Genomic DNA, 115,343 nt, shown 5'->3' on the forward strand with positions numbered 1-115,343 from the left:
AACTGTTTAACGCGCAGGTGTACCCGGCTATACCTGAGAAAGGCTCGGTTGGTGCCAGTGGAGACTTAGCACCGCTAGCCCATATGAGCGTTGTGCTTTTAGGCGAGGGGGAAGCCTTTCACAAAGGTAAGCGAATTAACGCAACTGAGGCTCTTAATATTGCTGGGTTGGCACCCATTGCCCTTGCGCCAAAAGAAGGCTTGGCACTTTTAAACGGCACGCAGGCGTCGACAGCTTTCGCACTTCAGGGGTTGTTTTATACAGAAAATGCGCTCTACAGTGCCATCGGTATCGGTGCGCTAACGGTAGAGGCCGCGTTAGGTTCACGCGTACCATTTGATGCGCGCATCCATAAAGTACGCGGCCATAAAAGCCAAAGCGATGTAGCTGAGGCATTTCGACGCTTGCTTGCTAGTTCAGAGATTGGTCGTTCTCATCAAGGCTGTGAAAAAGTACAAGACCCTTATTCTCTGCGCTGTCAGCCTCAGGTCATGGGTGCGAGCTTACAGCAAATGCGATACGCTCAAGAGATTTTAGTTGTAGAGGCAAATGGGGTAAGTGATAACCCATTGGTTTTTGTTGATAGCAGCGACCAAACTGCAGGCGATATTTTATCTGGTGGGAACTTCCATGCAGAGACGGTAGCCATGGCGGCGGATATGTTAGCTATCGCTCTTTCTGAAATTGGTGCGTTATCTGAGCGAAGAATGTCGTTGATGATTGATACGCACCTAAGCGGGTTACCTCCATTTTTAGTTGAAAATGGCGGTGTAAACTCAGGGTTTATGATTGCTCAAGTTACCTGTGCGGCATTGGCTAGTGAAAATAAAACGCTGGCACATCCTGCCTCTATCGATTCACTCCCTACTTCTGCTAACCAAGAAGATCACGTTTCCATGGCGACCTTCGCGGCCAGAAGGCTTCGAGATATTTTTGATAATGTTGCAGGAATACTAGCTATTGAGTGGCTAGCAGCGTGCCAAGGACTCGATTTTCGCAAGCCTCTTAAAACAAGTGAACAGTTGCAAGTATTGATGAACTTATTAAGAGAGCATGTGCCTTTTTATGACAAAGACCGCTACTTTGCCCCCGATATTGAAACGGCGAAACAACTCATAAAGCAGCACCGCCTTATGGATAGTACCCAAATAAACTTGTTAGGCTAAAATGATCAAAGGCGAGAAGCGTCAAGTAACTAGTCTAGTAACTAAAAGTTGAGATCATTAAAAGATTAAGGGTGGGGAAGACATGAAAATAAACGGACGTTCCATTAGCCAGCGCACTAAGGGCAGTGCAGCTAAAGCTGCGGCGCTAGGGTTACTAGTCACATCAGTCTTCGGACTTTGGGGGTGTAGTGACAGTGAAGTGGGTGATGTGTCGCTTGGGCTTTTTACTACGAAAGACATCAAGATTGATGCCCTTCAAGACCCAGTAGTAACAGGCGTTACCTGCCATATCTCAAGTATAGAGGCAAACTTGGACTTGTCAGACCCATCAGATAGTTCAATTGCGTGCAGACAAACAGGGCCAATTACCGCTGAAATGCTTGACGCTATTGATAAATCTGACTCGGGCGAAGTGATTTTTAAAAAGTCGAAGAGTGTGTTTTTTAAAAACATGAAACTTCGTAGAATTTATGATGCGAAAGCGAAAACACTGATTTATTTGTCTTACAGTACCAAAGAAACTTCAGGTAGTTACAAACACAGCCTGTCGACAGTCCCACTGTGGGAGACCTTAGCGTTTAAAAAACCTGCTTAAAAACATTTACTTTGCACTATCGAAAATGCCCTCAAGACCGAGGGCATTTTTATGCTGCAAGGTAGCTTCGCTACATTTGGCTATTTAGGCGCTGCATCGCTTTTAGAAAAAGCGGGTATAAACGAGCATCGCGCTCAACGACGTATCATCGTCGGTAAGCGGGCTGTCGCTAATACTGTCATCAAAAAAGGTTGCCCCTAGTTCCAGGCGGGTCATGCCGTTAAAGAACTGGCGTGTCGATACCGCAAGGCGTACCTCAGTGTTAACTGCACTATCGCCGTTATATTTACTTCGAGTTGCTGTGGCTTCTTCAGGGCGTACACCATAGTAGTAATCAACGTAATTACTATCTTGATAGTTCACGCCAATAGACGGTTCTATCATAAACTGGTCGATTCTAAATTGCTTCCCGACGCGGACTGAGGCCTGATAACCATCGAACTTCCCTAAAATATCAGCATTGGTAGAAAGGGAGTATACCCATCCGCCGGTATTGTAATTAAGTCCTATGCCAGCCGCGTAGCTAAAGTCTCTATCTTCCATGCCTGTAAATACAGCGCTGTCGTCTTCTTCATAACCAGCAAACACAGGGACAAGTTGGGCATCCAATGTAAAACCGTCTTGTTGGAAGAGTTGATAGCCCACAAAAGGCCCGTAAACCCGTAATTTCTCGCCTGTATAGCCAATGATGGGGATAGGCACGATACGGTTATCGAAGTCGGTATAAACATCTTGTGACGCAGCAACGCCAAAGCCCCACATCCAGCCTTGTGGTTGCTGTGAGCCTGATGGCTGTTGTGCAGAAACAGTAGCGGAAAACGCTAGCAAGGTTGATAGGCTTGCTATGCCAAAACACTTTCGTAAAGTCATCAGTAAGTTTCCTTTTTAGTCACAATACAGCCTAAATTACGAGTTCGATCAAAATAACGTGTGCGCTTTACACAAGTTTTTATTCAAAGGTGTAATTTAAAAGCGCTATATCTTTTTGAAAATGCGCGCTTACCAAGTCAACTAATTCGCTGTTGTAGTAACGGCGGTAATCCTCTCTGTTGTCTGCTTTTCGTCGATGGGGGAGCGTAATGTTCGAAAGCTTAAGCTGGCTTCATATGTGCCCAAAGTCATTATAGCCCTGCATTACAGCAGGACGTTCCCGCTTGATATGATGAAAAGAGCTCACTTGTAGGTCCCATGGATTTCTTACAACAGCAAACTTAAATAGTTGATTGAAATACGTTTCTGGCAGCATCTCTTTCGCCGCAATGATACGAGAGTGTCGTGGGAAGCGACTTGCAATTTTATGGTCGGTAAATTGGCTCATTTTATTGCAAATAAACTGAGCCAGTGCATAACGGTGCCCCCATCGATACCTCGATAGTGCAGCGCGAACGCTGGTGCCACCGGTTTTAGCAATATGTACAAATAAAAACTGCTTACTATGTGATAAAAGCACTGCTTTCCTTAATACTTAAAGGTGACGAGCCGGCCTTTGAAGGGGAGCAGGCCTGTTTGTAATAAGAGCAGTATGAAGGGGTTTTGTTACAGTGAGATTTATGCGCCTATTTGCTTTACAAAATGGATAATATTGCAAAGCTATCAGTGTTAACACAATGATCTATTCAGCAGTGGCCCTCTTTTTATAAAGAATTTACCTGTTCATTAGCCCCTCATTACTACTTAGTATTGCAAGGTGCGCAGAGCAAATGCTAAATACAATACACGTTGTCTTTGTGTAAAACTTGTGCGACTTTAATGCGCTGTCTGTCCAAAAGCTTATTTCCATATTTATCGAAATCGCGCTAGGGCTAAATAGCGATAAATTGAAAAATATAATTAAAAAGTGCAAAAAGCACAAAGGAACAAAGATGAAATCGCCAATTAAGTTATTTACAGTAGTTGTGATAGCACTTGTAGCTACTGGGTGTGCTTCAACCTACGTCCCTCCAACTACAGGTTATAAAGCGCCTGAAAAAAGTAAGGTCGGAGTTCTGGTCGTTGCTAAAGAAAACCCGAGCCATACACATGTAGGGACAACAATCTTTAATAATTTCAACAAAGAGTATGACTATGACTGGCAGTTGAAAGAAACAATATTCGATATTTTCGAAGGAAAAATAGAGGGGGGAACTACATATGATGTTGTAGACATGTCAAACCTTATTTCTGAAGATGATACGCTTAGCTTTGTTGATGTGGTAAATAAGGAATGGGTATTCAACGAAAAGAGTACGAGGACTCGAGAAAAACTAGCTGCCGAAGGCATCACAGCGGTTGTTGTCATTAAAGAGTCGCCCACCTTAGCAGCAATGGAGTGCGGAATGTATGGCTGTTCAGAGCATTACAGCCAAGGTTACGGCCTTTTTACGAGAAGCTTTTTAGGCTTAGATAACTACATGGCATCGGCTAGCTTTGTAATCTCAATCGAGACAATTGATAAGCCAGTAGACATTACACGACTAGAACACGTGAATGAAACACAAACTTACATGGCAAAGAATAAGCCACTTGAAGACTTCGCTGATCCCGCTGATTTTGAAAATATAACTGAAGAAGAATTAGCTCCAGTTAAGACCGCACTTATCGAGTATTTTGATAATCTTGCGGGAATGACACGACAGTTTTTAGTAGGGAATGAAAATGTTTCAAGTCAGTAAAAGTACTGATTTAAAAAGGCGACAGCAACAAGTTCTTTAAAAAACTAAAGGGGCGATGAACGCCCCTTTTTCTCGTTATCTACGCGCCTTCTCTATGCGCTAAAAACTCTTCGTAGTTGCCATCGAAGTGATTAAGTTTCTTATCCTTAATTTCAATGACTTGCGTAGCCAGTGATGATACGAACTCACGGTCGTGACTTACAAAAATAACGGTGCCGTCGAACTTATAAAGTGCATTATTTAACGCTTCAATCGACTCCATATCCATGTGGTTAGTCGGTTCATCCATTACTAAAACGTTAATATCTTCAAGCATAAGCTTACCGAATAACAAACGGTTCTTTTCACCCCCTGAACATACCTGAACGCGCTTGTTAAAGTCGTCAGACGTAAACAACAGACGCCCTAACATGCCTTTAATTTGAAGGTCGTCATGTTTAGGGCTGCGCCACTGGCTCATCCACTCGAACATAGTGATATCTTCAGCAAAATACTTGGCGTTGTCCTGTGGGATATAGCCGATAGCCGCGTTTTCAGCCCATTTATAACTGCCGGCTGTGGGCTCAATATCGTTAACCAAACACTTTAATAGTGTGGTTTTACCTGCCCCGTTTTCACCGATGATCGCTAAGCGCTGACCGGCTTCAAGAAGCAGGTTCGCATCGTCAAATAACGGCAGGTCTGGGTAGCTATGCCCTAGCTTCTCAAGGGTAATGGCTAGTCTGTGAAGCTTTTTGTGTTGCTTGAAAACGATGTAAGGCTTACGACGGCTAGAGGCTTTAACTTCAGCAAGTTCAATCTTTTCAAGGCGACGGGCACGAGAGGTTGCCTGTTTAGCTTTAGATGCGTTTGCCGAGAAGCGGGCAACAAAGCTTTGAAGCTCTTCAATTTCGGCTGATTTTTTCGCATTTTCTGCATGAAGCTGCTCTTGAACCAGCATGGCAGCTTGAATATAGTCGTCGTAGTTACCTGGGTAAATACGTAGTTCACCGTAGTCGATATCAGCCATGTGTGTGCAAACAGAGTTAAGAAAATGTCTGTCATGCGAAATAATAAGCATGGTGGACTTACGTTTATTTAGCTCTTCTGCAAGCCAGCTGATGGTGTAGATGTCCAAGTTGTTGGTAGGTTCATCAAGTAGAAGAATATCCGGTTCAGCGAATAGCGCTTGGGCTAAAAGCACACGCACTTTTTTACCCGGGGCCACTTCTTTCATTAAGCCAAAGTGATAGTTTTCGTCGATGCCTGCAGACGTTAATATTTCCCCAGCACGTGCTTCGGCTGTGTAACCGTCCATTTCAGCAAACTGGGTTTCTAGGTCTGCTACACGCATACCGTCTTCTTCGCTCATTTCAGCTTTACTGTATATGGCGTCGCGCTCTTGCTTTACTTCCCACAATTCACGATCACCCATTATTACCGTATCTACGACGCTGAATTCTTCAAACGCAAACTGATCCTGACTCAAGATACCGAGTTTTGTGCCCGGTGCCATAGAGACGTTACCTGCGGAAGGCGTAAGTTTACCGCTTAAAATTTTCATAAAGGTCGACTTACCACAACCATTTGCGCCAATTAGGCCGTATCGGTTTCCGTTGCCGAATTTTGCGGAAATATTTTCAAATAATGGCTTAGAGCCAAACTGCATGGTGATATTTGCGGTGGTAATCAAAACAGGTATCCAGGGGTAAAACGATGAGAAGAGATATTACTGAGCGAATAATCTGCCCACTAATATTTAAAAGCGGGCGCACTATAAGGAATTGAAGGCTTTATGTCGAGGGAATTTTGAACAGTTTTAGTATTCTACTTTGCTTACGAGAAATTTTGAGCATTTGAAGCTCAATTAAAGAAATAGGTAAAAGAGTCGGTAAATAATTCCTGAGAAGGAAAATATTACTCTACAACAAATTCCAATACTGATAATTATCAGTGTATTTACTGCAGAACATGCTGTTTTCTGATGTTCTAAATTGCGCTAACCTCTCTTTACATAAGAAAAAACATGTTTACGCTCAATCTTTATCAGCTTTAAAGGTATATGAGTGGCCTCAACTTTGCTTACGTTAAGCATTGAAACCATTGAAATTAAACTACTTGTTGGGAAAAGCCGAAGTATACACAACTTATCGGCTAACGTTGGTCGACGTTTTATTTAACTATGCGCTACATTTATTAGGTATCGATAGAGAAAAAATAAAATCTCGCATATATAAGAGGGAAACAAAATGAAGCTTTTGAAAACCATTGTTATAAGTTGCTTTTCTGCAACGGTTATTATGTCTGGAAGTGTGCACGCCGAAGCGATAAGTTCTGATAGTGTAATGCAAACCCAAATGGCTCAGTACAATAAGCAGCAGCTTATTGATATGGTTAATCGTTCAGACGTACAAAGCAAGCTGGTTAGCTTAGGCGTTGATAGCAATGACGCAATTGCCAGAATTAACGCTATGACCGACAGCGAAATTGCACAACTGAACGACGAAATCAATCAAGCGCCAGCAGGCGGTATTGTGGGTGCGGTACTTACCGTTTTAGCGGTTATTGCCATTTTAGACCTTGCAGGCGTAACAGATGTTTATCCGTTTATTCGCCCTATAAGCAACTAATGGAATGAATGCCATATTTAAAAGAGCCTGCTTTTTAGCAGGCTTTTCTCTGTTACTTTTACTGACTGGCTGTCAGGCCACACCACAAGCAGACCAACTGCGACAAGCAGGCCTTGCTTCTTTGCCACAGTCGCACACTATTCAATCTGTGCCTTTTACTCCCCAAGAGCAGTTCTACTGCGGGCCTACTACGCTCTCCGAAGTGTTTGGCTATTATGGAAAAAGTGTCTCTCCTTCTGATATAGCGCCTAAGTTATTTATTCCAAATAAAGAGGGTAGCCTTCAGTTAGAAATGGTGAGTGCCACCCGTCAGTACGGCTTTTTGCCGTATACCGAGCGAGGAACGCTCTCTTCTGTGATGCAGTTTGTTAAAGACGATATACCAGTAGTGGTTTTTCAAAACTTATCTATTCAGCTTTTGCCACAATGGCATTATGCCGTCGTGATTGGGTTTGATAGCGAGAAAGGAACCGTGACACTGCACACGGGGCTTACGCCAAATCATGAGATGTCGCTAGAACTCTTTGAGCGAACCTGGGGAAGAGGAAATTATTGGTATCTTGCCCCCGTTCCGCCGCGCGTTACCTCATCACAAATGACACCATTCACTTATGTGAGTGCTGCCTATGACATGCTCAAAGTAGGCGATAAGCAGCAAGCATTAGCGTTTTTAGAAACCGCTTCGCAAACATGGCCGGAATATTGGCTAAGCTATTTTCTCATTGCTAATTACTATCTGGAAGAGAACGACAGTCAAGCGATAACATGGTTTGAAAAAGGTTATGATGTAGGCCAGCAACAGCAAGCATATATACACAATTATATCGTTGGGCTAAGACAAAATAACTTGCGCGACCAAGCGAACAAAATTCTTAAACAGGGGCTTAAGCGCTTTCCCGACAACGAGGATCTTATAAAGCTAAAAGAGTAAAAATTTACGATAAACTTAGCGCAATTTTTTTAACTACCCCGATTTTTCTACTACCCTTTAGTTATTGAATAATAAGCAATGTTGGCTATGACTAGGAATTTTAGTAACTCATCGATTAGTTATAAAGATGGTGTTATAACAAGCACGCTACACGGAATCTTCAATGAAAGTAGCGCGGAAGAATATAAAGAGCAATTGTTCGAATTAGTGATGGGGTTGAATAAAAAGCCCTTTGCACTTCTTGCTGATATTAGTCAGGTGGAAGGCGCAACACTGAAGCCTTTGATATAGTAAAGCGCATTATCAATCGACTGCCCGAAATGGGCCTGGTAGCGAAAGCATACGTTTACCATGGGCCAGTTATCCGCGGGATCATGTTTCAAAGGATCCCTGAGCTAAAACGTTTGGATTATTTGTTTTTTACCGATATTGACGAAGCGCGGTTGTGGTTATTGCAAGAATACAAACGTAAATTTCATCCCGTTTAATAACTTTAATACAGTATTAAATCAAAGGTTGCGCCAGGCTAATGTGATAGGTTTTTTATCTGGTTGGTGCAGTTCACTCTAGTAGTTACCCCCTATGCAGGTTGCTCGCTTTATACACGATTCTAATTTGGTCAACGCTATCAAGTGATGGCTCAGCATTTCCGTGAAGATGCGGGCATTGAAGCGAGGCCAGTAGAAGATGACCATGTTATCCCTTCAACAGCGCATCATATTGATAGCATCAGTTTGTAAGTGATATTTACGACGCAAACGTGGGTCAAAACGCTAATGCGACTACAGGTACGGTTACCTTTGAGTTTGACCCCGAAACGGGAAAAGTATTGCCTTTAAGCATCCTTAACTAAAGTGTCTCGCAAGCTGTATAAAGTGCTTTAAAATGCATCGCCTTTTAGAGCCTTGCAGTTTTAAGCGCGAACACACGTTTATTAAGCCCCGTGTCGTATGAACAGCATGGGGCTTTTTTATGCTCGACCACAACGCTATAGCCTTGATATCTACCACTGTACGTTAAACAATTGGTGTAGGTTTTGCGTATTAAATATTCCTTAGAGAATAAAATTGTTAGCATTAATACGCAGGAGCCCCGTCATCCGTGGCCAGTACAAACCTTTTTGAAAATGAGCAGGCAATAGCAATAGCAGCACTTGTGGGTGTGGTTATTGTGCTTTTCATCATTAAACGTCTTATTTTGGTGCGCTTAAAGGCAAAAGCGCGTTCTGAAAAAAGCAGTATGTCTGATATTTATCGGGTACTCGTGCTCTCGTTAAATGCCCCTTTAAATTTACTGATTTGGGTTATTTTTCTTCAACTGGTAAAAAGTATCTTTTCGGTATTTAGCATTGAAGATGAGGTCGCTATAAAGGCACTCGGCATTGTTATTGAAGCAGGGGTAATCATCACTGTATTTCTCTTTTTCGAGCGCTTTGTCAATTACACCTTAAAGCGCTACCGAGACCAATCAACGATAGTTAAAAACACAAGCGCGATAGCGGGTGGTGCGGTACGGGCCGTATTCGCAGTATTAGCCATACTTATTATTTTAAGTACGATGGGGGTTTCGGTTACGCCTATCGTAGCTTCGCTGGGTATCACCTCTTTAGCGGTAGCATTAGCACTTCAGCCCACCTTAGAAAACTTCTTTTCAGGTATTCAGTTGGTGATGGATAAGCCTATCCGGATAGGGGATTTCATAGAGTTAGATTCAGGTGAGCAAGGGTTTGTCGAGAAAATTGGCTGGCGCTCTACATGGGTTAGAATGCTGCCCAACAACATCGTCATTATGCCAAACAGTAAATTATCTAACTCAAAGCTTATTAACTATTACTATCCAGAGCGGGAGCTGTCGGTACCTGTAGATGTGGGGGTACATTACAGTTCAGACCTAGAACACGTTGAAAAAGTCTGCTTAGACGTTGCCAACTGCATATTAGAACAGCACGAGTACGGCGTTGAGACTTATCAACCGTTCGTTATATTTCACACCTTCGACAATTCAAGCATTAATTTAACGGTGATGCTGAGAACCCGAGAGTACTTCAATCGGTTCTTTATAAAAAGCGCGTTTATAAAGATGCTTAAAAAGCGTTTTGACGAAGAGGGTATCGTGATCCCGTTCCCTATTACTGCACTAAATGTTGAGCAAGAAGGGGCGGCGAGTGCGCTTTACAACCAGCGACACCAAAGTCAGCCTTCAGAGCAATATCAGGAAAAGCCGCCACGGCAAACGTAGGCAAGCCTCAATTCGCTAATCCTTAAATAGGGTTGGTTGGCTAACGCAACCAGGGTTTTGGCATCAAAAAAGCCACGTTACACAACGTGGCTTCACAGTGTTCACAGGTTACAACTGCCGTGTATTAGAACGTGTAGCGCGCCGACACACCTAGTAGGTCAACATCATCAGCGATCACATAGGTCGCACCGAATGAAAACTGCGGCGTAAAGAAGTAGTCTGCGCCAATTTCAAAGGCAGTTTCATCTTCTTCAATGTCGATATAGCGAATAGCACCGCGAAGCTCAAACTGCTCAGACAGCATTGAGCGAACACCGGCAGTGATGCCATAGCCGTTGTCGTCCGCGTCACCAGAAATGACGCTAGAATCGAGATCAACATCTACATATTCGTAAGTGACTTCACCAAAAAAGTCTGTATTAGCGGTTAGGCCGTAGCGGTAGCCGATACCCGCAGACACATAGTCTAAATCGATATCACCACCAGATACATCTTCACTTAACTGACCGTAACGACCCGTTAGGTACACATTTTCATTTAGTGCTTTAAAGCCTTGAATTTGAAAGCCCGTTGGCTCGAAATCACCAGCGTCTTCAATATCTGCTTGTACATAACCAGCTTTAACGAAGTCATAAGAAGGCGAAGCTGCGAATGCATTTAAAGAAAGTGCGCCAAAAATACCGGCGATAATGGTACGTTTCATTGTTTCTAATATCCTTTTAACAATAATTACTTCCAACCACTTCGGAAGCATCTCCATAATGGGGATGGTTTTTTTAAAACCAAACGGTGGCTACTAATAAATCGTGTATTCAAAAGCAGCAGCATGGTTAGGGGGAATGATACTTACTCGATTAAAGCCGGCAAAAGGCTATGTCATTACTTTCTAATAAAAACACAGATGACAACGCTACCCATACTCAAAGCCATTGTGGTAACGCTAAATGAAAGTGTAGGCCCCGCTGTAAACAAGGTAACGAAATAAGCGCCCGCTGCGGCCCCCGTTAAGTGAAAAAAGCCCGTTAACGCCGCTAAAAAACCGGCTGAAGTTTTAGAAAACCCAAGTATCATGGTGACGCTGCAAGGCATGGCAATGCCAATAAAAAAGAACGCGATATAGCAATAAATCAATATAGCAACTAACTCAGCATCACCGGTGCCTATCGTTACTAAACAGAACAGCAACGAAAGCCCGAGTATAAAGATGCTAGAGAGCTTGAACTTTGTGATTGTTGCTATGGCAGCGAGACGAATGTTCGTTAAGCTTCCCACCACAAAACAAAGGGTAGCAAAAAGCGAATATATCGAGAACATGGTTTTGCTAAGCTCAAACTGCTGCATAACCATAGAAGGCGCGATAGTAATAAAGCAAAAGACAACGCCGTATAACAGGCCGCTAGCTACCCCTACCGAAACAATATTCACTATTGAGTTCTTAATAAGCGCTAGCGTGTCACTTAATACATTAGCCGAGTTAGGCGACGTATATTGATTAATGGTTGAACCTACTGAAAAAAGCAGTAGTAGCGCCATTAATCCCATCATTAGAACAAAGTAAAAAATTGCACTGACCCCAAAACATCCACCAATTAATGTACCGACAAGTGGTGCTATTGCAGGCGCGATAGCAAAGGCAATATTGGTGATTGAAAGCGAAATGTTAAGCTGCTTTTCATTAAATAGTTGCCGGGATAAGCCACGGGAAACTGACACACCCACACCGCCGCCGAGCCCCTGTATAATACGACCAATAAGAAAAGTGGACTCCTTATCGGCAAGGGTGACCATAGCGGTGCCAGCCATAAACACCAAGAGCCCGTATAGCAAAAACGACTGCTTATTTACATAATCGCAGATGAAGCCAGACAGTAACTGTGAAATGGAAAAAGCGATAAGAAAAATCGCTACACTTTTTTCAATAACCCTAACATGACTGCTATACATAATCGCTAAGTCGTAAAAGAAGGGGCTATAAATACTGGTAGAAACCTGGCCTAGAATAGACAGTATGGTGAAGGTGCCAGTCATGGAATAAAAGGCATGGCGCGACATCGGCAACTTCATCTAATAGCAAACCAGTCAGTAAATAAAACAACTATCTATAAATGCTACAGACAGGATATGACAGTTTTAATAACAATGTATTTTGAGACTCAATGTGCTTGTAAGTGACGTACTCGGTGCTCGGAGTTTTTTCTGCCGAAATTATTCATATGCACAACGACCTTAGAGACGAGATGAACTCATTTGAATATGCCGGGATTAATTTCGAAGAGAAAGTGTTCTACGAATGATGTAGGTGATGACTATCGCTTGAAGCTAGGAAAAATGGTGGCCCCACCCTGACTTGAACAGGGGACCTGCCGATTTTGAAACTCGAACCGAGCGTTTACCGGTAGTTACTTTATTTACCTAGTAATTACTTAATTTTTAATATAAATCAATGGGTTGTTGAGTTTTTTATCTCTATTGCTTAATTTTTTAAGCAATTCAGCGCATTAGATTTTGCGCTCAAAGTAGCACAGCATGTCAGCAACAAAATTCAGATTTACAGAACAGGCCATCGAGAAATTATCAGGCTCGGAGAAACGCGCTCGATATTACGGTTCTCAAGTGCTAGGTCTCATTATTGACGTTCTTCCATCAAATAAGAAAACGTTTCGGGTTTTGTGTTTGGTGCTGACAACCATCATGGCAGAGTGGTGGAGCCTAAAAAGATAATTAAAAAAATAAACGAAAGGGCTGACATTTCTTTTACTCTTCACGACCTGCGCCGAACTTTCTGCTCTGTTGCTGAAACGATCGGTGTCGGGACTTACACCTTGAAACAGCTACTGAATCATAAGACCAGCAGCAGTGATGTTAGTGCTGGTTATACGGTTTTGACAGCGGAGGAATTAAGAGAGCCAGCAGATAGGATATGTAAAAGGCTATCGTAATACGCTGGAGTTAAAAGCTGTAGTGACGAAAGTTCGTTAGGACAACTTACAAAACAGTTAACAAGCTTATGCAAGGAACAGCGACTTGAACTGATGTCAGCTTTATTAGCATAAAAGAGACAAAACGATAGAGGGAGTATCTGGCTCCCTCGAATATTAGCGAGTTTGTAGTAGCTCAGCCTGCTTCACTACTGAATTCTGAGATTCTACAGCTCTATCAATAACACGGCTGTATACCTTTTTCTTTCTAGACGAGTCGGCATTGCGGACAAACTCAGACAGGCTGGAGTTGTATTTGGTTGTCTGGCCGTTTTTAAATCTGGCAAACATCATCATTCTCCCATTTGATTGCCCAATTAATGAGCGGGTTGCGATTGTATCAGGGTAGTAAGCGCCTCGCGAGTAAATTTTTGCTTAACATGATTTTCTACAGCCTGAATGTTAGCGTGGTACATACGAGTGCCCCCCTCGTTGTCCTTTAACAATAGATCTATTTTTATCTGACCACCAAATTGCTGCTTTAGATTCCGTACTACCGCTTGAGATTCTAAAAATTGCTCTACAAATATTTCAGGGTTAATCCGTCTACCTTCGACTTTTTCTCTAGATTGAACAAACTTCCATGCTAACTCTGGTGACTGGTATACAAACAATACGAGAACTGCGCGACCTCGATCAATAGCCCGTTTAATGTTTCTCTCGGCTATAGCGTAATTTGATAACGTTCCATCAAGCAAAAATGACTGCTTACGATTAAACGCATTGTCTAGAGTTCGCTCTACAATAAAGGAGACCGCTCTTTGGAATAGGAATGAATTGTCTCCCGTATATTGTTCGAAATAGTGACGTAATTCGTCGGGATCTAATCGAATAACATTGGTAGCTTCAACTTCTTGCAGAAACTCTTTGGAGGTTTCGGTTTTCCCCGCGCCTGGGGAGCCGGCCATGAAGACCGCTACGGGTTCATCTTCAGGAGGGAATCTTTCTCTGTCAGTCAATTCGTTTGCAATGGCAGTACGGCTCTTCTTAGCAAACTTAATGGCTTCTTGTTCAATACGCTTTTCGTCTTCAGTCATCTCGTGATTTACAACCGATACAGCTGATACTTATACACATACAGTAACGTTCAGTAATAGATAAATAAATAAAAACTAAAAGATAACTAATAGCGGCTCTCTACAGCTCAAGCATAGCAAGGGCTTCACAGACGATAGAACTTTCTTGATACACACTGAAAACCTTTTTCGTACGTGGATAAGTCGATTTCAAACTATTTTCGTACACTGAATCGAGTGCACTTGCTAAAACGCTATAAAAAGGGGCAAGTAAAGCAGAGCTTCAGCGCTGGCTTGTTCGTAAAGGTGTTGCTGTAAACTGGACTACGGTGAAACGCTGGCTGGATAGAAATGCCTAAATTCGCCAAAGCGGAAACGCAGGCGGAAAATGGTGGCCCCACCCTGACTTGAACAGGGGACCTGCCGATTATGAGTCGGATGCTCTAACCAACTGAGCTATGGGGCCATTTTGAAATGTGCTGTGATGTTTTTTATTGCAAATAGCTTTGCGTAACAACCACGAGCGAGCGCAAGTATAAGCAGTTTTATTTGCCTTGTCACGCCTCGCTAGTGGCTTTGTGATTTGTTTGCTTTATTTTTGTTCACTAAGCCGTGTTTTTCAGGTCTTACACCACCTTTTAATGTATCTTTATCTTATCACATCCTTTTACACTTAAAGCTTTGGTGTAACTACGTGGTATAAGCTTTCGCCATTGTTACTTTAAGCCGCACGTTATTATTGTTTCTGTTTGCTCGTGTACCTTGACTCACAAAGGCTAAAAGCATCACTATTGGCGAAAATGCAGTGTGTTGAACCAAACGCCTAGAACAGCGGGTGTTAAACAAGCAGTTATTCGTACCAAAATTACTGAATATTCATAGGAAGTAAATAATTACATGAAAATGCCTTTTCGCATGGGGGCCATGCCTTCGCTTCTTTTAACAGCGCTGCTTGCGCTAGCTGGGTGCGACGTTATTGACTTTAAAGGGCGCGAGCCAGGTGAAATCCCTTTTAAACTGGTGGGTGTAGACACGGGTGCATGCCCTATGATCATGAGTATCGGGCAAGACCGTTGGAATATCGACTATTTTGGGTTTTACCTAAGCAAGCCAGAAGTGCGTATTGATGGGAAGTGGCAGCGAGTTAAGTTTAAACAAACAAAGTGGCAAACGCCGAACGAAGCCTTATTGAAGTTTCACAATAAGTGTATCACCCCGGACGATGCCAACAGTAAACTAGTGCTTGATGTTTCAGAAGAGCTGTTAAAACTGGCGACTAATCTTCGCTTTACGATGGGGCTGCCTTTCGACGTTAATCACGCCGACGCCCTTACACAGCCTTCACCGCTTAACGATAGTTCGATGTTCTCAAATCGACGAAACGGGCATCAATTTCTAAGGTTGGACGTATCTAAAAACGCTAAGGAAACGCGGGAGTGGTCCTATCATCTAGGCAGCGCAGGCTGTGGGTCAGAGTCTGAAGCAGCTCCCCCTGAAGCATCGTGCGCGTTCACTAATCGCGTTGAGTTTATTTTACCAATGACACAGCTAGACACCGATTTAGACATAGAAATTTCAGTATCTAATATTGTTGCGCAAGTCGATATAAACGACGCAGAAAGTTGTGTATTTGCCTCTTCTGAGGTGTCGCCCTGCGACAAGCTTATTCAAAACCTGGTACACAGGCCGTGGATTAAGTGGCAGTAATAGCCTTTGTATCGGTAAAAAAAGTTAGGCCTTTGATTGTTTTGTTGTTTGCATTTTTATTGAGGCCGACTAAAACGGCGCGTTTGTTTATCGATATCAATGGTAAAAAGTGAGTATTTAAACACCAAAGGTGCAAAAAATAGCGATTTACTGCTCATTTTGTGTAATTTATGTTTATACTTTGCACGCATATATCAACCAAATGCTGATGTGTTGTTTATTAACATCGTGATAAACTCAAAAACTCAGAATCTTTGTTAATAATCAAAAAAGCAGGTAAGCGGTCGCGGAGATAAGAATGACTGAAAAACCCTTCATTACTAGTGGTCGAAATACCATCATTCACAAAATAAGAAAATTAGATTTATTGGTTATCAATGGCGATGATCACCCGCCTATTATTGTAACTTATAAAGGTATCAAGCAGTACGAAGGCAAAGTGCCTGAAAACAAGCGCGATGCTAAAATGATGGATATGGAATTGGTAGATGTTACTACCAGCGATGTTTTCGGCGACGAAAAAACACTAGTGTTTATACAAACGCTAAATGGTAAAGAATACAAGATTGACTACTCAAAAGTTGGTACGAGTATGTTTATCAAAATCCACCAAGACAGCATTTTCTAAAGCACACTCGCGTCACGCGCAAACAATGTGATTTAGACGAGCGGGGTCGAGTGGTTTGACCCCCGTTGTCAGCTTTCAATAAATTAACGCCACCAATAATTCCTCTCTTTCCCTATCTCTACACGTAACGGTTATTACGTTGCTCAGTTTAATAATGTTGCAAAGTGTGTGTTAAGTACGACTAATAACAGTTTAGACCGATTATTAAACCTTAGCTTTTGTACGCTTGTCGCAATATCGCATATAGCGGTGCTTTAACGTTTTTATAGCGTGAACTTAACATAGTTTCACTAATTTAATGATGCGGCGACAAAAAGAGGTCGTCACCGCGTCACCGAATATTATCAGAGGAACTTGTTATGTTTATGTCACGCCGTGTTACCCAATTTGCTTTAATTGGCATTAGTTTGTCGCTAACCGTTTCAGCTGCAAGCGCAGCTTCTTACCCCAAAGCTCTTGAGAATGAGTTAATCGCCATTTGTAAGGCTGTTAAAAGTGATAGCCGTTTGCAGCTACACCGCGCAGTAAAGGCGACAGGTTTGAGCATGCGAGATCTGCACGATGGATTAGTTTGTAATGGCCAAGATATGTTGACCTTTGCTGTGACGCACAATGCATCTGAAACCGCTCAACATATTGCACGCCGTATTAATGCAAGCCCCAGTGTATTAACAGCAAAACGCTAGTGAAAACCTTTATGCCCTGGCAATTGGGCTACGTAATGCGTAGCCCCTTTTTTCACGCTAACTGGTATTCGCTTTAGGCTGTTGCGGGCCAAGACGATTCGAAAATATTCAACACGAGTACGGTTCACACGTGCAAGGGAACGCAGATGATCGCACTGGTTTTCTTACAATCTGTTGCTATGCAAACTTCGCTTTGTACCATGCTTGAAAAGATCGGCCTATTCAGACATGTTTACGGCGCGCATTCGGTTGGACATAGTTTGGCACTTGCTGAAAAACACCCCCAGTCCATCGGTTTTTATAGCGTGTCGAAGTCTAGCCGAAATCTCGCTTCAAAGCATTGGCTCGCTGTAGGAGATAAAGACGAAGAAGCCATGTTGGCATTTAACCATAATGCTTCAGGGTTCATTACGTCTCCGTTTAATGAACAGCAGGTGCGGTGCACTGTTGAACACGTTAAAGCTAAGCACTATTGCCACAAGCGCGATGTTCAATTTAACCTGTTAGTGAAAGGATTATGTAAGCAATATGGCGTATCTGAATCTGCGCTTTTAGCTACATTGAGGCAGCAGCTCTATAAAAACGCGCAGCCAAATGTAGTAGGAATACGCGCAGAAAACGGATGGTGCTGTTTGAACCCCGCAGACATCAAGTGGATAGAAGCAGCGGGGGATTACATGTGTGTGCAGACATTATCGGAAAGTTACATCGTTCGTACCACCCTGTGTCATTTGTTAAAGCGGTTAGGCGAACACCACTTCAAACGCTGTAACCGGTCGGTAGCGGTTAACGCAAAATACGTAATGCATATAGAACAAAAATTGAATCAACAGCGAGTTGTCATGCACGGTGGCGAAGCGTTTAAAATAACGCACAAATATTACTATCAGTACTGGCACACAGGCTAAGTTGACGACTCGCCATTGCCGACTTTATATTGCTAATTACTGTGCAAACGTGGCGTTTTTAGCGAGTGCTTGCACTTCGCATACTCTTCCTACATAAGACCATGGTACTGCTGGTGGTTAAACCTGCTAATGGTTACACTGTTTTGCTAAACGGGTAAAAAAAGGGAGAGCAAGTGAGAAATGCGATAAACACGGTGGTAGGGGCAGTGTTGGTGTTTACTGCATACTACGTTGGCTTGCTCATCGTTAACCTAACTTCTCTTCCCGTGCCAGGCCCATTGGTGGGGCTTCTTTTATTAGTAGGGGTTTTATTTGCCTTTCCCCAAACAGAGCGCCAGGTTGCTCGGGCTGTTACCTTCCCCCTTAAGCATATGTCGCTGCTTTTTGTGCCAGCGGTATTGGGCGTATCTATTTATTGGTCTGATATCAAGGCTAACGCCCTTGCTATCGCTATCGCAATTATTATTACCACTTCGTTTTGTTTAGGTCTCACAGCGTGGCTGACTCAGGCGCTTCTTAATACCAAAAGCACGCATAAAACGCAGCTAAACAACATCAATAAGAACGAAGGAGGTACAAATGATTGAGGCGCTCAATCACGCCTTTAGTTTACGTGGGCTGTTTTGGATAAGCGTTTCTATTGTGAGCTATATCGCAGCACTTTGGGTCAATAGATTATGTAAAGGGCATCCGGCAGCTCACCCTATCGTTACCACTGCACTTCTCGTATCACTAGGGCTGTATCTTACCCATACGTCAGTTACTGCGTACCAACATGCAGCATCTTTATTATATTGGCTGTTAGGACCAATTACCGTTGCCTTAGCGTTGCCTATTTATCGGCAGTGGCAAAAACTCAAACACTATGGTTGGCGTCTTTTAGTAAGCATTGCTTTTGGGGGCGTGCTAGCGCCAATTGGGGCGTGGTTAACACTGTTTGTGTTAGATGCACCAAGGGCCATGCAGTTTACTATACTGGCTAAATCAATTACTACGCCGCTAGCTATGGAAACAAGCGCCCAGATAGGCGGCATTCCTGCATTAGCTGCAGTATTTGTTATTGTAACTGGCGTGGTAGGGGCGATTATAGCCACTTCAATGTTTTCTTTGTTTAATGTAACTAATAGACAAGCACAGGGGATTGCGCTTGGCACGGTTGCTCACGCGGTAGGCACGGCAAAAGCTATTCAAATGGGAGAGGATGTAGCGGCAATGGCCACATTGGGCTTATGCGTGAACGGCATATTCACTGCTGTCGCGTTACCCATTGTTTTTGGGCTGTTTGTTTAACCATTTGAAAGCAAGATAACTGGGCCGGTTTTATAAATACAGAGTTTTAAGGCAAAGCAAAGTCGGCTGGCAATATTCCCCAAAAGTGCTATTTCTTAGAGAGGCGTTTCGTATCACTATATACGGAAGATTATCTGATAATAAAAGTAGTGACCCAGCCGTTCAGTTAGCAAGCGGGAAAATCGTTACTACAGTTCATTGCAGTTGTGCCGATACAATTGAAATTGCTAGAAAATGCCAGTGGTTTCTGGTCTAAAAAGCTAGGTGGTAAAAGAACTTAATGTTTTCTGTACTCGTATGTGACGACTCTCTGGTTGCCCGCAAGCAAGTGGCCAAGTGCCTTCCTCAAGATTGGGAAGTAGCGGTCCATTTTGCCAAACATGGGCAAGAAGCGCTGACGGCGCTGGCAGAGGGAAAAGGTGACCTTTTGCTGCTTGACCTTAATATGCCCGTTCTCGATGGGTACGGCACGCTGGAAGCAATTCAGAAGCAGGGCCTTAAGACGAAAGTTATTGTCGTATCTGGAGATATTCAACCAGAAGCTCATGACCGGGTGACTTCCTTAGGTGCCTTAGATTTTATTCGAAAGCCCGTTGACCCTAAAAAGCTGGCTGAGGTGTTAGATAAGTACAATATTCTTCATGCTGAGGAAGAAGATGTTGTAGAAGCGTCCCCGCTAGACCCGGATATTCGCGATTGCTACCAGGAAATTACTAACATTGCTATGGGCCAAGCGGGTGATCACCTTGCCCGTACAATGAACGTATTTGTAGAGCTGCCCATTCCTAATGTAAATCTTATTGAAGTCTCAGAGCTTCACATGATGCTTTCAGATATTGAATGCCACGAGCAGGTTACCGCGGTATGCCAAGGCTTTTTGGGGCCGGGAGTGAGCGGTGAAGCACTGTGTATTTTAAGCGATTCAAGCTTTGATGATGTGGCTAAAATACTTAATGTGGAAGGGGAAGTAGACGATCAACTTCAGTTAGAGCTCTTGATGGACGCCGCCAGCATACTTATTGGCACTTGCCTAACGGGTTTGGCGAACCAAATGGACATTAACTTCAGTCAGGGCCACCCCATAGTACTTGGCCAGCACCGCGCTATCACTGAAATTATTGCCATGAATCAAATCAAATGGAAGCGTACCTTAGCGATAGAGCTTAGCTATGGTCTAGAGGGCTACAACGTACAGTGCGACTTAATACTTTTATTTACAGAAGAGTCGATGAAGATGATGAATTCTAAACTTGCCCACTTGTTGGAGGATTTTTAATGAGCCAACATTTAGATGAGTTCCAAGAATTCCATTGGATGATGGATATGCTTCAGACGGTCGATGTGGGTATTGTTGTTTTAGATAGAAACTTTACTGTTAAAGTTTGGAATGGCTTTATGGAAAGTCACAGCGGCCTTCTGCCTAGTGAAGTAAGAGACAAGACCTTGTTCTCACTATTTCCTGCCATTAAGCAAGACTGGTTTATGAAAAAAGCGAAGCCTGTCTTCGACTTAAAAACACGCGCGTTCATGACATGGGAGCAGCGCCCCTATTTGTTCAAGTTTCCCAACTACCGGCCGATTACAGGTAGTGAGTCTTTCATGTATCAAAACATCACGCTTTCTCCACTTACATCAACTACGGGCAAAGTGGATTTTATCAGTATGATGATTTATGACATGACTGATGTGGCGGTAGGTAAAAAGCAACTTGAGGCGTTACAGGTAACCATGTCTGAAGCCCAAGAAGCGAAAAGTTCCTATTCCTAACTGCTACATATTGCTAATCAGCAATACCATCTATATCAAGTTTTGACTCGCACTACGCTTTAACAAGTAGGTAGTGCGGCGGGAGTACGTATGCAATTCAATGTGTTTTCAATCTCAAGCTACTTTCCTCGCGCTATCGTTCGCGGATTAGTATTGTTCGCAACAGCGTTACTGCTTGCTGCTTGTGGCGGCGGAGGCGGTGGAGGTGACGGCGATTCAGGTGGTGATGGCGGCTCCGGCAGCGGTGACCTTGTGATAAACGCAGGCCCCGATGCGACTGTTACCGAAGGCGTCACTTACACGTTGAGTGCGCAAGTAAGCGGAGGGGATGGCACATACACCTACAATTGGAGCGCGTCGCCTTCGTTGTCTATCACTCATGAAGACACCAGCGATTCTGCTGCAAGCTTTGTTGCCCCGCTAGTTAATAACGCCACTGAATACACATTAACGGTGTCTGTTAATGACCAAAGTGGCAACACCGCGAGCGACTTTACGGTGATCACTGTGGCGCCGGTTAATATTGCACCTGAAGCGAGCATTGATGTGCCTGAGTGGGATGGGCTACCTGCAAACACATTCCCAGGCGGTGTGGAAGTTATCTTCGACGGTACGGGAAGCAGTGATTCTGACTCAGCGTCCTCTGATGGCGATATATCCGATTACGTTTGGACACAGACATCAGGCACCAATGTTATTACGGGTGTCGACACCAACTTATCTACACTGACTATCGTCACACCTATTGCCAATGAAGAGCAACAGCTAACTTTTCAGCTTGAAGTAACAGACAGTGAAGGTGCTACTGATGTAGAAACCGTTACTATTACCGTGCAATCTGAAACCGATACGCTGCCCGTAGTCAGTGCGGGAGTTTCCCAAGGCGTGTTCAGTGGTGAGGTGGTGATACTTGAAGGGGAAGCTAGCACTAGCATTCCAAGTGCCTTACCTCTTACCTACTCATGGGAGCGTAGCAATAACGTTTCATCTACAGATTCCGGCGTTACCATTCGCTCTGTTGATGACAGTGACGCGCTTTCAACCTTTGCCATTGCACCGGCAGTCACCACATCTACAGTTGTTGCCTACACGCTTACCGTGACAGACGCTAATGACAACAGCGTTGAAGACACCATAAACGTGCAAATACGTCCAATGCCAACACCGTTACTCAACGACACGGGCTTTTTGCAGCAGGCCACCAATAACGCGTTAACTGAAGCACAACAAAACGATTTTCCGGGGCAAGATGGTCAAAGAGGCGCCGACATCATTGAACAAAACGGGTTAATTGAAAAAGCGGGTCGCGGTAAAGCTGGCTTTGACTTTACCCGGTTGAATGCAAATGGTGATGAGCAAGATGCCAGTGCTGATACTTGGTCGTGTGTGCGCGATAACGTGACCGGGCTGGTGTGGGAAGTGAAAACTGATGATGGTGCGTTCCAAGATAAAGACTACACCTACTCTTGGTACAGTGAAGAAGTAAACGGCGGGTTTGAAGGTGATCAAACGGGGCTGAATGCGACCTGCTTACTGACTAGCTGTAACACGTCTGCTTATGTACAAGCCGTTAACGCACAAGGTCTATGCGGTTTTTATGACTGGCGTTTGCCTACACATGATGAACTTTTCTCATTAATGCATTTGGGTATTGCCGATGATGTGGCTATTGATGAAGATTACTTTCCTAACACTGGTGCCGTAACCAATGAACCATTGTGGTACTGGACCTCTGTACCGAGTGCAGATGGTGTAAATAGTGACGATGCGCAAAATGCATGGGCGTTAGATTTCGACTCAGGGGTAGATAACTTCCTCAATAAATCATCAGCCGCTCGCGTGCGTCTAGTAAGAGCGGGGAGATAAACATGAATAAAGTAGTCAATGTTAAAAAACGTAACAGCCACGTGCTATCTTCAATGAAAACCCTTTTTGCTTCAGCGCTTTTGGCCTGTACGTCACTGTCCACGTTCGCTCAGGAGTGTTTGTCTGATGGTCTTGAGACCACGCCAAACGATAATTTTGAAGCGGTTACCACCAGTAGTTTGTTAGATACGACAACAGATTTGGTTTGGAAGCGCTGCGCAGAAGGGCAAACATGGGATGGTTCTACATGTAGCGGCGAAGCGGTTAAGTATACGTGGCAGCAAGCGCTAGTTTTAGCTCACGAAGCAAGTAACGATGATTTACTGGGGTGGCGTTTGCCTAACGTAAAAGAGCTAGCGACGCTCACTGAGCGAGATTGCGTTCGCCCAGCAATTAACAGCTCACTGTTCCCGGCTACACCACCGGATGACTTTTGGACATCTACGCCTTCTGCAGATGACCCCGATCGCGCGTGGGTTGTGGCATTCTTTAATGCCAGTCACTCAATCAAAGAGAAAGACCGCTTTATCTATGTACGTTTGGTTCGAACTTACACAAACGAATAAGCGGTACGCTATCGCCTCTTAGCCTTTTGTCTAGTATCGGCACCTAAGACTTTTTATCATCAAAGCACGCTCTATAATGCGTGCTTTGTTGTTTTAGGCTAGCACGCTTTGAGTTGAGACTATCGCCAGCCTTACTTAAGCAATAGAAGAGATTCGAGCAGATAGGACATCTCGACATGTTCAACCTGATTTTTAGCACGTTAGACTCATGATGGCTTTTTATTTCGCAGTAAGCTAGCCACAATGATGGTATGAAAATGATATCGCGCCTAAAGGCAGCTTTCTTCACAATTTGTTTATTCGCTGGTCTTAGTACATCAGCGCAAGCTGAATATACCTGCAATATTGATTTTGCTTACGGTATTGCTGTTAATAACACACAGCTTAGAGTGATGGACAAAACCCGCACTGTTGTTCAAATAAATGACCGGAATCAATTGTTCATTGGCGGCCGTTGGCAAACCTTAAGCGAACAAGAGCGGCAATGGCTTGAAGAGTATTCGTCTGGGCTACACTATGTGGTGCCGAAAATGATTGTTTTGGCTACGGAAGGTGTAGACCTTGCCATTGATACCATTGAACACGTGTATTTAGGGCTAGTTGGAAGCGACCATGATAGCTATGAACGGTTAAATGCCGCAATGAAACGGGTACAAAACCGGGTTAAAGACAAGTTTAGACACGCTAGCAGTCATTATTTTATTGGGCCGGGATCGCTGGAAAGCGTTGACGAGTTTGTAGACAGTGAAATTGAAGCGCAGCTAGAAGAAGCGATTTCAACCTCGGTAGGTGGAATACTCTCTGCCATTAGCGGCATCAATACCGGGAGCGGAGAAGTGAACCAGGAAAAGGTAGCTGAAATAACCCGCCAGCTTAACAACGTGGGGGAACACTTAGACGTTGGTGACAAAGCCACAACATTGCGCAAAAAAGCAGAGTGGTTCTGTGAGAAACTAAAACGACTTGATGTTGCCGAAGAGAAATTACGCGCCAGCATACCTGGGCTACAGCCATACAATATCATTACTCGGCATGACAAAACCGACGATTAACGTTTTGCTATGCAACATGCCCACGGAAGCACGCGAAAAACTGAAGCTTACAAAAATAGCCTTAAGAAAAAGAACCTCACGAAAAGCCTGCTAAAACGCAGGCTTTTTTAGTATTAACGCTAGGCTAAACAAAGCAAGACAAGAGCGAATTTAAATACCGACGACCTTTTGCGGTTACTTGCCAGTGGGTGTCCGATATGGATAACAGCCCTTGATGCTGTGCATCACACAGGGCACGCTCTACTTCATCAGTTATAGCGATACCGGTAAAGTCGCTAAAATCACTGATAGGGCAGGGCTCCACCAAGCGAAAGCGGTTCATAAAGAACTCGAAGGGTAAGTCGCCAGCTTCAACTTGAGATTGCGTATCCAAGTAAGGGCGGCTCATTTCCATGTAGCCCCTTGGATGCTTAACCTTAACAGTACGGTGAATAGTACCATTAGCCGCATCGGTGATTTTTCCATGGGCTCCACAGCCAATGCCTAAGTAATCACCAAAGCGCCAGTAATTTAAGTTGTGACGACACTGGTGGCCCGCTTTGGCATAGCCTGAAATTTCATACTGCTGATAGCCTGCGTTTTCTAAAAGCTTATGGCCCTGTTCCTGTATTTCCCACAAAATGTCATCGTCGGGCAATTCAGGCGGTTTCGAGTAGAAAGGCGTATTGGGTTCGATAGTCAGCTGATACCACGACAAGTGATACGGATTTAAAGCAATGCCTTGCTTTAAATCTGACATAGCATTGTCAACGCTTTGCTCGGGAAGGCCGTGCATCAGATCTAGGTTAAACGTGGGCAACCCCGCACTATGTGCTTGTTTTACCGCGTTTTCAGCTTGGCTTTCATTGTGAATGCGACCAAGCACCTTTAAATGCTTAGGCTGGAAGCTCTGTATACCAACGGAGATGCGGTTCACGCCCGCCTGATAAAAGCCGGCAAACTTTCCTGCCTCTACCGTACCTGGGTTCGCTTCCATGGTGATTTCAGCATTGTCGCTTAGGTTAACGCGCGCTTTTACCCCGTTTAAGATATCTGCCATGGCATCAGCTGAAAATAAGCTGGGTGTGCCGCCACCAATGAAAATAGTTTCAACAACGCGGTCACCAATACGCTTTGCATCAATGGCTAAATCATCAAGCAGGTGGGCCACATATTCTTTTTCGGGGAGTTCAGACTTAAGCCCGTGAGAGTTAAAGTCACAGTACGGGCACTTTTGAACGCACCAGGGAATGTGTATGTACAGGCTTAGCGGAGGATTACGCAAACGTTGCTCTCATTGTATCAAGCAAAATACTAAGGGCGTTACCCCGGTGGCTTATGCGGTTTTTCTCGGCCTTTTCCAATTCAGCAGCGGTGCAGCCGTGAGTTGGCACGTGGAACACAGGGTCGTAACCAAAACCGTCGTTACCAGAACGTGCGCTTAAAATTTCCCCTTCCCATTTACCTTGGCTAACCAGCGGTACAGGGTCGTCGGCATGACGCATGAACACTAAAGTACAGAAGAAGTGTGCCTTGCGATGAGTTTCGCCATCAAGGGAAGCTAATAGCTTGTCGATATTGGTATCATCAGTTGCATCAGCGCCAGCATAGCGTGCTGAATAGATGCCGGGTTCACCGCCTAGGGCATCCACCACCAAGCCTGAGTCGTCAGCAATAGCAGGAAGGCCGGTCACCTGTGCGGCATGGCGCGCTTTAATAATGGCATTTTCAACGAATGTGGTTCCCGTTTCCGGTACATCAGATACACCTAATTCCTTTTGCGCTACTACGTCTACACCGTAATCTGCAAATAAGGATGCAAACTCACGCACCTTGCCTTGGTTACCTGTGGCGAGAACAATTTTTTCTGGAAATTTCATTATGTACTCTTTTGAACTGACGGTGAGCTAAAGCGGAGGGAGGCGGCTGCAGGCGAAACATTGCCTCCACAAACACGCGGTAAACACATCCATGTGCGCTCCGCTGCCGCATCCCTGCGGCAGAGGGTTTGTGTCGGCAATGTTCCACCTACATCCTAGCCCACCGCATTAACTCACCTGAATGTTACTTATTTACTACCTTTGCACTCTTTACTTTTTCTTCTTAGGCTTGGCTTTCGCCTTAGTTTTATCTTTGGCCTTCACTTTTTTCTTTTTCGGGCCAATTTTAGGCGTTTTGTTTTTAGGGCGTAGCTCGTCGATAACACGGGCTTTTAAAGGCTCGCCCATGTAACGCGCTGCTTTGGTTACCATTTCAAAGTCGTGTGCTTCAACCAGTGAAATAGCCGTGCCTTTAGCGCCTGCGCGGCCGGTTCTACCAATACGGTGAACGTAAATATCGGCTTTGCGCGGCATATCAAAGTTAATAACATGACTGACGTTTGGCACGTCAATGCCACGGGCAGCTACATCAGTCGCTAACAAAATAGGGACTTCGCCATTTTTAAAGCGGGCCATAGCGGCGTTGCGTTTGTCCTGCGGCATTTCACCTTGTAACCAGCACACCTGAATATCTTGTGAAGCTAGAAAGTCTTTTAGCATTTGCAGGCGGTCGCGGGTTTTTACAAATACCACCGCCGATGTTGTAGTTTCCTGCTTCAATATGTTCACCAGAAGAGCTTGCTTGTGGTTCATGTCATCAGCAAGGTGATACCACTGGTGAATTTTATTCTTCTCTTTGCGTGACGGGTTTGCTTCAACAATTTCAGGGTTATTAAGAATGTCGTGAGCGAAGGTCTTAACACCTTTACCTTCAAGGGTGGCCGAGAACAGCAGGTTCTGCTTGCGCCAGCGCGCTTCCGCCGCAATTTGGTTCACCACAGTCGAGAAGCCCATATCCAGCATACGGTCGGCTTCATCAAGAATTAAACATTCAATATCGCGACAGTCTGCCGCTTCTTTTTCAATGTGTTCAAGAAGACGGCCTGGTGTGGCGACAAGAATATCTAAGTTCTTGCTAAGCGTCTCTTTATCTGTGCCGTAGTTAATACCGCCAGTAATTACTCCACACACAAGCTGGGTGTGCTTGGTAATGGCAACCGCTTGCTCGTAAACCTGCAAAGCCAGTTCGCGGGTTGGCGTTAAGATCAAAATACGTGTCGCACCCGGCTGTTTGCGCGGGTAGTCGAGTAAAAACTGACAGGCTGGCAATAAGAATGCAGCGGTTTTACCTGTACCAGTTGGCGCAGACGCTAAAATATCTCGGCCGTCTAGCGCGTGTGGGATCACCAATTCTTGAATGTTAGTTGGAGCTTCAAACCCCATATCTGCTGCTGCGTGACACAGCGCATCGTCTAATTCGAGTTCTTCGAAAGTCATAGTATAAAAAATGCTCTAAATGAATGGGGCATATTGTAGCATTGCTATACCAAAACATAGAGAAAAACTGCTGTTAAATTCGCACGTAGGAGGTAAAAACACATTCAAATACCAAGTAGTTCACCATATTTGGTACCGGTGGTTTTTAAACTATTCGCCTATCGAAGCAATGGCGTCTAATTTCGCTTGGTTCAGGGCTTCTTTTATCGCTGGGCCTTTAACGCCCGTGGCAATGATGTCTTGCACATTTACTTGGTTGGCCGCGCTCAAAGCGTTTTCTATGTGCTCCTGTTGGCGCTGCCAATCTAAGTCCTTGTAATGAGCATAAGGCGCAAAAGCCTTTAGCAACAGGGTAAAGCGCTCGCTTCTTCGCCATGCATCACAGCCATTGAATAAGGCGAGTAAGTCGGCGGGCGAGTTCTGCGTGTTTAATAGAAAATCTTTAAACTTGCAGGCAAGAATGACAATCTCACTTAGTTGATTCTGCACTTTCAGTCGATTGCATAACCGCTTCGCTTCCTCTTCATTAAGGTGAGCGAGCAGGGCAGTGAACCTTATTATGAGGGTAGTTGTGCCTGAAGAGCTGCTTTCAGGTATTTTGGTTTCAAGCGGTTTATTTTCAAGTTGCCCGCTTTTATCGAAGTTTTCTTTTGCGGCATTTTCTAGCGCTACCGCTGTTTTTAATGTGGCTATCGCCGCATCTAAATTACTTTCTAGTTCAGCAAACCAGTCATTAAGGCCATGAGCTTGGTTTAATACAGTGAAAAACACATGCGGCGTTTTCTCTAAAAGACTACGTTTTGTTTCTTGCCATACGCGCTCTGCGCTTAACGTACTTAACTCGCCGCTTTCGGCCATAGACTGCATTAGCGCCATGGTCTCATTGGCAATGGTAAACCCTAAATAAGCGTAACGAGTGGCAAAACGGGCCACGCGAAATACCCGAAGTGGGTCTTCACTGAAGGCTTCTGATACGTGGCGAAGTAGGTGGTTTTCTAAATCTTTTTTACCACCATAGGGGTCGATGAGGTTCCCCAGATTGTCTTGGGCTATCGCGTTAACGGTCAGATCTCGGCGCAGTAAGTCTTCTTCTAACGTTACCGAGCTTGACGCATCGCACACAAACCCAGTGTAGCCTTTACCTGACTTACGCTCTGTGCGAGCAAGGGCGTATTCTTCCTGAGTTTTGGGGTGCAAAAAAACAGGGAAGTCTTTGCCCACTTGGGTAAAACCTTGGCTGAGCATTTCTTGTGGGGTAGCGCCTACTACCACATAGTCGCGTTCAATCACTTTTCTATTTAACAGTGCGTCACGTACTGCGCCACCAACGAGATATACTTGCATGCTCTTCCAACGATTTTTTTAGTCAGTAATACTTTTTAGATTGGGGATGCATCAACTTTTGGCGTGTAACGAAAATAAACATTCCCCACGTAATAGTGGCGCAGTATAGCAATGTTACAAATAAAATTCGTAGCCACGTTGTTATGCGCTTTCACTTACAGGTTGCGTCTGGTAGTTTAATCCACGTCAAAAACAAAACAAATAGGCGCTTCAGCAACCATGTATTTGAATTATTTCGGGTTAAATGACAATCCTTTTTCGATTGCGCCCAACCCCGATTATTTGTATATGAGCCCACGACACAAAGAGGCGTTGGCTCATTTAACATTTGGACTCAGGGAAAGTGGTGGTTTTGTAATGCTCACAGGAGAGGTGGGGACAGGAAAAACCACGGTTTCAAGAAAGCTGTTGCAGCAGCTGCCGGATAATACCCAAGTCGCCATGATCCTAAACCCAACGCTATCTGCATTAGAGCTATTAGCCACAGTATGCGACGAATTGGGTTTGGCATATAACTCCGACAAAGCCAGCTTAAAATACTTCACCGATTTAATTTTGTCGAAATTAGCGGAAAACCATCAGGCGGGTATCAATACAGTGTTAATGGTTGATGAAGCTCAACACTTATTGCCTGAAGTATTAGAGCAGCTGCGCTTATTAACCAATTTAGAAACCAACCGTGAAAAACTGTTAAAAGTGGTGCTAATTGGCCAGCCCGAGCTACAGCAATTGTTAAAGCGTAACGAGTTGCGCCAGTTGGCCCAACGTATCACTGCCCGTTATCACTTACTTCCTTTAACCGCGCCAGAGGTAAGCGCGTATATTGCGCATCGCTTAAGTGTTGCAGAAGGGGACATCAGCATATTCAGTAAGTCTACGCTGCGCGCAGTGCATCAAATTACTGGCGGGATCCCAAGGGTAATCAATTTGCTTTGCGACCGCGCCTTAACGCTATCGTTTACCAAGCAGCATGCTGTGGTTCAAAAGCCCATTTTCTTGGCAGCAGCAGAGCAAATATTGGGCGAAGACGTAGTGAGCCAGCGTGTGCAAAGTCAGCGAAAGTGGTACTTGGTATCCGCCTTTTTCGTCGCCGTTGTATGTGGTTACGGGGTGGGGAGTTTGTATGTCTAATATCGTAGCCATTGAAAACGTAAAGCCCGGTATGGTGATAGTACAAATACTTAAGCAAAACGGGCCGGTAAAAATTCGAAAATCAGGCTTGGTGACCAGTGATGCTATGGTTCAAGGGTTGTCAGAAATGGGCGTGCAAGAGGTTGAAATAGACCCAGACCAAACGGTGGAGATTGCGCCTGCGGTGCATCATAGAACCCAAACTCAAGCCTTATTGCGAGGCGAGCATGATACGACAGCCAAATTTGATAAGTCGCTTAATGAGCAGTTTAATCGCAGTTTATTCTTACCCACGGTAGAAGGGTTACCATCCGCATGGAAGCTCTATACTAAGCAGGCTACATTATTTGCAGTGGTCATTATTGTCGGTTTGGGTATAGGCTTTTGTGCTGCAACAATCGAACGCTGGTGGCCCATAGTAACTTCACACACCGCCAAGCTTGAAAGCTCGCCTGCTGCTGAAACGAAAAACAGTACAACGGATAATGAAAATAACGAGGGAACACCGAGCCTACATGCAGCGCAAAATAAAGAAGAGTTAAAACAGGCTTCGGTAAAGGGGGCCTCAGAAAGCGACACGACTTCTCAAACTACACAGGGTAACGTGGGGCAGAATAATTCACAGGGGGATTCTGCTGGCTCTCAACCTATTAGTCCGTCGGGAACAAGCGGCTCTGTTGGTCAAACCGGTGGTGCTAGCAGTCAAGCGGATGGCCTTAACGCAGAAGTACAACAACCTCTAGCTAACCCAGTAGCCCAAAGCGAGAGCGAGAGAGGCAGCGTTGATGTAAATGGAAAGGAGGCGGCGCAATCACAGCCCACCTTAGGTGGTGACACAGCACAAGAATACGAAGGAAAGGTCCTCAACGAGGATACATCGAATTCTGATGTATCGGTATCACCCGAACTCATGGCTCGCTTTAACGCAGCGGTTGAAGCCCTTGATACTAAAGCCCAAGATAATGAGCGACCTGATGAGAATGTGCTAACGGTGAAAGATGATATTCCCAGAGTCGATCAGCTTCCCGTTCGCTTACTTACGCGGCTTCCTACAATGAACTTTAGTGCCCATATGTACGCGTCTCGCACGGCTGATCGGTGGGTCAGGGTAAACGGGCGGCAACTAGGTGAAGGCGATTGGATTGCCGATAAGGTGCAAATTATTAATATAGAAGCGCAGCGGGTAGTGCTTTCATTTGAAGATGAATTGTTTACCATGGCGGCGTTGACTGACTGGTAAAGACCTGCCACTTAAATGTGACGTATCTTTTATGCGCATTTACTTACGCGAGAAATTAAAAAGGTCCAGCGCGGGGTGAGCTTTAAAAGTAGCACGCATTTCAAAATGACGAATTAGGACTGACGGCGATATTAAATCGGACTCAGGCCTATTAGTGTTAGCTTAAAGTGGCATTTGGTTAACGAAAACGTCTTTAAAAAACTTAGGCAGGTTTAAACTGAACTCTTCTGGTTTAACGCCTGAGACAATTTCATCATCGTACAGACTAAGATCAACACGTTTCACTTCGTTGAAGTGTTGAGATGTAACGCTGTAAAAGGTCATAACATGCGGGCTTACCGGGTCTTTGGGGTTTAGTTTACTTACTATGCCTAGCTTGCCGCTTTTAAGCCTAACCAGTGAACCTACAGGGTGTACGCCAATACACTGTATGAATTGCTTCACCAATTCCTGATCTAAATTTTCAGTAGCAGTTAAACGCTTCAAAGCCTGGGTTGGCGTAATACTGTTTTTGTGCGGACGGTTCGATGTCATAGCGTCATACGCATCAACAATGGCGGCAATGCGAGCAAACTCAGATATTTCGTCGCCCACTAATCCTTTGGGATAGCCGCTGCCGTCAACCCGTTCATGGTGCTGTTCAATAATACGAAGTGACAGGTCGGAAATGTCACCGCACTGAGCGACCAAATCAGCACCTATTTCCACGTGTGTTTTCATTACATCCCAGTCGTTTTGAGAAAACTGCTCCGTATTATTACGAATTTCTTCTGGTTGCGAAGACATGCCAATATCCATCAGCAGAGCGCCTAAACTAACTTGTTCAATGGTGTCTCTGTCGAAGCCAAGAAACTCACAAAAGATACCGCTGAGCACGCTGCAGTTTATACTGTGCTCAAGCAAGTAATGGTCTGTATCTTTGATCATAGTCAGACAGCTAAGCGCATCTTTATTATCAAAAACGCTTTCTATTAAACTTTGCGATAGGGATTCCACTGGGGACAAATCTTTTGACCCACCATTTTTCAATGACTTTAAAAAGCGGCTTTGGATAGAGAGAGCGCTGTCGTATAAGTCGTTAGCTTCATTAATAGAGTCACGGCCTACAGGCTTCACGGTAGGTTTTTCGGGAGCTGTTTCAGGTTTGACGGGCGCTTTTTCTGCCTTAGGAAGTTTAGATTTGGCAAGGTCAACTTCAACAACCAGAATGCCTTTTGAATTAAGGCTATCAATAATGGCTTGGGTTTTCACAATGCCTTTAGAGCGCATTTTCAATGAGCCCGTTTGTTCAAGTACTTGATTGACGTACATCCCCGGCTGCAAATCATCAATGGGTACCTGTTTTAGCATTATCTCTCCTGTGGAACGTGTTGCCGCATATTCAACTACAATAAAGGCGAATAGTACGATATTCCAATAGAAAAAGTGAGCGGTTTATTAACCTTTAGTATAAAGCTACATTTTTTTAATCTAATCGTTGCTTCGTGTATCTGGACAATAGGACAGTGATTTGTTCTCTGTATAGAAGACGTTGGTTCGTGTATTGCGTCTATTTTGCAGTAGAGGAAAGCAGGTGAATGCTACTTGGTAATAGCATTCACCTGGGTATGGGGTAAGCAGTTAATGCCTACAACCAAGAAGGCTGCTTATTTTCAAACGCTTCTATTTTGCTTGTAAGCTCTAGTGTTTGCCCAATGGCATCTAACCCTTTTATTAGGTTATTTTTGTGATGCTCTGCAATATCAAAGCTAAAGCTCGTATCGTTAAAACTTACGGTTTGCGCTGGAAGATCCACAGTAATCTCGGTTGTTGGATCTGCTTTCACTGCAGCAAATAATGCGTCCATTTGTTCGCTAGACAATGCAACAGGTACTAGCTGGTTGTTAATACAGTTACCGTAGAATATATCCGCAAAGCTGGTGGCGATAACGGTTTTAAAGCCAAAGTCAGCCAGTGCCCACGGGGCGTGTTCACGACTTGAACCACAGCCAAAGTTTTCGCGAGCTAGCAACAAGCTTGCGCCTTTATGCTCTGCCTTGTTAAGTGAAAATTCAGGGTTTGGCTCTTTTTCTTCAAGGTCTAAATAGCGCCAGTCGTGAAACAAGTGCTTGCCATAGCCTGCGCGGGTTACGCCGGTAAGAAACTGCTTTGGAATGATTTGGTCGGTATCGACATTGGCCTGATCAAGTGGCGCAGCAATGCCAGTGTGTTGTGTAAAACCTTGTTCAGACATAACTTACTCCTGATAATCTCTAACGTCAGCAAAACGGCCAGTGATAGCCGCGGCCGCAGCCATTGCTGGGCTAACCAAATGCGTGCGCGCTCCACGCCCTTGGCGACCTTCGAAGTTGCGGTTACTGGTAGAGGCACATCTATCGCCTGCTACTAGTTTGTCGTCGTTCATACCAAGGCACATTGAGCAGCCCGGTAAGCGCCATTCAAAGCCAGCGTCAGTAAATATCTTATCTAGGCCTTCCGCTTCTGCTTGGCGTTTAACCGCGCCCGAACCCGGTACTACAATGGCAGTCACTGAGTCGGCGACTTTACCGCGTTTAGCAACTTGTGCCGCTGCGCGCATGTCTTCAATACGTCCGTTGGTACAAGAGCCAATGAATACGTGGTTTACTGGGATATCAGCAAGCTTTTCGCCTGGCTTTAAGCCCATGTACTCCAGCGCTTTTACCGCGCTTTCTTTTTCAATTGGATCGCTGAAATCTTCAGGGGCTGGTACTGGTGTGTTTACGCCAATAACCTGGCCTGGGTTTGTACCCCAAGTAACCTGTGGAGCAATATCTGCCGCTTCAAGTTCAACCACAGTATCAAACTTGGCGCCTTCTTCAGTGTAGAGCGTTTTCCAGTAGGCTACCGCATCTTCCCAGTCTTGGCCTTTTGGTGCGTATTCGCGACCCTCAAGGTAGGCAAAGGTTTTCTCATCTGGCGCAACTAGCCCTGCCTTGGCACCCGCTTCAATACTCATGTTGCACACAGTCATGCGCTCTTCCATGCTTAAACCGCGAATCGCTTCACCCGCGTATTCAATAACATGACCGGTTGCGCCAGCGTGGCCAATTTTGCCAATAATGGCAAGAATGATGTCTTTTGCGGTAATGCCAACGGGTAGTTTACCGTTTACATTAATCAGCATGCTTTTCGCACGGCTTTGCTTAAGGGTTTGCGTAGCCAGTACATGCTCGACTTGAGACGTACCAATACCGAAAGCAAGCGCACCAAATGCGCCGTGGGTAGCGGTATGTGAATCACCGCACACTACTGTCATGCCGGGTTGAATTAAGCCAAGTTCCGGCCCCATAACATGCACAATGCCTTGCTTTTGGTGGCCAACAGGAAAAAGCTGAATATTATGCTCTTCACAGTTTTTAGCCAAGGTTTGAAGCTGCAGCGCGTTAGCCGGGCCGCACGCATCAATTGCCAATGAACGGGTTGATATACTGTGATCCATAGTGCCAACAGTACGATCTGGACGACGTACTTTGCGGCCCTTTTCGTTTAAGCCCGCGAATGCCTGCGGCGACGTCACTTCGTGAATTAAATGACGGTCGATATAAATTAAGCTGTCTTCACCGATTTGGTCGATAATGTGCGCTTGCCACACTTTGTCATATAAGGTCTTGGCCATGAGGTTCTTTTACTCCTGCGCCATTAATTGTTTTACAATTTCATCGCCTACTTGCGATGTGCTTGCTGCATTTTCACGTTGTTCAGCAGGGAGTAACTCGCCTGTCAGTACACCTGCTTCTAGTGTTGCGACGACCGCTTTTTCAATGGCGTCTGCGGCATCACCTAAGTTCATGCTAAAACGCAGCATCATAGCGGCTGATAAAATTTGTGCGATAGGGTTAGCGATACCCTGACCTGCGATATCGGGGGCTGAACCGCCTGCAGGTTCATAAAGGCCAAAGCCATCTTCGTTCATACTTGCCGACGGTAACAAGCCCATAGAGCCGGTCATCATCGCACATTCGTCAGAAACGATGTCGCCAAACAGGTTAGAGCATAGCATCACGTCGAACTGAGCCGGGTTCTTCATAATTTGCATAGTCGCGTTGTCGATGTAGATATGGTCAAGCTCTACGTCTGGGTAGTCTTTTGCTACTTCTTCGGCAATCTCGCGCCATAAACGGCTTGTGACCAATACGTTTGCTTTATCTACAGAGGTTACTTTACCGCGACGCTTTTGCGCTGCTTCAAACGCTGCAATAGCAATACGGCGAATTTCCCGTTTGCTGTAGCGCATGGTGTCATAAGCGAATTCCTCTTCGCCTTCACCTTCACGACCTTTTGGCTGGCCAAAGTAAATACCGCTAGTCAGTTCGCGCACAACTAAAACATCTACCCCTGACTTGGCAATGTCTTCGCGTAGCGGCGACAGGCTTTCAAGACCAGGATAAATGCGTGCAGGGCGAAGATTACTGAACAGGTCAAAGTGGCTGCGAAGGGTAAGCAACGCAGCACGTTCTGGGCGCTGCTCTAACGGTAATGTATCCCATTTAGGGCCGCCGATACTGCCAAACAAAATCGCATCGGCTTGTTCGCAGCCTAGCAAAGTTTTAGAAGGCAGGGCTTCACCTTCAGTATCAATGGCATAGCCACCCACAGGGTATGCAGTTCGGTTTAGGCTAACGTTAAACTTCTTTTCGACTGCATCTAAAACCTTATTGGCTTCCTGCATAACTTCTGGGCCGATACCGTCTCCGGCTAGTACGGCAATTGAATACTGGCTCATTTATACTCCCGCAACGCGTTCTTGTTGATTTTTTTGCTGATCGATTTGATCGGCTAAATAAGTGTTGTTTAATACAAAGATCAAGGCTTTAACGCCGGCTTCTACAATATCTGTAGCAAGGCCAATACCATGGAAGCGGCGGCCTTTATAAGTGGCGATAACGCTTACTTGTGCAAGGGCGTCTGCACCTTCACCTTTTGAATCTAGTTTGAAGTCCACAACATCTAAATCTTCATGCCCTAGTATAGACATAATCGCTTTATAAGCCGCATCTACAGGGCCGTTGCCAGTACTAGACTGGGTAATTTCTTCATTGCCCACTTTCATTTTAACCGTGGCGCTTGGAATGATTTCACGGCCTGAATTCGCTTGAAGATAAAGCAATTGGAAGTGAGCTTGGTCGTGTTTTTGTTTATCAAAGAATAACAAGGCTTCAAGGTCGTAATCGTAAACTTGCCCTTTTTTATCCGCTAACTTCAAGAATGCGTCATAAACCGCTTCTAAATCATAGTCTTCAGCTTTATAACCCAGTTCGGTTAAACGGTGTTTAATTACATGGCGGCCAGATCGCGACGTTAGGTTTAGGTTGTTTTTATTAATGCCCACACTTTCTGGGGTCATAATTTCATAAGTGTTTTGCGCTTTTAAGACGCCGTCTTGGTGAATACCAGACGAGTGACTAAATGCGTTAGCGCCGACAATGGCTTTGTTTGCCTGCACCGGCATATTACAAAGCTGACTAACTAACTTAGAAGAACGCGAAATTTCAGAAGAATTGATATTGGTTTCAAAGCCCAACATGTTCTTACGAGTTTGTAAGATCATGGCAATTTCTTCTAGCGACGCATTACCCGCACGCTCACCAATACCATTAATAGTACACTCTACCTGCCTAGCGCCTTGCTCGACGGCCGCAAGGGAGTTTGCAACGGCTAAACCCAAATCGTTGTGGCAATGCACCGAAATGGTCGCTTTATCGATATTCGGAACGCGATTGAACAGTTGCTGAATAATGCCGCCAAACTCAGTTGGCGTGGTGTAGCCTACGGTATCAGGAATATTGACGGTAGTTGCGCCGGCGTTGATTGCTGCCTCTACCATACGACATAGGTAATCGATATGAGTACGGCCCGCATCTTCACACGAAAACTCCACGTCGTCTGTGTACTTGCGCGCATGTTTTACGGCAGCTACTGCCATATCCACAATTTCATCTTGAGACTTGCGAAGCTTGGCGCCCACGTGAATTTCAGAGGTGGCGATAAAGGTGTGTATACGAAACTGTTCGGCAACGCTCAACGCTTGTCCACAGGCATCAATGTCGCCTGGAAGCGCCCGAGATAAACCACAAACGATAGAGTTTTTCACTTCTTTTGCAATCATTTGAACTGATTGAAAATCACCGGGTGAAGATACAGGGAAACCAGCTTCGATAATATCAACGCCTAACCGTTCGAGCGCCAGCGCAATCTGCAGTTTTTCTTTGGCACTTAGGCTTGCAGGTAAGGCCTGCTCACCGTCTCGCAATGTGGTATCAAAGATTTTCACTTGATTTGTCATGACGCTCTCTCAGTTAAATAGTTAAAAAAAAACCCGTGCTTGGCACGGGTTTTTGTGAATTTGAATCGCTGGTCGCAATCTACCCGTGCAGTCTGGCTGCCATAAGGAGTAGAGATAGAAGAAGAAAACGAATACGCATTTGCTGTTGTTTCTTTGCTGACCAAGTTGATAGCGACAATGTACCATGTGGCATGGAGAGGTCAACCATTGTTTACGATAATGAGTATATTTTTCGCGTATAAAAGCTATCTTTTAATTATTTAGGATATTTATCCTAACCAGGATTTGAGTGAAAGGTGATTTTAAGGTAGAGAGCTTAGGGTCTTAGAGATTTTGTGGCTTTTTTCTCTTTAGGTAGGATGTTTCTACTAAAAAATATAAAATTTCGGTTTTCGGTGTTTTGAATTTTTATTCTCAATTAGTGCATATTTATTGGTCTTTTGGATTTAACGTGAAATTCTTCCAGTTTAATTGCGTCGACAAGCGCATTTCGCGAAGGGTTAATGCACGAGGTGAACGCTTTGACTTAAAGCTCCACGCGTGGCCACAGCATGCTGCGGTTACTATAGCCTTTGAAGGCCGCAGTAATATTTTACGCTCCACAGAAAGCGCCGTTGAAGCAGAGTCATCGTCTGGCTGTGTAGTGGAGTGAATACATTCACCTGTATTAGCAAACCATCCATTCTTGTTTAAATGTAGCTGCGTATTGTCTTGATTAACCATATCAATAGAATCGAGTTCAATGTGCGTACCTTCAATATTTAAAACTAGAACGGGGACAACAAGGCCGTACTTAGCATTTTTTCGATACCAGGACTCCCGTTTTTCTGAATCATCTAAATGATTAATACCGGGGCATTTGGCCGATTGCTTGGCATACCAACTACCATTGTGTGTATCCACTCTTAGCGGCGATGGGTTAGATAAAGCCTCGTTATTTACCATATGTCGAGCAATGGCTTTAACGTGATAGGGCAGGCCGCCCATTCGACGCTTAAGTAAAGAGAGGTTCGTTATTTGACTGTGTGCGAGAGAGATAACTTCCCTTTCGTACAAGGCAGTACATATTTCATTAAATTGAGGATGGCTTCCACCTAGTTCACCAGCGTCACTAAAAAAGCCAACTTGAGTGTTGGTAGTAGAGTGGGAAAGTTCGTCGCCTGGAGCCATTAGGGTTATCAAATGCCTGTCTAGAGTCATTTAACACTACCAAGATTCAGCGCTTGATGCTACACGGTTTAATTAAACAGCGTGAAAAACAGACAAAAAAAGCCGCTATATTAAGCGGCCTTTCATCATTTTAACAGGGGTAACTTACTGGCCTTTGATTTCGCTACGGCCTTTGTAAGTTGCTGCGTCACCTAATGCTTCCTCAATGCGAAGAAGTTGGTTGTACTTAGCAACACGGTCAGAACGACATAGTGAACCCGTCTTGATTTGGCCAGCCGCTGTACCTACTGCAAGGTCAGCAATGGTGGCGTCTTCTGTTTCACCAGAACGGTGAGAGATAACCGCTGTAAAGCCAGCGTCTTTCGCCATTTTAATTGCGTTAAGGGTTTCAGTTAGTGAACCGATTTGGTTGAACTTGATAAGGATTGAGTTGCCAATGCCGTTATCAATACCGCGCTTAAGGATTTTGGTGTTAGTTACAAACAAGTCGTCGCCAACTAGCTGTACTTTGTCACCAATCTTCTTAGTTAGGCTTGCCCAGCCGTCCCAGTCGCTTTCGTCTAGGCCGTCTTCAATAGATACAATTGGGTACTGTGCAGAAAGGTCAGCAAGGTAGTCGCCAAACGCTTCTGAATCGAAGCTTTTGTCTTCGCCAGATAGAACGTATTTGCCTTCTTTGTAGAATTCAGACGCCGCACAGTCTAGTGCAAGTGTGATGTCTTCATTCATTTTATAGCCAGCGTTTTCAACGGCTTCAACGATAACAGCAAGTGCTTCAGCGTTTGAGCTAAGGTTAGGGGCAAAACCACCTTCGTCACCAACCGCTGTGTTTAGACCTTTGGCAGAAAGTACTTTCTTAAGTGCGTGGAAAATTTCCGCGCCCATACGTAGTGCTTCTTTAAAGCTCTTCGCGCCTACTGGCTGAACCATGAACTCTTGAATGTCTACGTTGTTGTCAGCGTGCTCACCACCGTTGATGATGTTCATCATAGGTACTGGCATTGAGTACTGACCAGATGTGCCGTTTAGGTCTGCAATGTGCTCGTAAAGTGCTACGCCTTTTTCAGCCGCTGCCGCTTTTGCTACAGCAAGAGAAACCGCAAGGATCGCGTTCGCGCCCAGTGTTTCTTTGTTTTCTGTGCCATCAAGGTCAATCATGATGCCGTCGATATCAGCTTGTGCTAGTGCGTCTTTGCCTAGTAATGCTGGTGAAATGGTATCGTTAATCGCTGCAACGGCTTTTGTTACGCCTTTACCTAGGTAACGAGACTTGTCGCCGTCGCGAAGTTCTAGTGCTTCGCGGCTACCAGTAGAGGCACCTGATGGTGCAGCAGCACGGCCCATTGCGCCTGATTCTAAGTATACATCTGCTTCTACAGTAGGATTTCCGCGTGAATCTAAGATTTCGCGTCCGATAATGCGACTAATTTTCGCCATGTTTTTTCCTCAACAATGTAATGGGGCGCAACGGGAGAGAGCGCCCCTTTTATTAGAAATTAGTGATTTTCTTTCTGGTACTTTCCTGCCGCAGCAACGAAACCAGTAAATAAAGGGTGTCCATCCCGAGGCGTTGATGTGAACTCAGGGTGGAATTGGCCCGCAATGAACCAAGGATGATCAGGGATTTCCACTACTTCTACAAGTCGCTTGTCAGTGGACAAACCACTTACTTTCAATCCTGCTGCTTCAATTTGATCGCGAAGATTATTGTTCACTTCGTAACGGTGACGGTGGCGCTCATAAATCTCAGCGTTGCCGTACATCTCGTGTACTTTTGTCCCTTCAATAAGGTGGCAAAGCTGGCTACCTAAACGCATTGTACCGCCAAGGTCTGATGTTTCAGTGCGCACTTCGGTCGTACCCGCAGCGTCTAACCACTCGGTAATAAGGCCAACAACTGGGTAAGGTGTTTCAGGGTCGAACTCTGTGCTGTTCGCTTTTTCCATGCCGGCAACGTTACGTGCGTATTCGATAAGCGCTACCTGCATACCCAAACAAATTCCTAAGTATGGCACCTTGTTTTCGCGCGCATAGCGGGCTGCCGCAATTTTACCTTCAATACCGCGCTCACCAAAGCCGCCAGGCACTAAGATAGCATCTAACTGCTCTAAAATTTGTGTGCCTTTGCTTTCCACATCTTGTGAGTCAATGTGATGAATATTCACAGTAAGACGGTTTTTAAGGCCGGCGTGTTTAAGCGCTTCATTAACTGATTTATAAGCATCAGGCAGTTCTACGTACTTCCCAATCATGCCGATATTAACTTCAGCGGTAGGGTTAGATTCTGCGTAAAGTACCTGTTCCCACTCAGACAAGTCGGCTTCATTACATTCAAGACCGAAGCGGTCAACAACCAGCTGATCCATACCCTGAGCTTTAAGTGCGGCCGGGATACGGTAAATACTGTCTACGTCTTTTAATGAAATAACGGCTTTATCAGCAACGTTAGTGAACAGCGCAATTTTAGAGCGTTCACTGGCTGGCAATGCACCGACAGAACGGCACACTAAAATGTCTGGCTGAATACCAATAGAGCGAAGCTCTTTTACCGAGTGCTGCGTTGGCTTGGTTTTAACTTCACCCGATGCAGGCATGTAAGGCACAAGTGTTAAGTGCATGAACATAGCGCGTTCACGGCCCACTTCAGTACCAAGCTGACGAATAGCTTCTAAGAAAGGTTGTGACTCGATGTCACCTACGGTTCCGCCCACTTCAACAATAGCCACATCATGACCTTCAGCACCTTCGATAACGCGGCGCTTAATTTCATTGGTAATGTGAGGGATAACCTGAATGGTTGCACCTAAGTAATCACCGCGACGCTCACGCTTCAGTACTTCTTCATATACCCGGCCGGTTGTGAAGTTGTTGCGCTTGGTCATACGGGTGCGAATAAAACGCTCATAGTGACCAAGATCAAGGTCGGTCTCTGCGCCGTCATCGGTAACAAATACTTCACCATGCTGGATGGGGCTCATTGTGCCCGGGTCGACATTGATGTAAGGGTCGAGTTTTAACATGGTTACGGTGAGACCGCGAGCTTCCAGAATTGCGGCTAATGATGCTGCAGCAATACCTTTACCTAGCGATGAAACTACACCACCTGTGACGAAAATATAATTTGTCATGCGAAACCTAGAACGTTTGGGTTGTATGGTAAATATAGGCTGAGTTTAGAACAAAACCAGCTACACTTTGGACGGGGCGATAGTATACGCAAATTCATGTGAGCAGACAATCAATTTGCCCACATGATGCGCAATTTTACGATTGACTTAAGCGTTTAAGGGTGTAGATGAGGTCGAGCGCTTGGCGAGGAGATAGCTCATCGGGCGATAAGTTTTCAAGTGCTTCCACCACGGGGTGCGGTTTGTCTGGAAAAAGCATTTCTGCTTGTCCTTTCGCATTTGAACCGTTGTCAATTTTTCTGGAGGTGTTGCTTTGCGCTTGTGAAGTGTCACTGCCCCTTGATTCATCACTGGTCATGACGTGTGATGATTCTAAAATAGCGAGCTTTTGCTGAGCGGCTTTAATCACAGGTTTTGGTACACCAGCAAGTTGCGCAACCTGTAAACCAAAGCTCTTGTTCGCGGCGCCTTCAGATACGGTATGCATAAAGCGAATGGTGTCTTCAAACTCCATCGCATTAAGATGCACGTTCACAACGCCTGCTTGCGTTTCGGGTAGTTCGGTCAGCTCAAAATAGTGGGTCGCAAAAAGGGTGTAGGCGTTGAGTTGCTTCGCCAAGTAGCTCGCGCAAGCCCATGCCAGCGATAAACCATCATAGGTGCTGGTACCACGGCCAATTTCATCCATTAACACCAGTGAGTTTTCAGTCGCGTTATTAAGAATATTTGCCGTTTCGGTCATTTCAACCATGAAGGTTGAGCGGCCAGAGGCCAGGTCATCTGATGCGCCAATCCGGGTGAATATGCGATCCAGCTTGCCGATGTGGGCGTTTTCAGCAGGCACATAACTGCCGATGCAGGCCAATAAAGCAATAAGCGCTGTTTGACGCATGTAGGTCGATTTACCGCCCATGTTTGGGCCGGTAATAACGAGCATACGGCGCTCAGTATCCAGTTGCAGTGGGTTGGCAATGAAGGGGTCTTTCATTACGTTCTCAACCACAGGGTGGCGACCGGCATCATAAGTAAGCGCACATTCTTGGCTCAATTTTGGCCGATGCCAATCGAGCGATACCGCGCGTTCGGCAAAACAGCACAGCACGTCGAGCTTGGCAAGCGCTGCGGCGGTTTCAATTAACTTGTTGAGGTATGGCGCAAAATTGTCGAACAAGGCTTCATAAAGCTGTTTTTCAAGGGCAAGTGCAGCCCCTTGGCTACTTAGCACTTTGTCCTCGTGTTCTTTAAGCTCAGGCGTAATGTAACGTTCGGTGTTCTTAAGGGTCTGTCTTCGGATGTATTCGGCGGGGGCCAAAGCGCTGTTAGCACGACTAATTTCAATAAAAAACCCGTGCACTTTGTTATAGCCCACTTTCAATGTGGAAATGCCTGTGCGTTCACGCTCACGTTGCTCCATCGCATCTAAGTAGTCGGTAGCGCCTTGTGATAGCTTACGCAATTCATCCAGTTCAGCATTATAGCCTTCGGCAATTACGCCACCATCGCGTATAACAACTGGTGGGTTATCGATTATAGCGCTGTTTAACAGGGCTTGAAGCTCAGGGTAAGTGCCAATGGTTTCGCCAATACTTCTAATTTGTCCTGTGTCAAAACGGGCAAGAGCATCTTGCAAATCAGGCAGTGCATTAAACGCATTTTTTAAACGTGCAAAATCCCGAGGGCGCGCCGAGCGAAGGGCTAAACGCGCCATAATACGCTCTATGTCGCCAATGTGTTTTAGCGCATTGCGGATATCTTCAGGATCGTCATTAATAAAGGTGTCTATTGCGTCTAAGCGGCTTTGGAGCTCATGCTGGTCGGTCAGCGGCGAGTGAATGATTCGCTGTAACATACGACTGCCCATGGCCGTGGTGGTAGTGTCCATTACGCTGAACAGGGTATTTTCCTGACCGCCAGACAAATTATGGGTAAGTTCCAGGTTTCTGCGCGTTGCGGCATCAAGCTGAACACGGCTGTCTTGCTGTTCAGTCTGAATGCGGCGAATGTGGGGCAGGGCAGTGCGCTGGGTATCTTTTACATATTGTAAAACACAACCTGCTGCGCCTAATCCTTTAGTGACGCCTTTTATACCAAAGCCATCTAATGTTTTAGTTTCAAACTGGGCGTTAAGCTGTTCATTTGCAGTATCTACGTCGAATTCCCACTCGGGACGCCTGCGTAGCCCTTTGCGATTTTCAACAAGAGACAGGCTTTCAAAGCCTTCAGGGTAAAGTAACTCAGCCGGGTTAATGCGCTGAATTTCAGCCAGTAAGCTTTCATCACTATCGCACTCGAACACCACAAAGCGACCGCTAGTTACATCTAATGTGGCTAACCCATAATGCATGCTATGGCCGCACACAGCGGCAAGAATATTGTCGCGACGCTCTTCTAATAAAGCTTCGTCGGTTACAGTGCCCGGCGTAACAATGCGCTGTACGGCACGCTCAACGGGGCCTTTGCTCGTCGCTGGGTCGCCAACTTGTTCACAAATGGCAACCGACTCCCCCATTTTTACTAAACGCGATAGGTAGCTTTCTACCGCATGATAAGGCACGCCTGCCATGGGAATGGGCTCGCCACCCGATTTACCTCGCGCCGTAAGCGAAATGTCCAGTAATTCAGCAGCTTTTTTGGCATCGTCATAAAATAACTCGTAAAAATCGCCCATGCGATAAAAAAGTAGAATATTCGGATGTTGCGCCTTTATGCTTAAATATTGGCGCATCATAGGAGTATGTGATTCCAAAAAATGCCTCTGCGAATTTGTTGCTGGGTTTAATGCCTGTTGAAGGGAATAAATGATAAACTCACCCTCTTTAAGATCAAGCGCAGATCTTATGAATAACAGATCTGGTGAATAACAACAGGTGTAACTAGGTATCTCTAAAATGAACGGGACATTTTCAACTGATTCGACAGTAAACGCCACCCCTTTAAGGCTTGATAGTGCATTATCTGCTCAAATTCAGGTATTGGGCGATGCACTTCGAGCAAAAGGTTGGAGTGTGTCTAGCGCAGAGTCCTGTACGGGCGGAGGTATAGCCTTTGCTTTTACCAGTGTATCGGGCAGCTCGGATTGGTTTAATCAATCATGGGTAACCTACTCAAACAGTGCTAAACAAAGCCGATTGGGCGTTACCGAGCAAACGCTAGTAGAGTATGGCGCCGTATCTCAGCAAACGGTAAAAGAAATGGCGGACGGAGTACGCCGCAATAGTGGTGCGCAACTCGTTGTTACTGTAAGCGGGATTGCTGGCCCAAATGGTGGCAGTGAAGAAAAGCCGGTGGGTACTGTATGGTTCGGTTTTTTATGTGGCGAAAAAGCGGAACAAATTAAACAAGTATTTAGCGGTGACAGAGATGAAGTTCGCCATCACGCGATCGCTTTTGCTATTTCTCACTTAGTAAAATTGTTGAGTGAAAATTAAAAATACGGGTTGAAACTGTATGCTTGTACAGTATAGAATGTGATCATTATTTGATACCGTCATTAAATGAATAGGCGATGTCAAAACAGAATTTAACCGCAAATCCTTGAGGATACATACGTGGACGATAACAAATCAAAAGCTTTAACCGCCGCAGTAGGCCAAATTGAAAAGCAATTTGGTAAAGGCGCTATCATGCGCTTAGGCGACAACCAAGCCATGGATATTGAAGCAATTTCTACTGGCTCACTAACCATTGATATCGCTCTAGGCATAGGCGGTTTACCGTGTGGTCGTGTTGTAGAAATTTACGGCCCTGAATCATCAGGTAAAACCACGCTAACTCTTCAAGTTATCGCTGAAGCGCAGAAAAATGGTAAAACCTGTGCGTTCGTTGACGCTGAACACGCGCTAGACCCTGTATACGCCGAAAAGTTAGGCGTAAACATTGACGAGCTATTGGTATCCCAGCCTGACACTGGTGAGCAAGCGTTAGAAATTTGCGACATGTTAGTTCGCTCTGGTGCCGTAGACGTCGTTATTGTTGACTCGGTTGCTGCACTTACACCAAAAGCCGAAATTGAAGGTGACATGGGTGATTCTCACGTTGGTCTTCAGGCCCGCTTGATGTCACAGGCGCTGCGTAAGCTTACGGCAAACATTAAGCGTTCAAACACCCTTTGTATCTTCATTAACCAAATTCGTATGAAGATTGGTGTAATGTTTGGTAACCCAGAAACGACAACGGGTGGTAACGCGCTTAAGTTCTACTCTTCTGTTCGTCTAGACATTCGCCGTATTGGTGCAGTTAAAGAAGGCGATGAGGTAGTGGGTAACGAAACCCGCGTGAAGGTCGTGAAAAACAAGGTTGCGCCACCGTTCAAACAAGCTGAATTTATGATCCGCTACGGTGAAGGTATCAGCAAAGAAGCAGAGCTTATTGACCTAGGTGTTAAGCAGAAGCTTGTTGATAAAGCCGGCGCTTGGTACAGCTATAAGGGTGACCGTATTGGTCAAGGTAAAGCAAACGTAATGAAGTACCTTAAGGAACACCCAGAGACAGCAAACGAGATCGAAACGAAGATCCGCCAAGAACTATTGCTTTCTAAAACAGTAAAGGCAGAAGAAGCATTGCCGCAGGGTGAAGACGACGTACTTCCTGAGTAAAATTAACGCTTCATAGCGATTAAAAACCCACCCTTTGGTGGGTTTTTTTGTATCTGCATTTTATACCTTCGACAATACATATTTATTAACACTTCTTGGTAACCTAGAACTTGTACAAAAAATAAAAACAGGGAATGCTGTAATAAAGTACGATAAGCGAAGACTACAAAGAAAGGTTGGCTTTTGGGGTATTTCCAAGGTTCAACGTTTGAGAATATAAATAAGGAAAATTTGTGGCTATAGCAAATAATGCCTTGAACAACGATTAATATTGAGAACAGCTTACATCAAGAGGGAAAAGGGAATGATTGAAATATCAGGTCTCGCTAAACGCTTTACGGTGGAAAACCCGAAAAAGCTTAGCGAACAAGAGAAGAAGGACCCGCGTTTAAAAGGGCGTTATTTTCAGTCAGTAAGGGATGTGTCTTTTACTTGCGAAAAAGGTCAGGTTCTGGGACTGCTAGGGCCTAACGGCGCAGGTAAAACCACTACATTGCGTATGCTTTCAACAGCGCTTAAACCCGACAGCGGTAAAGTGCTCATAGGTGGCGAGGACGTACTTTCTAACCCAAACATTGCGCGAAAAAAGATTGGTTTTCTTTCCAGTTCAACAGGTCTATACGGCCGTTTAAGTGGGCGTGAAAATATTAGCTACTTCGGTGAGCTACACGGCATTTCAAAAAATGTGATTAATGCACGTATTGAAGAGTTAGCTGACTTGCTCGATATGCAAACCTTCCTTGATAGAAGAGCGGAGAATTTTTCATCAGGCATGAAACAAAAAGTGTCGATTGCCCGCGCTGTTATTCACGAGCCAGAACTGGTGGTACTTGATGAACCTACAACCGGCCTTGATATTATGGCAACCAGTACCGTTATGGAATTTATCCAACGCCTTAAGGATAAAGGTACCCCGGTTATTTTCTCTACTCACCATCTTGATGAGGTGCAAACCCTTTGCGACAAGGTGACCGTGATTAACCAAGGGGAAACCGTATTTAACGATTCGCTTGCCGCTTTTAGTGCTTTGTCTGGCAATGAAGGGGCCAGCGGTCAGATGCACAAGAGCTTTCTAAAAACACTATCAATGGATACTGAGGAGACGGGCAATGTGGTTAATCTTTAAAAAGGAATTCAAAGAGCTATTGCGCGATAAGAAAACCATCATCTTTATGATTGGTTTACCGCTTCTACTGTTCCCAGCCATTTTTGGTGTCGCATTCTTTTTTATGAGTTCAGCGGCAGATAAAGCAGAAAACGAAGTATTAAAATACGCTATCGTTGGCGAAGCCTACGCGCCAGCAATTGTACAATCTTTTAACGACGCGTCTGATAAGTTTGAACCGGTCGCGATTGGCGATGAAACGGATTATGCCAAACTCATTAAAAACGAAACGTTAGACTTTGTGTTGGTTATACCAGAAAGTTTCGATAGTGATGTATTAAATTCAGGGCAACATAAGATTCAGCTTTATTTAAACGATGCAGGCCTTAACAAAGTTATGGGGCGTGTATCTGACATCATTGATGAATATACCGATGCTTTCCAACAGACCGCTTTTGCGCAGCTTAATCTAGATGAAACTCAGCAAGAGGCTTTGTTGAAGCCAATCAAGATAGAAAAGCAAAATGTGGCGGATGATCGTGAAGTATGGGGTGAACGCTTAGGCGGTATGCTGCCGTACTTCATCTTTATTTTGTGTTTACAGGGTGCGATGGCACCAGCAGCAGATTTAGGTGCAGGAGAAAAAGAGCGCGGTACCCTAGAGACCCTGCTTATATCGCCAATGGATCGTCACAAGTTGGTATTGGGCAAGTTCTTTACGGTTGCCACCGCAGGTATTGTTACTGCGCTAATAACGGTATCTTCCATGGCCATATGGGGCTTGGTATTATCCCAAGGTATGGCAGTGGAATTTGTAGTAGAAATAATGTCTATGATTGGTCTAGTCGACTTTTTACTTATCTTCTTAATGTTGGTCCCGGTTGTGGCAGTGTTCGCAGCAGTATTACTGTCTCTTTCTATCTACGCTCGCTCGTTTAAAGAAGCGCAAAGCTATATGGGGTCGCTCATAATGGTAGTCATCTTCCCTGTTATTATTGCCATGATGCCTGGTGTAGAGTTGAAAGGTGGCTGGGTATGGGTTCCGCTGACTAACGTAGCACTGGCGATGAAAGAACTGTTCAAGGGGACTATGGATTACTTCGCCCTGTTCGGAATTTTCACTTCTACAGCGGTTATTGCAACCGGGCTTATCTTCTTCTGCATACACTGGTTTAATAAAGAAAAAGTGTTGTTTAGATAAGTAAGGGCTGCAGTTATTACACTCATTTAAAAATAGCCCGTAATAGCGGGCTATTTAGTTACAATAGATAAAAAGCCCGACTAAGCGTTTTTTACTTTCTCTTTGCTAACGCTTGGATAGAGCTGCAGGGAAAGACATAGGCAGTATTTCTGCCCTAAACCTCAAAATCAACACGTTTGATAATACCTTCCCAGCCAGGCGGTATCTTGCCTTGCAATACATAAGAATAAGCAAGGAGTTCAGCAATAACAAAATACAGTGACTCAGGGATATCTTGACCTACATCGAGAGTGGCCAACACTTCACTTAAATACGGGTCTTCGTGGATTAAAATGCCCGTTTCTTCAGCCATGGCGATAATCGCTTCGGCTAAGTCTCCATAGCCTTTGGACACGACCTTCGGTGTGTTTTTCTTATCGCCACCTTCATATTTTAATCCAATTGCCCGTTTCGCCTTTCTCGTGTCGCTCATCGATGCACTTCTCATACCCGTGTTTCAAAAATTTGATGCGGTCGAGTGTTTAGCGTGTCAGGGATATGACCCCGCTGAAAGCTCGTGTTTTCAACCTCCAGCCCTAATGATTCTAAACGACGATGCAGGTAGGGCAGGGTATCGCTAATGCGTCTTAATACTTCATCATTTGATGCATACAAATCGAGCGTAATGCTACTTTGATCTATCTTTGATTTTGCCAAAACTTGTCCGCTGTCACCAATGTCCAGCTTCATCGTGATATTCCAAAGAGAGCGCTCGCCTGTTTGTGCGTGCTTATTGTTCTGCCCACCTTGCTCTCGTTTTATCAAGAGTTCTGGTGGACTGTGGTGTTGTGAAAGTGATGGCAATACATAATAGAAACTATCTTGCCCTTGAATACGGCCATCTACATTAGCAATTTTGTTTTGCTGGTGGCTACTTAGCAGCGTTTTAAGTTGAGAAAGCAGCTGTTGTCGGCCGTCTAGCTGGTTCATGTCTTGGCTAACGCGACTTGGTTGAGCCGTTACCCCCATATTCGCTAACGTTTTTGAAACGATAGAGTCAGGCGCATCTATTTGCGTTTTTAAGCCAGGCTGACGCTGCATGGCACGCCCCGATAGTGCTAATTGAATCAAAGCAACCAATCCTTGAACAAAGCTGGAAGCGTTTACGGGCGAGGTTAAGTTTATTGGTGTGGTAACGAGCGCCTGTGTAGATATAAGCTGCTGCAAGCGTTGCGACAATCCTTGTTCATTCATATCTAGCGCTAGTTTCTTTGTTCCGCTTTTTACCACCTCGATAGCACTTTCATTCTCGCCAGCTACGCTCTCATTTGATTTTGAACCCGCTATAGTGGCGTGACTATCTGAAACCACTGGCGCTATTTCTGCCCCTTTACCTTGTGTAGCCGCCAGTTGTGCAGCGATATTGCTCAGTAAACTATTTGATAAGCCTTTGGCCTGTGAGCTTAACGCTTGTGCGAGAGAGGCAAGTGATACAAGCGAGGGTTTACGCCCACTGTCTTTTCCTTGCAGGCCATTATTCTCTGCTGAAGCGGCATCTTTCCCTTCAGTTAATATAGCTTTTGCCGATGCTAGCAGTTGTTCCTTGGGTGGCTTTGGAGGGCCGATAAATTCCCCATTGGATACCTTGGCTTGAGAAGCCTTCGCGTTGAGCGCATCAAGGCCTTTAAGTTGCTGCAAAATTTTATCAAAATGCTGAGCTTCATGTGCTTTAGGCATACCCTGGCTGGGCGGTAATCTTTCATTCTCCACAATAGTTATGAGTTGGTTTAGTGCTTGGTTTGTACTGCCTGTTTGGCTCAGTAATACTCGAGAAAGTGCAGTGATGGCATTGTGAACATCGGTGCCTTTAAGCGATGTGGGAGCCGCTGCCTTTAGGTTTGTAATGGATGAAGAGTCTTCAAGCGAGCTATTTCCCGTGACTGCTTCGAGCCCTTTCGCTGTCGCTTTTGGTAATTGCGAAAGGTTAAGTTTATTTACCTGCTCCTGCGTCAGAGTCGGGGCCGCAAGGGAAGACCCCTTGCTCTGAGGTATATCAATTTGTAATACCGCGCTTTGTTGTGATGTACGAATCGAAAGCTTGTTGTCATTTAAGGTCAATGCAGAAAGTACTTTTAACGCGTTAGAGTCGGCACCAGAACCTTTTAAAAGCGCGTTAAGTCGAGGCGAGTTACTCAAGTTATGCTCAACAGCTACGCCACCTTGCTTAAGTGCGCTGGAAGTGAGCTGTTGTTGTAAGTTGGTACTTACATTTTTATGAGTCATGGCAGCGAAATTATTGTGGTTAGTTGTTGGGCCCGCACTTTCATTGGACAAACCTTGAGAGATTTGCAGCGCGATTCCACCGTTGCTAGCTCGGCTTAGTCCTATGACGACCTGTTGTCCAACTAGCTTTTGAAGCGCTGCTTTAGCCGTGCTATCAAGCTTTTCAGTATTAATGTCCGATAGGGGAATAACCTCATTTTTAGCGGTGGTGAGCATGAGTTGCCCAAAATTTTCACTCTTTGTAGAAATAGAAAGTTGACCTTTAAGCGTAACGGCGGCGTTATTTGCAGCAAGAGCTTGTGCCACGGCTTTCAGTAATTCAGCTTTTTCGGGCGCAGACAATGACACGCCTTGTTGAGACAAGCGTGTAGAAAGCAGCACTGCAGACTGAGTGTTTACCTGACTTTGAGAAGTATTTTGAGCACTTTTCGCTTCTGGGCCTGAGATATGGTCAGGGGAGGTAGGCAAAAGTGCAAGCTGCGCATTATTAATTGCTTGGTTAGAAAGCTTAGCGCTGACTTCTGCGGGTAAGGCAACGTTGAGTACTTGAGCTGCTGACGATACATTATTTGGTGTCACTGTTATCGATAGCACTCGTTCAGGTAAGCGTTCAACTATTACTTTCGCGGCATTATCTAAGGTGGCTGCCTGCGACAGCGCAGCGTTGGCAATAGCGGGAGAAGTACTTCGACTCGCCCCTTGAGTAGCGGCATCAACATTTACCTGTGACGGTAAAGATGTAGGGGAGGTCGGGCTAGTTGACTGATTCAGAGCGGCTGCCAATAGTGATGATAATGGTGTTGTCATAATTGAGATATCGGCATAGTCGCGCTTTTCCTTACTTATTTGAGTATAGCAAAGTGCTTTGAGGCTGTTTCATCATTAATAAGCGCTCACTAATAAAGTACAGCGAAACCATTCGTTCTTAAGGCAGATGAACAATTCATCTTTGCGCTGAAAGACAACCCACCCTTGGGCTAAGGAGGCTCAGGAAGAATGTGTTTGTCTTTGAAGTAAATCATATTTAATTGGAATTCGCGACTGCGAAAAAGCGTTCATGTGGTAGACTAGCGCCATTTTTTAAAACCTCTTTTTTAGGTTGGAGTAGCCAAGTAGTGTTAGAGGCGTGCGGATTAACGTGCAGCAAACGAGACAGAACCCTTTTTGAGGGGCTTTCACTGGTTGTTAATACTGGTGAGTTGCTGTATTTGCGCGGGCCAAATGGAGCAGGTAAAACGAGCTTGCTGCGCATTCTAACTGGGCTGAGTACACCTGAGTCGGGCGCCGTTTCATATAATGGAATGGACATAGCCGAGGACAAAACAGACTATTATCGCGATCTTTTCTATTTAGGACATAAGAGTGGTACTAACGGCAGCCTTTCTGCCTTGGATAACTTATCGTTTTGGTTAGCCCAACACAGTACATCGGTGCAACATAATGGGCTTTATGACGTCTTAGCGAAAGTGGGTTTAGTTGGGCTTGAAGATGTGCCTGTTAGGTATTTATCGGCAGGTCAACAGCGTCGTGTGGCGCTATCAAGACTATGGCTTAAGCCAGCAAAGGTGTGGATATTAGACGAACCGTTTACAGCGCTTGATGTAAAAGGGGTTCACTTACTTGAAACAAGTATGAAAGAGCATGTTAGTCGCGGTGGTCTTATTATTACCACTTCGCATCAACCACTGTCAGAAACCGCTGGGGAACACCGCGTATTTGACCTGGAGTATCGCTTTTAATGTCACTTTACCAAGGTATTTTTAAACGCGACATGCACATTGCGTTCAATCAAAAAGCGGAATTGGTGCAACCACTGATGTTTTTACTCATGGTGGTAACCTTATTCCCTTTAGGTGTAAGCCCTTCTCCTGATACCCTTCAGCGCATTGGACCGGGGGTAATTTGGATTGCGGCAATTTTGTCATCACTTATGGCAATGGAAAGACTGTTTCGCGATGACTTCCAAGACGGTTCGCTAGAACAGTATATGCTCTCTGGTCTGGCGTTGCCGGCAGTGAGCGCGGTGAAGGTAGCTGCCCATTGGCTGGTCAGTTTTGTGCCTTTATTATTGCTTTCTCCGCTGCTAGCGATGTTTTTGAATCTAACGGTCGATATGTATATCGCACTCGTTTTAACATTGTTGCTGGGAACGCCATTACTTTCTTTAATTGGCGCCATTGCGGTAGGACTTACCGTTGGATTGCAAAAAGGCGGGGTGCTGTTGGCATTGCTACTTATCCCTGTCTTTATTCCGTTACTGATATTTGCCACGTCGGCTGTGGATTCTGCCGCACTGCAATTACCTTATCATGCACAACTTGCTATTATCGCCGCCATGCTGTTGTTGGCTGCGGCGTTGGCACCGTTTGCCATAGCGTATTCTTTAAAAGTGAGTCAAAACTAATGTGGAAGTGGTTACACCCTTACGCTAAAACAGAGCGTGCGTATCAGCTTTGTTTAACCTTACAGCCTTGGTTTTGGGCTGGCGCGTTACTGTGCCTTAGCGTTGGTACGGTATGGGGGCTGGCGTTTGCGCCTCAAGATTATCAGCAAGGTGATTCGTTTAGAATTATTTATATCCACGTTCCTAGCGCAATCTTGTCTATGGGCACCTACGTAGCCATGGCCATCGCTGCGCTTGTGGGGATGGTGTGGCAGTGGCGAACTGCTTATATGAGCATGATTGCTATGGCGCCAATTGGGGCGGTGATGACTTTTATTGCGCTTTTCACAGGTGCTGCATGGGGGAAACCTATGTGGGGCGCATGGTGGGTGTGGGATGCACGCCTAACTTCAGAACTTATTCTGCTTTTCTTGTACATGGGCGTAATTGCCCTTTATGGCGCATTTGAAGACAAACAACAGGCGGGTAAAGCCGCAGGCGTGATGGCGCTGGTGGGCGTAGTAAATATCCCCATTATTCACTACTCGGTAGAATGGTGGAATACGTTGCACCAAGGGGCGACAATCAGTAAGTTTGATAACCCTTCTATTGCGCCAGAAATGCTGTGGCCGCTGTTAATTAGTTTACTTGGATTCGCATTTTTTATTGGTGCGGTAACCACAGTGCGCCTTCGAAATGAGATTGTTTTACGCGAAATGCACAGGCCATGGGTGCAAGCTTTGGCTATCAGTCAGTTAGCTTCTAAACAGCAAGTTAACCAAAGCGTGAAAGGGGGCAACTAATATGCAGTTTGAATCGTTGGCCGACTTTATCAACATGGGGGGCTATGCATTTTATGTATGGCTGTCGTTTGGTGTGACATTTGCGGCCATGGCTATCATCGCCATCCAAAGTTTTATTAAACACCGTAACCTTTTAAAACAGGTTGTGGTGGAAAAAGAGCGCAAAGCGCGCATTAAAAAAGCGCGACAGCAACAGCAACAGCAAGAGAGTACATCGCTTTAACTTGCGTTTTGTAATTGTTTATTAGTTTTTTCGAAGTGAGAGTTGCATGAACCCGAGACGAAAGCAGCGACTAGCCGTAGTGGGAATTATCGGTTTTTTAATAGTAAGTGCAGTTGGATTAATGCTTTACGCGCTAAATGACAGTATTGACCTTTTCTATACGCCAAGCGAGATCATTGAAGGTAAAAATGGTCAGAAGCCCCAGATAGGCCAGCGCCTTCGCATAGGCGGAATGGTAGTGCCGGGTAGCGTTAGCCGCGACAGTGAAAGCTTAGCCGTTAGTTTCGACCTTATCGATACCGGTCCTACTGTTACCGTAACTTACACGGGGATCCTTCCTGATTTGTTCCGCGAAGGTCAGGGCATTGTCGCTACCGGTGTACTCACCGATGTTGGGGCGATTAAAGCGCAAGAAGTATTAGCTAAGCATGACGAAGAGTATATGCCGCCAGAACTTGCTGAAAAAATGAAAGGCATTAAGCATGTAAAACCTGAAAATATGCCAACGTATGAGTCGTCAAACGGCGCCGGGAGCAAATAATCTATGGTGCCTGAAATTGGAAATATCGCGCTAACGTTGGCATTAGTGCTCTCTATATTGTTGGCAGTTTATCCGCTATGGGGTGCTCACCGTAAGCACGAAGCGTTAATGGCAACCGCCAAACCACTGGCAATTGGCTTATTCACCTTCACGCTTATTGCCTACGTGTGTTTAACGTACGCCTTTGTTACTGACGATTTTAGTGTGGCCTACGTTGCGCAACACTCAAATAGCCGATTGCCCATTTACTATAAGATTACTGCTGTTTGGGGCGGTCATGAAGGCTCTTTCCTACTGTGGGTATTGATGCTTTCAATCTGGACCGTGGCAGTAGCAATATTCAGTAAGGGGATACCTCTTGCCATGGTCGCTAGAGTACTGTCGGTATTGGGCATGGTAGGCATTGGTTTTTACTTATTTATGCTGCTTACCTCAAACCCCTTTGACAGCATGCTACCGTTTTTCCCGGTCGACGGGCGAGATCTTAATCCGCTGCTGCAAGATTTTGGTATGATTATTCATCCGCCTATGCTCTATATGGGGTACGTAGGCTTTTCTGTTGCCTTTGCGTTCGCTATTTCTGCGTTAATTTCGGGGCAACTAGATTCGACATGGGCGCGGTGGTCTCGTCCTTGGGTGATTGCAGCGTGGGCCTTTTTAACCGTGGGAATTGCCCTAGGTAGCTGGTGGGCATATTACGAACTCGGCTGGGGCGGCTGGTGGTTTTGGGACCCGGTAGAAAACGCATCCTTTATGCCATGGCTTGTAGGCACGGCGCTCATGCATTCGCTGGCAGTGACCGAAAAGCGAAAAGCGTTTAAATCATGGACAGTGCTGCTTGCTATTGCTGCATTTAGTTTGAGTTTACTAGGCACTTTCTTAGTACGTTCCGGAGTTATTGTTTCGGTGCACTCTTTTGCAAGCGATCCTACTCGAGGCTTGTTCATCTTGGGCATATTGATTGTACTTAGCGGTTTTGGGTTGCTGCTTTATGCCATGCGTGCAGCCTCGCTTAAAAGCCCTGGGCGCTACCAAGCGTTTTCTCGAGAAGTGCTGTTAATGGGCAACAATGTCTTTCTGTGCGCAGCAACATTAGTTGTTCTTCTCGGTACGCTACTGCCCCTTGTTCACAAAGAGTTAGGCTTAGGCAGTATTTCTGTAGGCGCGCCGTTCTTTAACCAAATGTTTACGCTTCTCATTGTGCCTTTTGTATTAATGCTGGGTTTAGGTCCACTAACGCGCTGGAAACAGCAAAAAGCCAGCGAACTGCAAAAACAACTATTGGTCGCAGGCGGTATTGCACTAAGTGCAGGTGTACTAGTGAACTTTGCTTACGACGAACCCACTTACATGGGGGTACTGGGCATGGTGCTGGTTTTCTGGATCCTCGTCACCACGGTACAAGAGGTAATGCAGCGCTTAGCGGCTATGCCTTCGTCGAACACCGAGAATGCATCAGTAATAGCTAAACTTCGCAAGCTTACGCCAAGTCACTGGGGCATGGTGCTAGGCCATGTGGGCTTTGCTATCTGTATTATTGGCATTACGCTGGTTTCCAATTATGAACTTGAGCGCGACGTACGTATGGATATCGGCGATACCGTCTCGCTGGGTGGCTATGACTTTAGCTTTAGAGATGTACGGAAGGTGGAAGGTCCGAATTTTAATGCAGATAAAGGCATATTCGATGTTTATAAAAATGGTGAAATGATAGCGCATCTAGAGCCAGAGAAACGTTTGTACATTGTGCAGCGCATGCCCATGACAGAAGCGGCCATCCACTCAAACTTGGCGCGTGATCTATTCATTGCCATGGGCGAGCCGTTAGACAATGGCGCATGGGCTATTCGTATTTACATTAAACCGTTTGTTATCTGGCTATGGGCGGGTGCGGTTGTTATGGCGATAGGCGGTATTTTTTCTATTAGTGATAAGCGCTACCGCATGGCGAAAGTGAAAAAGTTGAAACGTGTACTTGGCAGTAAATCTGTAGCTTCAACAGGTACACCAAATACCCACGCCTCTGCCGTGTCACGAGTATCCACAAAAGGAGATGCATAATGAAAAAAACGTCGTTGGTGGCTATTCCAATCGTGCTCTTTTCGTTGCTAGTCATTTTTCTTTTTAAAGGGCTTTTTTCCGACCCGCGTGAATTAGATTCGCAGGTTAAGGATAAAACGTTACCGGCCTTCTCGCTGCCAGATTTAATGCAGCCGGACGTGACATATACACCAGAAGATTTAAAAGGGCAGGTTACTATCTTAAACGTGTGGGGCGTATGGTGTGTAACCTGCGCGGTTGAAATGCCGTATCTAACACAGCTTAAAAATGAGCAAGATGTGCATATAGTCGGTTTGTATTTCGATCAGGATTTAGACCCAGATTTCGGTACAAAAACGTTGAGCCGTGTTCAGCAAGAAGTGACTGAAATGCTAAGTCGCTACGGGAATCCTTATGCCTATAATATTTTTGATGTATATCGCGATACGTCGTTAGACTTAGGCGTGACCGGCGCACCAGAGCATTTTGTGATTGATGCTAATGGCGTTATACGCATGCATCATATTGGCGATATTAACGAGCGCGTTTGGAACACAAAAGTTGGCCCCCTTTATAATAAGTTGGTGGCACAAGCGGCCAAAACACAAGGTGCAGATGCGCACACAGAGGTAAACGCGGTAATGAGCGATGATAAAAGCGCTCAGGGAGGGCTGCAATGAAACTACTCCCCGCCGTATCTTATATATCCCCCCAATATACTGGCGTTAACAGGCTAAAAAACGGATTTGGCCTGGCAACACTTGCGCTTTCTATGGTGACGCTGTTATGGGTAATAACAGCATTTTCCGCCCATGCTGCCCAAGATAAATTCTCATTTGAAAGCCCAGAACAGCGAGAGAGCTTTTTACGGCTAACTGCTGAACTACGCTGCCCTATGTGTCAAAACCAAAACATTGCGGACAGCGATGCCATGATTGCTCACGATATGCGCCGTAAGGTGTATTCGCTATTAAAGCAGGGCAAAACAGAGCAAGAGGTAATAGCGTTTATGAAGTCGCGCTACGGTGATTTCGTACACTATCAGCCGCCGGTGACAGCGGCTACGCTTTGGCTGTGGGCTGGCCCTGTATTGTTTATTTTTATTGCCTTAATTGTGGTAGTGCGCCGCAAATCAGTCACGCCACCAGAAGATATGGCTGCCAAATTGGCTAAAGCAGATGAAATGTTGGAGCGAGAGAAAGAATGAGTTGGTCTGAGTTTTATATTATTGTTTCAGGCTTAATTACGCTTGTTCTTCTCATTATTGCCTTCCCTTGGCTGCGCAGTAAAAACCACGCAAAGCAAGACAGTTTAAGTAATACGCAAATTGTAAAGCAGCGCTTAGTTGAGCTCGAGCGCGAAGTGCAAGAGGGGCTTATCAGCGAGCACGATAAACGACAGGCTGTAGACGAGCTTAAGTTAGCCTTGGTCGATGAAAGCGCTTTTGAATCGCATAAAACAGGCAATGCCAAATTACCGTTGGCAATAGGCGGCGTGTTAGCGCTAGTTTGCGGTATTGTAGTGTATGCTCAGGTTAATCAGGTGGGGCGCGTGGCTAAAGCGCAGCAGGCTATCGACGCTTTGCCAGAGTTAAGTCAGCAGCTTGCCAGTGGTAATGCCAATAACCTCACCCAGGAAGATATAGCAAGTCTGGCACTGGCTATTCGCCAACGTCTTCGCGAGGAGCCTCAGGATGATACCGGCTGGATGTACTTTGGCAGATTGATGCTGAGTATAGGGCAAGAGGTGCAAGCTATAGAGGCAATCGATAAAGCGGTAAGCTTATCACCATCAAATTCCGCTAATCGTATCACGCTTGCGCAAGCGTTAATGACTACCGGCGATGTAAATAACCTTGAACGAGCACAATCTATCTTATTAGGCTTGCTACAAGATACACCGCAAAACGATAATCTCGCGCTTATGATGGCCGTGGTATCTGCTCAGCTCGGAGATTTGGACAACACGCGGCGCTTTTATCAACAAGTAGAGGGCAAGCTTCCTTCTGACAGCGATATGGCGCAGCGCTTGAGCGCCCGCATTAAGGAACTCGAAGGCAATTCCAGTGAAATGGTGTTGCTTCAAACTGCTGGAACAGTGCAAAAGCAGCCAAGTGTTAACAATGATGGCAATGCCATTGAAACGGGCTTTGACGTGACGGTGAGTTTGTCTAAAGAAGCGGATGCAAACGCACCTAAAGCGGGCTTTTTAATTGTGTTCGCACAAGACGCAAATTCAGACAATAAAATGCCGGCAGCTGTGGTGAAATTACCCATTGAAGATTTCCCGATCTCTGTATCGTTAACGACTGATAATGCCATGATGCCCCAGTTTACTCTTGCTACACTCTCTGAGGTTGTAATAACCGCTAGGCTATCTAAAGATGGTAATGTGGCAGTATCTGAAGGGGAATGGCAGGGAAGCACAGAAGCAACGGTTGTGGCTAACGAACTCTCTTCATTAAGCGTTATTATTAATAAGGAATTATAAGTATGGATTTGTCAAAATCACTCATCGCTGGGTTGATTATTGCCACGAGCTTCTTAGGCGGTTGTGCGAGTAATAGCGCGCAAGAACAAGCTGATGTAGCTAGAACTAACAGCGCTGCTGTTGATACATCCGACCCCCGTGATCCATTTGAACCGGTAAACCGCAAGTTATGGGATTTTAACTGGGATGTGTTAGATGCCTATATTTTGCGCCCCGTTACCGTTACCTATGTAACGGTAATGCCTCAGGCCGCACGTACGGGCTTAGTAAATATTACGGATAACCTGCAAGAACCCGCGAACTTCCTAAACAACATGTTTCAAGGAAAGGTAGATGACGGCTTAGACAGCCTGGCACGGTTCCTTATCAATACAACCGTTGGGTTAGTCGGCACCTTTGATGTGGCGAGCAAAATAGGTATTGAGCGCAAAGAAGAGCAGTTTGGAGAAACCCTGGCCGTATGGGGGCTAGATACGGGTCCTTTCTTGATGCTGCCATTTTTAGGCCCCAGCGACCCTCGCAGCTTTACCGGTGACTATGTCGACGGCTTCGCGTTTCCTATGTCGCTGCTTGAGGGCTCTGTAAACCTAGCGCGTATCGGAATATCGGTACTTGAAACAAGAGCGCAGTTGTTAGATCAAGAAGCGCAGTTAGAGCAGTCGATAGATGACTATGCGTTTGTAAAAAATGCCTATTTTGAAAACCTAGAGTTTCGTGTTACCGATGGTAAGAGCGGTGATAAAGCCATAGATGATGAGCAATTAGATGACTTTGCTGATTTTGAAGCGATGCTGGAGGGCGGCGATTTTGACGACTATGATGGGGCAACTGAAGACGTTGATGAAGCCTCGCTTATAGAAGACAAGCCAACCGAAAAGTCAAAGGCTGAAGACAAGTCTGAGGATGGCAACGAGTAATTCGGGTGCGAGAAAGTGTCAACGAACCCAAAGCGCGCAAATCTGTATTTATAAAAAAACGCTATGCAATTGCATAGCGTTTTTTTTATATTCTTTCACGTATAACTAGCGTTTAAGGTCTTGTGCATAAGAGCACATCTGGTCGCTCAAAAACTAGTCTTTAGGGTAGCCCATAGGGTTTTGTGACTGCCAATTCCACGTATCGGCGCACATGTCTTCCAGCCCTTTTTCTGCATGCCAGCTAAGTTCTGTAGCCGCTTTCGTCGGGTCGGCATAACACGCCGCTACATCACCGCTTCTGCGAGGCGCAATTTTGTATGGAATAGTTTTACCTGAGCCTTTCTCAAAGGCTTTAACCATTTCAATTACAGAATAGCCTTGGCCTGTACCTAGATTATATTTATCTAGCCCCATGTTTAAGCTAAGGCGGTCGAGTGCTTTTAAGTGACCATTGGCCAAGTCTACTACATGGATATAGTCGCGAACGCCGGTGCCATCCACGGTATCGTAATCATCACCGAATACGCTAAGTTGCTCTAGCTTACCTGTGGCTACCTGTGAAATGTAGGGCATCAAGTTGTTTGGAATGCCGTTAGGATCTTCACCAATTTGCCCAGATTCATGGGCACCTACCGGGTTGAAGTAGCGAAGCAACACAATATTCCATTCATTGTCTGAAGCATATAAATCGCTAAGCATGTGCTCAACCATTAATTTAGACATACCGTAAGGGTTCGTTGGTTGCCCGGTTGCCATGTCTTCGCGCAATGGTAACGATGCAGGGTCGCCGTAAACTGTCGCAGAAGAGCTAAAAACAATGTTCTTAACGTTATGCTTTTGCATTGCTTTACATAGCGTAAGCGTACCGTACACGTTGTTTTCGTAGTACGAAAGCGGCTTTTGTACCGATTCACCCACAGCTTTTAACCCGGCGAAGTGAATGACCGCTGAGATACTGTGTTCACTGAAAATATCATCAAGCACGGCGGTATCGCGGATGTCGCCTTGAACGAAAGTTACCGACTTGCCCGTTAATGCTTCTACTCGGCGAAGTGATTCTGCACTTGCATTGGCGAGGTTGTCTAAAACAACAACACCATATTCTTGTTCAAGTAATTGTAATACCGTGTGACTACCGATGTAGCCTGCACCACCAGTGACTAGGATGGTTTTCATGCATTCTCCTTGCTAGACGGTTGCGCGATGTACTTCGCGCTTATGGAATATTGAATAGGTTTTATAACCAATGGATAGAGTAAAAATACCACAAAAGCCCACAGTAACGAGGTCCAATTTGAGGCGGTTTGTAGGATCAGCGCAAATACGGGCACAATAACCAGCAATTTAAGTACGTTTAGCAGGGTTTTCTCGGGAACAGTAAGTCGCTTAGAGGCTTCATCAAGACGTTTAACTCGCTCAGTAAGTGAAAGGCCTTGTAGGGCCGGAATGTCTCTTGTAGAAAAATAAAACTTCATAGGTTTACTCAAAGCCCTTAATAAAAAACCGCCGGAACGTAACGTTGCGGCGGTTATTGTAGAAGAATTGGTTAGCACTTAAAACATGCTAACAATAAATTACGCTTTTTCTTCAATGCCTGCTTTTTCCCAGAAACGAGATTTAAAGCTCATCAAGCCAATCACTATAGCGATCGCGATGCTAAACAAGGCAATTTGAAGGTACAGGTCCGGCATTTGCTCTACTTTCTCTGGGTCGAAGTTCCCTGAAAGCAGGCCAGCAATGATGTTACCAATAGAGTAGGTCAGTACGAATACCCCCATCATTTGCCCTGCGAAACGCTTCGGCGAAAGTTTACTTACTGCACTAAGTGCAACTGGGCTTAAGCAAAGCTCACCAACCGTGTGTAGAAAGTAAGTCGTAACTAGCCACATAGGCGCTACTTTAAGGCCTTGAGCTGCGTATTGCGACGCCATAAACATCACCAAGAAGCCCGATGCCATAATAACGATACCCACTGCACATTTGATGGTGTAAGACGGGTCTATCATTCGCTTGGCGAGGTTTATCCAAAGGGCAGCGAAAAAAGGCGACAAAATGATAATGAACAGTGAGTTTGAGAGCTGGAACCATACGGTTGGAATAGCGTCCATCCCAAACCATGAGGTTAATAATGACCCGCTTTCAAGAACGCGATCAGTATAGTTTTGCGCAAATAGGTTAAGTGAAGAGCCTGCTTGTTCAAAACCAGACCAGAAGCACGCCGATGCAACACACACTAAAAACAGTGCCCACATGCGTTTTTTCTCGTTATCACTGAGTTGGCCTTTGAAATAAATAAACCCGAAGTAAAGGAAGAAAATAACAGTAAAGACCACCGCGACTTGCTGAGCAAGTGCCACTGGTTCAATAACAATGGTGCCCATATGTGCCAGTACAATTACTGCAGCAGCAATGGCTAAGACGCCATATACGCCCATCCACGCGCGTTGTCTAGCTGCGCCTTGGTATGGGTTTGCCGGCGCAACAGAGTCTGGTGACAGTGAGCGGTTGCTAAAGTAATACTGAATAAGACCGATCGCCATACCAATAGCGGCTGCGCCAAAGGCATAGTGCCAGCCCCAGTTTTCCTGAAGATAGCCTGTAACAAGGTAGGCGATAAGTGAGCCAATGTTGATACCCATGTAGTACAGAGCATAGCCACTATCACGGCGTCCATCGTCGTCACCGTATTGTTGACCAACCATGGCAGAAATATTGGGTTTAAGTAAGCCTGTACCTGAAGCTACAAGAATAAGGCCCACGAAGAACAGGTTTTGCAAGTCAATGGCAAGCACTACGTGGCCCGCGAAGATGATAATTCCACCGTACCACACCGCCTTTTTCCCGCCAATCAAGCGGTCAGCTAGCCAACCGCCGGGTAACCCTAAAAAGTATACCGCACCGGTGTAGAGACCGTAAATTGCCCCTGCTGTTGCCACAGTAAAACCCAAACCTTGGGTTTGTAAGCTTGCAGTCATAAAAAGAACAAGTAGCGCGCGCATGCCGTAGTAGCTCATGCGCTCCCACATTTCGGTAAAGAATAGCGTTCTCAGGCCCCCTGGATGGCCAAAAAAGCTCGTATCGTTAGATGGTTTCATAATTATATTTTAATTCCATATTGCTTATGGTTGTTATTGTAGAGCGCTTATAGGATAGGCTCTTTGATAGTAGTCCGTAAGGCGGATAGCTTCTTATACTAGAGCTTGCTTCAAGACACAAGATTTGGGCGATAAACTTCATTAAAGCAGTGTCAATCGGCTACGTCTTAAACTACGTAGCCGATTGACCTTTTCGCTATTAAGGTACTAACGTGAGGTGCTAAAGTTCGCGGATAGTGGCAACCACAATTCGCACAATACCGTAAATAAGCAGTAGCGAAACACCGAACAAAACAAGGTTATAAATAACCGTGGGATAAGCGTTGTCGTCTGGCAGCGTAGGTGACTCCACCGTTACCAAGTGCTGAAGCTTTTGATACGCCTCTACTCGTGCATTCTCTAAGGTGATTAATGACGACGAATAGGCTTGTATAGCAAGCTGTAATTGAACCTGAAGGTTGCTGTATTGCGCCATCAATTCGCTTACTGATAGGGCCTCACTTTCCCCCTCTGCAGTACTAATTCGCTCTTTTTGCTTTTCTACTTCTTTTTGAAGTGCGGCAATTTCGCGTTTGATGTTTATCACTTCAGGGGCCACGTTAGACATCATGGTTGACATCGTACTTAGCTCGGCCTTTTTCTGTGCAAGCGTAGCTTGAAGAGAAAATGCGATTTGCTGAAAAGCTGCGCCTTCTGCAGACGGATCAAGTACATTGTATTTAGATTGAAAACTTAAAATCTCGGTCTTAGCCTGTTGAAGCTTTTGCTCAACAATTTCGTGTTCACCTTTGGCAAAGGTCAATTTTGACTTAGCGAGATCGTTATTGATGTTGTTGATGAACTCTTCCGCTTTATCGACAATCGCTTGGTTTATGATTTTTGCATATTCAGCATCGAAAGCCCGTGTACGCAAGCTAATTACAGACGACGCGGAATCTACGCTCACTTCAATATGGTCGAGATAAAACTTGTAAAAATCTTCCTGTTTATGCGAAGACGAAAGGCCACTAAACATATCAGCTTTATCAGACATGTAGTGTTCTCTAAGTCCAATGGTTTCATCGAGGTACTTAATCATATCCGCAGACTGTATGTAGGCTTCGACAAGTTGACTTTCAGTGCCACCTGAAGCGCCAGAAACACCGGCGGCCATTAGCAAGGACGACGGGTCGAAACTGCTGCCTCCATCACTTGATTTAATGATAAGTTGGCTATGGCTTTCGTATTGAGGCGCCGCCCATAGAACAAGATACAATGCATAGAGTACCCAAGGAAGTACAAGGATAAGTGCTTTGTTCTTGCTAAGAAGGGCATTGAGCTGTGTAAGAGATTTTTCCACTGTGATTGAACCTATTTGAGTGATTTCTTATTGTCTGCATCCTGCGTGTAAACGTCGATGCCTTCTTCGAGATCGTGATAATAAGTGAGATTGCCATCATCAATGATGACGGCCGAAGTGCAGAACTCTCGTATCTGATCGAGTTCGTGGCTCACCATAATAACCCCAGCCTGTTCACTTTTTTCTTTAAGTGACAAGCGAGCCTTTTTTCTGAAAAGCGGGTCACCAACGGATGTCGCTTCATCTATCAGGTAAATATCGAAATTGATATTCATGCAGCAAGCGAAAACAAGTTTTGCGCGCATACCTGAGGAATAAGTGCGCACAGGTAGATCAAAGCGTTTGCCTAACTCTGCAAACTCCTGCACTTTTTCTTCATATTCGGGGAGTGAAGCCACATTATTAATTCGGCCAACAAAGCGGGTGTTTTCACGCCCTGTCATCTGCGGATGTACGCCAGTTTGAAGCGCAACCGGCCACGACATAGATTTGTTGGTTAAAACTCGGCCTCTATCGGGGTATTCGCTTTTCGCAAGCATGCGGAAAAGGGTGGATTTACCCGCCCCGTTCTTACCTAAAATGGCGACATTGTTTTCCGTAGGGAAATCAAAGTTTAGATTTTTAAAAATATATTGAGGCCCCATTTTACTGGGGTAGCTCTTGGTTAAATTCTCAATTCTAATCATCGAGATAACACCTTCTTCCAGGTGATGTGGTACATCGAAAGGCTTAGGAAAAGGAAAACGATTGTAATTTCAATAAGAAAGTTTAACGACACGCCCTTAGTACCATACGACTCAAAGCAGGCATAACGGGCCAATTCGTTAAAGTGGACCAGCGGGTTCCATGTCAAATAAGGCCAGTACTCCTCTGGTAAATCTTGAAGGCTGAAGAATACACAGGATATGAACATCAAAGGTCTTGTAAGCATGGATTTAATTTTATCCACTTCAGGTACAAACGCTGCTGCAATGGCAAAAATAAGCCCGATAGATATGGAAAATACCCAAAGTAAAAGAAATAACGAAATTAAAAGTAGAGGGTCATTAACTTCAAAGGTCTCGCCCATAAGATATAACGCAAGGCTCAACAGTGCTACAACGACAACCTTGATTGAAAACTCTAAAAAGCCGGCAGTGAGTACCGCTGATATGGGCTGTACTTGCCTAAACGCATAAAGAGGTTTATTCCGACGGACCGACGTCGATACAGACTGTAGACAGGTAGTTAAAGACTGAAGACCCACCATACCAATCATCATAAAGAGAAAAAGAGGGATGGAGTGGATGTCATCACCGCTTATTAATCCTCTAAGATACGACAGTGCGAAAATGAAGGCAAAAGGCTCTAAAAAAGCCCATCCCAGCCCAAACTTGTCGTTGAATTTACTTTGAAGCTCACGCAGGAAAAGCGCGAAAATCACGCCTCTCCATGCATATAGCTGGTCTTTAAAGGTTACCATGTTTAATCAGTAGCTACGTTAGCTGCAATCGCAATTTGATAAACGATTTGGGTAATGTCTTTAACCGCTTGCAAAATCTTCGTATCGATAGCAGGTAACACAATGATCTGATCGCCAGGCTCAAGTTTACTATCATTGCTTGATAAGAATGAATCGTTCACGCTAGTAAAGGTAACGTTACCGTTTTTACGAACGATAAGAATACGTTCATCTTCAGCCCGCTCGGTAAAGCCACCAGCCCATGCAACGTAGTCTTCTGTGGTTGCATCTGGGTTAAACACGACAGACTGCGGAAGCAGTACTTCTCCGCCCACGTGTATCAGGTCGGTGACTTCTGGAATAACGATCGTGTCATTAGGCTCAAGAAGAATGTTAGCAATCTCGCCATTTTCAGATACCACCACTCTGCCTTGAGGCTCAACTTGTCGTGCGCGGGTGATAAAGTCAGCCACAAGTTGTGCTTCTTGGGCGCGAATCGCCCCTTCACCAGTTGAACTAATTGGCGCCGTGTACATGCTTCGCTCTAGGCGTTGTAGGCCTTCTTCGATAATCTCTTTTTGTTTTACCGCTACGCTTTCTCTTAAAAGGTAGATATTTTGTGTATCAGAAAGGGTGGTATCAGCTTCGATGTGGTCGAGTACGTCAATGAGTCTCGCGCCTTTATCCACCATTACTTGAGAGGCCCCCGCGAAAGCACCTGCTACATTAATGCGGTAAATTTGAGGTTCGTGATCGGCAATATACTCAACAGTGTCGCCGGCGCTTAGCTTAAGCGACGCAAACTCGTTCACGCTTACGTAGCGTGCAAATTGCTTGTTGTTGCGAATTCCTGAAACCGAAGCATGAGAAGCAAACTCACCAGGGCGTGCAAAGTAATTAACTACACCACCGTTAAGCTCTTCGTTTAAAAACTCGAAAGTAAAACTATTTCGCGCGCCGGTTTCAACCACAATAGTGTTGCCAATAGGGTGCACTAAAATGGTATCGCCGTCCTTAAAAGAAATTTCAGGCAGCTTTCCGCTTCTAAAAAAGGCGTACAAATCTGCTGAGGCCACGACTTTGCCGTTTCGTACAATGTCGATTTGTCTAAAACTACCCCGTTGAAAGTCAATTCCGCCAGCGCGCTTTAAATAGTACAAAACGCTATCTGAAGCTAGGCCTGCGTATTGACCAGGTCTTAGCACTGGGCCTGATACATAAAGCGATACCGGTGTTGACGTTAAAAGGTTTACGTAAACATTGACGTCGTTGGTGTAAACTTGGCGGATTTTGCTAGTTACGGTTTGGTTTACACTGCCTGCGGGTGTATTTGCTATGCGTATAGGACCAATATTGGGAATAAAAATGTTACCTTGATTATCCACGGTAACAACATCTGAAAAGTTTACTGCACCCCAAAGCCAAATTGAGATTTTATCGCCAGGGGCAATCAAGTAATTGTCGTTTAATCCCGAGCTGCGCTCAGACTCGAAGCCACCGATAAATAAGTTAGCCGCAAAAGGCGGGTTTTCCATAGGCGCTTGCGCTGGGAAAACAGTATCGATAGTGGGTTCGCCCGGCAGGTTTACTCCGTTTCTAGGCTGTGTAGAAAACTGGCCCATCGTATTGGCTGAAGCCGTAGCTCCGGGCAAAGTACGCTGGGTAGAAATGCTTAAGGGAGAGACCGACGGGGTAGCTGCACCGCTTTGCGATTGCTGTGCCCGCTCTCTTAATTGCTGTAATTGCTCGACGCTTTGCGCAGACGCAGGGTTAACAAATGCACTGCAAACAGCCACCGCGTACGCGGCGTAAGTTAGCGCCTTAAAAGAGTTTTTGATGTTCATAAACTTCATTGAATTATTCACCTTGCGCTGTTGCAGAGGCGACCAAAGGTGAGATGACTCGCCATTGACCATCACGTTGACAGGTCGTTACTTTGCGCTGCGCGCCTGAAGGTGTGGTTTCACCGTCTTGTAAAGAAAACCGGATACATTTATTCCCAGTTGCCGAAATATAATGCTTTATTGCTTTATAATCGTAGCCGTTAAAGCGTATTGAAAACGATTCTTTGGTATCGTGATAAAGATTGGCTTTTGGAATATTTATTGCAAGCTCTTTATCTGGTGCAAGGGAATAGGCAAGGGAAGAATGCACCAGGGGTATGTCAGCTTTGGTAACTGTAGGTGAGTTTGTGCACCCAGCTGCGCTTATCGTCAGCGCGAATGGCAAAATTAATCGTGTGAATTGTTTGAACATTAGCTTTCATATCCATATAGCAATTTCGCGCTAGGATAACATAAGTTTTAAAAAAAGCATGTTTGCTATCGCGCTAGTAGTGTCGTTTGAGCCATCTGAATGACAGTGAGCAGCGCAGCAAGTTCAAAAATGAAAAAAATGTTATCAAAGAAAGGAATAAAGAGAGTTGTGAGTCGTTATAACTTCTAAGATTGTTAACATCACGGTGCGGTTTAACGGGTTATCTAAGTTATTTTGCCGGCTTCTCTATTACAAGATGGGTTTTAACATGTTATTTTTGCGATTAGGGTGGTTACTTAAACGAATGTTTTATATTATATCGGGGTTTTCTATCCGCATATTCATATTAAAAAGCCCTCATCGCGCTGGAAAAAATGGAAGTTGTAAAAAAATGGAAGCGACATTTAGTTTGTTTACCAAGATTGTATGTGCACTGGCTATCAAAGAAGCGAGAAACGTTTCTCTAGCTGGTGACGAGAGGTTGTGTGTTTTATGCTAGCGTATTTGCAGTTCGTCCCGCTTTTTACTGCATTTTTTGTTGCCCTCATTCTGTTAGTGGTGATGACCCCATTGGCGCATCAGTTTGGTCTCGTTGACCAGCCTTCAGCGCGAAAACGCCATGCCGGAATCGTTCCATTAACCGGCGGTGTTGCGATTTTTATGGCAGTCCTTGTTGCCAGCGTTGCCACTGATGTATGGATGAAAAATAACCCGCTGTTTTTCACAGCTTCTGCTTTTATTGTGCTACTTGGCATGCTGGACGACCGTTTTGATTTAAGTGCCAAAGGGCGCTTAATGTGTCAGTTCGGTGTGGCTGCTATTATGGCGTGGAGTGCACAGAATTACATTACATCATTAGGCAATATCTTTGGTACAGGCGAGGTAGTGCTTGACCTAGGCGGCTACTTTTTCACTATTATTTGCGTTGTGGGCGTTATCAATGCGTTCAATATGATTGATGGTATTGACGGCCTAGCCGGCGGAATGAGTTTAGTGATATTGCTCACTGTTGCTGGCTTTTTAACGTTTACGGGCCACGGCACATCGGTTATGGAGCCACTGATTATAGTAGCGGCTATCGTCCCCTTTCTTGCTTTCAATTTAAGTTGGAAAGGCTTTAAAGGTAATAAAATATTCATGGGCGATGCGGGAAGTATGTTTGTAGGCTTGACCATCGTTTGGTTGCTTGTTGACCACACGCAAGGTGAGACGGCAGCGTTCAGGCCTATTACTGCGGTATGGCTAGTGGGTCTCCCTCTTATGGATATGGCTGCTATCATGTATCGTCGCGCGCGCAAGGGGCAGTCTATGCTAAAGCCCGATAGACAACACCTTCACAATATCTTTATGCGCGCTGGGCTAAGTAGCAGAAAGTCGTTGGTCGCCATCCTATGCTTAGGTGCGTGCTATTGCCTGATTGGTATCCTCGGCGAGGTCTATCAAGTGCCAGAGGCCGTAATGTTCTGGGGCTTTATGGGCTTGCTCGTTATTTACAGCCTAGTCATTCAGCATATATGGAGTGTATTGCGCTTCGTTAAGCGCTTAACATCATAGTTTAAGTAAAACCATAGCAGGCTGCATAAAATCTCTGTAACATACCGACGAATAAAAGCGCACTTATGAGCGCTTTTATTTTCTTTGTTACTTATTTTTCTGGTAAAAACTCTTGATAAATCAATTCTCTATTCTTCACGATAAAAACAAAAAACAGCATGTTGAATCGATTGTTGCGATGGCGGTTTATCAAGCTGACAATGCAAAATGGCTTCGTGAAGCGATAGACAGTATTACAAAACAAACCTATACCAATTTCTTATTTGTTATCGTCATTGATGGCCCGGTACCACAAGCCATTTCAGGGGTGCTCAATGATGCAGTAAAGCGTGACGATAGAATTATTCTTACGCAAAACAGCCATAACATTGGTTTAGCAAGTTGTATGAATGCTGTGATCGATTTTTCTATGCAGTTCAAACCTACTTTTTTTGTAAGAATGGACGCTGATGATATATCAGAAGAACACAGGCTATTACGCCAAATAACCTACCTTAAAAGGCATAGCAATATATCTGTGCTGGGGTCAGCCCTAACTGAAATAAATGAAAGTGGGTTCAAGGTAGGGGCACGAGTTATGCCAGCGTCTCACAAACAAATCGTGCGTATTCTTCCACGCAGGTGCTCACTTAACCATCCTACCGTAGTTATTCGCTATAACGTTTTCAACGATGGTCATCGCTATAACGGGGACCTACTCAACACGCAAGATTACTTTTTTTGGATCACGCTCGCGTCGAAGGGATATATATTTAGAAACCTTAAAGATAGGTTGTTAAAGTTCAGACGCGTAAACAACTTTTATAAGCGCCGCGGCCTAAGTAAGTCTTTAAACGAGTTTAAAGCTCGCGTGTACGCTATTACCAAGCTAAAGCAATTTTCCCCCTATAACTTTTTCTATGCTTGTGGCGTACTTTCATTGCGTCTAATGCCGGGTAAAATCGTTAAATTAGCCTACAAGCTTGATAGGCATTTGTTAGAGAGGTTTGGTAAGCATTGACTACTGGCGTTGTCGTAATATTATTTAACCCAGATGTTGAGCACGTAAATGCCCTCATTAATGCGTTTACGGCGCCTGAGTGGAATATAGTATTAGTTGATAACTCGTTTGAGCGAACGCAGTACTCAGCCTCTCGCAATGTTACTTACATTCATTGCTCAAGCAACGTAGGCATAGCGCAAGCGCAAAATATCGGCTTAAAGAGGCTTTTTGATAATGATGTCGAGCATGCGTTTTTGCTCGATCAAGATAGCTTGTTTTCTCCTGACATTGCCCACGAACTGCTGAGGCAATTTCTCCAACTTGAAAAAGAGCATTCCATTGCCGCTATTGGCCCTTCTATCTACTGCCAATTTTCTGAGTGTGTTGACAAGGGCGTACTGCAAAAAGGAAAGCAAGTTTCTAATACGCTGAAAGAAGTAAAGCAAATCATAGCCTCTGGTATGTTAATTTCTCGCTATGCCTTCAACAAAGTGGGTGGAAAAGAAAGTAAGCTTTTTATCGACGGCGTTGACCACGAGTGGTGTTGGCGTGCACGCGCGAAAGGAATGGTAATCTATCAATCGCTCAGTGCATGTATGCCTCATCGGCAGGGGGACGACAGAGTAAAAGTATGCGGCGTGACCTTTAAACAGGGCGCGCCCGTACGACTTTATTACCAATTTCGCAACGTACTTATTTTAGCTCGTCGGCGCTATGTACCGCTTTATTGGAAAGTACGTCATGTTTGTGCAATACCACTTCGGTATATTGTAAACCGTTATTGCTTTACGCAGGGTAAAGAGCGCGGGCGTTTCATGCGTGAAGGTATTAAAGACGGTTTTCTGCATCGAACTGGCCCATTAGGCGTTAAAGGTAAGGGTAAACAGCGTTAGCTAAAAGCAACACTTTTGCAAAAAGTTGCAGACCTAACGTGAAAATTGTGCGCTATGCACTTTCACTAAATTGGTGCATTAGATATTATTTATCCCAATATTAGTGCTTTAAAACTAGGATTTAGACGGCTTTGCCCGTTTTTAATACATTAACGCTCTAAAAAGGTAATTGGAACATCGATTGCATTACTCGTACTAACAGATGCAAATATGTTTTTGCTTAAGAAATACTTCGATAATGGAGTGTCGGCTTGAGCGTGAATTTAGGATTTTAAAAAAGGATATTAACTATGAGTCAGGTTAAAAAAGCGGTAATCCCTGTAGCAGGTCTTGGGACGCGTATGCTTCCCGCAACGAAAGCTATTCCTAAGGAAATGCTGCCAGTTGTCGATAAGCCGCTAATTCAATATGTAGTTAGTGAATGTGTCGCTGCAGGACTAAAAGAAATAATTCTCGTTACTCACGCAAGTAAGAACAGCATTGAAAACCATTTCGATACGTCTTTTGAACTTGAAGCAACGCTAGAAAAGCGTGTTAAGCGTCAGCTTTTAGAAGAAGTTCAGTCAATTTGCCCGAAAGACGTAACCATTATGCATATTCGTCAAGGTGTGGCGAATGGCTTGGGTCATGCCGTGTTGTGCGCCCGTCCTCTTATTGGTGATGCGCCTTTTGCGGTGGTTCTTCCTGACGTAATTATTGACGATGTTGCCAGCGACCCTAAAAAAGATAACCTTGCAGACATGGTGGCGAAGTTTAACACAAGTCGCGTAAGTCAGGTTATGGTTGAGCAAGTACCGGATGAAGATATCTCTAAATTTGGTATCGCTGATTTAGATGGTGCCGCAATTGCGCCAGGCGATTCTGCTAAAATTCATAAAATGGTAGAAAAGCCACCTCGTGATGAAGCCCCGTCAGATCTAGCTGTAGTGGGCAGATACGTGCTTTCTGAAAAGATTTGGGATCTGCTAGAATTTACTCCTCCTGGTGCTGGTGGTGAAGTTCAGCTTACTGATGCCATTGATGCGCTAATGAAGCTTGAGCAAGTGGATGCTTACTACATGAAAGGCAAGAGCCACGACTGCGGTAGTAAACTAGGCTATATGAAGGCAAACGTAGAGTACGCACTTCGTCACCCATCTTTAGGCGATGAGTTTAAAGAATACTTAGCTACAGTACTTTAATAATATAGTAAGCTAGTTATAAGCTTAAGAAAAATGCGCCCGAGAGGCGCATTTTTTATGGGTGGGGGTACTAGCCCTGCTACTTTACCAGAACATAGCTTTCAATTTTGCTTAGCATTTTCTCACCAATGCCCCTTACTTGTGTAAGCTGTGCGACTTCTAAAAAAGGGCCAACTTCTTCACGATATTTGATAATGGCCTTTGCTTTAGATTGTCCCACTCCGGGCAATGTAACGAGTTGCTCGACAGTAGCCGTATTTAAATCGATACGCTGCTGTTGAGGCAAATTTGCACTTATCGCATTGCTCGTATCGCTAGACTCTTGCGCGTTAACGACGGGTGTTTGGATGGCTAACGCCGATAGTACGAGTAAACCTGAAACTAACTTTCTCATCATCTTTCCTTGTATGTTGCGCTAAAACGTTTATGCCCGTTGTTGTCGGTATGTTTTAGCATCTTTCTGTTTGCGTTATGTACATAAAGGGCGCTGAATGTCATGACCGACGGCCCGCATAAATTAGCTGTGTATATTTACCGTTCTGATGACTTTGACAGAACCGGTAGTTAGGCAGCTCAGCACGCTTTAATGGGTACAATGGAAATGATAAGTGGGAATGAGAAAAGCGGTAGTCCAGTTTTAGTACAGTTTTCTACGTGACGTTAGCCTTTTTGGGTATTTAAATGATCATGGGTATTAAGCCATAAGTTCTAGACAAAAAAACGGGCTAGTGAGCCCGTTTTCGTGGTTATAGCGCTTAAACCGCGTAAACGCTTTGCACTTTATAGGCGGTCTAGAAGTGCCTGTGTGAATTCAGTGGTACCAGCTTCGCCACCCAAGTCGCGAGTCGTACGGTCGCCTGATTCAATAACGTCTTTAAGAGCTGCACGGATCTTCTCTGCTTTGTCACCCATGTTCAGGTATTCAAGCATTTGCGCTGCAGCTAGAACTACTGACGTTGGGTTAGCTAGGTTTTTGCCTGCAATATCGGGGGCTGAGCCATGCACTGCTTCAAAAATAGCGCAGTCTTCACCAATGTTTGCTCCAGGGGCCATACCAAGACCACCTACAAGACCAGCACATAGATCAGATAGGATGTCACCGAAAAGGTTAGTCGTTACGATAACGTCGAACTGGTGCGGGTTCATAACAAGCTGCATACAGCAGTTATCAACAATCATTTCAGCCGATTCGATATCTGGGTAACGCTCGCCAACTTCGCGGGCAACTTTAAGGAATAGGCCTGAGGTTGACTTAAGAATGTTAGCTTTGTGAACCGCAGTCACTTTCTTGCGGCCTTCACGACGGGCTAGTTCGTAAGCAAAAGTCACAATTTTTTCAGCGCCGTCGCGCGTGATTTTACTCATCGCTTCAGCTTCGTTACCGTCTTCTGATACCACTTGACCTAAGCCAGAGTACATACCTTGCGTGTTTTCACGAACGGTGATGATATCAATGTCTTCGTAGCGTGCTTTTGTGCCTTTAAAAGACATTACAGGGCGAAGGTTTGCGTACAGTTTGAACTGTTTGCGAAGACTAACATTGATTGAGGTAAAACCTTCACCAACAGGCGTAGTCAACGGGCCTTTAAGCGCAACTTTGTTTTTTGCGATTAGGTCTAGTGTCTCTTGAGGTAGAAGCTCGCCATGTTCTTCCAGTGCGACTAAACCAGCGTCGGCATAGTCATAGGCAAAGTCACAGCCAACCTTATCTAGAATTTTTGTGGTTGCATCGATAATGTCCGGGCCAATGCCGTCACCGCGGATGACTGTAATACGTTGCTGAGTCATGTGGAGGGATCCTCTGGTAATTCTGTTATCAAAATCGTTAGGTTTATTCAATTTTATATGACGCGTAAAGTGCCAAATTCTGCTTGCTTACTTATTATAATGGAAATTGTAGGGAAAAGAGTTAAGCACTGCAAAAGTTGCCGTATTTTATACGATAGCCGGCGCAAGTTATAGCCATTCGTAAAGATAAATTAAGGCGTTACTGTGAAAAGCTAGAGTGGGGTGATGTTGTCAAGGCATATTGCGCGCTATAAAGCACGCGGGCAAAAGAGTAGTTGCCCATTTGCGTCTAACGCTTGCAGCACGTCATCTTGATCTATGTGTAAGATATTTAGAATGGATTTAACGCTAATATTGTGCAGCAAAGAATAGGCGTCTTGCGTAAACAAGCACGCTTTTGCTAACGCAAAACTTAATGAAATGATAGCCTGCTCTTTTTGTAGCGATTTCGGTACCTCACTACTTGCTTTACTGCATTGATGAATAACGGCGCGCCACGTTGAACTTTGATGCCAGCTTCCGGCAAGTTCAGATGCAATGGCAAGCCAAGGCGTGTCAGACTTTACTTTAAAGGCTTTATTGATAGATACAGCGCTAGCGCCACTAACGGGAAGTGTCTTAGATACTTTGAAGCCGGGTAAGGTAAACAGAGGCGCACAAACAAATGTCATGGTTAACGCTGCCGACTGTGGCGAAAATTTAGTATTCGCTGTTTGGGCAAAGTGGCTAGCAAATGCGCACGCAAGCAGGGTAAATTGCTTGCACATAGGCAGCAGCGGATATTGATTCTGCGTTAACCGCTCCATTAAAGCGAACTGTATAAGCATATCGCCAACGCGTTCGATACCGTAGGTTAATACTGCTTGTTTTATATTCTTGACCGGCAGCTGCAGTCGATTATCCTGACTGGCCGTTTGCATTAAAAACTGATTGAACGTGGGGACTTGCTCAATTTTTTCGCAGAGTTCAGGGATATCTACTTCAGATTTTTGAAGTGCATCAACTATCGATAACAGCGCGTTGGGCGGATGCTGGATTGCATAGTTAGAGGGTAAAAAAGGCGTGCCCCCTTGGTTTACCCTAGCTTGTGCTGTGTCGGTATATAACGCAATAAAGTGCTCAAAGGGCATAGACATTGCGACGGGGGAATGTATGGATGATAGCGGTAACCATTTACCATCTTCATTCTCGCTGCTTGGCATAAACACAAAACCATGGTTTTGCTGTATATCTATCAATGCGCCAGGAGCACCATTGGCGTATATTTTTGCTCCGGGTAACGCACGCTCAAACAAAGCAATCAAAGCAGCAAGATAATGCCTGTCATTTGCGGGCAAGCGCACCGCAACCTGCGAGAATAGCGTTTGGTAACCCACTTTTTTTGGTCTATTTGCGAATATCCCAGCGAGAAGACAAAGCCGCTGTGCCATATTCAGCCTGCTATCTGCTACATAGTTTATTTGTTTAGTAGCTTGAAAGGCTTTCTGTAAACGTAGGGTGTCTAACCACACAGAGAGGTTGTGGTTGCGCAAAAAACGAATTACGGCAGCGGTTTGCTCTCGTGTCGTTTCTTTATCAGATAACCATAGGGTAGCAAGCAATGAAGCGAGAATATGCTGTAAATAATGATCGTTAAAGCGACACAGTTTGCCAAACAACGCTAATAACAAAAGTTGATGTGTGTCTTTGGGAAGGTCATTATCAATGTGCAAACTGGCACTAGCAATAGCAGGGTTGGCGTTAACCAGCGTCAGTACTCGCTTGGCATTTTTAAGCCAAAAATTGATGCGCTGCTCGACAGACAGTGTCTCATCGCCCTGGTGCACCAATCGCTTGAGCGTGGAAATGATGTTAGTCACTCCCAATCCTTTTAACTTTTTTGATAACTGGAGTAGGCCCCTTCACCCCATGCAATTAGCTTGTCATTTTCAAATAAGAGTGGGGTACATTCGTCCTGTGTAGTCAAACCGTCGGCTCGAACGTGCTGGGTTCTGAAAAACATGACTTGAATAGCCATTGACCCCTGTCGTTTGGCCTCGGTAATATCAGGCGAGCCAAGAAGCGCAAGCACCTCTTCTCGTGTACTGCCTAATTTTAATTTAGTAATTTGAACGCGGTTGTATTCTTCACGGTCTTTCCAGTCCATATTTTCTGGTTTATCGGGGTAAAAAGCGATAACCATAAAAACAAACACCGCGTATAACGCGACGCCAGCTAAAATTAGGCGAATGACCTTGGTATTCATGACCGTTACTTCTCGTTTCTCTGTACTCGAATGTTAGTGCTAATCACAGGCCCAAAACAAGGTGACGCGTTGCGCATGACATTCATTCGTTAAACAATACTCTGAGGCAGTGTACCGCAAAATAGCTATTAAACATAAGTAGTAAACGTAAGCAAATGCTTCCTCGAGTTTTTGCCTACCGGCTATTGTTTACTACATAACAGGGCTCGTATGCCGTTCCGGGAAGCTTCATTCTATGCTGTTTTACAAATGACTCTAGCAAAGTATCAACTTTCTGCATAAGCGCACTATTTCCAGTGAGCTCAAAGGGGCCGTGTGCTTTAATTTGGGCGATGCCCTCTGCTTTCACATTTCCTGCCACTATGCCTGAAAACGCTTTACGTAAATTGGCGGCAAGATCGCTTTTGCTTTGGTCATGGTGAAGTTGCAAAGCTGCCATACTCTCATGTGTAGGAATAAACGGCTGTTGAAAGTCTTGCTCAACTTTTAATGACCAGTTAAAACTAAATGCATCACCCATCGCGCCTCTGAACTTCTTAACTTTTTCAAGTTGAAGCCTCATGGTTCGCGCCACTTCCTCAGGATCGTCGATAATAATTTGGTACTTCGATTGTGCTTCTGCACCTAATGTCGCGCCAACAAACGCATCAATGGCTTCGAAATATTCCTCGCTTCCCGCTGGCCCAGTTAAAATAAAAGGAAACGGCTGCTGAGCGTTGCGCTCGTTCATCAATATACCGAGCAAGTACAGCAGCTCTTCGGCTGTACCAACACCACCAGGAAAAACAACGATACCGTGACCTAAGCGAACAAAGGTTTCTAAACGCTTTTCTATATCCGGCATGATGATCAGTTCATTGACGATAGCATTGGGGGGTTCTGCGGCTATAATACTTGGTTCAGAAATACCAATGTAACGACCTGATTTATGACGCTGTTTCGCATGGCCAATAGTTGCACCTTTCATTGGCCCCTTCATCGCGCCAGGTCCGCATCCGGTGCAAATATTCATGTCGCGAAGGCCTAGTTGATAGCCCACTTCTTTGGTGTACTTATACTCAACTTGGTTTATCGAGTGGCCACCCCAGCATACAACGGTATTTACTCCATCATTGCCCTCTAAGGCTTTTGCATGGCGAAGCATGTCAAAAACCATATCGGTAATTTCACTTCCTTCCGCAGGTGCAGTTTGGTGAAGAAACGCATACTTGTTACCCATGTAAAGCAAATCGCGAAGTACGGCAAATAAGTGCTCGTGCACGCCGCGTACTAACGTGTCATCTACAAAAGCCACTTCAGGTGGGTTAACTAATTCAATCTTAACCCCTCGCTCTCGACGAATAAGCTTTATTTCAAAGTTTTCATAAGGCGCAAAAAGGGCTTCGAAATTATCTTCGTCAACGCCGCTGTTTAAAACCGCCAGACAGCAGTTTCTAAACATAGCAAAGAGCTCACTATTTGTAGCATCCTGAAGACGGGCGACTTCGACTTGAGATAGCTGGCTCATCCAGCCAACGGGGTTTAGCTGCACTTTCTTCATATATCTACATCCTACACGTCAGTGCTTAAATCGGTGACAACAAGGTTGCGACCACTTCGTTTAGCTTTATAAAGATACTCATCGGCGCGCTCGAAGACAGACTCTGTAGTGTCATCCTGACCAAAGCATGTAGCGCCAAAAGAGGCGGTAATTTTTACTTTTTCTTGTTTGAACTTAAATGGCATTGCGGCTAGCTTGGTTCTAACTTCATTAAGCTTTTTATCTATGTCCGCCATTTCGGCATCAGGCAAAAGCATGACAAACTCTTCTCCGCCCCATCTGGCAACAAAATCATTTTCCGAGAGGCTTTGCTTTAAAAACTTACTGACGACTTGCAGTGTTTTATCCCCAGTGGCATGGCCAAACCTATCGTTTATAGATTTGAAGTGATCGATATCGACTACGGCAACCGCCAGCGAATGACCGTTAGATTTAAAACGGGTATAGGCTGTCTCAAGTCTCTCGTTATAGGCCTGTCTATTTGGAAGGCGGGTAAGTGGATCGGTTCGACTCTGCATCGCCTGTTCAGCAAGCTTCTTCTTGTAAACACTGGTTTGCTGCTGCAGGGTATCTATTCTCGATTGCATTGAGGATAGCAGGGCCATTATTGCCTCTTGCCCCTGCTCGTCGCTATCTTGTTGTTCGCTAAGTGCTGTGACGAGTTTTTCAACGCAAAACTGCGTTTGTTCTTTTAATGCCTCAAAAGACTCGCTTTCCGACATGGCCTCTTCGATATGGCTGATATGGCGTTTAAGTTGTTCATTACCCACCTGCCTTTGCTCAAATTGACTCTTACTATTTTCTATGGTGTTACTTACATCGTTACTTACTTCGCTAAGTGAGCGGTGAAGGCTTTGAATTACTTTGCCTGTCAAACTTGCTTCAGACATAGCGTCTTGCACAATCATTCGCAAAATTACGACACAACTTTTAAGTAACTGTTCTTTATCCATGCCCTCATCAAGACGCTGTTTGATATCGGTCAGCTGATGGTCGTCAGGTTTTTTCTGCGCGTAAGACGTGATTAAGTGGTTAAGTTCAACCAATATTGAACGATAGTGAGGATTTTCATCTTGCGGTGCGTGAGCTTTTGTATCGTCCTTACCGCTATGGCTATTTTCACCTGAGTCAATTGGCGATAGTCCAACCATTTCTTTGTTTAGCGCAATACGGTGTAGCGCTATGGCTTTGGCATAGAGTTTATAGATACTGAATATATCGCCAATAGGCTGATTCAGTTTGATCAGCTCTTGCGTGGTCAAGCCTTTTAATTCACTGTCTTCAAATACAATTTTTTGCAGTTGTTTCATGGCATCTTCAAGAGATGAAACCGTATCAACACTGTATTTGCGCAGGGTGATTTCCTGATGCTGGAGCGACTTGTTTAGCTTTTCAATACTAACAGTAGCAAGGCTAAAGTTAGGGGTGCCAGAAAGATGCCCTCGCAACACCTTTAGCTCGGTATCTATTTTGTCCGAGAAGCCTTCATAAAACGCAGAGAGCTTTACAATAAACTGACAAAGAAGCGTGTTGTTTTGCTTTAGGGTTTGTAATTGTTTTGCTTCCATAATCTCGACTTTATTCTAACTCGCCGCTAACGCAGCGATTTAGCTGACTAAAATATGCTTACTTTCACCATTTATATTACTGACGCGCTTGACGGTGATTGGCATAAGGCGCTTCATAATTTGAACGAAAAGGGTTGATGTCTAATCCACCTCTTCGCGTATATCGCGCGCATACTGTTAGTTTGTCCGGCTTACAATGAAACATAATGTCGTTATAAATACGCTCTACACACTGTTCGTGAAACTCATTGTGCTGTCTAAAACTAATCAGATACTTTAAAAGCCCTTCGTGTTCAATGGCTTTTCCTTCGTATTTAATTTGAATACTAGCCCAATCTGGCTGACTTGTGATTAAACAATTCGACTTAAGTAAGTGAGAGACCAGTGTTTCTTTTACTTTTTTATCGTCTTTGCTGGTAAAAAGGTATTGTGTAGTGGGCGAGTATGTCTCGATATCTACATCAAGTTCGTCTAATAGCGTGCCTTCAAACTCTTTAAATTGCAGTTCGGTAAATTGTTTTGGCAAAATTAGATTGACGTTTACTGGCTCACCAGCACATGCAGATAAATCTTTCTGAAGTACTTTTTGAACGTCCTCTGCAGAGCGGAATTTAGTTTGATTGAAACTATTCAAATACAGCTTGAAGGATTTCGACTCAATTAAGTTTTCTGAAGTAATAGGGACGTGGCATTCTAGAATAGCCACGTTGGGCTTACCCTTTAGGTTTAACCAAGAAAGTTCATAACCTGTCCAAGTATCGATACCGCTAAAAGGCAGTTCAGCACCCGTCAGGTTTAATGTATCACGACTTAAGCTACGTGGAACGCCTTGCAGCAAACTGGGGTTGTATTCAAATTCGTAGTCAACCTGTTTGCCGAGAGAGAGGTCGTCAGGCGCAGTGATAATAATTTTGTTAGGTGAGTTGTCAGTCGACATAAGAACCTTTTATATAGCGACTAGGATGCGAAAGACTATATGCGCTATTTCCGAAGCTCGTTCGATAAATCGCGTTCCATTCGCCCTAGTATTGACTTAACGGTGTAGTTGTATAGTGTACCCCAAAAATACGTAGGTAACGTCATAATGGCTCTAACAATTTCAGCACAATTAGATAAATTTGTATCATCTTATGTCGAACACGCTAAAGGCGAGGGCCTTAAAATTGCGTTTGATAGCGAATGGCCATCACCCTGCTATGAAGAAACCGCAAAGGATGGTGAGTTAGTTGAGTGGGCACCTAAACGACAAAGCCCGCCATTGTCGTTCAATAACGTGGAAGACGCCTTATCGTTGAAACTACATGCTGATTATTGCTGTTACTTTACAACCTACTACAGTGATAATTTAAAAGCCAAAGCGCCCCAAGGCGATTGTGAGTTGCTACAGGTATTTAACCGTGAAGACTTTGAACGACTTCAACAAAACTTGATTGGCCATTTGTTAATGAAGCAGCGATTAAATCAAGCGCCTACGCTTTTCTTTGGGCTTACCGATGAGGAAGATTTTATTCTAACCGTCATTAATGAAACGGGTGAAGTCGCCCTCGAGCAAGTAGGCCAAGCACCAACACAGATCCTCGCCAACTCCCTGGCTGAGTTTATAGAGCAACTTTCACCATTAAACGCATAGCTTTTCTCGTGTAGGCGATAGGCTATTGCCCGGGTGTGATTTGCTTAAGCGCCCGTTTTAGCTCTGCAACTTCATTCTCTAGCGCTTCCACACGCGCAGACAGCGCGCTGTGATCCTTTCTCTCGGTTTGTGGCAAAGGTTGCGTTTCAGTAGAAGTCTCAAGGGTTGGTTTATGGGCGTTAAAGCGCTTTATGGCTTCTATCGCGTCAGTCACAGACACTTTAAACGGCGCCTTTGAACGCAAAATGCCTACTGAAGGCGTTTTACCCTCTTTGTACATTTGAACGCACAAAAGGTGTAGCTGCTGTAAATTTGAATTACTCATAAGTAAGTGGTGCTTAACGTTTTATCATCTTGTCAGTGTAGCTTGTTCGTATAGTCAATTTCACTAATAAGTTACTGTTTTCACTATTTAAACGATAGTTTTCTTTTTTCATAATCTTAAAATTCCATACTTTTCAATGTGTTAAGTTTTGGCCTCATTCTTGTTTGCTATGTCTTTAAGTAAGCGTGAATGCCAGTGGACATTTATTGCTGATTTCGAGGTAGTAAACGCGATTCAGTGTAAGTTCACAAAGCGAGCGTAATATCTTGAAGATAAAAGAGGTTGGTGACCGTAGAAGTACGTCAAAGGACAGCAGGCTCTTAACACTTAAAATAAAAAATATCACACATAAAAAAATAAGGAATTCCCATGAAAATTGTTCTTCTTTCTTTAGCTTTAGCATCGTCAGTGCTTTTGTCGGGTTGCGTTGTATCTGTTGGTGGTGGATCTGACAGTCACTATGGCGCTGACTGGGAAGATAGAGAATTCAACAACCGTAAACATATTGCTAACCTCGAAACAGGCACAAGCTATGAAAGTGTACTTAGAAAAATGGGCGTTGCAGATTTCAATGAACTGTTTGAAAAGCAAGATGGAACTTATCGCGTGCTGTATTACCGTACGCAAAAAACCATGGGAGATGGGATTACCACAAAAGATGAGTGTACGCCGCTTGTGTTTAGAAATAGTGAGCTTGTAGGGTGGGGAGACAGTGCTTATAGCTTAATGCACTAAGCACTTAGCCTAATTTAACGTTACTGAATCAAGGTTTCAAAATTAGCGTGCAACAATAAATGTTAATAAGAGGTTAACATTTGAGGGGTTTTCACGTAGGCTAAAGTTTGTACAGTTTGAGTGGCCGGTCGAGTTTTCTACTAAACAGGATCGCTTTTGTCACTTTTACTGTATTGGTTATGATCAACCTAAACAACTTTGCGTTCGAGGAGCCCCTATGAGTACCGAAGCAATAAACAGCGCGTTCGCGCCCCTTAATGATACGGTTAAGGCTATATACCTCTGTGTAGACGATCTCAAAGTTGCCGCCTCTATTCTTTATAATGCCTATGTCGATGATCCGCTATTTATTGATATTTTTCAGGCGGAGAAAGATGGCTATGAAAGTCGCCTACGCTCGGCTATTCGTGAAGAGTTAAATGCCTTTTGGGTGGCAGAACAACCTATGATAGGGCTTTTTGATGAGGACAGGTTAATCGCAGTGGCTTGTTTGACTGCACCAGATGCTGCGTTTGGCGCAGGTCGATATTGGCACTGGCGACTGCGAATGTTATTAACAGCGGGTCTATTCGGCACTAAACAGATGCTCGAAAAAGAGGAAAAAGTAAGAGCACTGGTTCCGGCAGATAACTTTCACATGCTAAGTTTCATTGCCGTTCACCCTGACTATCAACATCACGGTCTCGGGCATATATTGTTAGGCGCCATAGATAGCGTGATTGAAGATGACGAGAAAAGTGAGGGGGTCTCAGTGTTTGTTACTATTGAAAAGCACCGTTCATTTTTTAACGACGACAATTATAAGGTTGTAGGTCAGTTGAGCTTATCGCACGTTAAAGGCAACGTGATGTATAGAGCGAAGTGAACGCTATTTAACCAATATTAACGCGCTACCGATCAATTACCCGCCTTCTTCTTTTTCTTTACGCACAATTTACTACGGCGTTTGTACGATATGTCCTACAAATGCTGTGCGTAATCTTACCTAAATCATGCAAGATGAAATTAGACTAAAGTATAAAGTTATTGATTACATTGGCTTTTTCTGAATTTAGTCAAAAGTCGTACAAAAAACTTCCTGAAATTATTGTAATTCTACATGGCGGTAATAATTGGAAGGGATACTATTAATGCGTCACAAGGAAACACGACGAGTCACGGATTGAGCAAGGAAATCTTTCAAGGAAAGGGTTAGGACAACTTAAGGATGAGATTCTCACATGGCAGTGAGGTAAAGGAAAAGGAACGCAGTGAGGAAACTGCAACGATAGGGACATTGTAAGGAATACCAAAGGATAAAGGACATGTTGTGTGATAGGACTGTCACGACAGGATGTAACAAGGGATTAAGGATTAAGACTAGCGGTAGCTAGGGGCAAGGAGCCAATGGCAAGGAAAAGCCGAATAAGGATTTTCAGTTTGCATGGACGAGCAAACCAGGGAAGAAGAGAGGGACACGCTAAAGGATTAGCGAAGCTGTAGCAGGATGTACAGCATACAAAGGACGAGGGAAGGGAGTGCCGGCGGAGTCTGGCGAGGACAGCCTCAGGATGAGGAGCACTGTATGAACGATGTACAGTAGTCAAGGAGCAAAGGAAAGGGACCTACGCACGGAAGGGTAGCTCGCACAGGATTGCGCGAGAGTAGATGGAAAGGGGCGTATACGGATTTTAATCGGGATGATTTTAGTCGCAAAGGATAGCGGAGAAGGATACTCAAAATTCCAGGAAAAAGGGGAGCCCATAGGTTCCCCTTTTTTTTGGTGTGTTTTTTAAGTGCATTTTTGCCACCGCTAAATAGCGTTAGCGCATTGCGAGCACATCTTAAAAATGCGATCTATCACACGCGATGAGGTGGCACCTCAGTACGCAAGACGCGAATACCTACCAATTCCACTTGACCGGTGTATCTATCTTCGCCGTTGCTGGAAAATTCAAAATTAAACTTGCTGTGCCAGTCAGGCTTCCCGTATTTGAATGTGAAGCGCGTTTTTGCTCTTGCAACACTTAACAGCTGCAAATTGTTAGAATTACAATACTGTTTAAGATAAACGTTGGTTCGCTCAGAGATCCCTCGTATACGCCAAAATTGATAGCCAGTGAAACCAATGATTAGCCAAATAACAAGCTCAAGTAACGTCATTTTACTTTCTCGCCTGTTCGAAGAGTTGTTTAAACGCGCTTTTTAACAGCGCTGGGTTAGCCTCTGAGTGCAGTAAAGTCAGCACTTGTCGGCGAAGCTTAGGAATCTGTACTAAATCAGAAAAGAAACCAGCAAACAAGGCGCCTTTGTGTCCTTCCTTCTCATCAACTTTTGCTGCTTGTTCAAAAAACTTCGTGAGTAGTAATGGCTCCATTTGCTCGAAGTGACGTGCTGCTATCACACTGAGAATATCGAGTCGTTGTGATGTGTCTTTACTTAAAAGGTCAAGCAATTTGCTATTAATATCTGTGTTAAACACGCTTTGTGACGTGCTGCGCAAAGCCGAGAGATTAATACTGTCTTGCCTGTCTATCTCGGCCATGAACGCGGATAAAAGTTCGTCGGGCAAGGCTACGCTTTCGCACATTTCCATCAGCGTATTTAAAAAGACGTCCGCGTAGAGTGAGTAATTATGTTCAATAGCCTTAATGAGCGCTGCTTTCTTTGGGTGTAGGTTCAGGCTATGAACAAAGTCAGCCACACTTTGCATGGTAATTTGCTGCCAGTCCACGAGCTGTGGCGCCTGAATATAAGCTTCAACTTTTTGTGCATCTTCATTTAGCGGCTGATTGAGCCTACATTTTACTAGCGCGTTAAACTGAGCAAGCTGAGATTGATTGGGAACAAATGAGTAGGGATTATCGGGCAAAGACTGTGCTTTCTCAGTATCTTCTGCGATGGATTGCCCTAATGCATCTACAATAATTTCTAAAAAGTGGTTTCTTGCTGCTGCCACTACAAGCCCTTGCTCGTCAAGAGGAAGCTTTACAAACCAAATATAGTGTTGTGATGATGCGTTTTTATTCCAAAAAACGATGCCAAACCACCCGTGTTTTTGGCGAGGGTAGGGCGCATAGGCACTAGCGTTTTCTATTTCAAGAAACGTTTGGTTATCGATTGGTACAAGGCGCCGCCCAAGGTCAAAGACCTGATACTCAGTGCCGGCATGTAATAAAAACTCACTGATTGAATTGATACTGTTAGCGCTCATAACTCGTTCCAAAATACTGCTTTTTTTAGGGGCTGCTGATTTACTTGGGCTTTAGGTGCTACAAGCCCTCGTGTTTTTATATGCTAGGTGGAGAAACACTAAAAGGTACCGCCAACAGTCCTAACAACCAAAGTTAAATGGTATCACAGCCAAAGAATTTCAACGACACGTGCTAACGACTTATGTTGCTGCACAGGCCCTGATATACTGCGCGCATTTATGATTAAGTATTGAGATTGTTGGGAAAGAAAGTGAGCAAATCACAAAATATGCCTCATAGCATGCATTGGAGCGCGCGTAGCAGCGTGCTTAGCGAGGCGCTGGATAATCTTGAGGTAATAATGCAGGAAGAGGGCATTTGGCCTGACGCCAAACCAACCCGAAAGGCGTTAGATAGCGCGCTACAAAGTACTGTGCCTTTCGCCGTCGATAGCTTACCGTTTGAGAGTTGGCTGGCATTTATCTTTATTCCCAAAATGCGAATCATCATTGCCCAAAAGCAAACATTGCCAGCTATGCAAATTACCCCAGCGGCCCAAGTCTACTTAAATGGTATTGGGCATCGCACTATCGCTCAATTACAGACAATTGATGATATTGCCAGTGAGAAGGGCGTATGAACCAAACAAGCAACACTATAGCCTGTGAACATCGTGAAGATGTGTTGAAGAAGCAAGTAGAACATCAGCCCTTGCACTTACCCGTGCTATATCAAGATGAGCATATTATCGCGATAGACAAGCCGCCGGGACTGCTAGTCCATAGAAGCCCTATCGATAAGCACGAAACCGTGTTTGCTGTTCAGACGTTAAGGGATCAAATTGGCCAGCATGTTTTTCCAGCACACCGTTTAGATAGGCCGACTTCCGGCGTTCTGGTATTTAGCTTTAGCGCTGACACTGCCGCTAAGCTAGGCAAACAGATGATGGACAAGCAGGTGGTAAAGCAATACCACGCTATTGTTCGAGGTTTTGTTCATCACACTGGTTATATTGATTACGCGCTTAAATATCGCTATGACAAAATAGCGGATAAACACAAAAGGCCCCAACAGCCGCCGCAGCCTGCTTCTACTATGTATGAGTCTTTAGCTAAGTTCGATGTTCCCGAACCTGTGGGTAGATACCAAAGTGCACGGTATTCGCTAGTGAGACTTTCACCCAGTACGGGACGCAAGCATCAGCTAAGAAGGCATATGGTACATATTCGTCACCCTATCATTGGCGATACGACTCACGGCGATGGCAAACAAAACAAATTTGCTAAAAGCCACTTTAATTTTACTCATTTGGCCTTAAGTTGTACTCAGATGGGATTTTCTCACCCTGTTACTCAAAAATGGATAACGATTAATGGTGAGATGCATAGCGAAATGCGACAATTTACAGATAGGCTAGCATCGTTCAAGGTTTAACTTAGTGAGCAAGTGCAATTGCTTGTCACTGATTCTCGCCACCTAGATACAGGGGCGAACACTATTTAAGAGGTAAAAATGGCAACTTTAAAAATTATTGCGGGTACAGTATACGGTAATGCCCAACATGTCGCTGAACAGGTTGAAGAGAATTTAGCCGAACAGGGTGTAGACTGCGCGTTAGAAAGCGACCCTTCTGTTGCTGATTTTACCGATGCCGACGCGCTACTCATTATTACCTCTACCACGGGGCAAGGTGACGTGCCGCCAAACCTTGAGTTTGTCTTCTCGGACTTAAAAGATGAATCACCTATGCTGACGGGCAAGCCATTTGCCGTTGCGGCACTTGGTGATAGTAGTTACGGGGAAAGCTTCTGTGGTGCAGGTAAACAGTTTCAAGAGTTGCTCAGTGAGCTACAGGGTAACGCCGTGGCGAACATGCTAGAAGTCGACGCTATTGAAACTCTAGAGCCTGAAAAAGACGTGGTTGACTGGGTGAACACGATAAAAGATAAGCTGTTAGCATAATTGTCAACTTTCGGTAAATGCACGCATTTAAAGCATCAGTACTTGCTTATTTTAAGTGTTAAAGCCAAGCGTTTAAGTTCGAAGGTAACGTCCTAACTTTTGCTTAAGCTATTTAACCCGTGAAAGATAAGCAAGCGAGGGTGGCGTTGTAAGTTAGTACAAACAAAAAAGAGGCGCATTAGCGCCTCTTTTTAGTATTTGCTTTTTAAAACGCTGCGGTGAGCGTTTTACTCAACGCCGCGAAGTAGAGCGTTAATACCTACTTTGGCGCGGGTTTTCGCATCAACTTTTTTAACGATGATTGCAGCGTATAGGCTGTATTTACCATCTGCGCTAGGTAGGTTGCCCGCAACGACTACAGAACCCGCTGGTACACGGCCGTAGTGAATTTCACCGGTTTCACGGTCATAGATACGCGTGCTCTGACCGATGTAAACGCCCATTGAGATGACTGAGCCTTCTTCAACGATAACACCTTCTACAATTTCAGAGCGCGCACCGATGAAGCAGTTGTCTTCAATAATGGTTGGGTTTGCTTGAAGTGGCTCTAATACGCCACCAATGCCCACGCCACCAGAAAGGTGAACATTTTTACCAATCTGGGCACATGAGCCTACTGTTGCCCACGTATCCACCATAGTGCCTTCATCAACAAATGCACCAATGTTTACATAAGACGGCATAACAACTGCGTTTTTCCCTACAAACGTACCGGTACGCACTGCAGCGGGTGGAACAATACGTGCACCGTCAGCAGCAAACTGCTCAGCGGTGTAGTTAGTGTACTTAAGCGGAACCTTATCGTAGAACTTGCTTTCTGCACCTTCAATTACATCGTTGTTGTGAAGGCGGAAGAAAAGTAGCACCGCTTTTTTGAGCCACTGGTGTACTACCCATTCGCCAGCAATTTTTTCTGCAACACGGCCTTTGCCGCTGTTTAGTAGGTCGATAGCCTGAGCTACCGCATCTCTTACTTCATCAGGTGCTGATGATGGGCTAATGCTGTCGCGATTTTCGAAGGCGTCTTCAATAATGGCTTTCAATTCATTCATGGTATTGTGATATCTTCAAGTTGGTCGAGTTTAAACAGGATCCGCTTTTTAAGGTTTACCTGTTGTTCTTGGGTTAATGCGATGCCAGCGTCATTGCTGACGATAAAAATATCTTCGGCTCGCTCGCCGATCGTGGCAATTTTGGCGAGTTTAAGTGTCATATTAGTATCAACGAATGCGTGACCAATTTTAGCCAAAATACCCGGTGCGTCTAGGGCTTCTAACTCAATAAGTGTCGCTTCATCGTTGATATTGAAAAAACGGACCTTGGTAGGTACGTCTAACTGTTTCATTTGACGAGGTAATTTCCTTTTGTTCTCATGTGAACGCCCTGGTTTTTCTAATTGCTCAGAAATGGCTTTTTCAATAGACGCTATTCGGGATTCAGAGCTCAAACGGCTACCGTCGTTTTCAAGGATTAACATGCTGTCAAACACATAGCCGTCGCGCGTCACGGTTACGTGAGCATCGTGAATGGAGCAGTTGCGACTATCTAATACCGAGGCTACTTGGGCAAACAAGGCTTTTCTATCTTTGCCATACACAAAAACTTCGGTGCCTCCTTTCGAACTGTTATCGTTAGCTTTAACTAACAATCCGTTGTGATCAGGCGTAAGCCACTCGTCTTGTGCTTTGATAATTTCATCCGTATGCCAGGCAATTTGTGTAGGCTTAAATCGAACGAAGTAATCATCATCAAGGCGTGCCCACAATGCATCTATGGCTGTGGTGTCGATTGCCCGCTCTTGTAATATCTGCCGTGCTTGATGTTTATGTGTAGAGACCCGTTCATTTAGTGTGACCTGACATTGAAGCCCATTATCTAATGCTTTTTGCGTCATCAAATAAAGCTCGCGCAGTAGCGATGCTTTCCAATCATTCCACAAGTTGTCGTTCGTTGCTCGGATGTCAGCAAGCGTTAAGGTATAAAGCAAGTTTAGGTGATTGTGACTTCTTACCGCACTTGCAAACTCGCTAATGACGTCGGGGTCGTAAATATCGCGGCGTTGAGCCACTACCGACATAAGTAGGTGATTCTCAACCAGCCAAGCAATCAGTTCCGCATCTTTACTTGGCACGTCGTGCAGCTGGCAAAATTTAGCAACATCTTGTGCGCCTAAGGTGGAATGATCGCCGTTTCTACCTTTGGCAATGTCGTGAAAAATAGCCGCAATATAGAGCACTTCACGCTTATCTAGATGTCTACAAATTCTGCCGCAGCGCGGGAAGTCCTTGTTTTCTTTTGAGAAGAAATAATTGACGTGCTTAACCAGTCGATGTGTATGTTCGTCTACAGTGTAGGCGTGGAACAAGTCGAACTGCATCATACCTACAATAGCATCCCACTCGGGAAGGTAGGCTTGCAAAATACCGTACTGATGCATTATGTCCCAAGCAAAGTTAAAAAACTCGGGTTGCTTCATTAAGCGCATGAACTTTTCACGACACAGCGGGCGCTCTACATAGTATTCGGCTTCAAAGGCGCGATGGGCGTTGCGCAACTGACGAATACAAATAGTGCTGAGGCCTTGTACTTCTGGTGTATTTGCAACAAGGTGTAAGAAATCTAAAATTGCTTCGGGTGATGAGAATACCGTCTCGTGACGGGGCGAAATCATATTATCAAGNAGCTCAAAGTCTTCATTAATAATGACGCATTGCTGAACGCTTTGGTTCAGCATGTCGTACTTGAAGCGCTGAAGCAGCATTTGATTAAGTTCAGAAACCCGTGNCCACAGTGCGGAAAAAGTCTCGCATCATTTTTTCTACTGACGACTTTCCTTCTTCACCATACCCCATCATTTTGGCTACGTCGGGTTGGTAATCGAATAATAGGCGGTTTTCGCTTCTGCCAGCCACTAAATGAAGCGCACAGCGCATTTTCCAAAGGTGCATGCGACAGGCAATAAGCTCGCTGTGCTCTTGCTCTGTGAAGTAGCCGTGACCCACCAAGTTCCAGCCGTCGTATTCTTTAAAGTGTTTCTTCGCTACCCAACCAATAGATTGGATATCGCGCAAGCAACCGGGGTTTTCTTTGATATTGGGCTCTAGGTTATAAGCGGTACCGTTAAACTTTGCGTGGCGTCTCTTCTGCTCGTCGTATTTCGCTGAGAAAAAAGACTTACTTGACCAAGAATTACGGCCATTGACTTCGTCCCACAATTTATCAAAGGTGGTTTCGCTGCCGCAAAGTAGTCGGCTTTCCACGAGGTTAGTAGCTATACTAATATCGTCTTTCGCCAGCTTCACCGTTTCTTTGATAGTGCGCACAGATTGCCCAACGTCTAACTTTATATCCCACAAAAGCGTAATAAACTGGCCAATTTTTTCTTGTACGTCAGGCTTTAGCTTCTTTCTACTGACAATAAGTAAATCGATATCTGAGTGAGGCTGTAAGTGGCCGCGGCCGTATCCGCCTACGGCGCACAGCGAAAGCTCATCTACGGTATCTAAACCATAGAGTTGCCAAAGATGACAAAGCAATGCATCGACAAATTGCGCGCGACCGGTAACAAGTTGATTAACCGGTGTGGCATCAAAAGATTCTGTGATCCAAGCATAACTTGCTTCCACGCATGACTTGATAGCGGGAATTTCATCAACAGAGTTGATGGTGTCGATATTCTTTATCAGTGATTGCAGCGTCAAAATACACCTTCGAAATAGACTTCTTTTTAGACGCTACGAACAATAGCATGAATTGATAGTAGTTCGCAGTATCAAATTAATGCATAAGTTAGGTTAGATTGTGAATATTTATGGTTTTTTGTTATAGGTGTGTAGCATGACAAAACGTAAGAGAAACGCGCCAGCTAAACTCAAATTCATGCCAAATAGGACAAAGGCGGGGGAGAGTAGAACAAGGCGGTAGCCATTAGGGCTACCGCTCATATTCTTTATTGATAAAGGAGTGAACCATTAATCGTGAGATATGGTGCGCGCTAACGTCTCTTCGTCGCGAAGGGTTAGAATTTCAACGCCGTTCTCAGTTACCAATAGTGTATGCTCCCACTGGGCGCTTAAGCTTCTGTCTTTGGTAACAACGGTCCACTGGTCAGGCAGTACTTTAGAGTAGCGCTTACCGGCATTAACCATAGGCTCGATAGTGAAGCACATGCCTGGTTCCAGCACGTCGCCCGTACCAGGTTTACCGTAGTGAACAATTTGCGGCTCTTCGTGGAAACTAGCGCCGATCCCGTGCCCACAGTATTCACGCACAATTGAATAGTTATGCGCTTCAGCGTGAGTTTGACAAATATGGCCGATATCGCCCAAACGCATACCCGGCTTTACTTGTTCAATCGCTTTATACAAGCATTCTTGGGTTACGCGAATAAGACGTTCAGCAAGAATTGAAGGCTTGCCAACCACAAACATCTTAGACGTGTCACCGTGATACCCATCTTTAATAACCGTCACATCAATATTAATAATGTCGCCGTCTTTCAGTTTCTTGTCAGAAGGAATACCGTGACATATACAGTGGTTAACGGATGTACAAATAGACTTAGGAAACGGAGGGTGACCGTAGTTAAGAGGGGCAGGAGTCGCCTGCTGCTCATTAACAATATAGTCATGACAAATGGTATTGAGCTCATCTGTTGTTACGCCCTTTTTAACGTAAGGCGTAATCATCGTTAGCACGTCGGCTGCCAATTTACCGGCCACGCGCATCTTTTCGATTTCTTCAGGGGTTTTGATTATTGCTGTCACAGCGCCTCTCAAATCGGTTTAAGCTAAGTTTTACAAAAAGGTTTTTACTGGAAAAAGTATAACATCGATCAGGCCGCTCTGAGTAACAATATGAAATATAGATGTTTTATTTGGTTGGTGTGACAGATGTGAGGTTTTTTTCATAAGCGTGGTGTACTTTGAAGTATAACGGCGAAACTTGAGCGTGAGCCGTGATTGTGGTATAAAGCGCGCGCCCTGACTGAATCCTCATTTTGCATTGCGAATNGAGTACCGGTTTAGAGGGTAAATTTATTTTATTAAAACACACATATACCGACACTTCGTATCGGGGTGTTCAGCTCAATTTAGATTGGTCTGAATCGATACAAGGGGTATATGGAGGCCTAACCCCAAGAGGAAAATAAAATGGCTAATGTTTCTATGCGTGACATGCTGAAAGCAGGTGTGCATTTCGGTCACCAAACTCGTTACTGGAACCCAAAGATGAAGCCTTTCATCTTCGGCGCACGTAATAAAGTTCATATCATCAACCTTGAAAAAACGGTTCCACTTTTCAACAACGCACTTAACTACCTTTCAGNGTGTTGCGTCTAAGAAAGGTAAAATCCTTTTCGTTGGTACTAAGCGCGCCGCTGGCGAAGCAGTTAAAGATGCTGCTCTTAAATGCGACCAGTACTACGTAAACAAGCGTTGGTTAGGTGGTATGCTGACTAACTGGAAAACAGTTCGTCAGTCAATCAAGCGTCTTAAAGATCTAGAGCAACAAGCTCAAGACGGTACGTTTGAGAAGCTAACTAAGAAAGAAGCACTTATGCTTCAGCGCGAAATGGACAAGCTTGAAAACAGCCTTGGCGGTATCAAAGACATGGGCGGTCTTCCAGACGCGATCTTTGTTATCGACGCAGATCACGAGCACATTGCTGTAACAGAAGCTCGTAACCTAGGTATTCCTGTTGTTGGTGTTGTTGATACAAACTCTAACCCAGACGGTGTTGATTACATCATCCCTGGTAACGACGATGCTATCCGCGCTATCCAACTTTACTTGGATGCTGCTGCAAACGCTATCAACTCAGGTCGCGAAAGCAACCTTGAAGTACAAGCTGAGCAAGACGACTTCGTAGAAGCGGCAGAGTAATTCTGATTGCTTACTGTCATATCTAGATAATATGGCGGTACTACAATACGAAACGTATTGAGAGGGGCGGCATCGCCCCTTTTACCTAACGAATTTTATATTTAATGCTGAGGAATTGAAAAATGGCAGTGACTGCAGCACTAGTTAAAGAACTGCGCGAACGTACTGGCGCAGGTATGCTGGATTGTAAAAAAGCCCTGGTTGAAACGGATGGTGACATTGAGTTAGCCATTGAAAACATGCGTAAATCAGGTCAAGCGAAAGCGGCTAAAAAAGCTGGTCGTATCGCAGCTGAAGGTGTAATCCTTACTAAAGTTGAAGGTGGTCGTGCGACCATGCTTGAACTAAACTGTGAAACTGACTTCGTAGCACGTGACGAAGGTTTCCTTAAGTTCGGTAACGAGCTTCTAGAAGTAGCAGCAGCGAACAACATCAACGACATCGACGCGCTTAACGATGCAGAACTTAACGGTTCTAAAGTAAGCGAAGTTCGTGACGCGCTTGTTGCTAAAATCGGTGAGAACATCTCTCCTCGTCGCGTTATCAACGTTGAAGGCGACACCCTTGGCGCATACGTACACGGCGGCCGTATCGGTGTTATCTCTATCCTAACTGGCGGTGACGAAGAGCTAGCAAAAGACGTGGCAATGCACGTTGCAGCTGCAAGCCCGCAGTTTGTTAAGCCTGAAAATGTTCCGGCTGAAGTTGTAGAGAAAGAGAAAGAAATCCAAATCGAAATCGCTATTCAGTCTGGCAAGCCAGCTGAGATTGCTGAGAAAATGGTTGCAGGCCGCATGAAGAAGTTCACTGGTGAAGTGAGCTTGACTGGTCAGCCTTTCGTTAAAGATCCTTCAATCTCTGTTGCTGAGCTTCTTAAGAACAACAGCGCAGACGTAATCAACTTCGTACGTTTCGAAGTAGGTGAAGGTATCGAGAAGAAGACTGAAGACTTCGCTGCTGAAGTAGCTGCTCAAATGGAAGCTGCTAAGAAATAATTGAGTGTTTATCTTTTGCATTACGCAATAGTTAGATAAACTACAAAGCACCTCTTTTGAGGTGCTTTTTTATAGCTGTACGTCTTGAGTGTTGCCATTGCAATGCGTAAGTGTGAAGCTAGGCGAGATTAGCGTGCGCCTGCCTGACAACGAAAGCGCTTTGTCCTATGTTTTTTAACTCAGTAATGTATTGAAAGACATAGGACAAAACGGGTTTACGAGGACATTTCAAACTATGAGTATCACACCAAAATCAGCATACCGACGCATTCTGTTAAAGCTTAGTGGCGAAGCCCTAATGGGTGAAGAAGGCTTTGGCATAGACCCTAAAGTGCTAGATAGAATGGCACAAGAAATAAAAGAGCTGGTTGAACTTGGTGTTCAAGTTGGTTTGGTTATCGGTGGTGGTAACTTATTTCGTGGTGAAGGCCTAGCTAAAGCGGGCATGAATCGCGTAGTGGGTGATCACATGGGGATGTTAGCTACTGTTATGAACGGCCTAGCCATGCGCGATGCGCTTCACCGCGCGTTCGTTAATGCTCGTATGATGTCTGCTATTCCGCTGAACGGCGTATGTGATGCGTACAACTGGGCAGAAGCTATCAGCCTACTTAAATCGGGTCGTGTGGTAATATTCTCTGCAGGTACGGGGAACCCTTTCTTCACCACAGATTCAGCCGCATGTCTTCGCGGTATTGAAATTGAAGCTGACGCAGTCCTAAAAGCGACCAAAGTAGACGGCGTTTACAGTGATGACCCGGTAAAAAATCCTGAAGCAACGTTATATGATGAGTTGTCGTATCAGGAAGTACTGGAAAAAGAATTAAAAGTAATGGATTTGTCAGCGTTTACTCTTGCTCGCGACCACGGTTTACCAATTCGCGTATTCAATATGAATAAGCCTGGTTGCCTAAAACGTGTTGTGATGGGTGAAAAAGAAGGCACAATTATTCGCCACGCTGACAACGATTAATTAAGAACAATAGGATACAAAACGTGATTGATGAAATTGAATTAGATGCGCAAGAGCGCATGGAAAAAAGCCTAGTTGCACTTAAGGGCCAATTCAGCAAAATCCGCACAGGTCGTGCGCATCCAAGCCTTCTAGATGGCATCATGGTACCTTATTACGGTGTAGACACGCCGCTAAAGCAAGTGGCTAACGTCGTTGCAGAAGACAGTCGTACTCTAGCGTTAACTGTGTTTGATAAAAGCGCCATTCAAGCGGTAGAAAAAGCCATTATGCAGTCTGATTTGGGTTTAAACCCAATGAGTGCAGGTGGTTCAATTCGTATTCCACTTCCTCCTCTTACTGAAGAGCGTCGTAAAGACCTTATCCGCGTTGTTCGCAATGAAGCGGAAGGTGGTCGTGTCGCTATCCGTAACATCCGTCGTGACGCGAATGGCGATGTAAAAGATCTGCTTAAAGAAAAAGAAATCAGCGAAGATGAAAGCCGCGCAGCAGAAGAAAATATTCAGTCTATTACTAACGAGTTCATTAAGAAAGTTGACAGCTTGCTAGCTGACAAAGAAAAAGAACTGATGGAAGTTTAAGTAAGTATTATGATTGGAAAGCGTTTAAGCGCAGCCAAATCGTCGAAGGCCGAGGCGCCAGTAGCAACGACTACTGGCCCGAAGCACGTTGCTATCATTATGGATGGCAACGGTCGATGGGCGCAAAAGAAAGGGAAAATTCGTACCTTTGGGCATAAAGCCGGGGTAGAGTCTGTACGTGCAGTAGTGCGTTTTGCACGCCAAAATGGCATCGAGTCACTTACATTGTTTGCGTTTTCAAGCGAAAACTGGAAGAGACCAGAAGAAGAAGTCAGTGTTCTGATGGACCTGTTCAATCTTGTTCTTAATAGTGAAGCAAAGCGCCTACATAAAAACGGCGTACGGTTACAGGTTATTGGAGACGTCGAGGCATTCGATGCCAAGCTTGTCGAAAAGATTCGAAAAGCTGAAGACATGACCAAAGATAACAAAGATCTTGTCTTGAATATCGCTGCAAATTACGGCGGTAGATGGGACATTGTAAATGCGGCTAAGCAACTTGCATCGCAAGTGAAAAGCGGCGAACTCGATGTACAAGACATCACAGAAGACGCATTAAATGCGCACATTTCAACCGCTAACCTTCCAGAGTTAGACCTTCTTATTCGCACTGGCGGCGAACACCGTATAAGTAACTTCTTGCTGTGGCAATGCGCCTATGCTGAACTGTATTTTACCGACGTTTTATGGCCCGACTTCAATGAAGACGTGTTTCAATTAGCCGTAAACGATTACAATGTACGCCAGCGTCGATTTGGTCTTACTGGCGAACAGGTTGTCACAGCCGATGGTTAACACCATGCAGGCAATTATCAGGCTAGCCCTGGTAACAAAAGCCAAGGGCACACTATGCTAAAACAACGAATAATAACTGCATTAATTCTGGCGCCGCTGGCGCTCTACGCCATTCTTTTCCTTCCCATCTTCTGGTTTGAAATCGCGATTGCTGGCGTGGTCGGTATCGGCGCTTATGAATGGGCAAATATGTCTGGCGTGTGTGAGCGGCCTAAGAAGCTGCTTTATATGGCGGGCGCTTTTGGTATATGTATAGCCTTGTCTTTTATCGTCGATGCAAGCGTAATTTGGTATCAAGGACAGCTTCACGGTTTGTATACAGGCATACTTTCTATTGCCGTATTGTGGTGGATAGCCTCGCTATTTATGGTGCTTGCTTACCCCAAATATTCTCGGTTTTGGAAAGACAGCCGAAGTGTCAGAACGGTATTTGGCGCACTTACGCTAATCCCTACGTGGGTTGCAGTGGTGGCCCTTCGTACCAGTCTTCACGACGTTGACCCATTTTACGGTGCGTCACTGATATTTTATGTTTTAGGCATTGTGTGGGCCGCCGATATAGGTGCATTCTTTGTAGGCGTAAAATTTGGCCGTCACAAACTGCGCCCGAATGTATCACCTGGGAAAAGCTTAGAAGGCCTGCTTGGTGGTATTGCTGCCTCTTTCGCCATTATCGCGTTCGCGGCGCTTCATTATCAGGTTGAGCCCTCTCGCATTTGGCTACACCTGGCTATAGGTGGAATTACGGTTGCCGTTTCTGCGCTAGGCGATTTAAATGAAAGTATGCTTAAACGCTGTGCAGGTATAAAAGACAGTGGCAAGATTCTCCCCGGTCACGGTGGCGTGTTAGATAGAATCGATAGCCTGACAGCAGCATTCCCAGTATTTGCCTTCTGCTATGTAACTTGGATGGCGTAATGCAAACAGTAACAGTGTTAGGGGCCACAGGCTCCATTGGTTGTAATACACTTGATGTTATAAACCGCCACCCAGAAAAGTATCGCGTATTTGCCATTACGGGTAATTCGCAGCTTGAATTGCTTATGCAACAGGCGCAAAAATGCGCGCCTCGTTTTGTTGTGATTGCAGATGATACGCATTATAAAGCCGCGTGTGAACTTGCTTCTCACTACGGCGTAGACGCTGAAATACTCACAGGCTCCCATGCCCTTGAAGACGTATCAAGCGCGCCTGAAGTGGATGCGGTCATGGCCGCCATTGTCGGCGCAGCCGGATTATTGCCCACGCTGGCCGCGGTCAAAGCAGGCAAGCGCGTTCTGCTTGCCAACAAAGAAGCGTTGGTGATGTCGGGGAAACTGTTTATTGATGCGGCAAACCAAAGCGGCGCAAAAATCCTTCCTATTGATAGCGAGCACAACGCAATTTTTCAGTGCCTACCCCATGATTACGAATACGGGAATTTCACCACCGCGGGTATCCGTAAACTATTGCTAACGGGCTCAGGTGGACCATTTCGAGAGCGCCCATTAGATAGCTTTTCATCAATTACTATTGATGAGGCAAGTACGCACCCTAACTGGTCGATGGGAAGAAAGATTACTATCGACTCAGCCACCATGATGAACAAGGGGTTAGAGTTTATTGAAGCTTGTTGGCTGTTTGGGGCTGGTGCTGATGATATCGATGTGGTTATTCACCCGCAAAGTATCATTCATTCCATGGTGCAATATATTGATGGCTCGGTTATCGCGCAAATGGGTAACCCGGATATGCGAACACCGATTGCTTATGGCTTAGCGCATCCAGCGCGCATCGAAGCGGGGGTTAAGCCCCTAGACTTTTCAGATATTGCTAACTTTAGCTTTCAAACGCCTTGTTTAAAGCGCTACCCTAATTTGAAACTGGCCATTGATGCCTGCAAAGAAGGGCAGTGTGCAACAACACGGATGAATGCGGCCAACGAAGTATCGGTTGCGGCCTTTTTAGACGGTAAGATTCAATTTTGTGATATTGCAAAAGTAAATGAAGCTACGCTAAATGCCATGCCTTACGTTTCTGTTAGTTCTATTCAGCAAATACTTGAGCAAGATACTTTAGCCCGAGTTAAAGCTGACGAGATTATTCGAGGTAAATTCCAGTGCTAGCCTTTTTGTGGAGCTTAGGTGCGTTCATCGTTGCCCTAGGTATTTTGGTTGCTGTTCATGAATGGGGGCACTTTTATGTTGCCCGCAAATGTGGTGTTCAGGTAGAACGCTTTTCAATCGGTTTTGGTAAACCTATTTGGCGCAAGGTAAGTAAGTCTGGCACTGAGTATGTCATCGCTATGATTCCGTTAGGCGGATATGTGAGAATGCTAGATGGGCGTATCGACGATGTACCGCCTGAATTAGAAGATAAAGCCTTTAACAATAAACCTGTGTTGCAGCGTATGGCTGTGATTGCAGCGGGGCCTGGCGTTAATTTTATTTTTGCTTTCTTTGCCTTGTGGCTGATGTATCTCGTAGGGCTAGACACCGTAAAGCCTGTTGTAAAAAGTATTGAAACAGACAGTATTGCAGCAATCGCTGGGGTGCAGCCTGGTGATGAAATCATCAAAGTAGGTGATAGAAGCACACCAGATTGGGAAGCCGTTAACCTTGAGATTGTGTCTAATATTGGGTCGGAAAATGCCAGTGTGACGGTGAAAAATTCATCAAATGTCGAAAAAGAACTGACATTTACACTGAAGTCTTGGAACTTTGACCCAGATAGCGAGTCTCCTTTAAGCAGCTTAGGGTTAACCCCTTATCGACCCGATGCAACATTAACCGTTGGTTTTGTTGGTGAGGGTAGTGCCGCTCAGCAAGCAGGGTTAAAACCTGGTGACGAGCTTAAAGCATTAAATGGCACTAAGTTGACATCGTGGGAGCGTTTAGTTGACGTAATTGTAGAAAGCCCTGGTGAGCGTATTTCGCTTGATATCCTAAGGGATGGACAACCGCTTACGTTAGATGCCACGATAGCGCGCCGCGATACACCACAGGGGCAAAGTGGGTATCTAGGTGTAAGCCCAACATTTGAGCCTTGGCCAGAAGGGTATGTGTTTACCCATCAATATGGCATTATAGAGGCTATTGGGAAGGCGTTAGATAAAACATGGCGTCTTATGACACTGAGTGTCGAAATGATAGGAAAGCTTATTACTGGCGACGTGTCGGTGAAAAATTTAAGCGGCCCTATCTCAATTGCTCAAGGTGCGGGAACAAGTGCTGGGTATGGACTTGCGTACTTCTTGAGTTTTCTTGCCTTAATAAGCGTAAATTTAGGCATTATAAATTTATTACCCTTGCCCATGCTTGACGGTGGTCACCTCATGTTTTTTATCGTGGAGTGGATCACAGGCAAACCTGTGCCAGAAGCAGTGCAGGAATGGGGTTACAGAATAGGTGGCGTGCTTCTGTTTATGATCATGGGTATCGCAATTTTTAACGATATCGCTCGCATAACCTGATGAAAATCAGGAAGTACAAAACAGCTAATACAAAACGCGGCCAGGAAAAGAAAAATAGATGAAGTTAAAACAGTTAGTAGCAGCCGGAGCCATTCTTTCCAGTGCTAGCTTTGCCAATGCTGCGGCGCAAGACAGTGAATTTGTCGTTAAAGACATTCGTGTAGAAGGTTTACAACGTGTTGCACTTGGTGCAGCCCTGACCTACTTGCCCGTACAAGTTGGCGACGAGCTTAATACATTTAGGGTAACGCAGCTAATTCGCTCGTTGTACTCTTCAACTCACTTTGAAAACGTTGAAATACTTCGCGACGGTAACACCCTTGTGGTGCGTGTAGCAGAGCGTCCAACCATCAGTAACATCATTTTCGAAGGGAATGATGATATTAAAGATGAGCAGCTTCAGGAAAGCTTGGACGGTAACGGCGTTCGCATTGGTGAACCGCTTGATAAAACCGTGCTTACTTCGATTGAGAACGGGTTAAAAGACTTCTTCTACAGCATTGGTAAATACAACGCTGACGTTACGGCTATTATTACGCCTTTACCGCGTAATCGCGTAGATTTGAAGTTACTTTTTGAAGAAGGTGATGCGGCAGAAATTGAGCAAATAAACATTGTAGGTAACGACATTTTCTCAGACGAAGAGCTGATGGAAGCGTTTGAGCTACAATACGATACACCTTGGTGGGATTTCTTATCTGAAACTCGCTATCAGCAACAAACGTTGCAAGGTGATATGGAAACGCTGCGCAATCACTACCTAAATCGCGGTTACCTTCGCTTTAATGTCGACTCTACCCAAGTCTCGATGACGCCTGAAAAGTCAGGTATCTATATCGCAATGAACGTAACCGAAGGTGAACAGTACACTATCTCAGAAGTAGAGCTGGTAGGCGATGTACTCGGGCACGAAGAGTATATAGAACGCGTACTTCCGCTTACTACGGGTGAATTGTATAACCAAGCAGAAGTGACTTACACAGAAGAATTTATCAGTAAGTATCTTGGTCGATTTGGGTACGCTTACCCAACAGTAACTACCGTTCCAGAAATTAACGACGAAGATAAAACGGTTAAGCTGACGCTGTCCGTTGACCCTGGCAAACGTATTTACGTCAACCGCATTAAATTTAACGGCAACGTAGTAACAGCCGATAGTGTTCTGCGTCAAAATGTCAGCCAGATGGAAGGCACGTGGCTTTCAAATAACTTGCTAGAGTCTTCCAAGAACCAGCTTTCTCGACTTACTTATATGGAAGAAGTAGAGTATGAAACTGTACGTATTCCTGGCTCTGAAGATAAGGTTGACGTTAATTATAACGTTAAAGAGCAGCCTTCTGGCTCATTTAATGCGGGTATCGGCTATGGTGACAGAACCAAGTTAAGCCTACAGGCGGGTATCCAGCAAGATAACTTCTTGGGTACAGGTAAACGAGTTGGCCTTAACCTAAGCACAGTTTCATATCAGCGCAGCGCACAGATTACTTATAACGATCCTTACTTCACGATTGACGGGATTAGCTTGGGTGGTAGTTTAGGTTACAGTGAGTTTGACGGCTCAGACTTTAACGTTATCCAGTACAATTCTAAGCGTTGGTCAATTGGTGCGAATGTTGGTTATCCAATAAACGAATTCAACCGCATTAATTTTGGCTTAACCTATAGTAACGTTGAGCTATACAACCGTGGTTACTACGAGCAAACTGAGCAGTTTTATAACCAGTTTACGAACGGTGAAGACCCAGATGCAGCGATTAAATACGATAGTTACCTGGCAAGCATAAGCTGGAGTCGAAGTACGCTAAACCGTGGTTTGTTCCCAACGGCGGGTTCATCTCAACGAGCTTCATTTAGCATTACCACACCAAACTCAGATGTTAACTATTTTAAAACGGTATTTGACGGTAAGTGGTACTTCCCATTATCTCGTAACCAGCGCTGGTCTTTCCTAGCGCGCGTACGTCTTGGCTACGGGAATGGTTACGGTGATATTAACGGCAATGAGCAAATATTACCGTTTACAGAGAACTTTACAGCAGGTGGTTCTGATTCACTACGAGGATTCGAGAATAACACGGTAGGTCCTCGCGGTGTATTCTTAGGCAATACGGGTACCATTGTTGGGCCTGACGGTGAAGTGTTCCCAGGCGATCCAGCTGATGCTCAGCTATCTTGGTCAACGCGAAGCCTAGGTGGTAATGCTATGGCACTTGGCGGTATCGAGCTTATTGTTCCCACGCCATTTGTAGAAGAAGATATGGATAACTCCGTTCGCACAAGTTTGTTTGTGGATGTGGGTAACGTGTGGGATACTGAGTTCGACTACGACTATTACCGTCAGTTTGACGTAGCGGCAAGCCAGAGAGGCGAGCTGTTGGACTATTCTGACTGGAGTCTGTATCGTAGCTCGGCGGGTGTATCGGTCCAATGGATATCTCCAATGGGGCCTATGGTATTCAGCTTCTCGAAAGCGATACAGCAACGTGACGGTGACGACGCACGATTCTTCACCTTCAATATTGGTCAAACTTTCTAAGACATTAAAGCGAGCGCAATATTAGTTGCGCTCTACAATAAGATTCAAAAAAGGAGTTCCCTTTGAAACAGTTGGTTAAACATATCGTTGCAGGAGCAATGTTGGGTAGCGCTTTAGTTAGTACGTCTGTAATGGCGGAGCAGAAAGTGGCTGTAGTAGACGTTCAAGGTATTTTTCAAGCAATGCCTCAAGCGGCTGAAATTCAAAACGCTATCCAAGCTGAATTTAAAGATCAGCTTGAAGAAGTTAATCAACTTCAGCGCGACGGTCAGTTCTATGCCGAGCGTCTTCAGCGCGATGCAGCGACAATGAGCGACACAGAGAAGAAAGAACTAGAACAAAAAATCTTGTCAGTACGTGAAGAGTTGTCTAAAAAAGGTCAACCTCTTCAACAGAACATCCAACGTCGCAGCAACGAAGAGCGCAATAAACTACTTGGTCTTATCAAGCAAGCCATCGACTCTGTTGCCGCTAAGCAAGGTTACGACCTAGTACTTAATGCAGGTGCAGTTGCATTTGCAAAAGAAGAACACGACCTATCTGAGCAAGTTCTTCAGCAGGTTAGCAAAACTAACTAATCAATCGTTCTAAACCGTTGAGAAATTGATCAGGCCAACCCCCAAAAGGTGTTGGTCTGATTTGTTTTTTGCGCTTAACAGCGTATGGTTGCCGCCGTTTTAGTTTTTACGGCGAGTTTGACCAGTATGCCAGTCCAAAAATTATGTTGGCATAAAATAGTCGTAGGTCATGCTTGTACACAGGAGAAAGTTTTTGGCCAATTCACTCAATACCATCGAAATTCAAGAAATTTTGGAGTTACTTCCACATAGGTATCCATTCCTACTTGTTGATCGTGTAACAGACTATGTTCTGGGTGAGTCTGTAAAGGCTTATAAAAATATTACCATTAATGAGCCTTGTTTTATGGGGCATTTCCCCGGACAACCCATATTTCCCGGCGTACTAATCTTAGAAGCCATGGCACAAGCTGCAGGTGTTTTAGGATTTAAGACCATGGGGAATAATGATAAGTTATACTTATATGCGGGAATTGATAACGCGCGCTTCAAGCGTCCGGTTGTTCCTGGAGACAAGCTTGAGTTTGATGTTGCTCTAGTTAAAGAGCGCAGAGGGATCTGGAAATTTAAAGGTACTGCAAGTGTCGATGGCGACGTCGCGTGCTGTGCAGAGTTTATGTGTGCGATGAGAGAGATAGCGTAACGTGATCCATCCTACTGCGGTAATTTCAGAAAGTGCAACGATTGGTGACAATGTCACTATTGGTCCATTTTGCGTGGTTGACGACAATGTCACTATTGGCGATGGCTGTATTCTGAAGTCACATGTGGTGGTACGCGGCCCAACGCGTATCGGTAAAAACAATAAGTTTTATCAGTTTTCTTCAATTGGTGAAGACTGCCAAGATAAGAAATATGCGGGCGAGCCTACCGAGCTTGTTATCGGCGATGACAATGAGTTCCGTGAAGGGGTTACCGTTCACCGCGGCACGGTTCAGGACAATAGCATAACCATCATTGGCTCTCGCGGGCTATTTATGGCGAACGCGCATATTGCCCATGACTGCGTTCTTGGCGACGACATTATAATTGCCAACAACGTAGCGGTTGCAGGTCACGTCCATATTGACGATTTCGTTATTATTGGTGGCGCTACAGGCATTCACCAGTTCTGTAAAATTGGCGCTCATGCATTTTTAGGCGCCGGTGGCATTATTCTTCGCGATGTTCCGCCTTTTGTTATGGTTAGTGGTCAAAAGAACATTCCTCAAGGTATCAACTCTGAGGGCCTCAAACGCCGGGGCTTCACAAAAGAAGAAGTACTCGAAATTAAGCGTGCCTACAAAGCGATTTATCGCGAAGGAAATACCATTGACGAAGCGGTGGAAAAACTTGCCGAGCCTGCTGACAAGTTCGATGGCGTAGCGCTAATGGTACAATTCTTAAAAGACGCTGAGCGAGGCATTATCCGCTAATTATGTCTAAACCAATTCGTATCGGCATGGTTGCCGGAGAGCCCTCTGGTGACATCCTTGCCGCCGGAATGGTTGCAGAGCTAAAACGCCAATACCCAGATGCTATAATCGAAGGTATTGGCGGTCCAAATATGATAGACGCAGGTTTCCATAGTCTTTTCGACATGGAAACCTTGTCAGTTATGGGGCTTGTTGAAGTTCTTGCGCATTTACCCGCCATTTTAAAAGTTAAAAAGCAGCTTCTTGCCCACTTCGAGCAAAACCCGCCTGATATTTTCGTGGGGGTAGATGCGCCAGATTTTAACTTAAGAGTAGAAAAAGCCCTTAAAGCACGGGGTATTAAGACCATGCACTACGTGAGCCCAACCGTGTGGGCATGGCGCGAGAAGCGAATACACAAAATTGCTAAAGCGGCCAATCGGGTATTAGGATTATTTCCGTTCGAGCAGCAGGTTTACGATAAATACCATGTTCCCTACACCTTTGTGGGGCACACAATGGCTGATGCTATAGCCATTGAGCCCGACCAAAATGCGGCGCGCCAAGAATTAGGTGTAGAGAGTAATGCTTACGTATTGGCTGTACTTCCGGGCTCACGCAGAGGCGAAGTAGAAACGCTACTTCCAGTATTTCTAGAGACCATAGAAGCTATTCACGTTAAACGCAGCGACATTCAATTTCTTATCCCTGCTGCTAACGAACATCGTCTTGCACAAATAAAAGCATTCTTGCAGGAAGCCAATAATGCAGAGGAACGTTTACCCATTCAGGTAACGCAAGGCACATCGCGAGATGCGATGATAGCTAGCGATGTTATTTTGTTAGCTTCCGGTACGGCTACCTTAGAGGCCATGTTATGCAAACGCCCCATGGTGGCCGCTTATTTACTTTCGCCGTTAACTTACAAAATTATGCAGCGCTTATATAAAGCGCCGTTTTTCACCTTACCTAACCTTTTGGCAAACGAAGCGATTATTCCAGAGTTACTTCAAGAAGAGGTAAATGCAGAGAATATGAGCAATCAGCTACTCAACTTTTTCGAAAGTGACAATTCAGCCCTTATTGCCCGTTTCACCGACCTCCACCATACGCTAAAATGCAACGCTGATAAAACAGCAGCTAAAGCTGTCGTGGAGGAATTGTTTGCATAAGTTAATTGCCGGCGTTGATGAAGTAGGGCGCGGACCACTGGTAGGTGATGTTGTTACTGCCGCGGTCATCCTTGACCCTCAAAATCCTATTGAAGGGCTCACTGACTCAAAAAAGCTCAGTGAAAAAAAACGCGTCGCGCTTGCCCAAGAAATTCGTGAAAAAGCCCTGTACTGGAATATTGGTAGAGCGAGCCCCGAAGAAATAGACAAGCTTAATATACTGCACGCTACCATGCTCGCCATGATACGCGCGGTAGAAGGCCTGCCTGTAAAGCCTGACTTTGTGCGGGTAGATGGTAATCGGCTGCCGGCCTGGAATTTTGATTCTGAAGCCGTGGTAAAGGGAGATAGCCTACACGCAGAGATTTCAGCGGCATCAATCATTGCTAAAGTAGAGCGAGACAACGATATGATTTCGCTTCACGAAGCCTTTCCGCAGTACAATTTTGCGGGGCATAAGGGTTACCCCACCAAAGCGCATTTTGAAGCCATTGCAGAGTATGGCATTTTAGATTGCTACCGTAAGAGTTTTAAGCCCGTTAAAGCGTTACTTGAAGAGAAATAACATCATGTCATCGCCATTTATTCATTTACGTGTTCACAGCGACTTTTCGATGATGGACGGCCTGAATAAGGTTAAGCCTATTCTAGGTAAAGTTGCCGCCCTTGAAATGCCAGCGGTGGCGATAACCGATCAAATGAATATGTGCGGTTTGGTTAAGTTCTATTCCGAAGCACATAATCTGGGAATAAAGCCCATCATTGGTACCGACTTTTGGGTTACCAATGAAGCGTTTGGTGATGAGCCGTTTAGGCTTACGCTTTTGGCGATGAACAATGAAGGTTATAAGAATATCACCATTCTTATTTCTAAAGCGTACCTTCGCGGACATTTAGCGCACCGGGCTGTTATCGACCAAGCATGGCTAGCCGAACACGCAGAGGGAGTAATCATACTCTCTGGCGCACAACACGGCGACGTGGGCGTGGGGTTAATGAAGAATAACGCTAAGCTTTTAGACAGTGCCTTAGCATTTTATGAGTCTTACTTCCCCGATCGATTTTACCTCGAGTTAATAAGAACCGGCAGACAGGGTGAAGAGGACTACTTGCACCATGCGGTAGAGCTCGCCGAACAGCGCGGTTTGCCCGTGGTCGCCACCAACGAGGTGTGCTTCATTGACCGTGAAGGTTTCGAGGCGCATGAAATACGCGTATGTATTCATGATGGTTACACGTTGGACGATAACCGTCGGCCCAAGCGTTATAGCGAACAGCAGTACCTGCGCACGAGTGAAGAAATGGTTGAGCTATTTAGCGATATTCCAGAAGCCATTGAAAATACGGTTGAAATAGCAAAGCGCTGTAACGTTACGGTACGTCTTAACGAATACTTCCTTCCCCAGTTCCCAACAGGTGGCATGACCACTGAAGACTTCTTGGTTAAAGTGTCTGAAGAAGGGTTGGAAGAGCGTCTAGAATTTCTTTTCCCCGATGAGGAAGTTCGCAAAGCTAAACGCCCAGAGTACGATGACCGACTTCGCATTGAGCTTGAAGTAATTAACCAAATGGGTTTCCCAGGCTACTTCCTAATCGTAATGGAGTTCATTCAGTGGAGTAAGGATAACGGTATTCCGGTAGGGCCAGGACGGGGCTCCGGTGCAGGTTCATTGGTGGCGTACGCGCTTAAAATTACCGACTTAGATCCGCTAGAATTCGACTTGCTATTCGAACGTTTCTTGAACCCAGAGCGTGTATCTATGCCCGACTTCGACGTCGACTTCTGTATGGATAGACGAGATGAAGTAATTGACCACGTTGCCGAGCTCTACGGGCGCCAGGCGGTATCTCAGATCATTACCTTCGGTACTATGGCGGCAAAAGCGGTAGTACGTGACGTGGGTCGAGTATTGGGTCACCCTTATGGTTTTGTAGACAGAATTTCAAAGCTCATACCGCCCGACCCTGGTATGACGCTAGAAAAAGCGTTTAAAGCTGAGCCACAGCTGCCAGAAGTTTATGAAAGCGATGAGGAAGTGAAAGACCTTATCGATATGGCGCGTATTCTTGAAGGGGTTACCCGAAACGCCGGTAAGCACGCCGGTGGTGTTGTTATCGCGCCAACCACGATTACTGATTTCTCGCCGCTGTATTGTGATGACGAAGGGAATAACCCGGTAACCCAGTTCGATAAGAACGACGTTGAAACGGCAGGCTTGGTAAAATTCGACTTCTTAGGTCTTCGTACACTGACGATCATTCAGTGGGCGATAGATATGATCAAAGAGGGCAAGAACGTTGATGTAGATATCAGCGCTATTCCTCTTGAAGATCCTAAGAGTTTCAGAACCCTTCAAAACGCCGAAACCACTGCAGTATTCCAGTTGGAATCCCGCGGTATGAAAGAGCTAATTAAACGCCTTAAGCCGGACTGCTTTGAAGATATCATCGCATTGGTGGCTCTATTCCGCCCAGGACCACTGCAGTCAGGCATGGTAGATAACTTTATCGACCGTAAGCACGGACGTGAAGAAATTTCTTACCCAGACGCTGAATATCAGCACGAATGCCTTCAAGAAATACTAGAACCTACCTACGGCATTATCTTGTATCAGGAACAGGTAATGCAGATTGCTCAGGAAATGGCAGGTTACTCACTCGGCGGCGCTGACTTACTTCGCCGTGCAATGGGTAAGAAAAAACCTGAAGAAATGGCGAAGCAGCGCGGTACCTTCGCTGAAGGTGCTAAGGGCAATAATATTGACCCTGATCTGGCCATGAAAATCTTCGACTTGGTAGAAAAATTCGCCGGTTACGGGTTTAACAAATCTCACTCGGCAGCATACGCGTTGGTGTCTTACCAAACGCTGTGGCTAAAAGTGCATTATCCGGCTGAATTTATGGCTGCGGTAATGTCGGCGGATATGGATAACACCGATAAAATCGTAACCCTTGTCGATGAATGTGAACGCATGGGTATTGAGATACTGCCGCCAGATTTAAACGCAGGCAAATACAAATTTACCGTTGATAGCAAAGGTCGCATTGTTTATGGCATTGGTGCGATTAAAGGGGTAGGTGAAGGTCCGATTGAAGCGATTATTGAAGCGCGCGAGATCCAAGGTGCGTTTAAAGATCTTTTCGACTTCTGCGCGAAGGTTGATATTAAACGTGTTAACAAACGTGTACTCGAAAAATTAGTGCTTGCTGGTGCGATGGATAATTTAGGCCCCCACCGGGCTACGCTTATGGCGACGCTTCCCGAAGCGCTTGCAGCGGCGGGGCAGCATGCCAAGGCCGAGTCGTTTGGTCAGTCAGACATGTTTGGCCTATTAACCACCGAGCCTGAAGAAGTACAGCAGGCCTTTGCCGACGTACCTGAGTGGCCTGAGAAAGTGTGGCTTGAAGGCGAGAAAGACACACTTGGCTTGTATTTAACAGGCCATCCTATCAATCAGTATGCTGACGAGCTTCGCTACTATACCGACGGTCGTCTGGTCGACTTAAAACCTACCAATAAAGACCAGCTTGCTAGTGCAGTTGGCTTGGTACTGGGCGTTCGTGTTATGACAAACAAACGAGGGCGCCGCTGGGCAATAGTGACACTGGATGATAAGAGTGCCAGAATGGACGTGCGTTTCTTTCCAGACATGTACGAACAGTTCGAAAGTTTGCTAGAAACTGACAGAATATTGCTCATAAAGGGACAGGTCAGCTTTGATGATTTCTCTGGGGGCAATACAATCACCGCCCGTGATGTAATGGACATTGTTCAGGCACGAGAGAAAAACGCGAGAGCGCTGGCGATAAATGTTGATACCCAGCGGCTTGAACCGAAAATAATGAGTCAGATGCAATCTATCCTGCAGGCATTTAACGGTGGAAGTTGTCCTGTTCAGTTAGCGGTAACCCATCCAGACGTAGAAGTAACCTTAGCGTGTGGAGCAAAGTGGTACGTTACCCCTGAAGATCAACTTTTACACGATCTCAAGCAATGTTTGGGAGACAAAGCCGTTTCAATTCTCTACCATTAAGGGTAAGAGTTCGATAGATTGGACATCTCGCGTTTGCATAGACGAGCGTAGTACGAATAGGACATGAAATGAGTATACAGTTTTTGGACTTTGAACAGCCGATAGCCGAACTAGAAGCAAAAATTGAAGAGCTTAGGTTGGTGAATCAAGGTGGCGAGTTTGACGTTGGTATTGAAGAAGAAATTAATAAGCTTCGCGGTAAAAGTGCAGAGCTAACCAAAAAAATCTTCTCGGACCTTGGCGCGTGGCAAGTTTCTCAATTAGCACGTCACCCAATGCGTCCATACACGCTAGATTACATTCCTCGTATTTTTACAGAATTCGACGAGCTTGCTGGCGACCGCGCGTTTGCAGACGATAAGGCAATTGTTGGCGGCCCAGCAATGCTAGATGACCAGCCTGTGATGATTATAGGTCATCAGAAAGGTCGTGATACTAACGAAAAGATTAAGCGTAACTTTGGTATGCCTAAACCAGAAGGCTATCGCAAAGCGCTACGCCTTATGAAGATGGCTGAACGCTTTAACATGCCTATTATTACCTTCATTGACACGCCAGGGGCATATCCTGGTGTTGGTGCTGAAGAACGTGGTCAAAGTGAAGCCATTGCGAAAAACTTGTTTGAAATGGCAGAGCTTACGGTGCCAATTGTTTGTACTGTTATCGGCGAAGGCGGCTCGGGCGGTGCATTAGCCATTGGTGTAGGCGACCGGGTAAACATGCTTCAGTATTCTACGTATTCGGTTATCTCGCCTGAAGGCTGCGCCTCTATCTTATGGAAAAGTGCTGAAAAAGCGCCATTAGCGGCTGAAGCCATGGGCGTAAGTGCGCCACAAATTAAAGAGCTTGGTCTAATTAACAGCATTGTTGAAGAGCCATTAGGCGGCGCGCATCGCGATCACAACGGTATGGCAGCTAACCTAAAAGCAGTGATCAAGCAGCAGCTTAACCAGCTTAAAGAGCTAGATAAAACTAAGTTGATGGAAGAGCGTTACGAGCGTTTAATGTCGTTCGGTTATTGTTAAGTTTTTCATAACGACAGCGCGACATTTACTGCGCGCGATAGTTGGCTAGCTTTATTCATATCAAGGGGTTGGTTACCGAAGGTAATCAGCCCCTTGGCGTTATAAGACAATTAAAACTACAAGGCAATATCAGTACGTGTTCCGTCAAATATCATCGTTGAGCGACTACATTGTCAGTCGTATCGCAAAGGGTCTCACCGACGCCGAATTACCTCTTCAAACGCCCTTAGTGGTAGCGTATAGCGGCGGTGTTGATTCCTCGGTTCTATTGCAAGCTGTTATTGAATATCGTGAGCAATACAACGGGCCTATTCACGCGGTGCACGTGCATCATGGATTAAGTGAAAATGCTGACAGCTGGGCGCGGCACTGTGAATTGCAGTGTCGTTTAGAGGATGTCGAATTTCACCTCCATCGCGTAGAGGTAGATACCAGTGCGCGAAAAAGTATAGAAGCAGAAGCGCGCAAGGTTCGCTACAACGCGCTGTTAGCGGTATGTAAACGCATAGGCGGTGTACTGTTGTTAGGCCAGCATGCTGAAGATCAGCTTGAAACCGTTTTGCTACAGTTAAAGCGTGGCGCAGGCCCCCAGGGTTTAGCAGGCATGGGTGAAGTGCAGTATCGCGGTAACACACTCATTATGCGCCCTATGCTGTCACTGGATAAAGCTGAAATTGTCACCTTTGCTGACAACGAAATGTTGCAATGGGTGGACGATGAGTCAAATCAGCAAAATAGCTTTGACAGAAATTTCTTAAGAAACGAGATTATTCCCCACCTATTAGACCGCTGGCCGCAGTTAACCAAAACCGTTGGCCGCAGTGCAGCGCTTTGTGCCGAGCAAAGCGAACTAGTGAACGATTCGGCCCAGCGTTACTTTGAAGACTGTAAGCGCACAAATTTGCGTTTAGATGGGAAAAAACTGACGTCATTGTCGCGACCGTGGCAGGCTATGGTCATTCGCGCATGGTTTAAAGCACAAGGTCAGCTTTCACCATCTAAAGCTCAAGCAGAGCAAGTATTGCTTATGTTAGAAGCCAAGCACGATGCGACCCCAGAGGTAAATTTTAAGTGGGGCAAGGTTATCCGCTTTGATGGTGACTTGTATTGGGTGGTCAACGCCGTACACGACGCCGAGCCTAGCGGAGTATTGCATGTTGATGCTGATAATGCCCTTCCTTGGTTAAACGGAAACCTTCATGTTTCGCTATTAGAAAGAGAAGAGGGCGATACGGTTACGTTTCAAACCAACGCGCGCAACTTGCGCATTAAGCCAGTAAATGCGAGTGTATCAAAGCTTTTAAAAGAGTGGTTTAAAGTATGGCGTGTGCCGCGCTGGGAGCGAAATGGTGTACCGGTTATCTTTTTAAATGAGCAAGCTGTTGCGCTGATTATTAGCGGTCAGTGTATCTATCTACAGCCTAAATCTCCCCGCATTAAGCTCGCGTTTACGCAAGGCTAAGGGAGCGAATACGTACTTACTAAAGCGGCAATACATTGCCGCTCCCTACAGGTAACGCGAAAACGCGCTAGGCTGCGTGATAACTGTTTTTGCCTGAATTTTTCACGTGATAAAGCGCGTTGTCTGCTCTGTCAAACAGCGTACTTATGGTATCGCCGTCGCGATATATCGCGCCGCCTAGGCTTGTAGATACCCCTAGCTGTGATAAATACTTTGAACTATTGATGCTTGCTTGAATACGCTGCGCTGCGCAAGTAAGCTGCTGCTGCGTTTGGCAATCCAATAGGCAGCAAAACTCATCCCCACCATAACGAAACACTTCATCTTCATCTCGCAGAACATTTGAGAGGTGCGAGGCAACGTGAATAAGGACCTTATCGCCTTCGCCATGACCAAAATTGTCATTTACGAATTTAAAATTGTCTAAATCGATAACCAGTAGAGCGAACGGTTCGTCATGCCTTTGTGCCCACCCTAGCTGCCTAGTCATCGATTGTTCAAAACCCGCGCGATTGCCTAAGCCTGTAAGAATGTCTTTCGTTGCCATTTGCTGAACGCGCGTTAGTGACAACGCGTGCTTTACTTGTTTTCCAAATAAATCATGAAGTTGGAACAGACTTTCTCGTTGCGATAACGACAGGGGTGAACTAATGTAATAGTAGACATGGGCTTGCTCACCATTAATGGTATTAGCGCCTTGAAGGGGCAAATCAATCAATGTAGACGAGATTTTTGCGTTACCGTACACCCAACGTGAATCGAAATCAGATAAGCTGAACCCTACAACAGGCAGTAACATATTAAGCTGCTGGAAATACACGCCACCTAACTCTTGAAGCTCAAGTGTTGAAAGTAGCTGTGTTACAAAGCCTGATAACTCACTAAAGGTAAGTGATTTACCCGTGCTCTCAGCAGGATAAAAATTGTTATGTTGTGTGCTATCGTAGACTGATGTTGAAAAATCCACAGTAGTGCCCCTATACAAAATGCGTTGGAATGCAAAGAAACAAGTGTCAAAGCCCTGACGTTTCTGTGGCGCCAACCGCATTTTTGCGTCAATTATGGCGTTCACAGCGGCAAAACTTGCCGGATCTGCATTTGTATAAGGGGTTCTGCAAGTCGAATGCCAAAACGCTTCTTGCGGCATTGGCCTTTAGTTTAATTAAAATTGTTCGTACGCTAGGAGGTAAAGTGGGAGCTAGTTTTTTAAATATTGTCGTGCTGATGTTTATATCAGTATGCGCAGTCGCCTTATTTAAACGTGTTCACCTACCTCCCATTCTCGCTTACCTGTTTGCTGGTGTGCTAGCGGGCCCACAGCTTTTGTCGGTGTTTGCTCATCCAGAAGAAATGCACTTACTCGCCGAAGTAGGAATTGTATTTCTGCTCTTTTCTCTAGGGCTGGAGTTTTCTCTACCTAAGTTGCTTGCCATGCGCTCTTTGGTGTTTGGCGTGGGGCTGGGGCAAATGCTCTTTACAACCGCAGTTTTCACCTGCGTCCCGCTACTTCTCGGTATTCCCGTTAGTGCCTCTATTATTATAGGAGGAACATTGGCATTGAGTTCTACCGCAATTGTTATCAAACAAGCCACGGAAATGGGCATACTTAATAATCGCCGAACTCAGCTAGCAGTGAGTATTCTACTGTTTCAAGACCTGGCCGTGGTGCCGTTTTTAATTGCTATCCCGCTACTTGCTCAAACCGGTGAGGTCAGTATTGCATTGGCCCTTGGTGAAGCACTGCTTAAAGGCGTGTTTGTTATCGCGTTTCTAATGTCAGTAGGTAAGTGGTTACTACCTTGGGTGTTTAGAGAAATAGCGAGAACAAGAACCGATGAATTGTTTGTTCTTACCACTATTCTTATTGCGTTATTAGCCGGCGGGCTAACCTATTACTTCGGGCTGTCTATGGCGCTTGGCGCATTTT

104 protein-coding genes, 1 tRNA gene and 2 pseudogenes (2 of these 107 cut by a window edge) are annotated in these 115,343 nt (G+C 45.0%); 63 read left to right on the forward strand and 44 right to left on the reverse strand.

What is annotated here, in order from left to right; translation table 11 throughout:
- Together hutH and MADE_RS04445 are read left to right on the forward strand one after the other, a co-directional pair.
- Positions 1–1,166, forward strand: the 3' portion of a protein-coding gene (gene hutH / locus MADE_RS04440; protein WP_012517402.1) for a histidine ammonia-lyase. Its footprint begins 451 nt before the window's first position; only the last 1,166 of its 1,617 coding nucleotides appear in the window; its start codon lies beyond the left edge, outside the window; its stop codon occupies positions 1,164–1,166.
- Between the two features lie 82 nt (positions 1,167–1,248).
- Positions 1,249–1,761, forward strand: a complete 513-nt coding sequence (locus MADE_RS04445) for a CreA family protein (protein WP_012517403.1) — start codon at positions 1,249–1,251, stop codon at positions 1,759–1,761.
- Positions 1,762–1,863: 102 nt separating this feature from the next.
- Here the strand turns inward: MADE_RS04445 and MADE_RS04450 are convergent, their stop codons facing one another.
- Both MADE_RS04450 and MADE_RS04455 read right to left on the reverse strand, forming a co-directional pair.
- Complete coding sequence (locus MADE_RS04450) at positions 1,864–2,631, reverse strand: MipA/OmpV family protein (protein WP_012517405.1); 768 nt, start codon at positions 2,629–2,631, stop codon at positions 1,864–1,866.
- 232 nt (positions 2,632–2,863) lie between these two features.
- Positions 2,864–3,211, reverse strand: a complete 348-nt coding sequence (locus MADE_RS04455; protein ID WP_012517406.1) for a sulfotransferase family 2 domain-containing protein — start codon at positions 3,209–3,211, stop codon at positions 2,864–2,866.
- A 412-nt stretch (positions 3,212–3,623) separates the two neighbouring features.
- Between MADE_RS04455 and MADE_RS04460 the strand changes: the two genes are divergently transcribed.
- A complete protein-coding gene (locus MADE_RS04460) occupies positions 3,624–4,412 on the forward strand; it encodes a hypothetical protein (RefSeq protein ID WP_012517407.1) in 789 nt (262 codons plus the stop codon).
- A 79-nt stretch (positions 4,413–4,491) separates the two neighbouring features.
- Here MADE_RS04460 and MADE_RS04465 read toward each other — a convergent pair whose 3' ends face one another.
- On the reverse strand, positions 4,492–6,084 hold the full coding sequence (locus MADE_RS04465; protein WP_012517408.1) for an ABC-F family ATPase: 1,593 nt from the start codon (positions 6,082–6,084) through the stop codon (positions 4,492–4,494).
- Between the two features lie 556 nt (positions 6,085–6,640).
- Here MADE_RS04465 and MADE_RS04470 point away from each other — a divergent pair.
- From MADE_RS04470 to MADE_RS04485, 4 genes are all read left to right on the forward strand, one after another.
- Positions 6,641–7,021, forward strand: coding sequence for a PA2779 family protein (locus MADE_RS04470; protein ID WP_012517410.1), 381 nt, complete (start codon positions 6,641–6,643; stop codon positions 7,019–7,021).
- A gap of 4 nt (positions 7,022–7,025) precedes the next feature.
- Entirely contained in the window at positions 7,026–7,952 is a 927-nt protein-coding gene (locus tag MADE_RS04475) for a PA2778 family cysteine peptidase (RefSeq protein WP_012517411.1), read from the forward strand.
- An 87-nt stretch (positions 7,953–8,039) separates the two neighbouring features.
- Complete coding sequence (locus tag MADE_RS20820; protein WP_012517412.1) at positions 8,040–8,243, forward strand: hypothetical protein; 204 nt, start codon at positions 8,040–8,042, stop codon at positions 8,241–8,243.
- A gap of 810 nt (positions 8,244–9,053) precedes the next feature.
- Entirely contained in the window at positions 9,054–10,190 is a 1,137-nt protein-coding gene (locus MADE_RS04485; protein WP_012517413.1) for a mechanosensitive ion channel family protein, read from the forward strand.
- 124 nt (positions 10,191–10,314) lie between these two features.
- On the opposite strand, the gene MADE_RS04490 is transcribed toward MADE_RS04485, so the two are convergent.
- Together MADE_RS04490 and MADE_RS04495 are read right to left on the reverse strand one after the other, a co-directional pair.
- The gene (locus tag MADE_RS04490) at positions 10,315–10,893 is read right to left on the reverse strand and encodes an outer membrane beta-barrel protein (RefSeq protein WP_012517414.1); all 579 of its coding nucleotides are present in this window, start codon (positions 10,891–10,893) and stop codon (positions 10,315–10,317) included.
- A 176-nt stretch (positions 10,894–11,069) separates the two neighbouring features.
- Entirely contained in the window at positions 11,070–12,254 is a 1,185-nt protein-coding gene (locus MADE_RS04495; RefSeq protein WP_023559531.1) for an MFS transporter, read from the reverse strand.
- A 462-nt stretch (positions 12,255–12,716) separates the two neighbouring features.
- On the opposite strand from MADE_RS04495, the gene MADE_RS20125 reads away from it, so the two are divergent.
- Positions 12,717–12,911 carry a hypothetical protein gene (locus tag MADE_RS20125; RefSeq protein ID WP_012517417.1) on the forward strand — a complete coding sequence of 65 codons (195 nt, stop codon included), beginning with the start codon at positions 12,717–12,719 and terminating at the stop codon, positions 12,909–12,911.
- A gap of 574 nt (positions 12,912–13,485) precedes the next feature.
- Here the strand turns inward: MADE_RS20125 and MADE_RS04505 are convergent.
- Both MADE_RS04505 and MADE_RS04510 read right to left on the reverse strand, forming a co-directional pair.
- The gene (locus MADE_RS04505; RefSeq protein WP_012517419.1) at positions 13,486–14,205 is read right to left on the reverse strand and encodes a zeta toxin family protein; all 720 of its coding nucleotides are present in this window, start codon (positions 14,203–14,205) and stop codon (positions 13,486–13,488) included.
- A 368-nt stretch (positions 14,206–14,573) separates the two neighbouring features.
- Positions 14,574–14,650 (reverse strand) — tRNA-Ile (locus MADE_RS04510).
- Between the two features lie 431 nt (positions 14,651–15,081).
- Between MADE_RS04510 and MADE_RS04515 the strand changes: the two genes are divergently transcribed.
- From MADE_RS04515 to MADE_RS04565, 11 genes are all read left to right on the forward strand, one after another.
- Positions 15,082–15,891: an MbnP family protein gene (locus MADE_RS04515; RefSeq protein WP_012517420.1), complete on the forward strand. Its 810-nt coding sequence runs from the start codon at positions 15,082–15,084 to the stop codon at positions 15,889–15,891.
- Positions 15,892–16,189: 298 nt separating this feature from the next.
- Positions 16,190–16,519 (forward strand): hypothetical protein, encoded by a 330-nt coding sequence (locus MADE_RS04520; RefSeq protein ID WP_012517421.1) that lies wholly within the window; start codon positions 16,190–16,192, stop codon positions 16,517–16,519.
- Positions 16,520–16,878: 359 nt separating this feature from the next.
- Positions 16,879–17,205, forward strand: coding sequence for a DUF3718 domain-containing protein (locus MADE_RS04525; protein WP_012517422.1), 327 nt, complete (start codon positions 16,879–16,881; stop codon positions 17,203–17,205).
- Positions 17,206–17,351: 146 nt separating this feature from the next.
- Positions 17,352–18,113, forward strand: coding sequence for a LytR/AlgR family response regulator transcription factor (locus MADE_RS04530; RefSeq protein WP_012517423.1), 762 nt, complete (start codon positions 17,352–17,354; stop codon positions 18,111–18,113).
- A 173-nt stretch (positions 18,114–18,286) separates the two neighbouring features.
- Positions 18,287–18,700, forward strand: coding sequence for a CidA/LrgA family protein (locus MADE_RS04535; protein WP_012517424.1), 414 nt, complete (start codon positions 18,287–18,289; stop codon positions 18,698–18,700).
- On the forward strand, positions 18,693–19,403 hold the full coding sequence (locus tag MADE_RS04540; protein ID WP_012517425.1) for an LrgB family protein: 711 nt from the start codon (positions 18,693–18,695) through the stop codon (positions 19,401–19,403). Before MADE_RS04535 ends, MADE_RS04540 begins: the two co-directional genes overlap by 8 nt.
- Before the next feature lie 280 nt (positions 19,404–19,683).
- Positions 19,684–20,679 (forward strand): response regulator, encoded by a 996-nt coding sequence (locus MADE_RS04545; protein ID WP_012517426.1) that lies wholly within the window; start codon positions 19,684–19,686, stop codon positions 20,677–20,679.
- Positions 20,679–21,170: a PAS domain-containing protein gene (locus MADE_RS04550; protein ID WP_012517427.1), complete on the forward strand. Its 492-nt coding sequence runs from the start codon at positions 20,679–20,681 to the stop codon at positions 21,168–21,170. Before MADE_RS04545 ends, MADE_RS04550 begins: the two co-directional genes overlap by 1 nt.
- A 90-nt stretch (positions 21,171–21,260) precedes the next feature.
- Positions 21,261–23,036, forward strand: coding sequence for an Lcl C-terminal domain-containing protein (locus MADE_RS04555; protein WP_012517428.1), 1,776 nt, complete (start codon positions 21,261–21,263; stop codon positions 23,034–23,036).
- Between the two features lie 2 nt (positions 23,037–23,038).
- On the forward strand, positions 23,039–23,602 hold the full coding sequence (locus tag MADE_RS04560; protein WP_012517429.1) for an Lcl C-terminal domain-containing protein: 564 nt from the start codon (positions 23,039–23,041) through the stop codon (positions 23,600–23,602).
- Positions 23,603–23,859: 257 nt separating this feature from the next.
- Positions 23,860–24,654, forward strand: a complete 795-nt coding sequence (locus tag MADE_RS04565; protein WP_012517430.1) for a YggN family protein — start codon at positions 23,860–23,862, stop codon at positions 24,652–24,654.
- 124 nt (positions 24,655–24,778) lie between these two features.
- Here MADE_RS04565 and hemW read toward each other — a convergent pair whose 3' ends face one another.
- The 4 genes from hemW to MADE_RS04585 form a co-directional block, all read right to left on the reverse strand.
- Entirely contained in the window at positions 24,779–25,918 is a 1,140-nt protein-coding gene (gene hemW / locus MADE_RS04570) for a radical SAM family heme chaperone HemW (protein ID WP_023559532.1), read from the reverse strand.
- Entirely contained in the window at positions 25,911–26,513 is a 603-nt protein-coding gene (locus MADE_RS04575) for an XTP/dITP diphosphatase (protein WP_012517432.1), read from the reverse strand. Before MADE_RS04575 ends, hemW begins: the two co-directional genes overlap by 8 nt.
- Before the next feature lie 210 nt (positions 26,514–26,723).
- Entirely contained in the window at positions 26,724–27,950 is a 1,227-nt protein-coding gene (srmB, locus tag MADE_RS04580; protein ID WP_012517433.1) for an ATP-dependent RNA helicase SrmB, read from the reverse strand.
- Positions 27,951–28,100: 150 nt separating this feature from the next.
- Entirely contained in the window at positions 28,101–29,294 is a 1,194-nt protein-coding gene (locus MADE_RS04585) for a CCA-adding enzyme (RefSeq protein WP_012517434.1), read from the reverse strand.
- A gap of 219 nt (positions 29,295–29,513) precedes the next feature.
- On the opposite strand from MADE_RS04585, the gene MADE_RS04590 reads away from it, so the two are divergent.
- Both MADE_RS04590 and MADE_RS04595 read left to right on the forward strand, forming a co-directional pair.
- On the forward strand, positions 29,514–30,425 hold the full coding sequence (locus MADE_RS04590; RefSeq protein ID WP_012517435.1) for an ExeA family protein: 912 nt from the start codon (positions 29,514–29,516) through the stop codon (positions 30,423–30,425).
- A complete protein-coding gene (locus MADE_RS04595; RefSeq protein WP_012517436.1) occupies positions 30,418–31,665 on the forward strand; it encodes a general secretion pathway protein GspB in 1,248 nt (415 codons plus the stop codon). The genes MADE_RS04590 and MADE_RS04595 overlap by 8 nt, the downstream gene beginning before the upstream one ends.
- 162 nt (positions 31,666–31,827) lie before the next feature.
- Here MADE_RS04595 and MADE_RS04600 read toward each other — a convergent pair whose 3' ends face one another.
- The 9 genes from MADE_RS04600 to mutS all read right to left on the reverse strand — a co-directional run bounded on the left by MADE_RS04600 (position 31,828) and on the right by mutS (position 44,995).
- The gene (locus tag MADE_RS04600; protein ID WP_012517437.1) at positions 31,828–33,015 is read right to left on the reverse strand and encodes an HD-GYP domain-containing protein; all 1,188 of its coding nucleotides are present in this window, start codon (positions 33,013–33,015) and stop codon (positions 31,828–31,830) included.
- A 277-nt stretch (positions 33,016–33,292) separates the two neighbouring features.
- Positions 33,293–33,898, reverse strand: coding sequence for a 3-isopropylmalate dehydratase small subunit (gene leuD, locus MADE_RS04605; protein WP_012517438.1), 606 nt, complete (start codon positions 33,896–33,898; stop codon positions 33,293–33,295).
- 3 nt (positions 33,899–33,901) lie between these two features.
- Complete coding sequence (gene leuC / locus MADE_RS04610; RefSeq protein WP_012517439.1) at positions 33,902–35,302, reverse strand: 3-isopropylmalate dehydratase large subunit; 1,401 nt, start codon at positions 35,300–35,302, stop codon at positions 33,902–33,904.
- 9 nt (positions 35,303–35,311) lie between these two features.
- Positions 35,312–36,409, reverse strand: a complete 1,098-nt coding sequence (gene leuB / locus MADE_RS04615) for a 3-isopropylmalate dehydrogenase (protein ID WP_012517440.1) — start codon at positions 36,407–36,409, stop codon at positions 35,312–35,314.
- Positions 36,410–37,969 carry a 2-isopropylmalate synthase gene (gene leuA, locus MADE_RS04620; protein WP_015066370.1) on the reverse strand — a complete coding sequence of 520 codons (1,560 nt, stop codon included), beginning with the start codon at positions 37,967–37,969 and terminating at the stop codon, positions 36,410–36,412.
- 429 nt (positions 37,970–38,398) lie between these two features.
- On the reverse strand, positions 38,399–39,139 hold the full coding sequence (locus MADE_RS04625) for a hypothetical protein (protein WP_012517442.1): 741 nt from the start codon (positions 39,137–39,139) through the stop codon (positions 38,399–38,401).
- Between the two features lie 144 nt (positions 39,140–39,283).
- A complete protein-coding gene (eno, locus tag MADE_RS04630; RefSeq protein WP_012517443.1) occupies positions 39,284–40,576 on the reverse strand; it encodes a phosphopyruvate hydratase in 1,293 nt (430 codons plus the stop codon).
- Positions 40,577–40,635: 59 nt separating this feature from the next.
- Positions 40,636–42,267 carry a CTP synthase gene (locus MADE_RS04635; RefSeq protein WP_012517444.1) on the reverse strand — a complete coding sequence of 544 codons (1,632 nt, stop codon included), beginning with the start codon at positions 42,265–42,267 and terminating at the stop codon, positions 40,636–40,638.
- A gap of 136 nt (positions 42,268–42,403) precedes the next feature.
- Positions 42,404–44,995 carry a DNA mismatch repair protein MutS gene (gene mutS, locus MADE_RS04640; RefSeq protein ID WP_012517445.1) on the reverse strand — a complete coding sequence of 864 codons (2,592 nt, stop codon included), beginning with the start codon at positions 44,993–44,995 and terminating at the stop codon, positions 42,404–42,406.
- 160 nt (positions 44,996–45,155) lie between these two features.
- Between mutS and MADE_RS04645 the strand changes: the two genes are divergently transcribed.
- The 4 genes from MADE_RS04645 (at position 45,156) to MADE_RS04660 (ending at position 49,168) form a co-directional block, all read left to right on the forward strand.
- Positions 45,156–45,695, forward strand: a complete 540-nt coding sequence (locus tag MADE_RS04645) for a CinA family protein (RefSeq protein ID WP_012517446.1) — start codon at positions 45,156–45,158, stop codon at positions 45,693–45,695.
- A 120-nt stretch (positions 45,696–45,815) separates the two neighbouring features.
- Positions 45,816–46,862, forward strand: coding sequence for a recombinase RecA (gene recA, locus MADE_RS04650; protein ID WP_012517447.1), 1,047 nt, complete (start codon positions 45,816–45,818; stop codon positions 46,860–46,862).
- Between the two features lie 304 nt (positions 46,863–47,166).
- Complete coding sequence (locus MADE_RS04655; RefSeq protein WP_012517448.1) at positions 47,167–47,988, forward strand: ATP-binding cassette domain-containing protein; 822 nt, start codon at positions 47,167–47,169, stop codon at positions 47,986–47,988.
- Positions 47,972–49,168: an ABC transporter permease gene (locus tag MADE_RS04660; RefSeq protein WP_012517449.1), complete on the forward strand. Its 1,197-nt coding sequence runs from the start codon at positions 47,972–47,974 to the stop codon at positions 49,166–49,168. The genes MADE_RS04655 and MADE_RS04660 overlap by 17 nt, the downstream gene beginning before the upstream one ends.
- A gap of 154 nt (positions 49,169–49,322) precedes the next feature.
- Here MADE_RS04660 and MADE_RS04665 read toward each other — a convergent pair whose 3' ends face one another.
- Positions 49,323–49,640 (reverse strand): EscU/YscU/HrcU family type III secretion system export apparatus switch protein, encoded by a 318-nt coding sequence (locus MADE_RS04665; RefSeq protein ID WP_012517450.1) that lies wholly within the window; start codon positions 49,638–49,640, stop codon positions 49,323–49,325.
- 11 nt (positions 49,641–49,651) lie between these two features.
- The gene (locus MADE_RS04670) at positions 49,652–52,237 is read right to left on the reverse strand and encodes a flagellar hook-length control protein FliK (RefSeq protein ID WP_012517451.1); all 2,586 of its coding nucleotides are present in this window, start codon (positions 52,235–52,237) and stop codon (positions 49,652–49,654) included.
- Between the two features lie 308 nt (positions 52,238–52,545).
- Between MADE_RS04670 and ccmA the strand changes: the two genes are divergently transcribed.
- The 10 genes from ccmA to MADE_RS04720 all read left to right on the forward strand — a co-directional run bounded on the left by ccmA (position 52,546) and on the right by MADE_RS04720 (position 60,827).
- Positions 52,546–53,169, forward strand: coding sequence for a cytochrome c biogenesis heme-transporting ATPase CcmA (gene ccmA, locus MADE_RS04675; protein WP_041912829.1), 624 nt, complete (start codon positions 52,546–52,548; stop codon positions 53,167–53,169).
- Positions 53,169–53,834, forward strand: a complete 666-nt coding sequence (ccmB, locus tag MADE_RS04680; protein ID WP_012517453.1) for a heme exporter protein CcmB — start codon at positions 53,169–53,171, stop codon at positions 53,832–53,834. The genes ccmA and ccmB overlap by 1 nt, the downstream gene beginning before the upstream one ends.
- A complete protein-coding gene (locus tag MADE_RS04685; RefSeq protein ID WP_012517454.1) occupies positions 53,834–54,616 on the forward strand; it encodes a heme ABC transporter permease in 783 nt (260 codons plus the stop codon). Before ccmB ends, MADE_RS04685 begins: the two co-directional genes overlap by 1 nt.
- 1 nt (position 54,617) lies before the next feature.
- Complete coding sequence (gene ccmD / locus MADE_RS04690; RefSeq protein ID WP_012517455.1) at positions 54,618–54,839, forward strand: heme exporter protein CcmD; 222 nt, start codon at positions 54,618–54,620, stop codon at positions 54,837–54,839.
- A gap of 46 nt (positions 54,840–54,885) precedes the next feature.
- Positions 54,886–55,380, forward strand: coding sequence for a cytochrome c maturation protein CcmE (gene ccmE, locus MADE_RS04695; protein ID WP_012517456.1), 495 nt, complete (start codon positions 54,886–54,888; stop codon positions 55,378–55,380).
- A gap of 3 nt (positions 55,381–55,383) precedes the next feature.
- On the forward strand, positions 55,384–57,441 hold the full coding sequence (locus MADE_RS04700; RefSeq protein WP_012517457.1) for a heme lyase CcmF/NrfE family subunit: 2,058 nt from the start codon (positions 55,384–55,386) through the stop codon (positions 57,439–57,441).
- On the forward strand, positions 57,441–58,100 hold the full coding sequence (locus MADE_RS04705) for a redoxin family protein (RefSeq protein WP_012517458.1): 660 nt from the start codon (positions 57,441–57,443) through the stop codon (positions 58,098–58,100). Before MADE_RS04700 ends, MADE_RS04705 begins: the two co-directional genes overlap by 1 nt.
- A 92-nt stretch (positions 58,101–58,192) precedes the next feature.
- Positions 58,193–58,627 carry a cytochrome c-type biogenesis protein gene (locus MADE_RS04710; protein WP_041703046.1) on the forward strand — a complete coding sequence of 145 codons (435 nt, stop codon included), beginning with the start codon at positions 58,193–58,195 and terminating at the stop codon, positions 58,625–58,627.
- Positions 58,624–59,910 (forward strand): c-type cytochrome biogenesis protein CcmI, encoded by a 1,287-nt coding sequence (gene ccmI, locus MADE_RS04715; RefSeq protein WP_012517460.1) that lies wholly within the window; start codon positions 58,624–58,626, stop codon positions 59,908–59,910. The genes MADE_RS04710 and ccmI overlap by 4 nt, the downstream gene beginning before the upstream one ends.
- A 2-nt stretch (positions 59,911–59,912) precedes the next feature.
- The gene (locus MADE_RS04720; RefSeq protein WP_012517461.1) at positions 59,913–60,827 is read left to right on the forward strand and encodes an MlaA family lipoprotein; all 915 of its coding nucleotides are present in this window, start codon (positions 59,913–59,915) and stop codon (positions 60,825–60,827) included.
- Positions 60,828–60,980: 153 nt separating this feature from the next.
- On the opposite strand, the gene galE is transcribed toward MADE_RS04720, so the two are convergent.
- From galE to MADE_RS04760, 8 genes are all read right to left on the reverse strand, one after another.
- Entirely contained in the window at positions 60,981–62,003 is a 1,023-nt protein-coding gene (gene galE, locus MADE_RS04725) for a UDP-glucose 4-epimerase GalE (protein ID WP_012517462.1), read from the reverse strand.
- A complete protein-coding gene (locus tag MADE_RS04730; protein ID WP_012517463.1) occupies positions 62,000–62,302 on the reverse strand; it encodes a DUF6170 family protein in 303 nt (100 codons plus the stop codon). The genes galE and MADE_RS04730 overlap by 4 nt, the downstream gene beginning before the upstream one ends.
- A gap of 99 nt (positions 62,303–62,401) precedes the next feature.
- Entirely contained in the window at positions 62,402–63,922 is a 1,521-nt protein-coding gene (locus MADE_RS04735) for a peptide MFS transporter (RefSeq protein ID WP_012517464.1), read from the reverse strand.
- Between the two features lie 220 nt (positions 63,923–64,142).
- Complete coding sequence (locus MADE_RS04740) at positions 64,143–65,261, reverse strand: KpsE/RkpR family capsule polysaccharide export protein (RefSeq protein WP_012517465.1); 1,119 nt, start codon at positions 65,259–65,261, stop codon at positions 64,143–64,145.
- Positions 65,262–65,272: 11 nt separating this feature from the next.
- A complete protein-coding gene (locus MADE_RS04745; RefSeq protein ID WP_012517466.1) occupies positions 65,273–65,947 on the reverse strand; it encodes an ABC transporter ATP-binding protein in 675 nt (224 codons plus the stop codon).
- Entirely contained in the window at positions 65,944–66,723 is a 780-nt protein-coding gene (locus MADE_RS04750) for an ABC transporter permease (protein WP_012517467.1), read from the reverse strand. Before MADE_RS04750 ends, MADE_RS04745 begins: the two co-directional genes overlap by 4 nt.
- A 2-nt stretch (positions 66,724–66,725) precedes the next feature.
- Positions 66,726–68,555 (reverse strand): polysaccharide biosynthesis/export family protein, encoded by a 1,830-nt coding sequence (locus MADE_RS04755; RefSeq protein WP_012517468.1) that lies wholly within the window; start codon positions 68,553–68,555, stop codon positions 66,726–66,728.
- A 4-nt stretch (positions 68,556–68,559) separates the two neighbouring features.
- The gene (locus MADE_RS04760) at positions 68,560–68,958 is read right to left on the reverse strand and encodes a hypothetical protein (protein WP_020742989.1); all 399 of its coding nucleotides are present in this window, start codon (positions 68,956–68,958) and stop codon (positions 68,560–68,562) included.
- Positions 68,959–69,450: 492 nt separating this feature from the next.
- Between MADE_RS04760 and wecA the strand changes: the two genes are divergently transcribed.
- From wecA to galU, 4 genes are all read left to right on the forward strand, one after another.
- Positions 69,451–70,512, forward strand: a complete 1,062-nt coding sequence (wecA, locus tag MADE_RS04765; RefSeq protein WP_012517470.1) for a UDP-N-acetylglucosamine--undecaprenyl-phosphate N-acetylglucosaminephosphotransferase — start codon at positions 69,451–69,453, stop codon at positions 70,510–70,512.
- A gap of 112 nt (positions 70,513–70,624) precedes the next feature.
- A complete protein-coding gene (locus tag MADE_RS04770) occupies positions 70,625–71,512 on the forward strand; it encodes a glycosyltransferase (protein ID WP_012517471.1) in 888 nt (295 codons plus the stop codon).
- Positions 71,509–72,387, forward strand: coding sequence for a glycosyltransferase family 2 protein (locus tag MADE_RS04775; RefSeq protein WP_012517472.1), 879 nt, complete (start codon positions 71,509–71,511; stop codon positions 72,385–72,387). The genes MADE_RS04770 and MADE_RS04775 overlap by 4 nt, the downstream gene beginning before the upstream one ends.
- Positions 72,388–72,677: 290 nt before the next feature.
- On the forward strand, positions 72,678–73,568 hold the full coding sequence (gene galU / locus MADE_RS04780) for a UTP--glucose-1-phosphate uridylyltransferase GalU (protein WP_012517473.1): 891 nt from the start codon (positions 72,678–72,680) through the stop codon (positions 73,566–73,568).
- A gap of 79 nt (positions 73,569–73,647) precedes the next feature.
- Here the strand turns inward: galU and MADE_RS04785 are convergent, their stop codons facing one another.
- The 7 genes from MADE_RS04785 to queF form a co-directional block, all read right to left on the reverse strand.
- Positions 73,648–73,962 carry a ComEA family DNA-binding protein gene (locus MADE_RS04785; protein ID WP_012517474.1) on the reverse strand — a complete coding sequence of 105 codons (315 nt, stop codon included), beginning with the start codon at positions 73,960–73,962 and terminating at the stop codon, positions 73,648–73,650.
- Positions 73,963–74,348: 386 nt separating this feature from the next.
- Entirely contained in the window at positions 74,349–75,356 is a 1,008-nt protein-coding gene (locus tag MADE_RS04790) for an isocitrate dehydrogenase (protein ID WP_012517475.1), read from the reverse strand.
- Between the two features lie 248 nt (positions 75,357–75,604).
- Positions 75,605–77,215 carry a hypothetical protein gene (locus MADE_RS04795; protein ID WP_023559534.1) on the reverse strand — a complete coding sequence of 537 codons (1,611 nt, stop codon included), beginning with the start codon at positions 77,213–77,215 and terminating at the stop codon, positions 75,605–75,607.
- An 11-nt stretch (positions 77,216–77,226) separates the two neighbouring features.
- On the reverse strand, positions 77,227–77,601 hold the full coding sequence (locus tag MADE_RS04800; protein WP_012517477.1) for a DUF3192 domain-containing protein: 375 nt from the start codon (positions 77,599–77,601) through the stop codon (positions 77,227–77,229).
- 175 nt (positions 77,602–77,776) lie between these two features.
- The gene (gene ppnN, locus MADE_RS04805) at positions 77,777–79,141 is read right to left on the reverse strand and encodes a nucleotide 5'-monophosphate nucleosidase PpnN (RefSeq protein WP_012517478.1); all 1,365 of its coding nucleotides are present in this window, start codon (positions 79,139–79,141) and stop codon (positions 77,777–77,779) included.
- A gap of 11 nt (positions 79,142–79,152) precedes the next feature.
- Positions 79,153–80,709: a GGDEF domain-containing protein gene (locus MADE_RS04810; RefSeq protein ID WP_012517479.1), complete on the reverse strand. Its 1,557-nt coding sequence runs from the start codon at positions 80,707–80,709 to the stop codon at positions 79,153–79,155.
- 76 nt (positions 80,710–80,785) lie between these two features.
- Positions 80,786–81,646: an NADPH-dependent 7-cyano-7-deazaguanine reductase QueF gene (queF, locus tag MADE_RS04815; RefSeq protein WP_012517480.1), complete on the reverse strand. Its 861-nt coding sequence runs from the start codon at positions 81,644–81,646 to the stop codon at positions 80,786–80,788.
- Positions 81,647–81,793: 147 nt separating this feature from the next.
- Here queF and syd point away from each other — a divergent pair, with 147 nt between their 5' ends.
- Entirely contained in the window at positions 81,794–82,339 is a 546-nt protein-coding gene (gene syd / locus MADE_RS04820; RefSeq protein ID WP_012517481.1) for a SecY-interacting protein, read from the forward strand.
- Positions 82,340–82,361: 22 nt separating this feature from the next.
- Here syd and MADE_RS04825 read toward each other — a convergent pair whose 3' ends face one another.
- The gene (locus MADE_RS04825) at positions 82,362–82,664 is read right to left on the reverse strand and encodes a YceH family protein (RefSeq protein ID WP_012517482.1); all 303 of its coding nucleotides are present in this window, start codon (positions 82,662–82,664) and stop codon (positions 82,362–82,364) included.
- Positions 82,665–83,033: 369 nt separating this feature from the next.
- Here MADE_RS04825 and MADE_RS04830 point away from each other — a divergent pair, with 369 nt between their 5' ends.
- Positions 83,034–83,399 carry a DUF3192 domain-containing protein gene (locus MADE_RS04830; protein ID WP_012517483.1) on the forward strand — a complete coding sequence of 122 codons (366 nt, stop codon included), beginning with the start codon at positions 83,034–83,036 and terminating at the stop codon, positions 83,397–83,399.
- A 217-nt stretch (positions 83,400–83,616) separates the two neighbouring features.
- Positions 83,617–84,264, forward strand: a complete 648-nt coding sequence (locus MADE_RS04835) for a GNAT family N-acetyltransferase (RefSeq protein ID WP_012517484.1) — start codon at positions 83,617–83,619, stop codon at positions 84,262–84,264.
- A 974-nt stretch (positions 84,265–85,238) separates the two neighbouring features.
- Here MADE_RS04835 and MADE_RS04840 read toward each other — a convergent pair.
- Both MADE_RS04840 and MADE_RS04845 read right to left on the reverse strand, forming a co-directional pair.
- Positions 85,239–85,541 carry a DUF3301 domain-containing protein gene (locus tag MADE_RS04840; protein WP_012517485.1) on the reverse strand — a complete coding sequence of 101 codons (303 nt, stop codon included), beginning with the start codon at positions 85,539–85,541 and terminating at the stop codon, positions 85,239–85,241.
- Position 85,542: 1 nt separating this feature from the next.
- On the reverse strand, positions 85,543–86,592 hold the full coding sequence (locus MADE_RS04845) for a DUF3549 family protein (RefSeq protein ID WP_012517486.1): 1,050 nt from the start codon (positions 86,590–86,592) through the stop codon (positions 85,543–85,545).
- Between the two features lie 251 nt (positions 86,593–86,843).
- Between MADE_RS04845 and MADE_RS04850 the strand changes: the two genes are divergently transcribed.
- The 3 genes from MADE_RS04850 to MADE_RS04860 all read left to right on the forward strand — a co-directional run bounded on the left by MADE_RS04850 (position 86,844) and on the right by MADE_RS04860 (position 88,534).
- A complete protein-coding gene (locus tag MADE_RS04850; protein ID WP_148291022.1) occupies positions 86,844–87,212 on the forward strand; it encodes a YqcC family protein in 369 nt (122 codons plus the stop codon).
- On the forward strand, positions 87,209–88,006 hold the full coding sequence (truC, locus tag MADE_RS04855) for a tRNA pseudouridine(65) synthase TruC (RefSeq protein ID WP_012517488.1): 798 nt from the start codon (positions 87,209–87,211) through the stop codon (positions 88,004–88,006). Before MADE_RS04850 ends, truC begins: the two co-directional genes overlap by 4 nt.
- A gap of 78 nt (positions 88,007–88,084) precedes the next feature.
- Complete coding sequence (locus MADE_RS04860; protein ID WP_012517489.1) at positions 88,085–88,534, forward strand: flavodoxin domain-containing protein; 450 nt, start codon at positions 88,085–88,087, stop codon at positions 88,532–88,534.
- 227 nt (positions 88,535–88,761) lie between these two features.
- On the opposite strand, the gene dapD is transcribed toward MADE_RS04860, so the two are convergent.
- From dapD to map, 3 genes and pseudogenes are all read right to left on the reverse strand, one after another.
- Positions 88,762–89,586, reverse strand: coding sequence for a 2,3,4,5-tetrahydropyridine-2,6-dicarboxylate N-succinyltransferase (dapD, locus tag MADE_RS04865; protein WP_012517490.1), 825 nt, complete (start codon positions 89,584–89,586; stop codon positions 88,762–88,764).
- Positions 89,583–92,235 (reverse strand): annotated as a pseudogene (glnD, locus tag MADE_RS04870) ([protein-PII] uridylyltransferase). Before glnD ends, dapD begins: the two are co-directional and overlap by 4 nt.
- Positions 92,236–92,505: 270 nt before the next feature.
- Positions 92,506–93,300 carry a type I methionyl aminopeptidase gene (gene map, locus MADE_RS04875; RefSeq protein ID WP_015066406.1) on the reverse strand — a complete coding sequence of 265 codons (795 nt, stop codon included), beginning with the start codon at positions 93,298–93,300 and terminating at the stop codon, positions 92,506–92,508.
- A 387-nt stretch (positions 93,301–93,687) separates the two neighbouring features.
- Here map and rpsB point away from each other — a divergent pair.
- From rpsB to tilS, 17 genes and pseudogenes are all read left to right on the forward strand, one after another.
- Positions 93,688–94,420, forward strand: a pseudogene (gene rpsB / locus MADE_RS04880) (30S ribosomal protein S2).
- Between the two features lie 122 nt (positions 94,421–94,542).
- Positions 94,543–95,415 (forward strand): translation elongation factor Ts, encoded by an 873-nt coding sequence (tsf, locus tag MADE_RS04885; RefSeq protein ID WP_012517564.1) that lies wholly within the window; start codon positions 94,543–94,545, stop codon positions 95,413–95,415.
- 235 nt (positions 95,416–95,650) lie between these two features.
- A complete protein-coding gene (pyrH, locus tag MADE_RS04890) occupies positions 95,651–96,388 on the forward strand; it encodes a UMP kinase (RefSeq protein ID WP_015066408.1) in 738 nt (245 codons plus the stop codon).
- Between the two features lie 23 nt (positions 96,389–96,411).
- Positions 96,412–96,969 carry a ribosome recycling factor gene (frr, locus tag MADE_RS04895; RefSeq protein WP_012517567.1) on the forward strand — a complete coding sequence of 186 codons (558 nt, stop codon included), beginning with the start codon at positions 96,412–96,414 and terminating at the stop codon, positions 96,967–96,969.
- Positions 96,970–96,978: 9 nt separating this feature from the next.
- Positions 96,979–97,764, forward strand: coding sequence for a polyprenyl diphosphate synthase (gene uppS, locus MADE_RS04900; protein ID WP_012517568.1), 786 nt, complete (start codon positions 96,979–96,981; stop codon positions 97,762–97,764).
- A 54-nt stretch (positions 97,765–97,818) separates the two neighbouring features.
- Positions 97,819–98,682 (forward strand): phosphatidate cytidylyltransferase, encoded by an 864-nt coding sequence (locus MADE_RS04905; protein ID WP_012517569.1) that lies wholly within the window; start codon positions 97,819–97,821, stop codon positions 98,680–98,682.
- Complete coding sequence (ispC, locus tag MADE_RS04910) at positions 98,682–99,869, forward strand: 1-deoxy-D-xylulose-5-phosphate reductoisomerase (RefSeq protein ID WP_012517570.1); 1,188 nt, start codon at positions 98,682–98,684, stop codon at positions 99,867–99,869. The genes MADE_RS04905 and ispC overlap by 1 nt, the downstream gene beginning before the upstream one ends.
- Positions 99,863–101,215: a sigma E protease regulator RseP gene (gene rseP, locus MADE_RS04915; protein WP_012517571.1), complete on the forward strand. Its 1,353-nt coding sequence runs from the start codon at positions 99,863–99,865 to the stop codon at positions 101,213–101,215. Before ispC ends, rseP begins: the two co-directional genes overlap by 7 nt.
- Positions 101,216–101,273: 58 nt before the next feature.
- Positions 101,274–103,751: an outer membrane protein assembly factor BamA gene (gene bamA, locus MADE_RS04920; RefSeq protein ID WP_012517572.1), complete on the forward strand. Its 2,478-nt coding sequence runs from the start codon at positions 101,274–101,276 to the stop codon at positions 103,749–103,751.
- A gap of 62 nt (positions 103,752–103,813) precedes the next feature.
- On the forward strand, positions 103,814–104,329 hold the full coding sequence (locus MADE_RS04925; RefSeq protein WP_012517573.1) for an OmpH family outer membrane protein: 516 nt from the start codon (positions 103,814–103,816) through the stop codon (positions 104,327–104,329).
- A gap of 193 nt (positions 104,330–104,522) precedes the next feature.
- Positions 104,523–104,972, forward strand: coding sequence for a 3-hydroxyacyl-ACP dehydratase FabZ (gene fabZ / locus MADE_RS04930; protein WP_012517574.1), 450 nt, complete (start codon positions 104,523–104,525; stop codon positions 104,970–104,972).
- Between the two features lies 1 nt (position 104,973).
- Entirely contained in the window at positions 104,974–105,744 is a 771-nt protein-coding gene (gene lpxA, locus MADE_RS04935) for an acyl-ACP--UDP-N-acetylglucosamine O-acyltransferase (protein WP_012517575.1), read from the forward strand.
- A 2-nt stretch (positions 105,745–105,746) separates the two neighbouring features.
- The gene (gene lpxB, locus MADE_RS04940; protein ID WP_012517576.1) at positions 105,747–106,895 is read left to right on the forward strand and encodes a lipid-A-disaccharide synthase; all 1,149 of its coding nucleotides are present in this window, start codon (positions 105,747–105,749) and stop codon (positions 106,893–106,895) included.
- Positions 106,888–107,460 carry a ribonuclease HII gene (gene rnhB, locus MADE_RS04945; RefSeq protein WP_012517577.1) on the forward strand — a complete coding sequence of 191 codons (573 nt, stop codon included), beginning with the start codon at positions 106,888–106,890 and terminating at the stop codon, positions 107,458–107,460. The genes lpxB and rnhB overlap by 8 nt, the downstream gene beginning before the upstream one ends.
- A gap of 4 nt (positions 107,461–107,464) precedes the next feature.
- Positions 107,465–110,929 (forward strand): DNA polymerase III subunit alpha, encoded by a 3,465-nt coding sequence (dnaE, locus tag MADE_RS04950; protein ID WP_012517578.1) that lies wholly within the window; start codon positions 107,465–107,467, stop codon positions 110,927–110,929.
- A gap of 68 nt (positions 110,930–110,997) precedes the next feature.
- Positions 110,998–111,954 (forward strand): acetyl-CoA carboxylase carboxyl transferase subunit alpha, encoded by a 957-nt coding sequence (gene accA, locus MADE_RS04955; protein ID WP_012517579.1) that lies wholly within the window; start codon positions 110,998–111,000, stop codon positions 111,952–111,954.
- 136 nt (positions 111,955–112,090) lie between these two features.
- A complete protein-coding gene (gene tilS / locus MADE_RS04960) occupies positions 112,091–113,416 on the forward strand; it encodes a tRNA lysidine(34) synthetase TilS (protein ID WP_012517580.1) in 1,326 nt (441 codons plus the stop codon).
- 67 nt (positions 113,417–113,483) lie between these two features.
- On the opposite strand, the gene MADE_RS04965 is transcribed toward tilS, so the two are convergent.
- Positions 113,484–114,383: a GGDEF domain-containing protein gene (locus MADE_RS04965; RefSeq protein WP_012517581.1), complete on the reverse strand. Its 900-nt coding sequence runs from the start codon at positions 114,381–114,383 to the stop codon at positions 113,484–113,486.
- A 224-nt stretch (positions 114,384–114,607) separates the two neighbouring features.
- Here MADE_RS04965 and MADE_RS04970 point away from each other — a divergent pair, with 224 nt between their 5' ends.
- A protein-coding gene (locus tag MADE_RS04970) for a monovalent cation:proton antiporter family protein (protein WP_080663257.1) crosses the window boundary here: on the forward strand, positions 114,608–115,343 show its 5' end (the start). It continues 1,232 nt past the right edge of the window; 736 of the gene's 1,968 nt are visible here — the first part of the coding sequence; it begins with the start codon at positions 114,608–114,610; its stop codon lies off the right edge, out of view.

This window comes from Alteromonas mediterranea DE (assembly GCF_000020585.3).
GTDB lineage: Bacteria > Pseudomonadota > Gammaproteobacteria > Enterobacterales > Alteromonadaceae > Alteromonas > Alteromonas mediterranea.

Coding starts and splice junctions, on each gene's coding strand:
- wecA (WP_012517470.1), top strand. CDS start 69,451: ATGCTAGCGTATTTGCAGTTCGTCCCGCTTTTTACTGCATTTTTTGTT.
- MADE_RS04840 (WP_012517485.1), bottom strand. CDS start 85,541: ATGACGTTACTTGAGCTTGTTATTTGGCTAATCATTGGTTTCACTGGC.
- ispC (WP_012517570.1), top strand. CDS start 98,682: ATGCAAACAGTAACAGTGTTAGGGGCCACAGGCTCCATTGGTTGTAAT.
- MADE_RS04750 (WP_012517467.1), bottom strand. CDS start 66,723: ATGGTAACCTTTAAAGACCAGCTATATGCATGGAGAGGCGTGATTTTC.
- MADE_RS04785 (WP_012517474.1), bottom strand. CDS start 73,962: ATGAGAAAGTTAGTTTCAGGTTTACTCGTACTATCGGCGTTAGCCATC.
- MADE_RS04530 (WP_012517423.1), top strand. CDS start 17,352: ATGATCGCACTGGTTTTCTTACAATCTGTTGCTATGCAAACTTCGCTT.
- MADE_RS04905 (WP_012517569.1), top strand. CDS start 97,819: ATGCTAAAACAACGAATAATAACTGCATTAATTCTGGCGCCGCTGGCG.
- leuA (WP_015066370.1), bottom strand. CDS start 37,969: ATGACAAATCAAGTGAAAATCTTTGATACCACATTGCGAGACGGTGAG.
- MADE_RS04505 (WP_012517419.1), bottom strand. CDS start 14,205: ATGACTGAAGACGAAAAGCGTATTGAACAAGAAGCCATTAAGTTTGCT.
- MADE_RS04550 (WP_012517427.1), top strand. CDS start 20,679: ATGAGCCAACATTTAGATGAGTTCCAAGAATTCCATTGGATGATGGAT.
- MADE_RS04520 (WP_012517421.1), top strand. CDS start 16,190: ATGACTGAAAAACCCTTCATTACTAGTGGTCGAAATACCATCATTCAC.
- MADE_RS04660 (WP_012517449.1), top strand. CDS start 47,972: ATGTGGTTAATCTTTAAAAAGGAATTCAAAGAGCTATTGCGCGATAAG.
- MADE_RS04655 (WP_012517448.1), top strand. CDS start 47,167: ATGATTGAAATATCAGGTCTCGCTAAACGCTTTACGGTGGAAAACCCG.
- leuD (WP_012517438.1), bottom strand. CDS start 33,898: ATGTCTGAACAAGGTTTTACACAACACACTGGCATTGCTGCGCCACTT.
- MADE_RS04460 (WP_012517407.1), top strand. CDS start 3,624: ATGAAATCGCCAATTAAGTTATTTACAGTAGTTGTGATAGCACTTGTA.
- pyrH (WP_015066408.1), top strand. CDS start 95,651: ATGAGTATCACACCAAAATCAGCATACCGACGCATTCTGTTAAAGCTT.
- galE (WP_012517462.1), bottom strand. CDS start 62,003: ATGAAAACCATCCTAGTCACTGGTGGTGCAGGCTACATCGGTAGTCAC.
- MADE_RS04450 (WP_012517405.1), bottom strand. CDS start 2,631: ATGACTTTACGAAAGTGTTTTGGCATAGCAAGCCTATCAACCTTGCTA.
- syd (WP_012517481.1), top strand. CDS start 81,794: ATGGCTCTAACAATTTCAGCACAATTAGATAAATTTGTATCATCTTAT.
- MADE_RS04600 (WP_012517437.1), bottom strand. CDS start 33,015: ATGCTAAAACAGGTACCCATTGATGATTTGCAGCCGGGGATGTACGTC.
- leuB (WP_012517440.1), bottom strand. CDS start 36,409: ATGAGCCAGTATTCAATTGCCGTACTAGCCGGAGACGGTATCGGCCCA.
- ccmI (WP_012517460.1), top strand. CDS start 58,624: ATGAGTTGGTCTGAGTTTTATATTATTGTTTCAGGCTTAATTACGCTT.
- lpxB (WP_012517576.1), top strand. CDS start 105,747: ATGTCTAAACCAATTCGTATCGGCATGGTTGCCGGAGAGCCCTCTGGT.
- MADE_RS04470 (WP_012517410.1), top strand. CDS start 6,641: ATGAAGCTTTTGAAAACCATTGTTATAAGTTGCTTTTCTGCAACGGTT.
- truC (WP_012517488.1), top strand. CDS start 87,209: ATGAACCAAACAAGCAACACTATAGCCTGTGAACATCGTGAAGATGTG.
- MADE_RS04835 (WP_012517484.1), top strand. CDS start 83,617: ATGAGTACCGAAGCAATAAACAGCGCGTTCGCGCCCCTTAATGATACG.
- MADE_RS04755 (WP_012517468.1), bottom strand. CDS start 68,555: ATGAAGTTTATGAACATCAAAAACTCTTTTAAGGCGCTAACTTACGCC.
- MADE_RS04830 (WP_012517483.1), top strand. CDS start 83,034: ATGAAAATTGTTCTTCTTTCTTTAGCTTTAGCATCGTCAGTGCTTTTG.
- MADE_RS04525 (WP_012517422.1), top strand. CDS start 16,879: ATGTTTATGTCACGCCGTGTTACCCAATTTGCTTTAATTGGCATTAGT.
- ccmB (WP_012517453.1), top strand. CDS start 53,169: ATGTCACTTTACCAAGGTATTTTTAAACGCGACATGCACATTGCGTTC.
- dnaE (WP_012517578.1), top strand. CDS start 107,465: ATGTCATCGCCATTTATTCATTTACGTGTTCACAGCGACTTTTCGATG.
- ppnN (WP_012517478.1), bottom strand. CDS start 79,141: ATGAAGAAAGTGCAGCTAAACCCCGTTGGCTGGATGAGCCAGCTATCT.
- MADE_RS04665 (WP_012517450.1), bottom strand. CDS start 49,640: ATGAGCGACACGAGAAAGGCGAAACGGGCAATTGGATTAAAATATGAA.
- MADE_RS20820 (WP_012517412.1), top strand. CDS start 8,040: ATGACTAGGAATTTTAGTAACTCATCGATTAGTTATAAAGATGGTGTT.
- MADE_RS04760 (WP_020742989.1), bottom strand. CDS start 68,958: ATGTTCAAACAATTCACACGATTAATTTTGCCATTCGCGCTGACGATA.
- MADE_RS04800 (WP_012517477.1), bottom strand. CDS start 77,601: ATGAATACCAAGGTCATTCGCCTAATTTTAGCTGGCGTCGCGTTATAC.
- ccmE (WP_012517456.1), top strand. CDS start 54,886: ATGAACCCGAGACGAAAGCAGCGACTAGCCGTAGTGGGAATTATCGGT.
- MADE_RS04700 (WP_012517457.1), top strand. CDS start 55,384: ATGGTGCCTGAAATTGGAAATATCGCGCTAACGTTGGCATTAGTGCTC.
- queF (WP_012517480.1), bottom strand. CDS start 81,646: ATGTCGACTGACAACTCACCTAACAAAATTATTATCACTGCGCCTGAC.
- MADE_RS04720 (WP_012517461.1), top strand. CDS start 59,913: ATGGATTTGTCAAAATCACTCATCGCTGGGTTGATTATTGCCACGAGC.
- uppS (WP_012517568.1), top strand. CDS start 96,979: ATGATTGGAAAGCGTTTAAGCGCAGCCAAATCGTCGAAGGCCGAGGCG.
- bamA (WP_012517572.1), top strand. CDS start 101,274: ATGAAGTTAAAACAGTTAGTAGCAGCCGGAGCCATTCTTTCCAGTGCT.
- leuC (WP_012517439.1), bottom strand. CDS start 35,302: ATGGCCAAGACCTTATATGACAAAGTGTGGCAAGCGCACATTATCGAC.
- MADE_RS04560 (WP_012517429.1), top strand. CDS start 23,039: ATGAATAAAGTAGTCAATGTTAAAAAACGTAACAGCCACGTGCTATCT.
- MADE_RS04490 (WP_012517414.1), bottom strand. CDS start 10,893: ATGAAACGTACCATTATCGCCGGTATTTTTGGCGCACTTTCTTTAAAT.
- MADE_RS04735 (WP_012517464.1), bottom strand. CDS start 63,922: ATGAAACCATCTAACGATACGAGCTTTTTTGGCCATCCAGGGGGCCTG.
- MADE_RS04575 (WP_012517432.1), bottom strand. CDS start 26,513: ATGAAATTTCCAGAAAAAATTGTTCTCGCCACAGGTAACCAAGGCAAG.
- srmB (WP_012517433.1), bottom strand. CDS start 27,950: ATGACTTTCGAAGAACTCGAATTAGACGATGCGCTGTGTCACGCAGCA.
- MADE_RS04645 (WP_012517446.1), top strand. CDS start 45,156: ATGAACGGGACATTTTCAACTGATTCGACAGTAAACGCCACCCCTTTA.
- MADE_RS04495 (WP_023559531.1), bottom strand. CDS start 12,254: ATGAAGTTGCCGATGTCGCGCCATGCCTTTTATTCCATGACTGGCACC.
- dapD (WP_012517490.1), bottom strand. CDS start 89,586: ATGAATGAATTGAAAGCCATTATTGAAGACGCCTTCGAAAATCGCGAC.
- eno (WP_012517443.1), bottom strand. CDS start 40,576: ATGGCGAAAATTAGTCGCATTATCGGACGCGAAATCTTAGATTCACGC.
- tsf (WP_012517564.1), top strand. CDS start 94,543: ATGGCAGTGACTGCAGCACTAGTTAAAGAACTGCGCGAACGTACTGGC.
- MADE_RS04565 (WP_012517430.1), top strand. CDS start 23,860: ATGATATCGCGCCTAAAGGCAGCTTTCTTCACAATTTGTTTATTCGCT.
- MADE_RS04845 (WP_012517486.1), bottom strand. CDS start 86,592: ATGAGCGCTAACAGTATCAATTCAATCAGTGAGTTTTTATTACATGCC.
- MADE_RS04545 (WP_012517426.1), top strand. CDS start 19,684: ATGTTTTCTGTACTCGTATGTGACGACTCTCTGGTTGCCCGCAAGCAA.
- MADE_RS04705 (WP_012517458.1), top strand. CDS start 57,441: ATGAAAAAAACGTCGTTGGTGGCTATTCCAATCGTGCTCTTTTCGTTG.
- MADE_RS20125 (WP_012517417.1), top strand. CDS start 12,717: ATGTCAGCAACAAAATTCAGATTTACAGAACAGGCCATCGAGAAATTA.
- MADE_RS04745 (WP_012517466.1), bottom strand. CDS start 65,947: ATGATTAGAATTGAGAATTTAACCAAGAGCTACCCCAGTAAAATGGGG.
- MADE_RS04685 (WP_012517454.1), top strand. CDS start 53,834: ATGTGGAAGTGGTTACACCCTTACGCTAAAACAGAGCGTGCGTATCAG.
- MADE_RS04810 (WP_012517479.1), bottom strand. CDS start 80,709: ATGGAAGCAAAACAATTACAAACCCTAAAGCAAAACAACACGCTTCTT.
- MADE_RS04445 (WP_012517403.1), top strand. CDS start 1,249: ATGAAAATAAACGGACGTTCCATTAGCCAGCGCACTAAGGGCAGTGCA.
- MADE_RS04860 (WP_012517489.1), top strand. CDS start 88,085: ATGGCAACTTTAAAAATTATTGCGGGTACAGTATACGGTAATGCCCAA.
- MADE_RS04585 (WP_012517434.1), bottom strand. CDS start 29,294: ATGCAAGTATATCTCGTTGGTGGCGCAGTACGTGACGCACTGTTAAAT.
- MADE_RS04710 (WP_041703046.1), top strand. CDS start 58,193: ATGGTGACGCTGTTATGGGTAATAACAGCATTTTCCGCCCATGCTGCC.
- MADE_RS04540 (WP_012517425.1), top strand. CDS start 18,693: ATGATTGAGGCGCTCAATCACGCCTTTAGTTTACGTGGGCTGTTTTGG.
- MADE_RS04595 (WP_012517436.1), top strand. CDS start 30,418: ATGTCTAATATCGTAGCCATTGAAAACGTAAAGCCCGGTATGGTGATA.
- MADE_RS04670 (WP_012517451.1), bottom strand. CDS start 52,237: ATGACAACACCATTATCATCACTATTGGCAGCCGCTCTGAATCAGTCA.
- mutS (WP_012517445.1), bottom strand. CDS start 44,995: ATGATGCGCCAATATTTAAGCATAAAGGCGCAACATCCGAATATTCTA.
- MADE_RS04590 (WP_012517435.1), top strand. CDS start 29,514: ATGTATTTGAATTATTTCGGGTTAAATGACAATCCTTTTTCGATTGCG.
- MADE_RS04790 (WP_012517475.1), bottom strand. CDS start 75,356: ATGACTCAGCAACGTATTACAGTCATCCGCGGTGACGGCATTGGCCCG.
- MADE_RS04635 (WP_012517444.1), bottom strand. CDS start 42,267: ATGACAAATTATATTTTCGTCACAGGTGGTGTAGTTTCATCGCTAGGT.
- MADE_RS04825 (WP_012517482.1), bottom strand. CDS start 82,664: ATGAGTAATTCAAATTTACAGCAGCTACACCTTTTGTGCGTTCAAATG.
- MADE_RS04730 (WP_012517463.1), bottom strand. CDS start 62,302: ATGAAGTTTTATTTTTCTACAAGAGACATTCCGGCCCTACAAGGCCTT.
- MADE_RS04555 (WP_012517428.1), top strand. CDS start 21,261: ATGCAATTCAATGTGTTTTCAATCTCAAGCTACTTTCCTCGCGCTATC.
- galU (WP_012517473.1), top strand. CDS start 72,678: ATGAGTCAGGTTAAAAAAGCGGTAATCCCTGTAGCAGGTCTTGGGACG.
- MADE_RS04515 (WP_012517420.1), top strand. CDS start 15,082: ATGAAAATGCCTTTTCGCATGGGGGCCATGCCTTCGCTTCTTTTAACA.
- MADE_RS04475 (WP_012517411.1), top strand. CDS start 7,026: ATGAATGCCATATTTAAAAGAGCCTGCTTTTTAGCAGGCTTTTCTCTG.
- ccmD (WP_012517455.1), top strand. CDS start 54,618: ATGCAGTTTGAATCGTTGGCCGACTTTATCAACATGGGGGGCTATGCA.
- accA (WP_012517579.1), top strand. CDS start 110,998: ATGAGTATACAGTTTTTGGACTTTGAACAGCCGATAGCCGAACTAGAA.
- MADE_RS04625 (WP_012517442.1), bottom strand. CDS start 39,139: ATGGCTCCAGGCGACGAACTTTCCCACTCTACTACCAACACTCAAGTT.